This is a genomic window from Streptomyces sp. ISL-100, from assembly GCF_018614615.1.
GTDB lineage: Bacteria > Actinomycetota > Actinomycetes > Streptomycetales > Streptomycetaceae > Streptomyces.
Genome location: NZ_JAGGOK010000042.1, coordinates 1 through 112,569, shown reverse-complemented (window position 1 = coordinate 112,569; position 112,569 = coordinate 1). Strand labels below are relative to the sequence as shown.

General features: G+C 69.3%; 109 protein-coding genes and 2 pseudogenes (1 of these 111 only partly in view). 51 read left to right on the top strand and 60 right to left on the bottom strand.

From position 1 onward, the window contains the following. The 3 genes from J7E89_RS19870 to J7E89_RS19860 form a co-directional block, all read right to left on the bottom strand. On the bottom strand, nt 1-131 hold the beginning of the coding sequence (locus tag J7E89_RS19870; RefSeq protein WP_214975340.1) for a PHP domain-containing protein. 736 nt of this gene lie to the left of the window's left edge; the window shows 131 of its 867 coding nt (coding positions 1-131); it begins with the start codon at nt 129-131; its stop codon lies beyond the left edge, outside the window. A 93-nt stretch (nt 132-224) separates the two neighbouring features. Beyond that, nucleotides 225-863 carry a DUF6758 family protein gene (locus tag J7E89_RS19865; RefSeq protein ID WP_214975338.1) on the bottom strand — a complete coding sequence of 213 codons (639 nt, stop codon included), beginning with the start codon at nt 861-863 and terminating at the stop codon, nt 225-227. Between the two features lie 78 nt (nt 864-941). Next, nucleotides 942-1,526, bottom strand: coding sequence for a suppressor of fused domain protein (locus tag J7E89_RS19860; protein WP_138900912.1), 585 nt, complete (start codon nt 1,524-1,526; stop codon nt 942-944). A 493-nt stretch (nt 1,527-2,019) separates the two neighbouring features. Between J7E89_RS19860 and J7E89_RS19855 the strand changes: the two genes are divergently transcribed. Continuing rightward, on the top strand, nt 2,020-3,135 hold the full coding sequence (locus tag J7E89_RS19855; RefSeq protein ID WP_214975336.1) for a magnesium and cobalt transport protein CorA: 1,116 nt from the start codon (nt 2,020-2,022) through the stop codon (nt 3,133-3,135). Here the strand turns inward: J7E89_RS19855 and J7E89_RS19850 are convergent. Further along, entirely contained in the window at nt 3,113-4,045 is a 933-nt protein-coding gene (locus J7E89_RS19850; protein ID WP_214975334.1) for a DMT family transporter, read from the bottom strand. The genes J7E89_RS19855 and J7E89_RS19850 overlap by 23 nt on opposite strands. Nucleotides 4,046-4,173: 128 nt before the next feature. Between J7E89_RS19850 and J7E89_RS19845 the strand changes: the two genes are divergently transcribed. After that, the gene (locus tag J7E89_RS19845; protein ID WP_214975331.1) at nt 4,174-4,692 is read left to right on the top strand and encodes a hypothetical protein; all 519 of its coding nucleotides are present in this window, start codon (nt 4,174-4,176) and stop codon (nt 4,690-4,692) included. Here J7E89_RS19845 and J7E89_RS19840 read toward each other — a convergent pair. Then, a complete protein-coding gene (locus J7E89_RS19840) occupies nt 4,689-5,459 on the bottom strand; it encodes a hypothetical protein (protein ID WP_214975328.1) in 771 nt (256 codons plus the stop codon). The two genes, J7E89_RS19845 and J7E89_RS19840, sit on opposite strands and share 4 nt — an antisense overlap. 174 nt (nt 5,460-5,633) lie before the next feature. Between J7E89_RS19840 and J7E89_RS19835 the strand changes: the two genes are divergently transcribed. From J7E89_RS19835 to J7E89_RS19825, 3 genes are read left to right on the top strand one after another with little or no spacing between them, the layout of a single operon-like run. Further along, the gene (locus J7E89_RS19835) at nt 5,634-6,935 is read left to right on the top strand and encodes a magnesium transporter MgtE N-terminal domain-containing protein (protein WP_214975326.1); all 1,302 of its coding nucleotides are present in this window, start codon (nt 5,634-5,636) and stop codon (nt 6,933-6,935) included. Next, complete coding sequence (locus J7E89_RS19830; protein WP_214975324.1) at nt 6,925-7,512, top strand: DUF1003 domain-containing protein; 588 nt, start codon at nt 6,925-6,927, stop codon at nt 7,510-7,512. The genes J7E89_RS19835 and J7E89_RS19830 overlap by 11 nt, the downstream gene beginning before the upstream one ends. Before the next feature lie 43 nt (nt 7,513-7,555). Further along, nucleotides 7,556-8,689, top strand: coding sequence for an Mrp/NBP35 family ATP-binding protein (locus J7E89_RS19825; protein WP_214975322.1), 1,134 nt, complete (start codon nt 7,556-7,558; stop codon nt 8,687-8,689). 69 nt (nt 8,690-8,758) lie between these two features. Here the strand turns inward: J7E89_RS19825 and J7E89_RS19820 are convergent, their stop codons facing one another. The 5 genes from J7E89_RS19820 to sigE all read right to left on the bottom strand — a co-directional run bounded on the left by J7E89_RS19820 (nt 8,759) and on the right by sigE (nt 13,595). Further along, entirely contained in the window at nt 8,759-9,442 is a 684-nt protein-coding gene (locus J7E89_RS19820; RefSeq protein WP_214975320.1) for a hypothetical protein, read from the bottom strand. 119 nt (nt 9,443-9,561) lie between these two features. Next, nucleotides 9,562-10,041: a sec-independent translocase gene (locus J7E89_RS19815; protein ID WP_214975318.1), complete on the bottom strand. Its 480-nt coding sequence runs from the start codon at nt 10,039-10,041 to the stop codon at nt 9,562-9,564. 140 nt (nt 10,042-10,181) lie between these two features. Further along, nucleotides 10,182-11,750, bottom strand: a complete 1,569-nt coding sequence (locus tag J7E89_RS19810) for a S1C family serine protease (RefSeq protein WP_214975316.1) — start codon at nt 11,748-11,750, stop codon at nt 10,182-10,184. 94 nt (nt 11,751-11,844) lie between these two features. Further along, complete coding sequence (locus tag J7E89_RS19805) at nt 11,845-12,819, bottom strand: anti-sigma factor (RefSeq protein ID WP_214975313.1); 975 nt, start codon at nt 12,817-12,819, stop codon at nt 11,845-11,847. Next, nucleotides 12,816-13,595 (bottom strand): RNA polymerase sigma factor SigE, encoded by a 780-nt coding sequence (sigE, locus tag J7E89_RS19800; protein ID WP_214975311.1) that lies wholly within the window; start codon nt 13,593-13,595, stop codon nt 12,816-12,818. Before sigE ends, J7E89_RS19805 begins: the two co-directional genes overlap by 4 nt. A 142-nt stretch (nt 13,596-13,737) precedes the next feature. Between sigE and J7E89_RS19795 the strand changes: the two genes are divergently transcribed. Next, nucleotides 13,738-14,403 (top strand): O-methyltransferase, encoded by a 666-nt coding sequence (locus J7E89_RS19795; protein ID WP_214975309.1) that lies wholly within the window; start codon nt 13,738-13,740, stop codon nt 14,401-14,403. A gap of 87 nt (nt 14,404-14,490) precedes the next feature. Here the strand turns inward: J7E89_RS19795 and J7E89_RS19790 are convergent, their stop codons facing one another. Beyond that, a complete protein-coding gene (locus J7E89_RS19790; protein ID WP_003966491.1) occupies nt 14,491-14,658 on the bottom strand; it encodes a DUF3117 domain-containing protein in 168 nt (55 codons plus the stop codon). Between the two features lie 314 nt (nt 14,659-14,972). Here J7E89_RS19790 and J7E89_RS19785 point away from each other — a divergent pair, with 314 nt between their 5' ends. After that, nucleotides 14,973-15,773, top strand: coding sequence for an enoyl-CoA hydratase-related protein (locus J7E89_RS19785; protein ID WP_214975307.1), 801 nt, complete (start codon nt 14,973-14,975; stop codon nt 15,771-15,773). A 27-nt stretch (nt 15,774-15,800) separates the two neighbouring features. Here the strand turns inward: J7E89_RS19785 and J7E89_RS19780 are convergent, their stop codons facing one another. Together J7E89_RS19780 and J7E89_RS19775 are read right to left on the bottom strand one after the other, a co-directional pair. Beyond that, nucleotides 15,801-16,394, bottom strand: coding sequence for a DNA-3-methyladenine glycosylase I (locus J7E89_RS19780; protein ID WP_214975305.1), 594 nt, complete (start codon nt 16,392-16,394; stop codon nt 15,801-15,803). Then, entirely contained in the window at nt 16,391-16,771 is a 381-nt protein-coding gene (locus J7E89_RS19775; RefSeq protein WP_214975303.1) for a DivIVA domain-containing protein, read from the bottom strand. The genes J7E89_RS19780 and J7E89_RS19775 overlap by 4 nt, the downstream gene beginning before the upstream one ends. A gap of 105 nt (nt 16,772-16,876) precedes the next feature. Here J7E89_RS19775 and folP point away from each other — a divergent pair, with 105 nt between their 5' ends. Continuing rightward, entirely contained in the window at nt 16,877-17,737 is an 861-nt protein-coding gene (gene folP, locus J7E89_RS19770) for a dihydropteroate synthase (RefSeq protein WP_214975301.1), read from the top strand. A gap of 127 nt (nt 17,738-17,864) precedes the next feature. Here folP and J7E89_RS19765 read toward each other — a convergent pair whose 3' ends face one another. After that, nucleotides 17,865-18,614: a TIGR00730 family Rossman fold protein gene (locus tag J7E89_RS19765; RefSeq protein WP_214975299.1), complete on the bottom strand. Its 750-nt coding sequence runs from the start codon at nt 18,612-18,614 to the stop codon at nt 17,865-17,867. A 68-nt stretch (nt 18,615-18,682) separates the two neighbouring features. Then, nucleotides 18,683-19,762, bottom strand: coding sequence for a succinyl-diaminopimelate desuccinylase (gene dapE / locus J7E89_RS19760; RefSeq protein WP_214975297.1), 1,080 nt, complete (start codon nt 19,760-19,762; stop codon nt 18,683-18,685). An 86-nt stretch (nt 19,763-19,848) separates the two neighbouring features. Here dapE and J7E89_RS19755 point away from each other — a divergent pair, with 86 nt between their 5' ends. Then, complete coding sequence (locus J7E89_RS19755; protein WP_308315533.1) at nt 19,849-20,829, top strand: heavy metal transporter; 981 nt, start codon at nt 19,849-19,851, stop codon at nt 20,827-20,829. Between the two features lie 296 nt (nt 20,830-21,125). Then, the gene (locus tag J7E89_RS19750; RefSeq protein WP_214975295.1) at nt 21,126-21,575 is read left to right on the top strand and encodes an ATP-binding protein; all 450 of its coding nucleotides are present in this window, start codon (nt 21,126-21,128) and stop codon (nt 21,573-21,575) included. A gap of 69 nt (nt 21,576-21,644) precedes the next feature. On the opposite strand, the gene J7E89_RS19745 is transcribed toward J7E89_RS19750, so the two are convergent. Then, on the bottom strand, nt 21,645-22,745 hold the full coding sequence (locus J7E89_RS19745; protein WP_214975294.1) for a bifunctional succinyldiaminopimelate transaminase/glutamate-prephenate aminotransferase: 1,101 nt from the start codon (nt 22,743-22,745) through the stop codon (nt 21,645-21,647). 111 nt (nt 22,746-22,856) lie between these two features. Beyond that, nucleotides 22,857-23,177: a ferredoxin gene (gene fdxA / locus J7E89_RS19740; RefSeq protein ID WP_018089397.1), complete on the bottom strand. Its 321-nt coding sequence runs from the start codon at nt 23,175-23,177 to the stop codon at nt 22,857-22,859. 141 nt (nt 23,178-23,318) lie between these two features. Between fdxA and J7E89_RS19735 the strand changes: the two genes are divergently transcribed. Both J7E89_RS19735 and J7E89_RS19730 read left to right on the top strand, forming a co-directional pair. Next, the gene (locus J7E89_RS19735) at nt 23,319-24,314 is read left to right on the top strand and encodes a GNAT family N-acetyltransferase (protein WP_214975293.1); all 996 of its coding nucleotides are present in this window, start codon (nt 23,319-23,321) and stop codon (nt 24,312-24,314) included. Nucleotides 24,315-24,331: 17 nt separating this feature from the next. After that, complete coding sequence (locus J7E89_RS19730; protein ID WP_214975292.1) at nt 24,332-25,165, top strand: transglutaminase-like domain-containing protein; 834 nt, start codon at nt 24,332-24,334, stop codon at nt 25,163-25,165. A 489-nt stretch (nt 25,166-25,654) separates the two neighbouring features. On the opposite strand, the gene J7E89_RS19725 is transcribed toward J7E89_RS19730, so the two are convergent. The 4 genes from J7E89_RS19725 to J7E89_RS19710 form a co-directional block, all read right to left on the bottom strand. Beyond that, nucleotides 25,655-27,676: a hypothetical protein gene (locus J7E89_RS19725; RefSeq protein ID WP_214975291.1), complete on the bottom strand. Its 2,022-nt coding sequence runs from the start codon at nt 27,674-27,676 to the stop codon at nt 25,655-25,657. A 167-nt stretch (nt 27,677-27,843) separates the two neighbouring features. Further along, the gene (locus J7E89_RS19720) at nt 27,844-28,218 is read right to left on the bottom strand and encodes a DUF6113 family protein (RefSeq protein ID WP_214975290.1); all 375 of its coding nucleotides are present in this window, start codon (nt 28,216-28,218) and stop codon (nt 27,844-27,846) included. Beyond that, nucleotides 28,215-29,123 (bottom strand): N-acetyl-1-D-myo-inositol-2-amino-2-deoxy-alpha-D-glucopyranoside deacetylase, encoded by a 909-nt coding sequence (gene mshB, locus J7E89_RS19715; RefSeq protein ID WP_214975289.1) that lies wholly within the window; start codon nt 29,121-29,123, stop codon nt 28,215-28,217. The genes J7E89_RS19720 and mshB overlap by 4 nt, the downstream gene beginning before the upstream one ends. 23 nt (nt 29,124-29,146) lie before the next feature. Beyond that, nucleotides 29,147-29,341 (bottom strand): hypothetical protein, encoded by a 195-nt coding sequence (locus J7E89_RS19710; RefSeq protein ID WP_138896464.1) that lies wholly within the window; start codon nt 29,339-29,341, stop codon nt 29,147-29,149. Nucleotides 29,342-29,510: 169 nt separating this feature from the next. On the opposite strand from J7E89_RS19710, the gene J7E89_RS19705 reads away from it, so the two are divergent. From J7E89_RS19705 to J7E89_RS19680, 6 genes are all read left to right on the top strand, one after another. Beyond that, a complete protein-coding gene (locus J7E89_RS19705; protein ID WP_214975287.1) occupies nt 29,511-31,643 on the top strand; it encodes a prolyl oligopeptidase family serine peptidase in 2,133 nt (710 codons plus the stop codon). A 454-nt stretch (nt 31,644-32,097) separates the two neighbouring features. Continuing rightward, entirely contained in the window at nt 32,098-33,087 is a 990-nt protein-coding gene (locus J7E89_RS19700) for an ABC transporter permease (RefSeq protein WP_251060781.1), read from the top strand. Between the two features lie 116 nt (nt 33,088-33,203). Then, complete coding sequence (locus J7E89_RS19695; RefSeq protein ID WP_251060780.1) at nt 33,204-34,997, top strand: ABC transporter substrate-binding protein; 1,794 nt, start codon at nt 33,204-33,206, stop codon at nt 34,995-34,997. A gap of 129 nt (nt 34,998-35,126) precedes the next feature. Beyond that, entirely contained in the window at nt 35,127-36,107 is a 981-nt protein-coding gene (locus tag J7E89_RS19690; RefSeq protein WP_214975283.1) for an ABC transporter permease, read from the top strand. Nucleotides 36,108-36,125: 18 nt separating this feature from the next. Then, nucleotides 36,126-37,187: an ABC transporter ATP-binding protein gene (locus J7E89_RS19685; RefSeq protein WP_214975281.1), complete on the top strand. Its 1,062-nt coding sequence runs from the start codon at nt 36,126-36,128 to the stop codon at nt 37,185-37,187. A gap of 13 nt (nt 37,188-37,200) precedes the next feature. Next, entirely contained in the window at nt 37,201-38,340 is a 1,140-nt protein-coding gene (locus J7E89_RS19680; protein ID WP_214975279.1) for an ABC transporter ATP-binding protein, read from the top strand. Between the two features lie 236 nt (nt 38,341-38,576). Here J7E89_RS19680 and J7E89_RS19675 read toward each other — a convergent pair whose 3' ends face one another. The 7 genes from J7E89_RS19675 to J7E89_RS19645 form a co-directional block, all read right to left on the bottom strand. Next, a complete protein-coding gene (locus tag J7E89_RS19675) occupies nt 38,577-39,623 on the bottom strand; it encodes an ABC transporter ATP-binding protein (RefSeq protein ID WP_214975277.1) in 1,047 nt (348 codons plus the stop codon). Further along, entirely contained in the window at nt 39,616-40,590 is a 975-nt protein-coding gene (locus tag J7E89_RS19670) for an ABC transporter ATP-binding protein (protein WP_214975374.1), read from the bottom strand. The genes J7E89_RS19675 and J7E89_RS19670 overlap by 8 nt, the downstream gene beginning before the upstream one ends. Nucleotides 40,591-40,610: 20 nt before the next feature. Further along, complete coding sequence (locus J7E89_RS19665; protein ID WP_214975275.1) at nt 40,611-41,627, bottom strand: ABC transporter permease; 1,017 nt, start codon at nt 41,625-41,627, stop codon at nt 40,611-40,613. Then, complete coding sequence (locus J7E89_RS19660; protein ID WP_214975273.1) at nt 41,620-42,543, bottom strand: ABC transporter permease; 924 nt, start codon at nt 42,541-42,543, stop codon at nt 41,620-41,622. Before J7E89_RS19660 ends, J7E89_RS19665 begins: the two co-directional genes overlap by 8 nt. 55 nt (nt 42,544-42,598) lie before the next feature. Beyond that, nucleotides 42,599-44,230 carry an ABC transporter substrate-binding protein gene (locus tag J7E89_RS19655; RefSeq protein ID WP_214975270.1) on the bottom strand — a complete coding sequence of 544 codons (1,632 nt, stop codon included), beginning with the start codon at nt 44,228-44,230 and terminating at the stop codon, nt 42,599-42,601. 107 nt (nt 44,231-44,337) lie between these two features. Next, a complete protein-coding gene (locus J7E89_RS19650) occupies nt 44,338-44,553 on the bottom strand; it encodes a DUF397 domain-containing protein (protein WP_214975267.1) in 216 nt (71 codons plus the stop codon). Between the two features lie 14 nt (nt 44,554-44,567). Beyond that, complete coding sequence (locus tag J7E89_RS19645) at nt 44,568-45,452, bottom strand: helix-turn-helix transcriptional regulator (RefSeq protein WP_214975264.1); 885 nt, start codon at nt 45,450-45,452, stop codon at nt 44,568-44,570. Nucleotides 45,453-45,579: 127 nt separating this feature from the next. On the opposite strand from J7E89_RS19645, the gene J7E89_RS19640 reads away from it, so the two are divergent. The 4 genes from J7E89_RS19640 to J7E89_RS19625 all read left to right on the top strand — a co-directional run bounded on the left by J7E89_RS19640 (nt 45,580) and on the right by J7E89_RS19625 (nt 47,533). Then, nucleotides 45,580-45,981 (top strand): ATP-binding protein, encoded by a 402-nt coding sequence (locus J7E89_RS19640; protein WP_214975262.1) that lies wholly within the window; start codon nt 45,580-45,582, stop codon nt 45,979-45,981. Nucleotides 45,982-46,025: 44 nt separating this feature from the next. After that, on the top strand, nt 46,026-46,313 hold the full coding sequence (locus J7E89_RS19635; protein ID WP_214975260.1) for a hypothetical protein: 288 nt from the start codon (nt 46,026-46,028) through the stop codon (nt 46,311-46,313). Beyond that, complete coding sequence (locus J7E89_RS19630; RefSeq protein ID WP_214975258.1) at nt 46,310-46,702, top strand: hypothetical protein; 393 nt, start codon at nt 46,310-46,312, stop codon at nt 46,700-46,702. Before J7E89_RS19635 ends, J7E89_RS19630 begins: the two co-directional genes overlap by 4 nt. A gap of 147 nt (nt 46,703-46,849) precedes the next feature. Continuing rightward, nucleotides 46,850-47,533 (top strand): hypothetical protein, encoded by a 684-nt coding sequence (locus J7E89_RS19625; RefSeq protein WP_214975256.1) that lies wholly within the window; start codon nt 46,850-46,852, stop codon nt 47,531-47,533. 67 nt (nt 47,534-47,600) lie between these two features. Here J7E89_RS19625 and J7E89_RS19620 read toward each other — a convergent pair whose 3' ends face one another. From J7E89_RS19620 to J7E89_RS19590, 7 genes are all read right to left on the bottom strand, one after another. Next, nucleotides 47,601-48,755, bottom strand: a complete 1,155-nt coding sequence (locus J7E89_RS19620) for an ABC transporter ATP-binding protein (RefSeq protein ID WP_214975254.1) — start codon at nt 48,753-48,755, stop codon at nt 47,601-47,603. Next, nucleotides 48,748-49,806: an ABC transporter ATP-binding protein gene (locus J7E89_RS19615; RefSeq protein ID WP_214975251.1), complete on the bottom strand. Its 1,059-nt coding sequence runs from the start codon at nt 49,804-49,806 to the stop codon at nt 48,748-48,750. Before J7E89_RS19615 ends, J7E89_RS19620 begins: the two co-directional genes overlap by 8 nt. Before the next feature lie 15 nt (nt 49,807-49,821). Beyond that, nucleotides 49,822-50,775: an ABC transporter permease gene (locus J7E89_RS19610; RefSeq protein WP_214975248.1), complete on the bottom strand. Its 954-nt coding sequence runs from the start codon at nt 50,773-50,775 to the stop codon at nt 49,822-49,824. Next, the gene (locus J7E89_RS19605; RefSeq protein ID WP_214975245.1) at nt 50,768-51,697 is read right to left on the bottom strand and encodes an ABC transporter permease; all 930 of its coding nucleotides are present in this window, start codon (nt 51,695-51,697) and stop codon (nt 50,768-50,770) included. The genes J7E89_RS19610 and J7E89_RS19605 overlap by 8 nt, the downstream gene beginning before the upstream one ends. Before the next feature lie 122 nt (nt 51,698-51,819). Further along, complete coding sequence (locus tag J7E89_RS19600) at nt 51,820-53,439, bottom strand: ABC transporter substrate-binding protein (RefSeq protein ID WP_214975242.1); 1,620 nt, start codon at nt 53,437-53,439, stop codon at nt 51,820-51,822. 464 nt (nt 53,440-53,903) lie between these two features. Then, nucleotides 53,904-55,775 carry a translational GTPase TypA gene (gene typA / locus J7E89_RS19595; protein ID WP_214975239.1) on the bottom strand — a complete coding sequence of 624 codons (1,872 nt, stop codon included), beginning with the start codon at nt 55,773-55,775 and terminating at the stop codon, nt 53,904-53,906. A 323-nt stretch (nt 55,776-56,098) separates the two neighbouring features. Then, on the bottom strand, nt 56,099-58,450 hold the full coding sequence (locus J7E89_RS19590; RefSeq protein ID WP_214975237.1) for an ABC transporter family substrate-binding protein: 2,352 nt from the start codon (nt 58,448-58,450) through the stop codon (nt 56,099-56,101). Between the two features lie 304 nt (nt 58,451-58,754). On the opposite strand from J7E89_RS19590, the gene J7E89_RS19585 reads away from it, so the two are divergent. The 7 genes from J7E89_RS19585 (at nt 58,755) to J7E89_RS19555 (ending at nt 66,773) form a co-directional block, all read left to right on the top strand. Continuing rightward, a complete protein-coding gene (locus tag J7E89_RS19585; protein ID WP_214975234.1) occupies nt 58,755-59,048 on the top strand; it encodes a hypothetical protein in 294 nt (97 codons plus the stop codon). 61 nt (nt 59,049-59,109) lie between these two features. After that, entirely contained in the window at nt 59,110-59,946 is an 837-nt protein-coding gene (locus tag J7E89_RS19580) for a hypothetical protein (RefSeq protein WP_214975231.1), read from the top strand. Between the two features lie 38 nt (nt 59,947-59,984). Further along, nucleotides 59,985-61,940, top strand: coding sequence for a fumarate reductase/succinate dehydrogenase flavoprotein subunit (locus J7E89_RS19575; protein WP_214975228.1), 1,956 nt, complete (start codon nt 59,985-59,987; stop codon nt 61,938-61,940). Next, nucleotides 61,940-62,713: a succinate dehydrogenase/fumarate reductase iron-sulfur subunit gene (locus J7E89_RS19570; protein ID WP_214975225.1), complete on the top strand. Its 774-nt coding sequence runs from the start codon at nt 61,940-61,942 to the stop codon at nt 62,711-62,713. The genes J7E89_RS19575 and J7E89_RS19570 overlap by 1 nt, the downstream gene beginning before the upstream one ends. Nucleotides 62,714-62,775: 62 nt before the next feature. Continuing rightward, complete coding sequence (locus J7E89_RS19565; RefSeq protein ID WP_214975222.1) at nt 62,776-63,630, top strand: arylamine N-acetyltransferase; 855 nt, start codon at nt 62,776-62,778, stop codon at nt 63,628-63,630. Between the two features lie 278 nt (nt 63,631-63,908). Beyond that, on the top strand, nt 63,909-66,002 hold the full coding sequence (locus tag J7E89_RS19560; RefSeq protein WP_374196836.1) for a TPM domain-containing protein: 2,094 nt from the start codon (nt 63,909-63,911) through the stop codon (nt 66,000-66,002). A gap of 60 nt (nt 66,003-66,062) precedes the next feature. Then, complete coding sequence (locus tag J7E89_RS19555) at nt 66,063-66,773, top strand: PspA/IM30 family protein (protein ID WP_214975220.1); 711 nt, start codon at nt 66,063-66,065, stop codon at nt 66,771-66,773. Between the two features lie 12 nt (nt 66,774-66,785). Here the strand turns inward: J7E89_RS19555 and J7E89_RS19550 are convergent, their stop codons facing one another. The 7 genes from J7E89_RS19550 to J7E89_RS19520 all read right to left on the bottom strand — a co-directional run bounded on the left by J7E89_RS19550 (nt 66,786) and on the right by J7E89_RS19520 (nt 75,321). Beyond that, nucleotides 66,786-69,314 (bottom strand): SpoIIE family protein phosphatase, encoded by a 2,529-nt coding sequence (locus J7E89_RS19550; protein ID WP_214975370.1) that lies wholly within the window; start codon nt 69,312-69,314, stop codon nt 66,786-66,788. A 189-nt stretch (nt 69,315-69,503) separates the two neighbouring features. Continuing rightward, nucleotides 69,504-69,953, bottom strand: coding sequence for an ATP-binding protein (locus J7E89_RS19545; protein WP_214975368.1), 450 nt, complete (start codon nt 69,951-69,953; stop codon nt 69,504-69,506). A gap of 78 nt (nt 69,954-70,031) precedes the next feature. Further along, a complete protein-coding gene (locus J7E89_RS19540) occupies nt 70,032-70,445 on the bottom strand; it encodes a (deoxy)nucleoside triphosphate pyrophosphohydrolase (RefSeq protein WP_308315531.1) in 414 nt (137 codons plus the stop codon). 26 nt (nt 70,446-70,471) lie between these two features. Then, entirely contained in the window at nt 70,472-70,651 is a 180-nt protein-coding gene (locus J7E89_RS19535; protein ID WP_214975217.1) for an SPOR domain-containing protein, read from the bottom strand. Between the two features lie 190 nt (nt 70,652-70,841). Beyond that, nucleotides 70,842-72,566: a cytosine permease gene (locus tag J7E89_RS19530; protein WP_214975215.1), complete on the bottom strand. Its 1,725-nt coding sequence runs from the start codon at nt 72,564-72,566 to the stop codon at nt 70,842-70,844. Between the two features lie 159 nt (nt 72,567-72,725). Further along, complete coding sequence (locus J7E89_RS19525) at nt 72,726-73,478, bottom strand: GntR family transcriptional regulator (protein WP_214975213.1); 753 nt, start codon at nt 73,476-73,478, stop codon at nt 72,726-72,728. A gap of 268 nt (nt 73,479-73,746) precedes the next feature. Further along, entirely contained in the window at nt 73,747-75,321 is a 1,575-nt protein-coding gene (locus J7E89_RS19520) for a S8 family peptidase (RefSeq protein ID WP_214975211.1), read from the bottom strand. Nucleotides 75,322-75,568: 247 nt separating this feature from the next. Between J7E89_RS19520 and J7E89_RS19515 the strand changes: the two genes are divergently transcribed. Further along, nucleotides 75,569-76,741 (top strand): pyridoxal-phosphate dependent enzyme, encoded by a 1,173-nt coding sequence (locus J7E89_RS19515; protein ID WP_374196835.1) that lies wholly within the window; start codon nt 75,569-75,571, stop codon nt 76,739-76,741. Nucleotides 76,742-76,747: 6 nt separating this feature from the next. Here the strand turns inward: J7E89_RS19515 and J7E89_RS19510 are convergent, their stop codons facing one another. Beyond that, the gene (locus J7E89_RS19510) at nt 76,748-77,059 is read right to left on the bottom strand and encodes a thioesterase family protein (protein ID WP_308315530.1); all 312 of its coding nucleotides are present in this window, start codon (nt 77,057-77,059) and stop codon (nt 76,748-76,750) included. A 170-nt stretch (nt 77,060-77,229) separates the two neighbouring features. Continuing rightward, nucleotides 77,230-77,742 (bottom strand): MarR family winged helix-turn-helix transcriptional regulator, encoded by a 513-nt coding sequence (locus tag J7E89_RS19505; protein ID WP_214975209.1) that lies wholly within the window; start codon nt 77,740-77,742, stop codon nt 77,230-77,232. Nucleotides 77,743-77,855: 113 nt separating this feature from the next. Here J7E89_RS19505 and J7E89_RS19500 point away from each other — a divergent pair, with 113 nt between their 5' ends. Together J7E89_RS19500 and J7E89_RS19495 are read left to right on the top strand one after the other, a co-directional pair. Next, complete coding sequence (locus J7E89_RS19500) at nt 77,856-79,103, top strand: MFS transporter (RefSeq protein WP_214975206.1); 1,248 nt, start codon at nt 77,856-77,858, stop codon at nt 79,101-79,103. A 91-nt stretch (nt 79,104-79,194) separates the two neighbouring features. Then, nucleotides 79,195-79,626: a nuclear transport factor 2 family protein gene (locus J7E89_RS19495; RefSeq protein ID WP_214975204.1), complete on the top strand. Its 432-nt coding sequence runs from the start codon at nt 79,195-79,197 to the stop codon at nt 79,624-79,626. Nucleotides 79,627-79,677: 51 nt separating this feature from the next. Here the strand turns inward: J7E89_RS19495 and J7E89_RS19490 are convergent, their stop codons facing one another. After that, the gene (locus tag J7E89_RS19490) at nt 79,678-80,754 is read right to left on the bottom strand and encodes a class I SAM-dependent methyltransferase (RefSeq protein WP_251060779.1); all 1,077 of its coding nucleotides are present in this window, start codon (nt 80,752-80,754) and stop codon (nt 79,678-79,680) included. Nucleotides 80,755-80,951: 197 nt separating this feature from the next. Here J7E89_RS19490 and J7E89_RS19485 point away from each other — a divergent pair, with 197 nt between their 5' ends. Together J7E89_RS19485 and J7E89_RS19480 are read left to right on the top strand one after the other, a co-directional pair. After that, entirely contained in the window at nt 80,952-81,566 is a 615-nt protein-coding gene (locus J7E89_RS19485) for an antibiotic biosynthesis monooxygenase (protein ID WP_214975202.1), read from the top strand. 30 nt (nt 81,567-81,596) lie between these two features. Then, complete coding sequence (locus tag J7E89_RS19480) at nt 81,597-81,878, top strand: hypothetical protein (RefSeq protein WP_214975201.1); 282 nt, start codon at nt 81,597-81,599, stop codon at nt 81,876-81,878. 12 nt (nt 81,879-81,890) lie between these two features. Here the strand turns inward: J7E89_RS19480 and J7E89_RS19475 are convergent, their stop codons facing one another. The 3 genes from J7E89_RS19475 to J7E89_RS19465 all read right to left on the bottom strand — a co-directional run bounded on the left by J7E89_RS19475 (nt 81,891) and on the right by J7E89_RS19465 (nt 82,921). After that, complete coding sequence (locus J7E89_RS19475; RefSeq protein WP_214975199.1) at nt 81,891-82,160, bottom strand: hypothetical protein; 270 nt, start codon at nt 82,158-82,160, stop codon at nt 81,891-81,893. A 228-nt stretch (nt 82,161-82,388) separates the two neighbouring features. Continuing rightward, nucleotides 82,389-82,643 (bottom strand): Txe/YoeB family addiction module toxin, encoded by a 255-nt coding sequence (locus J7E89_RS19470; protein ID WP_214975197.1) that lies wholly within the window; start codon nt 82,641-82,643, stop codon nt 82,389-82,391. Continuing rightward, nucleotides 82,640-82,921: a type II toxin-antitoxin system Phd/YefM family antitoxin gene (locus J7E89_RS19465; RefSeq protein ID WP_214975196.1), complete on the bottom strand. Its 282-nt coding sequence runs from the start codon at nt 82,919-82,921 to the stop codon at nt 82,640-82,642. Before J7E89_RS19465 ends, J7E89_RS19470 begins: the two co-directional genes overlap by 4 nt. A gap of 446 nt (nt 82,922-83,367) precedes the next feature. On the opposite strand from J7E89_RS19465, the gene J7E89_RS19460 reads away from it, so the two are divergent. Together J7E89_RS19460 and J7E89_RS19455 are read left to right on the top strand one after the other, a co-directional pair. Continuing rightward, nucleotides 83,368-83,619, top strand: a complete 252-nt coding sequence (locus J7E89_RS19460) for a hypothetical protein (RefSeq protein WP_214975195.1) — start codon at nt 83,368-83,370, stop codon at nt 83,617-83,619. Next, nucleotides 83,619-84,011, top strand: coding sequence for a DNA-binding protein (locus J7E89_RS19455; protein ID WP_214975193.1), 393 nt, complete (start codon nt 83,619-83,621; stop codon nt 84,009-84,011). Before J7E89_RS19460 ends, J7E89_RS19455 begins: the two co-directional genes overlap by 1 nt. A 306-nt stretch (nt 84,012-84,317) precedes the next feature. Here J7E89_RS19455 and J7E89_RS19450 read toward each other — a convergent pair whose 3' ends face one another. Beyond that, nucleotides 84,318-84,698 carry a tyrosine-type recombinase/integrase gene (locus J7E89_RS19450; protein WP_308315529.1) on the bottom strand — a complete coding sequence of 127 codons (381 nt, stop codon included), beginning with the start codon at nt 84,696-84,698 and terminating at the stop codon, nt 84,318-84,320. 240 nt (nt 84,699-84,938) lie between these two features. Between J7E89_RS19450 and J7E89_RS19445 the strand changes: the two genes are divergently transcribed. The 3 genes from J7E89_RS19445 (at nt 84,939) to J7E89_RS19435 (ending at nt 89,014) form a co-directional block, all read left to right on the top strand. Continuing rightward, nucleotides 84,939-87,224 (top strand): restriction endonuclease, encoded by a 2,286-nt coding sequence (locus tag J7E89_RS19445; protein ID WP_214975191.1) that lies wholly within the window; start codon nt 84,939-84,941, stop codon nt 87,222-87,224. A gap of 681 nt (nt 87,225-87,905) precedes the next feature. Continuing rightward, nucleotides 87,906-88,286, top strand: a complete 381-nt coding sequence (locus J7E89_RS19440) for a CPCC family cysteine-rich protein (RefSeq protein WP_214975190.1) — start codon at nt 87,906-87,908, stop codon at nt 88,284-88,286. Then, nucleotides 88,283-89,014, top strand: a complete 732-nt coding sequence (locus J7E89_RS19435; RefSeq protein ID WP_214975189.1) for a HEAT repeat domain-containing protein — start codon at nt 88,283-88,285, stop codon at nt 89,012-89,014. The genes J7E89_RS19440 and J7E89_RS19435 overlap by 4 nt, the downstream gene beginning before the upstream one ends. Nucleotides 89,015-89,057: 43 nt before the next feature. On the opposite strand, the gene J7E89_RS19430 is transcribed toward J7E89_RS19435, so the two are convergent. Continuing rightward, nucleotides 89,058-89,162, bottom strand: a complete 105-nt coding sequence (locus J7E89_RS19430; protein ID WP_214975188.1) for a CbrC family protein — start codon at nt 89,160-89,162, stop codon at nt 89,058-89,060. Nucleotides 89,163-89,281: 119 nt separating this feature from the next. On the opposite strand from J7E89_RS19430, the gene J7E89_RS19425 reads away from it, so the two are divergent. Further along, entirely contained in the window at nt 89,282-91,051 is a 1,770-nt protein-coding gene (locus tag J7E89_RS19425) for a DUF262 domain-containing protein (RefSeq protein WP_214975185.1), read from the top strand. A 174-nt stretch (nt 91,052-91,225) separates the two neighbouring features. Here the strand turns inward: J7E89_RS19425 and J7E89_RS19420 are convergent, their stop codons facing one another. Further along, nucleotides 91,226-91,765 (bottom strand): NUDIX domain-containing protein, encoded by a 540-nt coding sequence (locus J7E89_RS19420; RefSeq protein ID WP_214975182.1) that lies wholly within the window; start codon nt 91,763-91,765, stop codon nt 91,226-91,228. Between the two features lies 1 nt (nt 91,766). Next, nucleotides 91,767-93,122: a tetratricopeptide repeat protein gene (locus tag J7E89_RS19415; protein WP_214975179.1), complete on the bottom strand. Its 1,356-nt coding sequence runs from the start codon at nt 93,120-93,122 to the stop codon at nt 91,767-91,769. 223 nt (nt 93,123-93,345) lie between these two features. Here J7E89_RS19415 and J7E89_RS19410 point away from each other — a divergent pair, with 223 nt between their 5' ends. The 4 genes from J7E89_RS19410 to J7E89_RS19395 all read left to right on the top strand — a co-directional run bounded on the left by J7E89_RS19410 (nt 93,346) and on the right by J7E89_RS19395 (nt 96,355). After that, on the top strand, nt 93,346-94,095 hold the full coding sequence (locus J7E89_RS19410) for a hypothetical protein (RefSeq protein WP_214975176.1): 750 nt from the start codon (nt 93,346-93,348) through the stop codon (nt 94,093-94,095). Between the two features lie 77 nt (nt 94,096-94,172). Then, a complete protein-coding gene (locus J7E89_RS19405; protein WP_214975173.1) occupies nt 94,173-95,084 on the top strand; it encodes an aminoglycoside phosphotransferase family protein in 912 nt (303 codons plus the stop codon). A 1-nt stretch (nt 95,085) separates the two neighbouring features. Next, a complete protein-coding gene (locus J7E89_RS19400; RefSeq protein WP_214975171.1) occupies nt 95,086-95,778 on the top strand; it encodes a bifunctional 2-polyprenyl-6-hydroxyphenol methylase/3-demethylubiquinol 3-O-methyltransferase UbiG in 693 nt (230 codons plus the stop codon). Nucleotides 95,779-95,809: 31 nt separating this feature from the next. Further along, on the top strand, nt 95,810-96,355 hold the full coding sequence (locus J7E89_RS19395; protein WP_214975168.1) for an HAD domain-containing protein: 546 nt from the start codon (nt 95,810-95,812) through the stop codon (nt 96,353-96,355). Between the two features lie 66 nt (nt 96,356-96,421). On the opposite strand, the gene J7E89_RS19390 is transcribed toward J7E89_RS19395, so the two are convergent. Then, nucleotides 96,422-96,925, bottom strand: a complete 504-nt coding sequence (locus J7E89_RS19390; protein WP_308315528.1) for a hypothetical protein — start codon at nt 96,923-96,925, stop codon at nt 96,422-96,424. 90 nt (nt 96,926-97,015) lie between these two features. Between J7E89_RS19390 and J7E89_RS19385 the strand changes: the two genes are divergently transcribed. After that, nucleotides 97,016-97,549, top strand: coding sequence for an SMI1/KNR4 family protein (locus tag J7E89_RS19385; protein WP_214975165.1), 534 nt, complete (start codon nt 97,016-97,018; stop codon nt 97,547-97,549). Nucleotides 97,550-97,598: 49 nt separating this feature from the next. On the opposite strand, the gene J7E89_RS19380 is transcribed toward J7E89_RS19385, so the two are convergent. From J7E89_RS19380 to J7E89_RS19365, 4 genes and pseudogenes are all read right to left on the bottom strand, one after another. Then, the gene (locus J7E89_RS19380; protein WP_214975163.1) at nt 97,599-99,296 is read right to left on the bottom strand and encodes a relaxase/mobilization nuclease domain-containing protein; all 1,698 of its coding nucleotides are present in this window, start codon (nt 99,294-99,296) and stop codon (nt 97,599-97,601) included. Then, nucleotides 99,286-99,862: pseudogene (locus J7E89_RS19375) on the bottom strand (hypothetical protein). The gene J7E89_RS19380 and the pseudogene J7E89_RS19375 overlap by 11 nt, the downstream one beginning before the upstream one ends. 316 nt (nt 99,863-100,178) lie before the next feature. Next, the gene (locus tag J7E89_RS19370; protein WP_214975161.1) at nt 100,179-101,429 is read right to left on the bottom strand and encodes a DUF3631 domain-containing protein; all 1,251 of its coding nucleotides are present in this window, start codon (nt 101,427-101,429) and stop codon (nt 100,179-100,181) included. 508 nt (nt 101,430-101,937) lie between these two features. Then, nucleotides 101,938-102,132, bottom strand: coding sequence for an AlpA family transcriptional regulator (locus J7E89_RS19365; protein ID WP_214975158.1), 195 nt, complete (start codon nt 102,130-102,132; stop codon nt 101,938-101,940). A 121-nt stretch (nt 102,133-102,253) separates the two neighbouring features. Here J7E89_RS19365 and J7E89_RS19360 point away from each other — a divergent pair, with 121 nt between their 5' ends. Both J7E89_RS19360 and J7E89_RS19355 read left to right on the top strand, forming a co-directional pair. After that, on the top strand, nt 102,254-102,754 hold the full coding sequence (locus J7E89_RS19360; RefSeq protein ID WP_214975157.1) for a helix-turn-helix transcriptional regulator: 501 nt from the start codon (nt 102,254-102,256) through the stop codon (nt 102,752-102,754). A 24-nt stretch (nt 102,755-102,778) separates the two neighbouring features. After that, entirely contained in the window at nt 102,779-103,897 is a 1,119-nt protein-coding gene (locus J7E89_RS19355; RefSeq protein WP_214975155.1) for a site-specific integrase, read from the top strand. A gap of 333 nt (nt 103,898-104,230) precedes the next feature. On the opposite strand, the pseudogene J7E89_RS19350 reads toward J7E89_RS19355, so the two are convergent. From J7E89_RS19350 to J7E89_RS19340, 3 genes and pseudogenes are all read right to left on the bottom strand, one after another. Next, nucleotides 104,231-104,582: pseudogene (locus J7E89_RS19350) on the bottom strand (ATP-binding protein); the annotation flags it as partial. 131 nt (nt 104,583-104,713) lie between these two features. Further along, nucleotides 104,714-106,111, bottom strand: a complete 1,398-nt coding sequence (locus J7E89_RS19345; protein ID WP_214975153.1) for an SWIM zinc finger family protein — start codon at nt 106,109-106,111, stop codon at nt 104,714-104,716. Further along, nucleotides 106,108-109,113 (bottom strand): SNF2-related protein, encoded by a 3,006-nt coding sequence (locus tag J7E89_RS19340; protein WP_374196837.1) that lies wholly within the window; start codon nt 109,111-109,113, stop codon nt 106,108-106,110. The genes J7E89_RS19345 and J7E89_RS19340 overlap by 4 nt, the downstream gene beginning before the upstream one ends. Before the next feature lie 500 nt (nt 109,114-109,613). Here J7E89_RS19340 and J7E89_RS19335 point away from each other — a divergent pair, with 500 nt between their 5' ends. From J7E89_RS19335 to J7E89_RS19320, 4 genes are all read left to right on the top strand, one after another. Next, entirely contained in the window at nt 109,614-109,874 is a 261-nt protein-coding gene (locus tag J7E89_RS19335) for a type II toxin-antitoxin system Phd/YefM family antitoxin (protein WP_138358631.1), read from the top strand. Beyond that, on the top strand, nt 109,871-110,140 hold the full coding sequence (locus tag J7E89_RS19330; protein WP_138358619.1) for a Txe/YoeB family addiction module toxin: 270 nt from the start codon (nt 109,871-109,873) through the stop codon (nt 110,138-110,140). The genes J7E89_RS19335 and J7E89_RS19330 overlap by 4 nt, the downstream gene beginning before the upstream one ends. Nucleotides 110,141-110,496: 356 nt before the next feature. Then, on the top strand, nt 110,497-110,781 hold the full coding sequence (locus tag J7E89_RS19325) for a hypothetical protein (protein WP_214975149.1): 285 nt from the start codon (nt 110,497-110,499) through the stop codon (nt 110,779-110,781). 604 nt (nt 110,782-111,385) lie between these two features. After that, on the top strand, nt 111,386-112,567 hold the full coding sequence (locus J7E89_RS19320) for a hypothetical protein (protein WP_214975147.1): 1,182 nt from the start codon (nt 111,386-111,388) through the stop codon (nt 112,565-112,567). The last annotated feature ends 2 nt before the right edge of the window (nt 112,568-112,569 follow it).

Genomic DNA, 112,569 nt, shown 5'->3' with positions numbered 1-112,569 from the left:
TGGCCGCGCGTCGAGTCGTGGTCGGTGAGCGCCACGACGTCGAGTCCGGCAGCCGCGGCGTTACGCACCAGCTCGGCGGGGGTGTCCGTGCCGTCCGAAGCCGTGGAGTGGGTGTGCAGGTCGACGCGCACGACGCTTGACTCCGGGGCTCGGCGGGACGGGGGGACCGGTCAAGGATAGCCGGGAATCGAACGCCCCCGGTTCCGGCCGAGCTCACCCAGGGCTCAGCACAGGAGCCGCGGCGACAGCGCGCCGCACGGCACCAGGTCCACCTCCGCGCCCGCATCACGCAGATCGGTCAGTATCAGTTCGTCGTACATCATCAGGCCCGACTGCTCCGGCCAGACGATCGCCCACAGCCACAGTCCGCACGCCTCGCCCGCGAAGACCGCGCGGTCGTCCGGAACACCGGAGAGATGCCACAGGGGGGTCGGCCGCCCTGCCGCCAGGAGCTTGGCCTGGGGCGGGCTGTCCATGTTGATGTACGCCCCGGGATCGGGCCCTTTCACGCCCGCGTAACGCGCACCGAGGCCGACACCGAGCTCCTCCGCGACCAGCAGCATCTCGCCGAGGCCGCCGAGCGGCCCGGGCCCCGAGCAGGCGACGACCGTGGCGCGGGAGCCACTGCGGTCGTCCCCCGCGCACGCCACCCCCGTGAACAGCCAGCCGACGGGGAGTGGCCACGGCATCCACACCGGGACCTTGGCCCGCTTCAACGCGACGGTGAGCGCCTCGACGCTGGGCGGGACCACGGGCTGCAGCGGGTGCACCACCCCGTGCACATCACACTGCCAGGAGTCGGCAAAGAGACCGGGCGCCCTGACCCGGCCACCGCACTTCGGGCAACTGGGTTCGCCCCTCATAGGGCCCAACGGTCCTCCCCGGCCGTCCCCGCGTCAAGGACGATCACCCGTCCGGCGCCGAATCCACGCATCGGACGATCAGTCGAGAGGCACCGATGCTCGCAGCGGGTCGCGCAGGTCCGTGCCGTGGGACAGCCAGCGCTCCTGGAGCTCCTGCGCGCCCTTGACCCGCTTCCACGCCGCCTCGTTCGGCGTCATGGGCAGCAGGGGGAGGAAGCGCACGGGGTCCATCGGGGCGTCCAGCTCCAGATCCTCGACCAGGCCACCGGACTCCGCGACCAGTACGGAGCTGAAGGGCGCCCCCGGCCACAGCGGCTCCCCCAGGTCCAGCGAGGCGCCCGGGGCCACGATCACGCCCTCGACCTGCGGGGACGCCGCCAGGACCGCGAGCGGGCGCAGCACCTTGTCGGTGTCGGCGAGGCCCGCTCGTACCGACAGGACCAGCTCGGCGCGCGGGCCCTTCACCGGATCGGCGAGGACCGCGGTCGGGTCGGCCATCGGCTGGGCCGACATACCGAGGGTGGCGTAGCGGATGACGTCACCGTCCACAAAGCGCAGTACCTCCATACGGTCCGTACCGAGGAACGTGACAGCGGCGCGCGCGTCCGGTTCGCCCAGCGTCGTACGCAACCGGGCTTCTACCAGCGCAAGAACATCTCCCATGCCCGCGAGCATAAGTCGCGTATGGAACGGGCAAAGGGAGAGCCTTGACACAACAGTGGGCTGATACTCTTGGCCGCTGGTCAGGGCAGCACGCAGAAGCGTGGCTTTCGAGCCCCGACATCACGTCATCCCCCAAGGGGGACCGGCCGGAGGAGGTGGGGCTGCGGTGGATCGAAGTCGTCCCGGCAGTACCAACCGCTCTTCCGCACCGTCAGTGTTGTCAGCGTTCTCGCTGTTCCCCAGGGTTCTCCCCGGGGCCTGAAGCCCTTCGTACCCGGTCGCCAGCCGGTGAAACCAACGGGGCTCACGGCACTTCGCGCGACGGAAGAGCACTTCGTTTTTGCCTGATCCGTGTCTGAGCGAACGCCGTCACCGCGTCCCCGCGGTGCCGCCCGCTTTGCCGACGTACGGCCGCCCCGATGCCGTGGCCCGCACGTCTCCATTCCGGGCAGTGCCACGCCTCGCAGACGGCTTCTCCGTGAAGGAGCCCGCCATGTCGATGATCCGTGACCTGCGCGCAGCGGTCCGTCCGTCCCTGCGCAAGAGCAGCGCCGTGTACAGCAGTTACGACACCACCCGGGACCCGTCCGCGAGCAGCGCGGTCGTGGACTGCGCGGTCTACCGCGACGGGCGCCGGCTGAAGAACGCCGAATGCCTCACTCCGCACGAGGCGATGGTCCGCGTCCGGGAGGGCGGCGGCTTCGCGTGGATCGGTCTGCACGAGCCGACCGAGGCCGAATTCGCCGGTATCGCCGCCGAGTTCGGGCTGCACCCGCTGGCCGTGGAGGACGCCGTACACGCGCATCAGCGGCCCAAGCTGGAGCGGTACGACGACACGCTCTTCACCGTCTTCAAGACGATCCACTACGTCGACCACACCGAACTCACCGCCACCAGTGAGGTCGTGGAGACCGGCGAAGTGATGTGCTTCACCGGCAAAGACTTCGTCATCACCGTCCGGCACGGCGGCAAGGGCTCGCTGCGCGCCCTGCGCCACCGGCTCCAGGACGACCCGGAGCTGCTGGCCAAAGGGCCTTCGGCGGTGCTGCACTCGATCGCCGACCATGTCGTCGACGGGTACATCGCGGTCGCGGCCGCCGTGCAGGACGACATCGACGAGGTCGAGATCGACGTCTTCTCCGCGCCCGCCAAAGGGAGTCCGCGCGGCTCGGACGCCGGACGCATCTACCAGCTCAAGAGGGAAGTCCTGGAGTTCAAGCGGGCCGTGGCCCCGCTCCTTCGCCCGATGCAGCAGCTCAGTGAGCGGCCGATGCGGCTCGTCGACCCGGACATCCAGAAGTACTTCCGCGACGTCGCGGACCACCTCGCGCGCGTGCACGAAGAGGTCGTCGGCTTCGACGAGCTGCTGAACTCGATCCTCCAGGCGAACCTCGCGCAGGCGACGGTCGCCCAGAACGAGGACATGCGAAAGATCACGTCCTGGGCGGCGATCGTGGCCGTACCGACGATGATCTGCGGCGTGTACGGCATGAACTTCGACCACATGCCGGAGCTGCACTGGCGGTACGGCTATCCACTCGTCCTGGGCTCGATCGTGGTGGTCTGTGTGTCCATCCACCGCACCCTCAAGCGGAACGGCTGGCTCTGACGACGAGCGCGAGGCCGGCCAGGATCACCAGCAGGGCGGGGTAGGCGGCCACCGGCGGCTGCTGCCCCAGCCAGAGGGCGGCGATCAGGGCGGCGCCCGGGGTCTCCAGGAGTATCGCCGTCGAGGTGACGGAGGGGCCCAGGGTGCTCACGACGCGGTTGAGGAGGGAGTGGCCGAGGAGCTGGGCGGCGGCGGTGAGAGCGGCGAGCTGGAGCCAGGTGGTGGCGCTGTACCCGCCCAGGTCGGCGCCCGCGACCAGGCAGGTCGCCAGCAGCACCAGCGCGGTGGTGGAGTAGCAGACGTAGGTGTACGCCGTCGTGCTCACCGTCCGCCGCACCTCGGCCCCGAGCAGTACGTACCCGGCGGCGGCGATGCCGCCGCCGAGCGCGAGCGCGTCGCCCGCGAGGGCGCGGGGCGAGAGGGTCATGTCGACGCCGGTAAGGATGACGACGCCGACGACGGCGAGCACGGTACCGGCCCACACCATGCGGGGCGGCCGGTGGCCGCGCATCCGCAGGAGGATCGTCGTCCAGATCGGCGTGGTGGTGCACAGCGCGGTCGAGGACGCCACGGAGGTCATCCGCAGGCTGGGCAGCCAGAGCCCGAAGTGCAGGGCGAGCAGCGCCCCGGCCGCGACGGCGAGCAGCAGCGGCCTGCGGCCGATGCGGCGCAGCTCGGCACGGTGCTTGAGCAGCACCACCGGGCTCAGTACGCCGACCGCCATGGCGTTGCGCCAGAACGCGATGGCGAGCGCGGGGGCGGCGGTCGCCGCGATGAGCGGCGCGGAGAACGACACGCTGGCGACGGCGACGCCGAGGAGGACGAGGTCGATGCGGGGCGCGGCGTGGAGTCCGGGCGGCTGCGGGGTCTGGGTTCTGCTGCCGTCGGTGCGGCGGGCTGTTGCGGGCACGGGCTCACGGTAAGGGGCGTGGCTTTATTACGGAACTGTCCGAACTGGGGCTGGGGGCTTGCCCCCGGTTCGGGAAGGGGCGGGTAGGGGAAAGGCTCCGCAGGACACCGCCTAGTAGGCTTGCGGCCATGACGCAGACCTTGCTCGACCAGGCCCTCGTCGAGGAGGCCACCAAGAAGTCCGGGCTCATCTGGGTGCGCGGCACCGGCCCCGCCCGATCGCTCTGGCACGTATGGCACGACGGCGCCGCCTACGTAGTAGGAGACGGCCCCGGCGAGCAGCCCTTCCCGGGGCTCGCCGACGGCGGAAGCGCCGAAGTGACCGTACGCAGCAAGGACAAGGGCGGCCGGCTCGTCACCTGGACAGCCACCGTCACCGAGCACCCCGCCGGGACCGACGCCTGGGACGCGGCCGTAGCCGAGCTCAAGGGCAAGCGGCTGAACGCTCCCGACGCCGAGCAGATGACCGAGCGCTGGGCCCGCGAATGCCGCGTACTGCGCCTGGAACCGCAGAGCGTGACCACCGACCTCCCGGACGGGTCACTCGCCGCCGCCCCGCTGCCGACGAGCGCCACGACGCGGCTGCCCGTACCGGCAGGGCTGCCGCGCCTCCTCATGAAGCGCAAGAAGAAGCGGCAGAAGGACTAGGACGGGTCCGACGTCTTGGGAAGCTGGCCGCCGTAGTCAAGGGTCTCGCCCTTGCCCGGCGCCTCCAGCGCGAACTCCTTGTCCCAGTCGGCCAGCCTGACCACGCCCGCCCCGCCCGCCCGCTCCAACTTCAGCGGATACGGCGTGCCCATCAGGGACACGGCCAGGCTCCCGCCGACGCCCTTGCCACCGATGACCTCGATCGTACGGACGCCGCCGACCCGCTCGCGCTCGCCCTTGGTCAGCTTGCCGTGCAGCCCGAGCAGGCCGTCGAGCAGTACGTCCTTGTCCGTGAAGCCGCGCAGCTGGTCGTACGCCGGGTCACCGTCCGGGACCTTGACGTACTTGTCCTCCAGCTTGCCCGCGGCCGCCTCGTCGGACTCCGACGGCTGCCCCGTCCCGTGGTCCCAGAAGTCGGCGCCTGCCTTCATGAAGAGCTCGTCGTCGATGCGCAGCAGTTCGAACGTGCTGCCCTTGGAGGTCACGGACCCCGTGCCGCCGTCCTCCTTGAGGCGCATGTCCAGCTTGTACGAGCGTCCCTTGCTGACGACGGTGCCCGAGAGCCGCACCGACTCCGCGTCGCGCGCCGCGTTCCGCGCCTTGGCCTCGATGGCCGATGCCGAGAGTCTGCCCACCCCGTTCGTCCCCTTGTCCGGGTCCGGTTTCGGTTCCTCACCGCAGGCGGTGAGCGCCGCGGTCAGCCCGACGCACACGACGCCGAGTAGGGCAGCCCGGCGGGCTCGGGCGGCCGGGGGAAATGCAGTCACAAGCGCACTGCCTCTCATGCGGGTGTCCGGGGTGGCAGCAGGCAGCGTACCTGTGCTGTCTACGCCGTCCGGCAGAGAGCCGTCCGGACGGCCCCTTTGGAGCGGTGCCGACCGGCACGAGCTAGCCTGAAGCCGTTATCGGCCCCGTTTTGTCCACAAAGTGAGGCGCACCATATGGCATCAGGCGCCCCCCGGGTCTTCGTCTCGCACCTCGCGGGCATCGCCGTGTTCGACCCGAACGGTGACCAGGTCGGCCGGGTCCGTGACCTGGTCGCGATGCTGCGCGTCGGCAACCGGCCACCGCGCCTGCTCGGCATGGTCGTCGAGGTGGTGAGCCGGCGCCGGATCTTCGTCCCCATGACCCGCGTGACGGGTGTCGAGTCGGGACAGGTCATCACGACGGGCGTGGTCAACATGCGCCGCTTCGAGCAGCGTCCGACCGAGCGCCTTGTCCTCGGTGAACTCCTCGACCGCCGGGTGCGCCTCGTGGACACCGGGGAAGAAGTCACCGTCCTGGACGTGTCGATCGTGCAGCTGCCGGCCCGCCGCGACTGGGAGATCGACAAGGTCTTCGTACGCAAGGGCAAGGGCGGTGCGCTGCGGCGTCGCGGGGAGACGCTGACCGTGGAGTGGTCAGCGGTCACCGGCTTCTCGCTGGAGGAGCACGGACAGGGCGCGGAGAGCCTCCTGGCCACCTTCGAGCAGCTGCGCCCGGCCGACCTCGCCAACGCGCTGCACCACCTGACGCCCAAGCGCCGCGCCGAGGTGGCCGCCGCGCTCGACGACGACCGGCTCGCCGATGTACTCGAAGAGCTGCCGGACGACGACCAGGTGGAGATCCTCGGCAAGCTGAAGGAGGAGCGGGCGGCCGACGTCCTGGAGGCGATGGATCCGGACGACGCCGCCGACCTGCTGTCCGAGCTGCCCGAGGAGGACAAGGAGCGGCTGCTGATGCTGATGCGGCCGGACGACGCGGCCGACGTACGGCGGCTGCTCGCGTACGAGGAGCGGACGGCCGGTGGTCTGATGACGACCGAGCCGATCGTGCTGCGGCCGGACGCGACGGTCGCGGACGCCCTGGCCCGTGTACGGCTGCAGGACCTCTCCCCCGCGCTGGCCGCGCAGGTGTACGTCTGCCGGCCGCCGGACGAGACGCCGACGGGCAAGTACCTCGGGACGGTGCACTTCCAGCGGATGCTGCGCGAGCCGCCGGGCACGCTGATCGGCTCGGTCGTGGAGTCCGACCTGCCGCCGCTGTCGCCGGGCACGTCACTGCCCGCCGTCACGAGCTACCTGGCGGCGTACAACATGGTCGCCGCCCCGGTCGTGGACGCGAGCGGCTCGCTGCTCGGCGCCGTGACCGTCGACGACGTACTCGACCACCTGCTGCCCGACGACTGGCGCGAGACGGAGTTCCACGAGCCGCCGCAGACGCCGGGGGTCGCGCGACACGGGAGGACCGCCCGTGGGCAGTGACAGGAACGCCGAGCCGAGGGAGCGGGGCCGGACCGCCACGGGCGCCAGCGCGCTGCCACGGGCGTCCCGGGCGCGCCTGGACCAGCCGCGCCCCGCGCGCAAGCGGCTGCTGCCGGAGTACGACCCGGAGGCCTTCGGCCGGTTCTCGGAGCGCATCGCGCGCTTCCTGGGCACGGGCCGCTTCCTCGTCTGGATGACTCTGACCATCGCTCTGTGGGTCGTCTGGAACATCTTCGCGCCGCCCGCCCTGCGCTGGGACGAGTACCCGTTCATCTTCCTGACGCTGATGCTGTCTCTCCAGGCGTCGTACGCCGCCCCGCTGATCCTCCTCGCGCAGAACCGCCAGGACGACCGTGACCGCGTCACCCACGAGCAGGACCGCAAGCAGAACGAGCGGTCCATCGCCGACACCGAGTACCTCACACGAGAGGTCGCGGCGCTGCGAATGGGGCTCGGCGAGGTGGCCACCCGGGACTGGATCCGCTCGGAATTCGTGGACCTGGTCAAGGATATGGAGGAGCGGCGCTCCGTATTCCCGCCCGAACCCGCTTCCGAGAGTGACGAAGCCGACCGCTGACAGGGCTTTCCCCGTGTGGCGGTACGCGCCGTACCATCGGCGTATGGCTATGGAAGACGCGGTGCGCGAAGCACTGGCGACGGTGAACGACCCCGAGATCCACAAACCGATCACTGACCTCGGCATGGTCAAATCGGTGGAGATCGGGGCGGACGGCGCGGTTGCCGTCGCGGTCTATCTCACCGTCTCCGGCTGCCCGATGCGCGAGACCATCACGAAGAACGTGCGCGAGGCGGTCGAGCGCGTCGAGGGTGTGACAAGCGTCTCCGTCGAGCTCGACGTGATGAGCGACGAGCAGCGCAAGGAGCTCGCGGGCGCGCTGCGCGGCGGCACCGCCGAGCGCGAGGTGCCCTTCGCCCAGCCCGGCTCGCTGACGCGCGTGTACGCGGTGGCGTCCGGCAAGGGCGGCGTCGGCAAGTCCTCGGTGACGGTCAACCTGGCCGCGGCGATGGCGGCGGACGGGCTGAAGGTCGGCGTCGTCGACGCGGACATCTACGGCCACAGCGTGCCGCGCATGCTCGGCGTGGACGGCAGGCCCACCCAGGTCGAGAACATGATCATGCCGCCGTCGGCGCACGGCGTGAAGGTCATCTCGATCGGTATGTTCACCCCGGGCAACGCTCCCGTGGTGTGGCGCGGGCCGATGCTGCACCGAGCGCTCCAGCAGTTCCTCGCGGACGTGTACTGGGGCGACCTGGACGTGCTGCTGCTCGACCTGCCGCCGGGCACCGGTGACATCGCCATCTCGGTGGCGCAGCTTGTCCCGAACGCCGAGATCCTTGTCGTGACGACGCCTCAGCAGGCGGCGGCCGAGGTTGCCGAGCGGGCCGGCTCCATCGCCGTACAGACCCACCAGAAGATCGTCGGCGTCGTCGAGAACATGTCCGGCCTGCCGTGCCCGCACTGCGACGAGATGGTCGACGTCTTCGGCTCCGGCGGCGGCCAGAAGGTCGCCGAGGGGCTGACGAAGACGACCGGTACGAACGTGCCGGTGCTGGGCTCCATCCCCATCGACGTACGGCTGCGGGAAGGCGGCGACGAGGGCAAGCCCGTCGTGCTCAGCGACCCGGACTCGGCGGCGGGCGCCGCTCTGCGCACGATCGCGGGCAAGCTGGGCGGCCGCGCACGCGGCCTGTCGGGCATGTCGCTGGGCATCACCCCGCGCAACAAGTTCTGACGCATCCGAAGGGGGGCGCCGCTCCGAGCGAGCGGCGCCCCCCTTCGTCGTACAGCCGCCTCTCGGCGCTCAGTCCTGGTCGTACGTCGTGATGTCCTTGACCACCGAGAACCCGAGCCCGTACGCGCTCATCCCGCGCCCGTACGCCCCGAGGATCACGCCGTCCTGCCCGGCCCCCGCGAGCACCCAGCCGTATTCCGACTCGCGGTAGTGGAAGGGCGTCGGTACGCCGTCCACCGGCAGCGACAGCGACGACCAGGCCGGCCCCGACAGGTCGTCGGCCAGCTCGAAGGCCGTCTCGGTCTGCTGGTCCAGCCAGTCGTCTCGCAGCGAGTGGTCCAGCTGGGCGGGCCAGGTGGACAGGAGCAGGCCCGAACCGGCCAGCCAGGCGGCGGAGGAGACCGAAGTGGCCTCCAGTACGCCCGTACCGTCGCCGCTGCGCCGCACGGGGCTGCTGGCTACGGTGACAACCACCGCGAAGCGTTCCTTCTCCTGGCCATCGTCGGCGGCGGTGGGCCGTATCGACGGCTCCTCGCCGTGGCCCGTGGAACCGTGCTGCACCGTGCCGTCCGCCGCCGTGCCGACCTGCATCAGCCAGCGGGGCCCGGTGAACGCGTCATCCAGTCCGTACCAGGGGAAAGGTGCCCGCAGATAGCCGTCGACCGTACGCCGGGCTGCTGGCACCCCCTCCGCTGTGGACGTGCTGGGCGTCAGGGGTGCTCCCTGCGCTCCGACCCGACTCGTGGTCTCCATCTATCCGGCCGCCTCCTTGTTCCGTGGCGTCCGGATACGGCCCGCCCCCCTCGGGCGTCCTCACATCCGGACAGATGGAGGATATCCACCTTGGTGCGGCTCGTAGGGAAGGGCAGGGCTCAGGTGGCGTCGGCGTCGAACGGCGGCCGCTCGGCCTGAGCGGGGCTTTCGCGCTTCCTGAGCAGGTCGGGGATGCCGGTGGAGTCCTTCGACAGGTTCGCCTTGCCGGCCGAAACGTTCGAACCGCTCGCCGATGCGGCCGACGACCCGCTGTCGCGCCCGTGCACCGCGTCCGCGACCTCGGCCATCTCGCTCTTGAGGTCGAAGCTGCTGCGGATCTCCTTGAGCCCGAGGTCGTCGTTGTCCATCAGCTGCTTGCGGACAAAGGTCTTGGGGTTCAGGTCCTCGAAGTCGAAGTCCTTGAACTCCGGGCCCAGCTCGGAGCGGATGTCCTGCTTGGCGCTCTCGGAGAACTCACGGAGCTTACGGATCATCCCCGAGGCGTCCTGGATGAGCTTCGGCAGCTTCTCCGGCCCGAAGACAAGCACGCCGAGAACCACGAGCGTCACCAGCTCGAGTGCGCCTATGTCACTGAACACCTTGTTGCTCCTTGGGTTCTCCGCGCCCGCGGGTCGGTGGGCCTCCCCGCCGCAGGCAGAGGACCGGTCCGGGCCCGGTCCACGGTACCCGCCCAAACTGTCCGGACGGTACCTTCACGTAACACTCGGGCGCCCGTCTCTCAGTCGCTGTCCGCCGAGCCGAGCGTCACGGACACCGTGCGCTCCTCGCCCGCGCGCACCACGGTCAGTTCCAGCCGGTCGCCGGGGCGGTGGGCGCGGATCTTGACGATCAGCTCCTGCCCGTTGTGCACCTTCTGGCCGTTGACCTCGGTGATGATGTCGCGGGGCTTGATCCCGGCGCGGGCGCCGGGACCGCCGGGTGTGACCGACGGGCCTTCGGCGCCCTTGGTGCCGACGCGGGCGCCGTCGCCCGCGTACTTCATGTCCAGCGTCACACCGATCACCGGGTGCGTCGCCTTCCCGGTGTTGATGAGCTCCTCGGCGACGCGCTTGCCCTGGTTGATGGGGATCGCGAAGCCCAGACCGATGCTGCCGCCCTGGCTGCCTTCGAGGCCCGCGCTGTTGTCCGCCGCGCGTATGGCGCTGTTGATGCCGATGACCCGGGCGTGGGCGTCCACCAGCGGACCGCCGGAGTTGCCCGGGTTTATCGGGGCGTCGGTCTGGAGCGCGTTCACATAACTCACGTCGCTGCCGTCGCCCTTCTCGCCGCCCGCGGTGATGGGCCGCTCCTTGGCGCTGATGATCCCGGAGGTCACGGTGTTCTGAAGGTCGAACGGCGCGCCGATGGCCACCACCGGGTCACCCACCCGGACGTTCTCCGAGTTCCCCAGGGGCAGCGGCTTCAGGCCGTCGACCCCGATGACCCGGACGACGGCAAGGTCGTAGCCGCTGTCCTTGCCGACGAGCTTCGCCTTCGCGGTCTGGCCGCCGCTGAAGGTGATGTTGATGGTGCCGTCGGCTCCGGCGGGCTCCACGACGTGGTCGTTGGTGAGGATGTGGCCCCTGGCGTCGAGTACGAAGCCGGTGCCCGTGCCCTGCTCGCCGGCCCCGCTGACGTGCAGCGTGACGACGCTCGGCAGGGCGCTGGCCGCGATGCCCGCGACGCTGCCGGGTGCGCGGCCCTTGTAGTCCTCCTGCTGCGCCTGCGGCAGTTCGACGCGGGCGATGCCGCCGTTGCGTTCGATGTACGCCCCGACGCCGCCGCCGATGCCGCCGGCGACCAGGGCGACCAGCAGCGCCCCGACGAGCAGCGTGCCCCGGCGGCCCTTCTTCGGCCGGCTGCCGCCCGCGGGGTCACCGGGGTGAGTAAGCGGCTGCTGGGGCACGCCCCAGGGGTCGTACTGCAGCCACTGCGAGGGCTGGGGCTGCTGGGGCGGCGCCATGGCCACTCCAGCCCCGTTCGTCACAGGCGCCGCGTGCGCTCCCGGTGCTCCCGGTGCTCCCGGTGCTCCCGGTGGTACGAACGTGCCGTGCGGCGGGGTCGGCACCGGGCGCTGCACGGGCGGCGCGGGCGCCCAGGGCCCCGGGCCTCCGTACGGCGGCGTGGCGTACGGATCGGGCGCGTGCAGGGGCTGCGGACGCGGCTGCGGGACAGCCACGGCGACTTCGGCCGCGCGGACCGCATCCGATTCCGATTCCGAATCCACGGCGGACTGCGCCGGCTCCCGCTCCGGTTCGGGACGGCTCCACCACTTTGCCTTCGGCCCGGTGGGCTTGCCCTCGTCCATGCTCTCCCCGCAACCCCACGAGCACGCCCGCAGGGCCGTGCCACCTCGTTGTCCGTGCCCCCACGGGGGCACCCCTCCCAGGATTCAACCAGTCTCAGGGAGAAACGGGCAGTCCGGGCTGTGAAGGAGTGGCCGACTGAAGCGGCGGCAGCGACAGCGACAGCGGCACGGTCACCGACGGACGGTGGCCGGGGGCGTACGCCAGCGCCAGGGCGGAACCCGACCGGCGTATCAGCGGCAGGGGGGTCTGACCGGTGAGTGCGGGCGCCGAGAACGGCTGCGTCAGCGCGTGCCCCTGCGCGCCGCCCTGCCCCGTCCCCGCTCCTAGGAGCCTGGACGGCACGGCGGCGTTGGTTCCGGCATTGGAACCGGCGCTCGCACTGGCACTGGCTGCGAGGAGGCTGTTGCCCGTACTGCGGCGGCGGTTGTTCTCCGCGACGACACCGGTCGGGCTTGGCGCGCGCTGGGGCGTGACGTTGTTACCCGAGCCGCCGCCCCTCGCGGTGGTTTCGCCGACGGAGCCGACCGGCATGGCGCCGCCGAGCGCGAACGCCGCGAGCGACACGGCGCTCGCTGCCGCGAAGGCCAGCCGCCTCCCGCGCCCGCCGGAACGCTCCGCCTCGGCGCGGCCCACGTCATGGATGCGGAAGCCACGCCCGGGCGCGGCGCCGGGAAGCACGCCGACGTGCCCGGCGGCCGGTGCGTACTCGAAGTCGAAGTTGTTGCCGGGTCTGCCGGGTCTCGCTCGCGGGGTGTCGGGGCCGAAGACCCCGTTTCCGAAGCCGCCCTGTCCGAACGGCCTTGGGCCGTCGCTGTCGTCACCCCCGGGGCCGCCTCCGGGCAGTCCCTGGAGACGGGCGAGCAGTCCCTCGGAAGGCGGCGGCGGCGCGGTCGTCGAGAAGACGCTCTTCAGGCGGCGCTGTTCGTCGGCCTCCGCCTTGCACTTGGCGCAGGTCGCCAGGTGCGACAGGACGCGCTCGCGGACGTCATGGCTCAGCTCGCCGTCCACCAGGGCGGCCAGCCGGTCCCCCAGGTGCTGTTCGGCAGAGGTCGGTCGGGTGCCACTCACTCGACTCCGCCCTCTCCGCCCACCACGGTGACGCCGCTGCCCACGCTCGCGAGCGAGCGCTGCTCGGCACGCGCCTCGGGAGACCGGTGCTGCAGAGCCTTGCGCAGGTGGGAGCGACCACGGTGGATCCGGCTGCGTACGGTCCCGAGCTTGACGCCCAGCGTCGCGGCGATCTCCTCGTACGACAGGCCTTCGATGTCGCAGAGCACGACCGCCGCACGGAACTCGGGGGCGAGGGTGTCCAGCGCCTGCTGCACGTCCGCGTCGAAGTGGGTGTCGTTGAAGACCTGCTGCGGGGACGGCTCGCGGCTCGGCAGCCGCTCGGCCGCGTCGTCGCCGAGCGCGTCGAAGCGGATGCGCTGCTTGCGGCGGACCATGTCCAGGAACAGGTTGGTCGTGATGCGGTGCAGCCAGCCCTCGAAGGTGCCGGGCGTGTACGTCGACAACGACCGGAAGACGCGGACGAACACCTCTTGGGTGAGATCCTCGGCGTCGTGCTGATTACCGGTCAGGCGGTAGGCAAGGCGGTAGACGCGACCACTGTGCGTGCTGACGATCTCCTCCCAAGTGGGAGGGGTCCACGCCTGAGATTCCGCATCTGAGGCGAACGTCGCGGTCTGCGCGGAGTACGTGGAAGGTGTGCGGTCAGCAATGTCGGTCACGGATTTCGGCTCACCCGCCGACCTGAGAAAGCGCCGCAGCACTCCTCCCCGATCCACAGGCGCAGCCGCACCTCCCCTATCGGCTCTGGTGGTGTCCAGTGGAGCCCCTACCATAGCCACCTCGCCCGTTAGCTCCGGATAAGCATCTTTACGCGAATTTGGAAGCCGCATGCGGTCCTGATCCATGTCTCCCCCTGTCCTCTTTCAACGCCCGGTCCCATCTGCGGGTTCCCGACGTCAGCGGATACAGTCACGGGTGCGCCAACTACGGGGACAGGAGAGGGCCATTACCGCCAACCGGCAGACGAACTGGGCGTTCGCCGACGCCTATGTCGCCGAGGACGAAGCCCTGCACTGGGCGCGTGATCGGGCCCGGGAGGCAGGACTCCGCCCGGTGTCACCGGGAACCGGTGCCGCGCTGCGGCTTCTCGCTGCCACCGCGGACGCCAAGGCGGTGGCCGAAATCGGTACGGGTACGGGCGTTTCCGGCATCTATCTGCTCAGCGGGATGCGGCCCGACGGCGTACTCACCACGGTGGACCCGGAACCGGAGTGGCAGCAGTTCGCCCGTGAGGCGTTCCGAGCGGCCGGCTACGCCGCGAATCGCGCGCGCTTCATCCCCGGGAACGCCCTGGACGTACTCCCCCGCCTCGCCGACGGCGGGTACGACATCGTCTTCTGCGACGGCGACCGTCTCGAGTACATGGACTACCTCGCTGAATCGTTGCGCCTTCTGAAGCCCGGCGGAATCGTCGTGTTCGAGGGCGTTTTCGCCGACGGCCGCACGGTCGACTCCGCGGCGCAGCCGCCGGAGGTCCTGCGCCTGCGCGAGCTGCTGCGCGAGGTGCGCGAGAGCCACCGGCTCGTCCCTACGCTGCTCCCGGTGGGCGACGGCCTGCTCTGCGGAGTACGCCGCAGCTGACCGGGGCCGGCAGACCCCCCCGCACATAGCACTGCCCCGGCACGCTTGCGGCGTACCGGGGCAGTGAAAAGTTTGGGCGCTTCCGCGTCAGCCGACGACCTTCTTCAGAGCGTCGCCGAGCGCATCGGCCTCATCCGGAGTCAGCTCGACGACAAGTCGTCCGCCGCCTTCGAGCGGAACGCGCATGACGATGCCCCGCCCCTCCTTGGTCACCTCGAGCGGGCCGTCGCCCGTTCGCGGCTTCATGGCCGCCATGCTCGTTCCCCTTCCTGAAACCAGCTCATCGCAGCCGGCGGCCCCGTGTCGGGCAGCTGTGTCACCGGCATCGAACACATTGCTTCCAGGTCATTATCCCGCATGGCGGACCCCAATGACCAACATCGCTCGGCATCGCTTGTGCAACGCGCTCTCTCAAAACCACTCAATTCGGCGGTCAGCCTGCGATACTTCGCCGCCGCCGGGCCCCCACCGACCTCACATCGTTAGACGCAGGTCACATGTGCAGCCCCGGTGATCTCCGCCATGCTGGGCACAACATGCCTGCCCAAGCCGCAAAAGGGGACCCATCAATGGCCGACACCGTGCTCTACGAGGTGACCGACGGACTCGCGACGATCACGATCAATCGTCCCGACGCCATGAACGCCATGAACACCGAGGCAAAGGTCGCCCTGAGAGACGCGGTGCAGGCCGCGGCGGCCGACCCGGCGGTACGGGCGGTCCTGCTGACCGCCACCGGCCGGGCGTTCTGCGTGGGCCAGGACCTCAAGGAGCACATCTCCTCGCTCGCCGCCGACCGCGAGTCGGGCTCCGGCCAGACCATGAGCACGGTGCGCGAGCACTACAACCCCATCGTGCGGGCCCTGACCGAGATGCCGAAGCCCGTCGTCGCCGGGGTCAACGGTGTCGCCGCGGGCGCCGGTGCGGGCTTCGCGTTCGCCGCCGACTACCGGGTCGTCGCCGACACGGCCGCCTTCAACACGTCCTTCGCCGGGGTCGCGCTGACCGCCGACTCGGGGGTCTCGTGGACGCTGCCGCGCCTGATCGGCCAGAGCCGCGCCGCCGACCTGCTGCTTTTCCCGCGCTCGATCTCCGCACAGGAGGCGTTCGACCTGGGCATCGCCAACAAGCTGGTGCCCGCCGCCGACCTGGCCGCCGAGGCCGCGGCCGTCGCCCGCACGCTGGCCGCCGGCCCCACACTTGCGTACGCCGCCCTGAAGGAGTCCCTGGCGTACGGCGCGGGCCACACCCTCGGCGAGACCCTCGAAAAGGAGGACGAACTGCAGGCGAAGGCGGGCGCGTCGCAGGACCACACCATCGCGGTGCAGGCGTTCATCGCGAAGGAGAAGCCGCAGTACGTCGGCCGGTGACAGCCCGGTGACAGCACGCCGGTCCCGCTAGGCCCGCGCCGCCCCGCCGCGCGCCACGCACTGTGCGAGGTGGTCGTCGACGAGACCGCACGCCTGCATCAGCGCGTACGCCGTCGTCGGGCCGACGAAACGTATGCCGCGCTTCTTGAGCGCCTTGGACAGCGCGACGGACTCCGGAATGATCGCGGGAACGTCCGAGATCGTCCGCGGGGCCGGGCGCGTCGCGGGGTCCGGGGCGTACGACCAGATCAGGGTGTCCAGCTCGCCGGCCTGCCAGCCGGCGAGCGTCCTGGCATTGGCGAGGGTCGCCTCGATCTTGGCGCGGTTGCGGATGATCCCGGGGTCGGCGAGCAGGCGCGCGGCGTCCTCGTCGGTGAAGCTCGCCACCGATGCGATCTTGAAACCGGCGAAGGCGGTACGGAAACCCTCGCGCCGGCGCAGGATCGTCAGCCAGGACAGACCGGACTGGAAAGCCTCCAGGCAGAGGCGTTCGTACAGCGCGTCGTCGCCGTGGACCGGGCGGCCCCACTCCTCGTCGTGGTACGCGACGTATTCCTTGGTGGACAGGCCCCACGGGCAGCGCAGGCCGCCGTCCGGGCCCGGATCGACTCCGCCGATCATGACTGCGGCCCCTCGTCCGGCTCGTTTCTGAGGCGGTCGTCCTTGAAGAGGTCCGCGCCGCCGACCGCCCTGGCCTGGACACCGGCCAGCGCGGCCTCCAGCTCGGCGATCCGCGCGTCCCGCCAGGCCAGCTCGGCGCCGAGGCGGCCGAGCACGTCGTCGACGTCGGCCATCCGGTAGCCGCGGGGGGCCTGCGGCAGGCGCAGCGCCTCGACGTCGGCGCGGCCCACCGGGCGCGTCGCGGGCAGCGGGTCCACCAGGCGTTCGGGCACCGCTTCGGGCAGCACCCCGCCGCTGTCGCCGCCGCCTCCGCCGACCACAGCGAGGGTGACCGCGGCGACCACGACCACCATCGCCACAACCAAGAACAAGAACACGAGGTCTCCCCGGGGCACGCGCAAAGCGGAAACTGTCCAGTCCCGATCGTGCCATGCGGCACTGACAGTTAAGGTCGCAGGCGACCGACGCGAGGAGGAAACACGGTGCTCAGGCTGGGACAGCGCGAGTTCGGAGCGCACGAGCCGGTGATCATGGCAATCGTGAACCGGACCCCGGATTCGTTCTACGACCAGGGGGCGACGTTCCACGACGAGCCCGCGCTCGCCCGCGTCGAGCAGGCGGTGTCGGAGGGGGCCGCCATCATCGACATCGGCGGCGTGAAAGCCGGGCCGGGCGAAGAAGTGAGCGCCGCCGAGGAAGCGCGGCGCACGGTCGGTTTCGTGGCCGAGGTGCGCCGGCGGCACCCGGACGTGGTGATCAGCGTCGACACGTGGCGGCACGAGGTGGGTGAGGCGGTCTGCGAGGTGGGGGCGGACCTGCTGAACGACGCGTGGGGCGGCGTCGATCCCCGGCTGGCGGAGGTCGCGGCCCGTTATGACGTGGGCCTGGTGTGTACGCACGCGGGCGGCGCGGAGCCGCGGACGCGGCCGCACCGGGTCACGTACGAGGACGTGATGGCGGACATCCTCGACGTGACCGTCGGGCTGGCGGAGCGGGCGGAGAAGCTGGGCGTACGGCGCGACGCGATCCTGATCGACCCGGGACACGACTTCGGCAAGAACACCCGGCACAGCCTTGAGGCGACGCGGCGGCTGGGCGAGATGGTGGCGACGGGCCGCCCTGTCCTGGTCTCGCTGTCCAACAAGGACTTCGTCGGCGAGACGCTTGACCGGCCGGTCAAAGAGCGGGTGGTGGGGACGCTCGCGACGACGGCGGTTTCGGCGTGGCTGGGGGCGCAGGTCTATCGGGTGCACGAGGTTGCGGAGACGCGGCAGGTGCTGGACATGGTGGCGTCGATTGCGGGCCACCGGGCCCCGGCGGTGGCGCGGCGGGGGCTGGCCTGAGCCGCCCCGCCCCTTCCCGGCTGTGACATTTTTGCGGCTCCGCCGCGTGGGGGCGCCCGCCCCGGACCCCGCTCCTCAAACGCCGGCGGGGCTGAGAGCGCCCGCGCAGCGGCAAGGGCCCGCAGTGCTACCTCTCCGACTCCTTCGAGACCAGCGCCACCGCTTCGTCCACGCTGTCCGTCACGTGGAACAGCAGCAGATCCCGCTCCGACGCCTTCCCCTGCGCGATCACCGTGTCGCGCAGCCAGTCCACCAACCCGCCCCAGTACGCCGTACCGAAGAGCACGATCGGGAAGCGCGTGACCTTGCGGGTCTGGACCAGCGTCAGGGCCTCGAAGAGCTCGTCCAGCGTGCCGAGTCCGCCCGGCAGGACCACGAAGCCGTGCGCGTACTTCACAAACATGATTTTTCGGACGAAGAAGTAGCGGAAGTTCACGCCGATGTCGACGTGCGGGTTGATGCCCTGCTCGAAGGGCAGCTCGATCCCGAGCCCGACCGAGATGCCCCTCGCATCCCGCGCCCCCTTGTTCGCCGCCTCCATCGCGCCCGGACCACCGCCCGTGATCACCGCGAACCCGGCTTCGGCCAGCCCCCTGCCGAGTTCCACGCCCGCTTCGTAGTCGGGCGTGCCGGGCCGCGTGCGCGCCGAGCCGAAGACGCTGATGGCGGGCGGCAGTTCGGCGAGGGCGCCGAAACCGTCCACCAGCTCCGCCTGCATCCGCATGACCCGCCACGGGTCCGTGTGCACCCAGCTGGTATCGCCGTTGGAGTCCAGCAGCCGCTGGTCGGTCGTGCCCGGCTGGATCTGGTCGCCGCGGCGCACCACAGGCCCCAGACGCTGCTCTTCCGGTACCCGCTCCTCTTCAGGAATCGCCATGCCGTACTCCCTCCGTGCCGAACATTGTCCGGACAGCGTAGGTCCACACACGTGACGAACAGTGAAATTCAGGCAGTCAGCCAGGCGCGAAGTCGCTCCTCGCAGTGCGTGATTCGCTCGACGGCCACGTGCTCGTCCCGCTTGTGCGCGAGAAGCGGGTTCCCCGGACCGTAATTGACCGCCGGAACCCCGACCGCGCTGAAGCGCGAGACGTCGGTCCAGCCGAACTTGGGCTGCGCGGTGCCGCCCACCGCCGCCATGAACGCCGCGGCGGCCGGATGCGAAAGGCCGGGCAGAGCGGCCCCGGAGTGGTCGTCCACGACGAACTCCGCGATGTCGCAGCCCGCGAAGACCTCGCGTACGTGCGCGAGCGCCTGGGCCTCGCTGCGGTCCGGCGCGTAACGGAAGTTGACCGTCACCGTGCACGCGTCGGGGATGACGTTGCCCGCGACACCGCCCTCGATCGCGACGGCGTTGAGACCCTCGCGGTACTCCAGGCCGTCGATCACGGGCCGCCGAGGCTCGTACGCCGCCAGGCGGGCCAGGATCGGCGCCGCCGTGTGAATGGCGTTGGAGCCCATCCAGCTTCGCGCCGAGTGCGCCCGCTCCCCCACCGTCCGCAGCAGCACCCGCAGCGTGCCCTGGCAGCCTCCCTCGACCTGCCCGTCGGACGGTTCGAGGAGTACGGCGAAGTCGCCCGTCAGCCAGTCGGGATGGGCATCGGCGATGTGCCCGAGGCCGTTCAGGTGCGCGGCGACCTCTTCGTTGTCGTAGAAGACGAAGGTCAGGTCCCGGTTGGGTTCGGGGACGGTCGCGGCGATACGCAGCTGAACGGCGACCCCGGACTTCATGTCGCTCGTACCGCAGCCCCACAGGATGCCGTTCTCGTCGAGCCTGGACGGCACGTTGTCGGCGATCGGGACGGTGTCGATGTGCCCGGCCAGCACGACTCGCTCGGCGCGCCCCAGGTTCGTACGGGCCACCACGTTGTTGCCGTACCGGTCGACGGTGAGGTGCGGCAGTGCGCGCAGCGCCTCTTCGACGGCGTCGGCGAGGGCCTTCTCGCTGCCGCTCACCGACGGGAAGTCGATGAGCCGGGCGGTCAGCGCGGGGGCGTCCTGGAAGAGGTCAAGCGGTGTTTCGGCCATGCCCACGAGCCTAACCGTCCCCGGCCGGAAGGCGACGGGGTCGTCCCCCCGGCAGGCCGGGAACGGCCTCCAGTACCTTAGGCAGCGTGCCTGAGTCCACCTCTTCCGTAACTCGCGGCCGCCCCCTGCGCATCGCGGCGGGTGTCGCCGTGCTGCTCGCGCTGGCCGGGTATCTGGTGGCGCAGTACGTGACCGGCGGCGGGGGCGCACCGCGCTGCACCGTGCGCTCCGCCGAGGGCGACGGGACGACGTACGAGCTCAGCCCCGAGCAGGCGGTCAACGCCGCGAAGATCTCCGCTGTCGGCACGTCGCGCGGGCTGCCGGAGCGGGCAGTGACGATCGCGCTCGCGACCGCGCTCCAGGAGTCGGCGCTGCGCAACATCAAGTACGGCGACCGCGACTCGCTCGGCCTTTTCCAGCAGCGTCCCTCGCAGGGCTGGGGCACGCCGAAGCAGATCCTCGATCCCGGTTACTCGTCCGAGAAGTTCTACGAGCACCTGGAGAAGGTCCCCGGTTACTCCCGGCTGCCGCTGACCGTCGCCGCCCAGCGCGTCCAGCGCAGTGGTTTCCCGCAGGCGTACGCGAAGCACGAGCCGGACGCGGCGCTGCTGGCCGCCGCGCTCACCGGGCGGGCGCCCGCGTCGCTGACCTGCTCGGCGCCGCGCGACGCGCAGCCGGGGAAGCCGGACGACGTACGGGCCGCGCTGATACGGGACTTCGGGCCCGATGTACTGCCCAAGGCCCAGGCCGCCGGATCCCAGGACGAAACGGGCACGGCAGGCGCAGCCGGTGCAAGCGCGAAGCTCGGCAGCACCCCGGCCGCCGCGACCGTGACCGTGCCCGTACCCGCCGCGCAGGCAGCGACGTCCGGCAGCACCGCCGGCGACCGGCGCGGCTGGGAGCTGGCGCACTGGGCCGTCGCCCACGCCGCCGAGCTCCACATCGAAGAGGTCGCCTACGCCGGCCGCGTGTGGGCCACCGGCGATTCAGGTGATTCCGGACAGCCATGGCAGTCCGGAAACGCGCAGAACGGCTCCGCAGAGGTGCGGATCACCACCGCGCAATAGTGCGGACGATCACCCGAAAGCGGTAAGCGGACCCCGCCGCACCATGGTTGCGCACACGCCTGCGGACCCTCACCCCTCCGTTCCCCAATTCCCCGGAGAACAAAGGGATCCGAGCCTCCGGCACCCCTTCCCGGTACGGGCCATTTGCCCGGGTTCATCCGGAGCCGATAATGCGACGCATTGCAAACTCTTTACCTTGGCGCGCCGCAACCTCTCCCACCCCTTCAGCGGTTGTCATGGCGTCTGATCGTCGGACAGACCGTCTCCATCAACGTCTCTCCCGCCTAAGGAGCACCATGTCTCTCCCCCTGACCCGCCGGATCGCCCGCGCCGCACTGCTTGTCGCGGCCGGCGCAACCTCCGTGGTCGGTGCCGCCGGCGCCGCGAGCGCCGCTGACCTTCCCACCGCCGCCCCGAACCTGGGCGGCCTGACCGCCCTGGACGGCGCCGGTCTCGGCGACTCCGTCGACAGCGCGGCACAGAAGGGCTCCAAGGCAGCGGGTGACACGGGCAGCAAGGCCGTCAAGAAGGCTGTCCCGGCCGTAGGCAAGACCGTCGGCAAGGCCGGCAAGACCGCCACCCCCGTCGCGCAGAAGGCTGCCGGTGACGTCGCCGGAAGCGTCGGTGAGGTCCTCGGCGACACCACCAAGACCGCGGCCGGTGGCGGCCTGCCCACGGACGCCCTGCCCGCCGGCGGCAGCCTGCCGACCGGCTCCCTGCCCAGCACGGGCCTGCCGCTCGGCTAGTCCGTACGCACGCAGGAGGGGCCCCGGGGAGTTCGTACCCCCCGGGGCCCCTTCCGCGTACACCGCCCGTCAGCCGCCGAGGCGCTTGACCGCCGCCGCGACGCGCTCGTCGGTGGCCGTGAACGCCATCCGTACGAAACGGCCTCCGGCGGGCCCGTAGAAGTCGCCCGGGGCCACCAGGACGCCCAGCTCCGCCAGGTAGGCCACCGTGTCCCAGCACGGCTCGTCACGCGTCGCCCAGAGGTACAGGCTCGCCTCGCTGTGCTCGATCCGGAAGCCGTGGGCCTCCAGCGCCCCGCGCAGCGCCGCCCGCCGGGCCGCGTACCGCTCCCGCTGCTCCGCCACGTGCGTGTCGTCGCCGAGCGCCGCGACCGTCGCCGCCTGGACGGGCGCCGGCGTCATCATGCCGCCGTGCTTGCGGATCTCCAGCAGGTCGCCGAGGACGTTCGCGTCACCCGCCAGGAACGCCGCTCGGTACCCGGCCAGGTTGGAACGCTTGGAGAGCGAGTGGACGGCGACGAGGCCCTCGAACGTACCGCCGCACACATCCGGGTGCAGTACAGAGACGGGCTCGGCCTCCCAGCCCAGCTCCAGGTAGCACTCGTCGCTGAACACCAGCACGCCGTGCTCGCGCGCCCACGCCACGATCCGGGTCAGCTCGTCCTTGGCCAGGACGCGGCCCGTCGGATTCGAGGGCGAGTTGAGCCAGAGCAGCTTGACGCGGGTGGGGTCGAGGTCCGCGACAGGATCGTCGTACGCGACCGGCTCGGCGCGCGCCAGCCGTGCGCCCACCTCGTACGTCGGGTAGGCGAGCCGCGGGTACGCCACCTGGTCTCCAGCGCCCAGACCCAGCTGCGTCGGCAGCCAGGCCACCAGCTCCTTCGAGCCGACGACCGGCAGGACGTTGGTGTGCGCCACACCGCGCGCGCCGAGGCGCCGCTCCACCCAGCCCGTGAGCGCGTCCCGCAGCCGGACCGTGCCCCACACCGTCGGATAGCCCGGGGAGTCCGCTGCCGCGACGAGAGCCTGCTGGATCAGCGCGGGGACCGGGTCGACGGGCGTGCCGACGGACAGGTCCACGATGCCGTCCGGGTGGGCGGCAGCGGTCGCCTTGTACGGCTCCAGCTTGTCCCAGGGGAAGGTGGGCAGACGGTCAGTGACTGCGGACACGGTGGATCGCTTTCTCGTCTATCTCTGGCTTGTCTCTGGCTCTGGAAACGCCTCGGTCCCGTACGGCGGAAAAGGCCGTACGGGACCGGGGCGGCGCACTTGCCTCGCCGCTTACTGGTTCTGCGGCGGGAGCGCTGCGATGAAGGGGTGGTCGCGCTCGATCAGACCGAGCTTGGAAGCACCACCGGGCGAGCCGAGCTCGTCGAAGAACTCGACGTTCGCCTTGTAGTAGTCCTTCCACTCCTCCGGGGTGTCGTCCTCGTAGAAGATGGCCTCGACCGGGCAGACCGGCTCACAGGCACCACAGTCGACGCATTCGTCCGGGTGGATGTACAAGGACCTGGAGCCCTCGTAGATGCAGTCGACCGGGCACTCCTCGATGCACGCCTTGTCCTTGACGTCGACACAAGGCTGCGCGATGACGTAGGTCACGCTGTCGTTCCTCCTCGATAGGGCGCGGCGGGCCGATCTGCGGCTCCGTCCACGTGGCGCGCGGGAGCGCGGCGTCGTCGATGCCCGCCTCTAGTATCTCCGTTCCCGGGCACGATCCGAACAGGAGGGGCGGGCAGAACTGTGGAATTCACTACCGGCGGACGACTCGAGGTCCGTATTTCGCCTGATGACGTGGGCAAACGTGTATCAGTCAGGCGCCTGGACGAAGCCGGAGTGCCGGGGGCGAGGTTCACTGACACGGTTGGTGTTCTCACCTCCTGGAACAGCGGTGTGCTGACGATCACACGCCGCGACGGCGAGTCCGTCCACATCGCGGAATCCGCCCTGGTCGCGGGCAAGGTCGTGCCGTCCGCCCCGGCCCGCCGACGCGGTCCCGCCGCGACCTTCGAGGAGCTCGCGCGGGTCTGCGCACGCGCCTGGCAGCCCGTCGAGAGCGAGCCGCTCGGCGAGTGGCTGCTGCGCGCCGCCCAAGGCTTCACGCGGCGCGCCAACTCGGCGCTGACGCTCGGTGATCCCGGGATGCCCGTCGGAGCGGCGCTGGAGCGCGTACGGGAGTGGTACGCGGCCCGCGGGCTTCCCGCGTACGTCCAGGTCTCCACCGGGGCCGAGGGCACTCAGGAACGTCTCGCCGCGGAGCTGGAGCAGCTCGGGTGGACGCGCGAAGTCACCGCCGAGGTACGGATCGCCGCGCTCGCACCGATCGCGGATCTGGACGCGGACGTCTCCCGGGTGCGGCTGGAGCGGGCCTGCGACGCGGGCTGGCTCGCGCGGTACCAAAGGTTCCAGGAGCCGGGGGCGCACGTGCTCAAGGTCCTGGAGAGCGGGCCCTCGGTGTGGTTCGCGTCCGTCCCCGGCGAAGGTGAGGTGCCCGCCGCGATCGGGCGGTGCGTGGTCGACGGGCGGTGGGCCGGGTTCATGGCCGTCGAGGTCGATCCGGCGTACCGGCGGCAGGGGATCGCCAGTGCGGTGATGACGGCGCTGGCGCGGCGCGCGCTGTACGAGGGCGCGTCGGCCGCGTGGCTCCAGGTCGAGGCCGACAACGACGGCGCGCGGGCGCTGTACGACGGCATGGGCTTCGCCACTCACCACAGCTACTCCCACTTCCGACCGGCCTAGGCGGGTACAAAGCGCGTATGGGACGACCCACCGAACACGAACTGCGTCAGCGGTTCGCAGAGCAGGCCCGCGCCGAGCGGCCGGACCTCGCGCTGTTGTGCCTGCTCGTGGGCGCGGAGGCGGATGCTTCGCTGGACGAGGCCGGGATGGACGCGGCCGAGATCGAACTCGACCGGCTGGCGGGCCTGCTGCCGTTTCGCCCCGGCGGGGCGCGGGGATGGGCGTCGGCCGTCTCCGAACTGCTGGGGGCGCGGTGCGGGTTCGGGGGGACGCCGGGGGATTACCAGCGGCTGGAGTCCTCGCTGCTGCACGAGGTGCTGCGGCGGCGGCGCGGGCTGCCGATTCTGTTGTCGGTGGTGTGGATCGAGGTGGCCCGGCGGGCGGGTGCGCCGGTGTACGGGGTCGCTCTGCCGGGGCACTTCGTCGTGGGCTTCGGCTCCCGGGAGGAGCAGGTGCTGGTCGACCCGTTCGACGGGGGGCGGCTGCTGACCGGGGCGGACGCGGAGCTGCTGGTGGCGGGGGCGACGGGGGAACCGCTGGATCCCTCAATGCTGGCGCCGGCCGATCCGCTGGAGATCGTGCTGCGGATCCTGAACAACATCCGGGCGTGGGCGTCGGCCCGCCCGGAGCGTACGGACGTCCAGCTGTGGGCGGTGGAGCTGTCCCTGCTGCTGCCGTCGCATGCGGCGCGGCTGCGGTTCGAGCGGGCGCAGTTGCTGGTGCAGCGGGGGGATTTCCTGGGCGGAGCGGCGGAGATGGAGGCGTACGCGGACGTGGTGGCGGCGGTGGACCCCACGTCGGCGGAGACGATCCGCCGGCGGGCGCGGGCGGCTCGGGCACGGCTCAACTGAGCCCCCGGTTCTGGTGCCGGGGGGCGTGCCGCCGCTTCCGGGGGCCGGTGTCTGGTGCCGGGAGGTGCCGCTCCGGCGGCGGTGTCTGGTGCCGGGGGCGTGCCGCTCCGGGGGCGGTGTTCGGGACTGCATGATTCAGCCGCCCAGCAGCGCCCTTTGTACGAAGTCCACTCCCTGCGCACAAATCACGCTCTACGTCCCGAACACCACCCCCTGCGCGACCCGCCCCCTCCCGCCGGTGGGCGAGTGCGAGTTGTTCCCGGTCGAGGCCGCCAAGGCCACCCGGCCACCAGTGGTCCGGCTGCGTTTTGTGACCGCACCCCGTGACGGCGGGAGGGGGTCGGGACCGTGGGGAGCGGTGTCCGGGACGTAAAGCGTGATGTGTGGGCAGGACGCCGGGGATGCTTTCGGGCCCCCCGCGTCGCGCCTAAATCGTGCAGTCCCGAATGCCGTTCCCGTAGGGCCCGGCACCCGGAACCATCACCACTGTCAGCTCGGGTTGAGGCTGATCTCCTGGACGCGCTCCGCCGGGGTCTTGCCCACCAGTGCCGTCCGCATGGCGAAAGCCACGTCGTCCACGGTGACCGGGTGCTTCTTGCCGTCGCCCTTGGTGATCTGGATGTTGTCGAACACGCCCTCCAGAAGCTGGTCGATCGCCGGCTTGTTGTAGACCTCGACCAGGCGGCCGTCGATCGGCTTCATCGAGAGGATCTTCGGCAGGGACCTGGCCGGGCCGAACTGGATCTGCTTGCCGCCCGCCTTGATCGTGACCAGGCCGGACATCGCGGGCTTCGCGAACTCCCGCATGGCCCGGTCGAGCTCGGCCTGGCCGATCGTCGGGGCCTTCGTGGCGACCGGCAGCTCCACCGTGTTCGGCTTGCCGGTTTCCACCTGGGCGCGGTACGCGTCCTTGACCCGGATCATCGAGCGGGCCACGTCGAGCTGCTTGCCCGCCTTGCCGGGTACGGCGATCGCCTTGCCGGGGACGAACTTGATCGTGCCCTCGCTGGCCGTGCCCGAGGTACCCGCCAGGTCGGCCAGCGCGACGCTCAGCTTCTCTTCGTCGACCAGGATCACCGGCTCGGCGACGCGCTCGCCGCCGAAGAGTGAGCCGATCACGGAGGCGGGGTTGTAGTCGCTGCCCGCGGCGCCGCGCACGGTTTCCTGACTGTCCAGGGAGAGACCGGCCTTTGACGGAGCGAGCTGCGTCTGCTTGCCGTCGACGGTGAGCACCAGGGGGGTGGCAGCGCTCTTGCCCAGGGCGCCCTCGAGCTTGCCGACCGCCTCCTCCTTTGTGCCGCCGCCGATGTCCACGCCGAGGACAGTGGTGCCCTTCGGTACGTCGGAGTGGTTCATCAGGAGTCCCGCGCCGTAGGCCACTCCGGCCAGGCCCACGACCGCCACGGCCACCAGGACCAGCTTCGAGCGGCCCTTCTTGGCGGGGGCGGAGGGCGAGGAGGAAGCAGGCGGCGCGGCCGGGCCCGGAGCCGGGGGCGTCGGGTCGCCCGGGTGGTGGGGCGTCAGGTCCGGTGCGAAGCGGGCGTCGGCCTGCGGCGGGGCGAACGGCGAGTGCCGGTCGGCCGGCTGGACCACGGGGATGCCGCTGGTCAGCGTGTCACCGGAGACGTTGCCGCCTGTGGGAGGACCGGCGGCGGGGTTCTGCGGGGTCAGTACCGCCGTGTCGTCGGTCATGCGCGGCGGCCCCGAGACGGGACCGGGGAACGGTGAGCTGCCGATCGTCGGGCCGGGGAAGGTGGAGCTGCCGGTGGCCGGTCCGGTGGTCGGGCCCGAGGGGCCCACGGAGCCCAAGGGGCCGACGGGACCTGAAGGGCCGGCCTGGCGCGGGCCCGCGCCGAGGCCGTTCGCGGCCGGCGCGCCGGGCGAGCTGCCGGGGCTGCGGCGCGGCAGGGGCGCGGTGGCGCCCTGGCGCTGCGGCTCTTCCGGCGTGAAGTACGGGAGGTCGGGGCGCTGCCCGCCGCCCTGCGACGGGACAGACGAAGCTGGGGCCGGTGCGGCGGGGGCGGCCGGCGGCGTGGGCCCGGCCGACGACTTCCGCGGCGCGAACCAGTCGCTGGCCGGCGGCTTGTCCTCGCCGGAGCCCGAGCCCGAGCCGGAGCCCGAACCGGATCCAGGCGCCGAGCCGGGCTCGTCCCGCAGCGCCGTCGCCGCGGTGTCCCGTGAAGGCTCGGGCGGGCGCGGCGTGCTGCCGGTGCGCTCGCCGTTCGCGGGCGAGGAGGGCGGGTCCACGTCGCCCATGGGCGTACGCATGACGACCGGCGGGATCGGCCGCGACCCGGGGATGTTGATCCGGATGCGCGTGGTCAGCGTGGTCTCGGTCCTGGGCTCGTCCGGCTCCGCCGGTCCGGCGGCTTCGGCGGTGCCCTGCGGGCCGTCCTGCCCGGGGTGCGACGACGGATACTGGCGGGATCCGTACGGCGGCGTGCCCGAGGGGTACGCGGCTCCGCCACGCCCCTGGGGGCCGGAGGACGAACTGTCAGTTTCACGACTCAAGGCAGGTTCTCCCGGTTAGCTCCGCTCGCCCGCTCTTACCTGGTACTGCGGGCGGCTCGGCGGCGCGCACCACCATACTGGCCGCCGCCGACAGGCGCCCCGCACCCTTGGCAGCCGGGTTGCGACGGCTGTGCGGGCGCGGCCGATTCACGGACTCAAGTGGTACGTCATTTGCCAAGTCGGGCGCCCACCGCGCCCGCTTGCGGCAGTTGAAGCATCGTGGCACAGATCACAGCGATGGCCATTCCGCCCAGCATGTAGGCGTACGAGACGGAGCTGCCGCCGATGAGCAGGTCACCCTCGGGGCGGCTGACGGTCAGCAGGACGATGGCCACGAGCCATCCGGCGGCGGACGCGCCGACGCCGGACCGGGTGCCCGTGGCGTGCATGCCGCCGTAGAAAAGGCCGGTCGTCGCGAGCAGCGCCAGCAGCAGGCCGCCGGGGAACCACGCCGCGTGGACGAGGACGCCCGCCGCGCCGGTGATCGCGCCGAGGAGGACGAGGAGGGCGTACGCGCCGATACGGGCCGGGGTCAGGGTCATGACGTCACTCCCGCGAAGAGGTCGGTTTCGCGGCTGCCGGCGGAACCGGCGCGGTTGCCCGGTGCCGATTCACCTCGTACCAGCTCGTAGAACTCCGTCGTGAGGACGGGCTGTCCGAGGTTGTTGGAGAGGGCGAAGAAGTCGCCCTCCACCGCGATCTGGGTGGCGTGGGCGCGCATCGCCGCGATCTTGGCCGCGGCGTACGGCGTGCCGTCGATCTCCGTGGTGATCACCGTGTCGTCGACCACTCCGGGGATGTCGTCCACGGAGCCGGTTCCGGGGAAGGTCACCGGGGCCGCGCTCAGGCGGCCGAAGCCGTCCTCGGCGTAGCTGCGCGGCACGCGGTTCCAGTAGATCTTGGCGATGGTGTGCGGCGCTCCGAGGTCCGGGCGGAACTCCGCGTCGGCCGCGAGGTCCGCCGCGCGCATCGCGACGCGGTGGGCCTGGATGTGGTCGGGGTGGCCGTAGCCGCCGTCCGGGTCGTACGTGACGAGGACCTGCGGGCGTACGGAACGGATCACCTCGACGAGGTACGCCGCCGCCTCGTCCACCGGCGTGGCCCAGAAGGCGCCTTCGCGGTGGTTCTGCGGGGCGCCCATCATTCCGGAGTCGCGGAACCGGCCGGGGCCGCCGAGGAAGCGGTGGTCGGTGACCCCCAGTTCCTTCATCGCGGCGGCCAGTTCGGCGACGCGGTGGGCGCCGAGGGTGTCGTCGCGGTCGGCGGCCAGGTGCGCGAGGGCGGGCGGGATGACCTCGCCCTCCTCGCCGAGAGTGCAGGTCACCAACGTGACCCCGGCGCCCTCGGCGGCGTACTTGGCCATGGTGGCGCCGTTGTTGATCGACTCGTCGTCGGGGTGCGCGTGCACCAGAAGCAGACGACGGCCTGGGTGGTCCTGGTCCGTCATGGGACCACCCTACGAGGCGCCGCTCAGAACTTGATGCCCCCGATCATCCCGGCCACGTTCGTGGTCAGTTCGTTGATTGTGGGGGCGATGGAAGAGCTGGCGAGATAGAAGCCGAGCAGCACGCAAACCACCGCATGTCCGGCTTTGAGACCTGATTTCCGGACCATCAGGATGACGATGATCGCCAACAGCACTACCGCCGAAATCGAGAGTGCCACGGCGGTTCACCTCCACTTACTCAGGTCGAAATCGGGCATGCGGACAGTCGCCAGCAGGTTCATACCCACCAAGCGCTACGGATCATAACTATCCGTGCGTACGCATTGATCGGTGCACGGCAGCACGAGGGGCGCATGGCGTTTGCCGATGGGCGGTAGCTTCGGGCATATGACGTCTAATCAGCTCTCCTTCCCCCGGCAGCACGCCAGGACGCAGCGCTTCACCCTGGGGGCGCCTCGCGCGTTCACGGTGTCGCCCGACGGGACGCGTGTGGTGTTCCTCCGCTCCTCCTCCGGCACCGATCGGGCAAACCTGCTCCGGGTGCTCGATCTTGAGGGGGGCGCGCAGGAGCGCATCGCCGCGGATCCCGGAGAGCTGCTCGACGGCGCCGCCGAGCAGCTGTCCGCGCAGGAGAGGGCGCGGCGCGAGCGCAGCCGGGAAGGCTCTGCGGGGATTGTCGGTTACGCCGTCGACGCGGCCGTGGAGCTGGCGGCGTTCACGCTGTCGGGGCGGCTTTTCGCGGCCGAGCTGCGGGCCGGCACCGCGCGGGAACTGCCGGCGGCGGGGCCGGTCCTCGACCCCCGGCCGTCGCCCGACGGCCTGCATGTCGCGTACGTCGCCGGGGGCGCCCTGCGGGTGATCGGCGCGGAGGGCGACGGCGACCGGGCGCTCGCCGAGCCGGAGGACGAGAACACGACGTACGGTCTGGCGGAATTCGTCGCGGCGGAGGAGATGGCCCGCTCGCGCGGCTTCTGGTGGTCGCCGGAATCGGACCGGCTGCTGGTGGCCCGCGCCGACGACACGGCCGTGACGCGCTGGTGGATCGCGGACCCGGCACAGCCGGAGCGCGAGCCGGCGCGGGTCGCGTACCCGGCTGCGGGGACGCCCAATGCCGAGGTGCGGCTCTTCCTGTACGGGCTCGATGAGGGTGGCGAGCGTACGGAGGTGGTGTGGGACCGGGCCCGGCATCCGTATCTGGCGCGGGTCCACTGGTCGCAGGGGGGCGCGCCGCTGCTGCTCGTGCAGTCGCGGGACCAGCGCAGCCAGCTGTACCTGGCGGTGGACCCCGGGACCGGTGCGACGCGGACCGTGCACGTGGACGAGGACGCGGTGTGGCTGGATCTTTTCGACGGGGTGCCGGTCTGGGCGCCGGACGGGCGGCTCGTACGGATCGCGGACGAGGGCGGGGCGCGGGTCCTGACCGTCGGCGACCGGGCCCTGACCGGGCCGCAGTTGCAGGTGCGGGCGGTACTGGACGTATCGGACGATGATGTGCTGATTTCCGCTTCGGCGGGGGCGGAGGCGGCCGCTCCGGAGACCGGTGAGGTGCATGTCTACCGGGTCAACGAGCTGGGCGTGGAGCGCCTTTCGGAGGGGCCCGGGGTGCACTCCGCGGTCCGGGCGGGCGGGGTCACCGTACTGGCTTCGGCGTGTCCGGAAAGCAGCGGCACGGTGGTGCGGGTGTTGCGCGACGGCAAGCGGGAGGCGGTGGTGGCGTCGTACGCCGAGGAGCCTGTGCTGCGGGCGCGGGTGCGGCTCGTGGAGGGGGGCGCGCGGCGGATTCCGTGCGCCGTTCTGCTGCCGACGGGTTACGAGGAGGGGGACGGGCCGCTTCCGGTGCTGATGGACCCGTACGGAGGGCCGCACGCGCGGCGCGTCGTCGCCGCCCACAATGCCCACCTCACCTCGCAGTGGTTCGCCGACCAGGGGTTCGCGGTGGTCGTCGCCGACGGACGCGGCACGCCGGGGCGCTCGCCCGGGTGGGAGAAGGCGATCAGGGACTCGTTTGTGCTCACGCTCGACGATCAGGTGGAGGCGCTGCACGCGCTGGCCGAGGACTTTCCACTGGATCTGGGACGGGTCGCGATCCGCGGCTGGTCGTACGGGGGCTACTTGGCGGGGCTCGCGGTGCTGCGGCGCCCCGATGTCTTCCACGCGGGGATCGCGGGCGCGCCGGTCACCGACTGGCGGCTGTACGACACGCACTACACGGAGCGGTATCTCGGGGATCCGGGCAGCCGGCCGGAGGTGTACGCCGCGAACTCTCTTGTCACCGAGGAGGGGCAGCTGTCCCGGCCGGCCGATGAGCACCGGCCGCTGATGATCATCCATGGGCTGGCGGACGACAATGTGGTGATGGCGCACTCGCTCCGGCTGTCGTCGGCGCTGCTGGCCGCGGGGCGGCCGCATGAGGTGCTGCCGTTGTCGGGAGTTACGCACATGACTCCCCAGGAGCAGGTCGCGGAGAACTTGCTGCTGCTCCAGGTGGACTTCCTGCGGAGGTCACTGGGGCCGGCGTAAGCCTGCGGGGCTTTCCCCTACCGGCCCCTTCCCGCTGTGACACTTTGCGGCTCCGCCGCGTGAGGGGCGGAGCCCCGTGGGGTGGGGCCCGTGGGGCCGCTCAACAGCCCCGGCACGGCGCACCCCGGGGGCCGGGTCAACAAGCCGGAGGCACAGGCGCCCGGCCGGAGGCGACATGGCGCGCCTCCGGCCGGGCAACGGCACCCGCACGGCCGTACGCTGTTCAGCATGGCGCGTTCGTATATCGGAGTCGCGTCAGCCAAGTTGCTTGCGTGTTAACGAACTTGATCGGCATTCATGGCGCGATGTCGCCCACCGCCGCACCCCGTCAAGCACGCAGCCACCTCGATTTGCATAACCTTCGCTCAAGATGTGTCCAGGCTCTTGACTCGCGTAGACCCGCATTGCCACAGTCCGCTCATCTTCGAGTGTTTCTCGGTGGGGACGTGACGCGATGACGAGTGCATCCCGGGCTGCTGGAACAGAAGTTGACGCCCCGTCCGTGCTCGCCGGACGCTCCCCCGGGCAGCTCATGTGGCGGCGGTTCAAGCGGGACAGAGCGGGGGTCGTCTCCGCGTACGTCGTGATCTTATTCTTCGCCGCGGCGCTCCTCGCTCCGGTCATTTCCCGGCTGTACGGAAAGGACCCGTACACCACCTACGGAATCGAGCGCCCCGGCCTGCTGAACGAATTCTTCTATCCGACGAAACCGAACGGCGGAATCGACGGAGAATTCTGGTTCGGCCTCGAACCCGGCCTCGGCCGCGACGTGTTCACGCAGCTCTTCTACGGCATGCGTACGTCGCTCATGATCGCTACCGCCACCACCGTCCTCTGCGTGGTCACCGGCATTCTGATCGGCGTCACCGCCGGGTACATGGGCGGCAGGACCGACTACTTCCTGGGCCGCTTCATCGACCTGCTGCTCGCCTTCCCCGCCCAGCTGTCGTTCGTCGCCTTCACCCCCGTCGTGTATGCCCTCTTCGTCAGCCCGGAGAAGGAGACGCCCACCTATCTGCGTGTCATCACGCTGATCATCGTGATGTGGGCGCTGGGCTGGATGGGCCTCGCCCGCATCCTGCGCGGCCAGGTGCTCTCGCTGCGGGAGCGGGAGTTCGTGGAGGCCGCGAAGGTGACCGGCGCCTCGCCCTGGCGGATCATCCGCAAGGAGCTACTGCCGAATCTGTGGACCCCGCTGCTCGTCCAGTCGACGCTGATGCTGCCGACGTTCGTGACGGTCGAGGCCGGGCTGTCCTTCCTCGGCGTGGGGATCATCGAGCCGACGCCCGACTGGGGCCGGATGTTCGCCGCGGGCGCCCGTCACTACGAGAACGACATCACCTACATGTTCTTCCCCGGCATCGCGATGGTGATCTTCGTCGTCGCGTTCAACCTGCTCGGGGACTCGGTGCGGGACGCCTTCGATCCGAAGACGAAGCGCTGACCGCCGAAGACCGCTGACCGCTGGCCACTGGCCACTGGCCACTGGCCACTGTACGTACGGCATCGGCACCACAGGCAACGACGGACAGGCAGGTGCGATATTCCATGAGGACGTCCATGAGGAACAGAGGACGGCTGGGGGCCGTGGGTCTCGCTGTCGGAGCGCTCGTGCTCTCGGCGTGCAGCAGCGGCGGCGGGGGCGGAGGGGGTGGCGAGGGCAGCGAGCCGCCCAAGGGGCCCGACAAGAACCGGGCCGAGAACTACTCGCTCGGTACGAAGGCGGACTCGACCGGGCCCGCCCCCGAGGTGCCCGGCGCCAAGCAGGGCGGGACGGTCAACGTCCTCCAGCGCGACGCCTTCACCCACCTGGACCCGGCGCAGATCTACTACGCCGACCAGCTCACCGTCCAGATGCTCTACAACCGCTCCCTCACCTCGTACAAGGTCGACGAGAAGGGTCAGGTCAAACTGGTCGGCGACCTCGCCACCGACACCGGCAAGGTCTCCGACGGCGGCAAGACCTGGACGTACACGCTCAAGGACAACCTGAAGTTCGAGGACGGTACGCCGATCACCTCGGCCGATGTGCGCCAGGCCGTCGAGCGGCTGTACGCGCCGTGGGCGACCGACGGGCCGCTCTACATCCCGCAGTGGCTCTCCGGCGAGGGCCAGGAGTTCCGCAAGGCGCTGCCGGACGGCCCGTACAAGGGCAAGCACCTGCCGGCGAGCGTGCTCGACACCCCGGACGAGAAGACGATCGTCTTCCACTTCCAGCAGCCGCACGCGGACACGCCGTACGCCGTCGCCATGCCGAACGTCGGCGCCGTACCGGCGAAGGGCGGCAAGGACACCGGGAAGAAGTACGACACGCACCCGGTGTCGTCCGGCCCGTACAAGATCGAGGCGCTCAAGGCGGGCAAGCAGCTCACGCTGGTGCGCAACGAGAACTGGGACCCGAAGAGCGACCCGATCCGCCACCAGTACCCGGACAAGTTCGACATCCGCTTCGGTGTGCAGGAGCCGGACTCCGGGCGTCGGCTGCTGGCCGACCGCGGGAGCGACAAGAACGCGATGTCCTTCACCAATGCCGTGACGATCGAGGTCGGGCCCTCGGTGAAGGGTGATGCGGACGCCAAGTCGCGGTCGTTCAACGAGGTTCAGCCGTACGTCGACTACATGGCCATCAACATGGCGCGCATCAAGGACAAGAAGGTGCGTGAGGCGCTCGCGTACGCCCTGCCCAACGGGCAGATCCTCGGCCAGTTCGGCGGCCCCAACGCCGGTCAGGTGGCGGGGAATCTGATGGCGCCGTCGCTCGCGGGCTGGAAGGACAGCGATCCCTTCGGGAAGAAGACCAAGCCCAACGGTGACCCGGTCAAGGCCAAGGCGCTGCTGAAGGAAGGGGGCAAGGAGGGGCAGGAGATCGTCTACGCCTACCCCAACACCACCGAATACCAGAAGGTCTCGGTCGTGGTCGCCCAGGCACTGGAGAAGGCCGGCTTCACGGTGCAGAAGAAGGAGATCGACTCCAACAACTACTCCACCGAGATCTCCAAGATCAACAAGAAGATCGACATCCACCGTGCGTCCTGGGGCGCCGACTGGCCCGTCGGCTCCACCGTCGTCCCGCCGCTCTTCGACGGGCGCGGCGTGGCGGACGGCGGCCAGAACTACTGGCTGCTGAAGGACGCCGGGGTGGACGCGGAGATCGACCGGATCAAGGCGATCTCGGACGTCAAGACCGCGTCCGGGGAGTGGGTCAAGCTCTCGGAGAAGATCCTCACCGAGCACGTCCCGGCCGTGCCGATCTTCTACAACCGCCAGTGGTCCATCTGGGGTTCGGGCATCGGCGGCGTGAAGTACCACTCCGTGTACGGCACGGCGGACCCGACCGGGGTCTTCGTCAAGTAGCTGCTGCTCGCGTGCAGCTCTCCCGTAGCTCTCGTACGCATCCGACCGCCGTGCCGTCCGCCGCAGGCAGCCTCCGGGCATGCCTGCGGCGGGCCGCCCGGCGCCCGTACCGGAAGACCAGCGACCGCCATGCTTCGATTCCTCGTACGCCGCTCCCTCGGGGCGCTCGTCATCATCTTTCTCATCTGCGCGATCACCTTCTTCCTGTTCTTCGCGCTGCCGTCCGAGCCGGCCCTGCTGGCCTGCGGGAAGAACTGCAGCGACCCGGTGCTGATCGAGCAGATCAACAGGAATCTCGGGCTCGACGAGCCCGTCCCCGTGCAGTTCTGGCACTACGTCGTCGGCATCTTCGCGGGCCGCGACATGGAGGTCGGCGCCTGCCCGGCGCCCTGCCTCGGCTACTCCTTCAACGACTCGCAGCCGGTCTGGGAGACCATCCTCGACCGCTACCCGACCACTCTCTCCCTCGCCTTCGGCGGCGCGGCCGTCTTTCTCGTCACCGGCGTCGCCATTGGCATGATCGCCGCCGCCCGGCGGGGCACGGCCACCGACAAGTTCTTCAGCTCGCTCTCGCTCATCGGCAACTCGCTCCAGATCTACTTCATCGGCGTCATCGCGATGTGGCTGTTCGTCGACACCTGGGGGGTCTTCGACCGGCCCGAGTACTTCCCCTTCACCGAAAACCCGGCCAAGTGGTTCGCGGGGATGCTGCTTCCCTGGCTGGTGCTGTCGATCATCTTCATCGCCAACTACAGCCGTATGACGCGCTCCCAGATGATCGAGCAGCTGGGTGAGGAGCATGTGCGTACCGCGAGGGCGAAGGGCATGAGGGGGCGGACTGTCTTCTTCCGGTACGCCTGGCGGGGCGCCATCGCGCCCATCATCACCATCGTCGGCATCGACCTGGGCTCACTCTTCGGCGGCGCGATGATCACGGAGTTCACCTTCACGCTGCACGGCCTCGGGCGGCTCGCGGTCAACTCCGTCACCGAGAACGATCTGCCCATGCTGATGGGCGTGATGCTCTTCAGCTGCACCGCGATCGTGATCGCCAACATCGTCGTGGACGCCCTGTACGCGTACATCGACCCGCGTGTGCGGCTGTCCTAGGAGACGGGGAACGACGACGTGACCACACTGGCCAAGACAGAGGGCACCCCGGCCGACGCATCGGGCCGCGCGTTCCTGTCCGTACGCGATCTGTACGTCCACTTCTCGACCGAGGACGGCATCGTCAAGGCCGTCGACGGGCTCTCCTTCGACCTGGAGCGCGGCCGCACGCTCGGCATCGTCGGCGAGTCGGGGTCGGGGAAGTCCGTAACCAATCTGTCGGTGCTCGGACTGCACGACCCGATGCACACGGAAACCCGCGGCGAGATCCTGCTCGACGGGCAGGAGATGACGGGGGCCGGTGAGAAGACGCTGGAGAAGCTGCGCGGCAACAAGGTCGCGATGATCTTCCAGGACTCGCTGACCGCGCTGTCGCCGTACTACACGATCGGCCGGCAGATCTCCGAGCCGTACCGCAAGCACACCGGCGCGTCCAGGAAGGCCGCGTGGGCGCGGGCCGTCGAACTGCTCGGGCGGGTCGGCATCCCGCAGCCGAAGCTGCGCGCGCACGACTATCCGCACCAGTTCAGCGGGGGTATGCGGCAGCGCGCGATGATCGCGATGGCGCTGGTCTGCGACCCGGAACTGCTGATCGCGGACGAGCCGACGACCGCGCTGGACGTGACCGTGCAGGCGCAGATCCTGGACCTGCTGAGCGATCTCCAGCAGGAGTTCGGCTCGGCGATCATCCTCATCACGCACGACCTGGGCGTGGTCGCGAACACCGCCGACGAACTGCTGGTGATGTACGCCGGGCGGGCGGTGGAGCGCGGGAGTGTGCGGGACGTGCTGCGGGCGCCGCAGCATCCGTACACCTGGGGCCTGTTGACCTCGATGACCAGGCTGGAGTCCGACGTCACCCAGGCCCTTGTGCCGATCCCCGGCGCCCCGCCGAGCCTGCTGGAGACGCCCACGGGGTGCCCGTTCCATCCGCGCTGCGGATTCCCGGCCGAGGTGGGCGGGACGCGGTGCGAGGACGAGCGGCCGCTGATCGGGGCGGGGCCCGGTTCGGCCTGTCATCTGAGCGCCGAGCAGAAGCGGTCGTTCTTCATCGAGCAGATCAAACCCCGGCTGGGTTAGGGAGAGTTACGACATGGCGACGCCAGAGGCCACCATTCCCTCGCCGCGCGACGACGCGGACCCCGCGGCGGCGGCCGGTGAAGCGCTGCTGTCCGCCGAGGGGCTTACGAAACATTTCCCCATCCTGGGGGGCTTTCCCTTCCGGCGGAGGGTCGGCGCCGTACAGGCGGTCGACGGCATCGACCTGACCGTGCACGCCGGGATGAGCTTCGGCCTGGTCGGCGAATCGGGGTGCGGGAAGTCGACGACGGGGCGGCTGCTGACCCGACTGCTCGAACCGACGGCGGGCCGCATCACGTACCGGGGCAAGGACATCACGCACGCGAGCCGCAAGCAGCTCGCGCCGATCCGCTCCGAGATCCAGATGATCTTCCAGGACCCCTACTCGTCGCTGAATCCGCGGCAGACGGTCGGCGCGATCATCTCCGGCCCGATGGAGATCAACGGCCTGAATCCGGCGGGCGGGCGGGAACGGCGGGTGCGGGAGCTGCTGGAGACGGTCGGGCTCAACCCGGAGCACTACAACCGCTTCCCGCACGAATTCTCCGGCGGGCAGCGTCAGCGCATCGGTGTGGCGCGGGCGCTGGCGCTCGAACCGAAGCTGATCGTGGCCGACGAACCGGTGTCGGCGCTCGACGTCTCGATCCAGGCGCAGGTCGTCAATCTGCTCCAGGAACTCCAGCGGGACCTGGGCATCGCGTTCCTCTTCATCGCCCACGACCTGGCGGTGGTACGTCACTTCTCGCAGCGCGTGGCGGTGATGTACCTCGGGAAGGTGGTCGAGGTCGGCGACCGCGACTCGATCTACGGCCGGCCCCGTCACCCGTACACGCACGCGCTGCTGTCCGCGGTGCCGGAGGCGGCGCTGACGGACGCGGACGAGGCCGGGGCGGGCGGGGGGCGGGAGCGGATCCGGCTGGCCGGGGACGTACCGTCGCCGGTCGATCCGCCGTCGGGGTGCCGGTTCCGTACGCGGTGCTGGAAGGCGCGGGAGCGGTGCGGGGAGTCGGAGCCGGCGCTGGTTCGGATCGAGGGGAATGGGGTGGGGCACCTGACGGCGTGCCACTTCCCGGAGGAGCCGACTACGGCGGCCGATGCGCGCGAGGAGGCGGTGGTGCTGGATCCGGCGCTCCGGGAGCTAAAGGGGCGGTAGGGCCGGGGGGCCGCTGCGCGGGGCCTTTCCCCACCCCGCCCCTTCCCGCTGCGCCCCTCACGCGGCTCCTCAAACGCCGGAGGGGCTGGATAGTGCGGCCGAATCCAGCCCGTCCGGCGTTTGAGGACACGCCCGGAGGGCGTCTGCGTGGTCTGGGGGCTGGGGCTTGCCCCAGTTCGGGAAGGGGCGGGTAGGGGAAAGCCCGCCGCAGGCGCACCGCACTGGCACCGCGCCCCCTACCACCCCTCCCCTCCCCCCTTCGCCGGGACCACCCTCTTTTCCCCCGCGAAGTGGCACGCCGAGTCATGGGCCGCCCAGGAGTCCACGCCCCGGAAAACCGCCGGCACCCCCAGCAACGGCACCTCCATCGCGCACCGCTCCTCCGCCTTCCAGCACCGCGTGCGGAACCGGCAGCCGGAGGGGATGTTCGCGGGCGACGGGACGTCCCCCGACAGCAGGATCCGCTCGCGGTGCTCCCGCGCCGTCGGGTCCGGCACCGGCACGGCGGAGAGCAGCGCCTGCGTGTACGGGTGCGTCGGGTGGTCGTAGATCTCGGCGTCCTTGCCGATCTCCACGATCCGCCCCAGGTACATGACCCCCACCCGGTCCGAGATGTGCCGCACGATCGACAGATCGTGGGCGATGAAGACATAGCTCAGGCTGAACTCGTTCTGAAGCTTGTCCAGCAGGTTGATGACCTGTGCCTGCACCGACACATCCAGCGCCGACACCGGCTCGTCCGCCACGATGATCTCCGGATGGAGCGCGAGCCCCCGCGCGATGCCGATGCGCTGCCGCTGCCCACCGGAGAACTGGTGCGGATAGCGGTTGATGTACTCCGGGTTGAGCCCGACCACGTCCAGCAGATCCTGGACCTTCCGCCGCCGGTCGCCCTTCGGCGCCACCTCGGGATGGATCTCGTACGGCTCACCGACAATGTCGCCCACCGTCATTCGGGGATTCAAGGACGTGTACGGATCCTGGAAGACCATCTGGATGTTCCGCCGCACCGCCTTCAGCGCCCGCCCCGAAAGCTTGGTGATGTCCTCGCCCTTGTAAAGAATCACCCCTGCCGTCGGCCGCTCCAGATGGACCAGCAGCCTGGCGAGCGTCGACTTGCCGCAGCCGGACTCCCCCACGATGCCGAGCGTCTCGCCCGCCACCAGGTCGAGGTCGACACCGTCGACCGCCTTCACCGCGCCGACCTGCTTCCTGAAGACCACGCCCTGGGTGAGCGGATAGTGCTTGTGCAGCCCGCGGACCTCCAGAATCGGCTCAGCCATTGAGCGCCTCCTGCCAGAAGTGGCACGCGCTCCCGCGGTCCTCCGACACCTCGTACAGCGGCGGAACGTCCGTGCGGCACACGTCACGGGCCAGCGGGCAGCGCGGGTGGAAGGCGCAGCCGGGCGGGATGTGCGTGAGGTTCGGCGGCAGGCCCTTGATCGCGTACAGCTCCTGGCCCTTCTGGTCCAGGCGCGGGATCGATTCGAGCAGCCCCTTGGTGTACGGGTGGGCCGGCGCCTTGTAGATGTCGTGGACCGGCGCCTCCTCCACGATCCGCCCCGCGTACATCACCGCGATCTTGTCCGCGACGTCGGCCACCACACCCAGATCGTGGGTGATGAGGATGAGCCCCATGTTGAGCTCGCGCCGCAACTCCGCGAGCAGGTCCATGACCTGTGCCTGTACGGTCACGTCCAGCGCGGTTGTCGGTTCGTCCGCGATGATCAGCGAGGGTTCCAGGGCCAGCGCCATCGCGATCATGATGCGCTGGCGCATGCCGCCGGAGAACTGGTGCGGGTACTGCCCGACCCGCTCCCTGGCCGCCGGAATGCGTACCCGGTCCATCAGCTCGACGGCCTTCGCCTTCGCGTCCTTCCTGGACATCCCCCGGTGTACGACGAACATCTCGCCCAGCTGTTCCCCCACCGTGAGCACGGGGTTCAGCGACGACAGCGCGTCCTGGAAGATCATGGCCATCTCCCGGCCCCTGACCTTCCGCCGCTCGTCCTCCTTGAGCTTCAGCAGATCGCGGCCCTGGAAGATGATCTCGCCGCCCGCGACCTTCCCCGGCGGCATGTCGAGGATGCCCATGACCGCCTGCGCGGTGACAGACTTCCCGGAGCCGGACTCGCCGAGCACGGCGAGCGTCTCGCCCTCCGCGACGGAGTAGTTGACGCCGTTCACGGCCTTGGCGACCCCGTCGCGCGTACGGAATTCGACGTACAGGTCGCGCACTTCGAGCAACATGGCAGGCATCGCGTGGCTCCTCAGCGCAGCTTGGGGTCGAGGGCGTCGCGCACCGCGTCGCCGAGCATGATGAACGCCAGCACCGTGATCGCGAGCGCCCCCGCCGGCCAGAGCAGCATGTGCGGGGCGTTGCGGACGTACTGCGAGGCGGCGGAGATGTCGATGCCCCAGGACACGGCGGGCGGCTTCAGGCCGACGCCGAGGTACGAGAGGGTCGCTTCCAGCGAGATGTACGTACCGAGGGCGATGGTCGCCACGACGATGACCGGGGCGATGGCGTTGGGCGTGACGTGCCGCAGCAGCATCCGCGAGTTGCTCGCGCCGAGCGCCCGCGCCGCCTGCACGTAGTCGTTCTGTTTGGCGGTGATGACAGACCCGCGCGCGATACGGGCGATCTGCGGCCACCCGAGCAGCACGATGAAGCCGATCACCGGCCAGACGGTGGTGCTAGTGATGACGGAGAGGAAAACGAGGCCGCCGAGGACGACCGGGATGCCGAAGAAGACATCGGTGATACGGGAAAGCAGCGCGTCCCACGCGCCGCCGAAGAAGCCGGCGAGCCCCCCGAGGACACTACCGAGCAGAGCCACCCCGAGGGTGGAGCAGACGCCGACCGTCACCGAGGTCCTGGCGCCGTAGACGGTCCGTGTGTAGACGTCGCAGCCCTGCCGGTCGAAGCCGAAGGGGTGGCCGGGCTGGGAGCCCTCCTGGGCCTTGCCCAGGTCGCACTGGAGCGGGTTGCCGCTCGCGATGAGCGACGGCCAGAGCGAGATCACGACGAGGAAGGCGATGACGACCCCGGAGACGATGAAGACCGGGTTGCGGCGCAGGTCGTGCCAGGCGTCGGACCACAGGCTGCGCGCCCGTCCGCCGGAGGCGGCTGATGGATCCAGCGAGGCGGGGCCCGTGCCCTGTGGGCCCCCCGGGGTCCTCCCCGGCGTCTCGCCGTTGTCCATCCTGCCCGTGGCGAGGCCCGCGCCGCCGCCGGCGCCGGTCGCCGCGGGGGCTCCCCCGTCGTCGTATTTCGGCTCAGGCATAGCGGATCCTCGGGTCGAGTACGGCGTACAAGAGGTCGACGATCAGGTTCGCCAGCAGGAAGACCAGCACCAGGACGGTCACGAAGCCGACGACGGTCTGGGAGCTCTGCCGGACGATGCCCTGGTACAGCTGGAAACCGACGCCGTGGATGTTGAAGATCCGCTCGGTGACGATCGCGCCGCCCATCAGCGCGCCCACGTCCGTACCGATGAAGGTGACGACAGGGATGAGTGAATTGCGCAGCAGGTGGCGGGAGATGACACGCCGTCTGGGCAGGCCCTTGGCGACGGCCGTACGGACGTAGTCGGCGCGGGAGTTCTCGGCGACGGAGGTCCGGGTGAGGCGGGTGACGTACGCCAGCGAGACCGAGGCCAGGACCAGGCCGGGGATCAGCAGCTCGTCGAGCTTGGCGTCGGGCGAGACGGCCGGCCTGATGACCCCCCACTTCACGCCGAGCAGCAGCTGGAGCAGCAGACCGGTGACGAAGGTCGGGATCGAGATGACCACGAGCGTGACGAGCAGGGCTCCGGTGTCGACGGGGCGCCCGCGGCGCAGGCCCGTGAGCACGCCCAGGCTGATGCCGATGACGATCTCGAAGACGATGGCGACGACTGTCAGCCGGATGGTGACGGGGAAGGCGGTGCCCATGAGCTCGGTGACCTTCTGGCCGTTGAAGGCGGTGCCGAAGTCTCCGGTGAAGACGTTGCCCATGTACGTGAGGTATTGCTGCCACACGGGCTTGTCGAGGCCGAACTCCGCGCGCAGCCGGGCGGCGGTCGCGGGCTCGCACTGCCGGTCGCCGCAGAGTCCCGCGATGGGATCGCCCATCACATTCACCATCAGGAAGATCAGCAGTGTGGCGCCGAAGAAGACCGGGATCATCTGCAGCAGACGCCGGATCACATAACGTCCCATGGAGGGCTCCTCGTATGGCGGCGCCTCAGCGTGGCCGGCCCGGTCGGCGTCGGAGTCAGTTGACCGTGATCTCGTTGTAGACGGGAACGCTGAAGGGGTTCAGGGCCACGTTGGAGATCCTCTCGGAGTAACCGGCGCTGCCGTTCTGGTACCAGAGCGGGATGGCGGCCATCTCGTCGCGTACGACCTTCTCCGCGTCCCGGAACTTCGCGAGCGCCTTTGCCACGTCACTCTCGGCGTTGGCCTCGTCGGTGAGCCTGTCGAACTCCTTGCTGGACCACTTGCCGTCGTTGGACGAGGCGTTCGTGTAGTAGAGCGGCTGGAGGAAGTTCTGGGTCAGCGGGTAGTCCATCTGCCAGCCGGCCCGGAAGGGCCCGGTCATCTTCCGGCCGGTGATCTGGTTGCGGTAGTCGGCGAAAGTACCGACCGGGTTGCCCGTGCAAGCCTTGTCCTTGCCCAGCGCGTTGTTGATGCTGTTGCAGACGGCGTCGACCCACTCCTTGTGGGAGCCGGTGTCCGCGTTGTACGTGATCTTCAGCGTGCCGCCTGGGATGCCGCCGCCCGCCGCGACCAGCTTCTTCGCCTCGGCCGCGTTGAATTCGCAGGCCTCGCCGCACAGCGTGTCGTCGAAGCCGCCCTCCGCCTTGAGGACCGGAGAGGTCCAGTCCTTGGCGGGGATGCGGGTCTTCTGGAAGATCGTGTCGGTGATCTGCTGCCGGTTGATCGCCATGGACAGCCCCTTGCGGACCTTCTCCAGACCGTCGGCCTTCCACCGCTCGTCGTAGTGGGGGAAGGCGAGGGTCTGGATGATGCCGGCCGGGGTGTTGATGTACCGGTCGCCGAGGTCGGCCCGGACGTTCTTGAGCTGGGAGGCCGGTACGTCGTCGACGAGGTCGAGGTTGCCGGCGGTGAGGTCGGTGTAGGCGGTGTTGTTGTCGGTGTAGACCTTGAGGTCCACGCCGCCGTTCTGAGCCTTGTCGGGCCCGGGGTACTGCTCCCACTTGCGCATGCTCATCTGTGAGCCCTTGACGTACGACTCGACGGTGTACGGCCCGTTGCCGACGGGCTTGGCGAGCCAGGCGTCGTGGTCGTCGAAGAAGGCCCTGGGGAGCGGGGCGAAGGCGGCGTAACCGAGGGTCTTGGGCCAGGTGGAGAACTTCTGGGTCAGCTTGACGGTGAAGGTCCTGTCGTCCTTCACCCTCAAGCCGGAGAGGGTTTCGGCGGTGGCCTTGCCCTTCTCGGGGTGGACCTTGTCGTAGCCCTCGATGTAGCCGAAGAAGTAGGCGTTGCGCTGGTTGTTCTTGAGGTGCGCGCCGTAGTTCCAGGCGTCGACGAAGGACTTGGCGGTGACCTTTTCGCCGTTGCTGAAGGTCCAGCCGTCCTTGATGGTGACGGTGAAGTTCTGCGAGTCAGTGGTGTCGATCTTCTCGGCGAGCATGTCCTCGGCTTCGCCGGTCTTCGGGTCGTACCGCTTGAGGCCACGGAAGAGCATGTCGAGGACCTTGCCGCCCTGCACCTCGTTGGTGTTCGAGGGCTCCAGCGGGTTCGGCGGATCGCCCCAGGACGAACTGACCACGTCCGACGCCCCGCCACCACCGCCACCGCCACAGGCTGTCGCCCCGAGGGCGACGGCCAGGACCACGGCCACGGCACATGTCGTCCACTTGGCGTGCGTGGCTCCGCGCATGGGGGTCCCTCCTGGGGTCCGTCGTCAGGTCTCACGTAGCACCCATATCACCCCAGAGAGGTACGTACCGCACGCCGACGGGCCCGTTCGCGCACCGGAAAGCATCACTAACGGCGTACGCCCACTCCTTCCGCCAGCCCCGACCCGGCCTTGATGCCGCGCAGCAGGGCGCGAAGGGCGGCGGGGGTGGTGGTCAGCACGATGCCGGGGTCATCGCTCTCGCGGAGGTGGGGGGTGTGGGTGGGGGGTGCGGCGGCGACCTCTATGCAGGTGTCGGCGCCCGCCTCGCTGAAGCTGGATTTCTGCCAAGTGAGTGGGGACATGCGGGCAGGCCTTCCTAGAGCAGGGGGTACAGAAGCCGCTGCACAAGCCCCAGGGAGTCCTTCACCGCACGCGCCTCCGGCTGGGCCGCGGCGTCAACTGGGGGCAGGGCTACGTCCCGCAGCCTAGCGAACCAGTCGTTGTATCGGGCAAGCGCATCATCATCTCCCAGATACAGGGAGCGTTCGATGTGGGCAACGACGACCGTGCTGAGCTCCGGCACAGTTGGCTCAAGCAGCGTGAAGGATGTACCGAACGGTACGGGGCCGTCGAACGGCAGGACTTGGATCGTGACGTTCGGGAGCCGGGACGCCTCAATCAGCCGCAGCAACTGCCCCCGCATGACCTGCCGGTCACCCAAGGTGGCGTGCAGCGCCGCCTCGTGAATGACGGCGTGGAACGTCGGCGGACGCTCCCCGCCGAGCACCTGCTGCCGTCGCACGCGGAACTCGACTTCGAGGTCCTGCTCCTCACGTGAGGCGCTTGTGTACCCGCCTCGATACATGGTCGTCGCATACTCCGGCGTCTGGAGCAGGCCGGGCACAAACGCCGGCTCGTAACTGACGATGCGGGTCGCCCGCTCTTCCAGCTCGGCGAGATCCATCAGCGAGGGACGCAAGTCGTGGCGGTACTTGCTCCACCAGCCCTTGCCGGAATCCTGACCCAGTTCCACGAGTGCATCAACGAGAGTTGAGGATTCACCACTTGCCGCACCTGCGAGGGCGCGCACCCGCTCCGCCGAAAGACCCGTGCGGCCGGACTCGACGTTGCTGATGTGCGACGCCTGCATCCCCATCCGTGCGGCACCCTGCGCAACGGTCAGGCCCATACCCTCGCGCAACTTTCGAACTTCGGCCCCGAACCGGCGTTGCCTACAGGTCGGGTTGGCCCGCAGTCCCATACGCCCTCCCTCATTCACTCTTGACCAACACCCTATCCAGGCAAGGTGGTTGTGGATACACAACTTATACCGCTACGTTGGGTATGGGTTTAGTCACAGCGTGCACTCACAACTGAGAGGCTGCCACATGTTCAAGCCCGAACAACCGTGGTCGTACGGCCTGTCCATCCCCCACGACCCCCGCGCGGTCGGCGTCGTAAGGGCCACCATCCGCAGCGTGCTCGCGGCCGCCCGTCTCGACTGCATCGTCGACACTGTCGAGCTGCTCGCCTCGGAGCTGGTCACCAACGCATACCGGTACAGCGAGGCCGACGCCTACGTGAGCATGGACTGGGAGCCGGGAGACTTCCGCGTCTCCGTATGGGACCACGGCGGGGGTAGCCCAAAGCCGCAGTCGGCCGACGCGGACGACGAGCAGGGACGAGGCCTGGCGCTCGTCGAAAGCTGCGCCGACGAGTGGGGCGTACGGGACTACCCGAACGGCAAGAACGTGTGGTTCCGCCTCGCCACGAAAGGCGAAAGCCGATGAAGCTTGGTGTACCTGAAGTAGAGCCGCGGTGTACCGTGACTGGTATGGCTGATTCGACCATCAAAGTCCCCGAGGGCACGCGTGACCACCTCGCCGCACTCGCCAAAGAGCGAGGGACGACGATAGGAGCACTGGTCGCAGCCCTGGCCGCCGAGCAGCTCACCGCAGAGCAGACGCGGGCCCGCGTCGCAGAGAGTCGCCGGATCATGCGCGAGCGCATGCACTCCACGCTCACCGACGAAGAATTCGACTCCACACCGCACGCGCTTGAGCGCGTCTACGAGATCGCGGCGGAGAAGGCCCAGAACACCCTGCGGGGCAACGCCGCGTGATCATCCTGGACACCAGCTCGGTGCTGGCGATCGCCCGCGGTCACCGCAAACTCCTTCGTGTCGCCGACAATGCCGCCGCCTCCCCGTTCCGGCATCTCCTCGTGCCCGCCCTCTGCCTGATGCAGGCCGAAATCACCGACGCAGGCTCGGGCATGAGTGCCCTCGCCCTGCCGGGCATCGACATCGAACCGCTCGACACAGTCTCGTCCGTCGCAGTCGCGACCATGGTGCGCGACGGGCTGGGCGGACCAGACGTCTGCCATGCCCTATACGCCTCGCTGCCCAGCCCGCAGCGCCCTCAGACCGACCTCATCCTCACCGACCGGGAGGACGACTACCCGCCGGGGACCGTCACCGTCGACATCGATGACGACCGCCTCGACGACTGAACGCAGGCTCCCCAGCGGAAAGCCCGTGAGGCAGCTCAGAACTCGCTCAAGTCGCTTGCCCGGCGGGGCCCAGGCGGGCAATGTCGTCTCCACCCATTGACCAGTGGGTTTGCCTCACCAATGCTCTTTGACTACGGGGGAACGAGCATGAAGATCAGACAGACCTGCTTGTCCGCATGTGCCGTTGCCGCGCTGCTCGCAGGCACAGCTGCCTGTACGTCCGACGGTGGTGAGCCGACCGGCAAGGGCAGCCGCGCGGCCGACGCCGCACCGGTCTCCGCAGGGACCACGGCATGCGAGGACGGCACGTACGCATGGTTCAACCTCGACAAGCGGGACGTCCTGACCGGTGTCGCAGAGAAGCAGAAGCTCGGCAAGGGAGGCGGCAAGCTCACGCACAAGCTGGCGCCGCTCCACACTCCGCGTGTCGCCGTCACGTTCGAGAAGGGGGCGCGGGTCGACGCCGAGGCCGCGCTCCGCTCGCTGGGCGTTCACATCGGAGACACGAACGCCGCGGACAACGACGACGGTTACGCGTTCGCCGATGTCCGCCGGTCCGCGCCGGACCTGAACGCGGACAGCACAAGCGTCGACGGCGCGGGGACCTACGTGAACTTCGCCTGGGTGCGACAGGTCACCGCCGACTTCCAGTACAGCTGCGGTGACGGCGAGCGCGTGGCGGGCCGCGCGACAAGCTGGATCGTCGACGGCTCAGGCGTCGTCGAGTGCTCCGAACCGATAGGGAACCCGAAGGTGGGAAGGCCGGCGCTGACAGCCGCCCGGCTGTCCTGCGGCCCCGACGCCCCGGCGGCCAAGATCAAACAGACCTGATCGGATACGTGAAGGCGCCCCGGGCCAAAGCGGCCCGGGGCGCCTTTCAGGTGCGCACTGCGGAGGACTACACCGCGTGCACGACGTCCTTCTCCTCGGCGAAGTGGCACGCCGACTCGTGGGCCGCCGGGGTGTCCGAGGACTTGAAGCGCTCGGGGACGGCCAGCAGCGGCATCTCCTCCGCGCACTTGTCCTGCGCCTTCCAGCAGCGCGTACGGAACCGGCAGCCGGACGGCGGGTTCGCCGGGGACGGGACGTCGCCGGTGAGGATGATCCGCTCGCGGCCCTCGCGGGCCGCCGGGTCCGGGACCGGGACCGCCGACAGCAGCGCCTGGGTGTACGGGTGCGTCGGGTGGTCGTAGATCTGCGTGTCCGTACCGATCTCGGCCATCTTGCCGAGGTACATCACACCCACCCGGTCCGAGATGTGCCGGACGATCGACAGGTCGTGCGCGATGAAGAGGTAGGACAGGTTGAACTCGTCCTGGAGCTTCTCCATCAGGTTGATGACCTGCGCCTGCACCGAGACATCCAGCGCCGACACCGGCTCGTCGCAGATGATGATCTCCGGCTGCAGAGCCAGACCCCGCGCGATGCCGATGCGCTGGCGCTGGCCGCCCGAGAACTGGTGCGGGTACCGGTTGATGTACTCCGGGTTGAGGCCGACGACGTCCAGGAGTTCCTGGACCTTCCTCCGCCGGTCACCCTTCGGCGCCACCTCCGGGTGGATGTCGTACGGCTCACCGATGATGTCACCCACCGTCATACGGGGGTTCAAGGACGTGTACGGGTCCTGGAACACCATCTGGATATTCCGCCGCACCGCCTTCAGCGCCCGCCCGGACAGCTTCGTGATGTCCTGGCCCTTGTAGAAGACCTCGCCCGCCGTCGCCGTCTCCAGCGTCATCAGCAGCTTCGCGACCGTGGACTTGCCACAGCCGGACTCGCCCACGATGCCCAGCGTCTCGCCCTGGTAGAGGTCGAAGGAGATCCCGTCGACCGCCTTGACCGCACCGACCTGCCTCTTGAACAGGATCCCCTGCGTCAGCGGGAAGTGCTTGACCAGGTTGCGGACCTGAAGGATCGGCTCCCCGCGCTCCACCGGGGCCTCGATCGCCGCCACCGCCTCCTGGGTGGTGGAGGCGTCGACCGTCTCGACGGCCGTGACATTCGGCGTAGCGTCCACGGCTGCAGCCTCTTCGTTCTTCTTCAGCTCAGCCATGGATCTGCTCCTTCCAGAAGTGGCACGCGCTGCCGCGGCCCGGCAGCTCGCCGCCGTCCCGCTCGGTCACGGACACCAGCGCCGGGACGTCCGTACGGCAGATGTCCTGCGCCTTCGGGCAGCGCGGGTTGAACGCGCAACCGGACGGAATCTTCAGCAGGTTGGGCGGCAGGCCCTTGATCGCGTAGAGCTCCTGGCCCTTCTGGTCCAGGCGCGGGATCGAGTCCAGCAGGCCACGGGTGTACGGGTGCGCCGGGCGCTTGTACAGCTCGTGGACCGGCGCCGTCTCGACGATCCGGCCGGCGTACATCACCGCGATCTTGTCCGCGACATCGGCCACCACACCCAGGTCGTGGGTGATCAGGATCAGGCCCATGTTGTACTCGCGTTGAAGCTCCGCGAGCAGGTCCATCACCTGGGCCTGGACCGTCACGTCCAGCGCGGTCGTCGGCTCGTCCGCGATGATCAGGTCCGGCTCCAGGGCCAGCGCCATCGCGATCATGATGCGCTGACGCATACCGCCGGAGAACTGGTGCGGGTAGTCGTTGACCCGCTCCTTCGCCGCCGGGATGCGCACCCGGTCCATCAGGCCGATGGCCTTCGCCTTCGCGTCCTTCTTGGACAGACCCTGGTGGACCCGGAACATCTCCGCGAGCTGGTACCCGACCGTGAGCACGGGGTTCAGCGACGACAGCGCGTCCTGGAAGATCATCGCGATCTTCTGGCCGCGGATCTTACGCCGCTCCTCGTACCCCATGGTCAGCATGTCCTGGCCGCGGAAGAGGATCTCTCCCTGCGGGATGCGGCCGGGCGGCATGTCGAGGATGCCCATGATGGCCTGCGCCGTCACGGACTTGCCGGAACCGGACTCGCCGAGGACGGCGAGGGTCTCGCCGGCGGCGACGCTGTAGTTGACGCCGTTGACGGCCTTGACGATGCCGTCGCGGGTCTTGAACTCCACGTGCAGGTCACGTACGTCGAGCAGCGGTCCGCTGTTCTCCGTCGAACCTCGGGGGGCGGGAACATCCGCCGTCTTGTCGATGATGGTCATGTACGTACGCCTCCCTCAGCGCAGCTTGGGGTCGAGGGCGTTGCGTACTGCATCGCCGAGCATGATGAAGGCCAGGACAGTGATCGACACCATGATCGACGGCAGGATCAGAACATACGGCGCGTTGCGCAGCTGCTCGGCGCCCGACGAGATGTCGACACCCCACGAGACGGTCGGCTCGGCGAGACCGATGCCCAGGAAGGACAGCGTGGCCTCGGCCGAGATGTAACCGCCGAGCGCGATGGTGGCGACCACGATCACCGGGGCCACCGCGTTGGGGAGGATGTGCCGGAGCAGGATGCGGGACGTGGAGGCGCCGAGCGCCTTCGCCGCCATCACGTAGTCGGCCTGCTTGATGGTGATGACCGAGCCGCGCGCGACACGGGCGATCTGGGTCCAGCCGAGGAAGGCGAGGGCCAGGATCACGACGTACAGCTTCCGCTCCTCGAACGAGGTCAGCACGACCATCGCACCGAGGATGAACGGAATGCCGAAGAAGATGTCGGTGACGCGTGACAGGAGCGTGTCGATCCAGCCGCCGAAGTAGCCGGCGAGCATGCCGACCACGCCGCCCAGCAGGGTGACGAGGACCGTCACGACGACGCCGACCGCGATCGAGGCGCGGGCGCCGTAGATGACGCGGGCGTAGATGGACCGGCCCTGGACGTCGTATCCGAGCCAGTCCTCCCCGAAGACGTTGCCCCAGTTGGGCCTCTGGAGATAGTGCTTGGCGAGGTCCGCGTAACGCGGGTCCGCACTGGTGAACATGCCCGGCGCGATGGCCATGGTGAGCAGCAGCACGATGAGGACCGCGGAGATCACGAACAGCGGGTTGCGCCGCAGGTCGTGCCAGGCGTCGGACCACAGGCTGCGCGGCTTCTCGGCCTTGGACGCGTTCGCGGCCTTGGCCTGGGCGTCGGCCGCGGCCAGCGCCTCGTCCTTGACGGTGGCTTCGAGTGCCTCAGGCATAACGGATCCTCGGGTCCAGGACCGCGTAGAGCAGGTCGACGATCAGGCTGGCGACGAGATACACGACCACGATCAGCGTGACGATTCCCACGACCGTCGAGCCCTCGCGGTGCCTCAGCGCGTCGAAGACGAGGTTGCCGACGCCCTTGACGTTGAAGATGCCCTCGGTGACGACCGCGCCGCCGAGCAGGGCGCCGAGGTCGGTGCCGAGGAAAGTGACCACGGGGATCAGGGAGTTGCGCATCAGGTGCACGCCGATGATGCGGCGCTTCGGCAGGCCCTTGGCGACCGCCGTGCGCATGTAGTCGGAGCGGAGGTTCTCGGCGACCGACGTACGGGTGAGGCGTGCGACGTACGCGAGAGACAGCGAGCCCAGGACGACTGCGGGCAGCAGCAGTTCGTCGGCGGGTGCCGCTTCGCTGACGTTCGCCTCGACCCAGCCCAGCTGGAAGGCGAAGAGGTACTGGAGCAGGTAGCCCAGTACGAACGAGGGGATCGAGATCAGGAGCAGCGTCAGGACGAGCAGCCCGCGGTCCCGGAACGTGTCGGCCTTGAGACCGGCGAAGATGCCGATGGAGATGCCGACGAGCACGGTGAACGTGAAGGCGAACAGGGCCAGTCGGATCGTGATCGGGAATGCGTCCGAGATGAGGTCGGCGACGGGTCGGCCGCTGGCGATCTGGGTACCGAAGTCGCCCTGGAACAGGTTGCCCAGGTAGTTCAGGTACTGGTGCCAGAGGGGGAGATCGAGCCCGAGGTCCTTCTTCATCTGTGCGATCTGTGCCGGGTCAACGGTCTGTTCGCCGGCGAGTGCGCGCACGGGATCGCCGGGCAGCGCGTACATCATGGCGAAGACGAGCAAGGTTGACCCGATGAAGACCGGGATCATCTGGAGCAGTCGCCGCGCGACATAACGCCCCATGTTTGCCTCCGTGTGGATAACTGCGGCGCGGGGGCCGCTCCCTTTGGTCAGGGAGCGGCCCCCGGGCCTACCGCCAATGCGGTGGCGGGTAATGGCCGAGTGGGGTTGGCCCGCAGGCTGGATTACTTGTTGACGGTCACGCCGGTGATCTCGAAGTCACCGTGGAAGTCAACCTCGACGTTGTCGACTGCCTTGGAGTGGCCGCCGTTGATGCGGTACTGCCACAGCGGGATGGCAGGCATCTTTTCCAGCAGGAGCTTCTCGGCGTCCTGGTAGAGCTTGACCGACTCTTCCAGGGACTTGGCGTTGTCGCCCTTCTTGAACGCGGCGTCGATCTCCTTGTCGGAGAACTTGCCGTTGTTCGCCTCGGCGGTGGTGCCGTACAGCTCGCGCATGAAGTTCACGTTCACCGGGTAGTCCGCCACCCAGCCACCGCGGTAGAAGCCCTTGACCTGCTCGTTGTCACGGGCTTCCAGGTCGGTCTGGAAGTCGGGCTTGGCGTCCGGCACGCAGTCGACACCCGTGGAGTTACGGATCGACTCGCAGACAGCGGTGATCCACTCCTTGTGGCCACCGTCGGCGTTGTACTGGATCGTCACCTTGTTGCCGGGGACGCCGCCACCCTCGGTGACGAGCTTCTTCGCCTTCTTCGGGTCGAACGTGAACACGTCCGTGTCGAGCTGCTGGTTGCCCTGGACACCGACGGGCGTGAAGCTCGTGGCGGGCGTACGCGTCTTGTTGAGAACCGTGTCGGTGATCGTCTTGCGGTCGATCGCCATCGAAAGACCCTGCAGGACCTTCGGGTTGATGTCCTTGAAGGTCTTGCTGTAGAAGGTCGGGACGATCGACTGGATCGCCGCGTACTCCTGGTCGATCGCGCGGTCGCCGAGGTCCTGCTTGTACTTCGGCAGGTCCTTCGGGCCGACCTGGCGGATCATGTCCAGGTTGCCGGAGATGAGGTCGGCGTACGCGGCCTCGACGGTCGCGTAGTTCTTGAAGAGGACACCCTTGTTCTGGGCCTTGTTCGGGCCCTGGTAGTCAGGGTTGGCCTTGACCTGGATGAGCTTCTTGTGGTCCCACTTCTCGAAGATGTAGGGGCCGTTGCCGACAGGCTTCTGGCCGAACGCCTTCGGGTCGGCGTAGAAGGACTTGGGCAGCGGGGCCCAGGTCGTGTAGCCGAGCTTGTACTCGAAGTACGGGACGGGCTTCGACAGCTCGATGGTGAACGTGGTGTCGTCCACGGCCTTCAGGCCGGACATCTTGTCGCCCTTGGGCTCACCCTTGGCCGGGTGGACGTCCTCGTAGCCCTTGATGTCCTCGAACCAGAACGCGTTCTGCTGCTTGTTCTTGGTGTTGGCGTACCAGTTCCAGGCGTTGATGTACGACTCGGAAGTGACAGCCTCGCCGTTGTGGAACTTCCAGCCCTTCTTGAGCTTGACGGTCCACGTCTTCGAGTCCTTGGTCTCGATCGACTCGGCGTTCGTGTAAACGATGCCGCCCTTGGAGTCGAAGTCGAGCAGCTGCGTGAACAGCGACTGGATGACATAGCTGCCGAGCGACTCGTTCGTGTCGGCCGGAATCAGCGGCTTCTGCGGCTCGCCGATGTCGATCGAGACATAGCCGGCGGGTTTGCCCTTTTCCGTGGCATCCGTGTCGCCGCTGTCCGAGCCACCGCACGCCGTTGCCGACAGAGCCACGACTATCGCACCTGCGACCCACTTGGCGCTCTTGGCACCGCGCATGGGTTCCTCCTCATGAGTCCACTGATCACTACAAGAGGGGTACGCAGACAGTCGCCGACACCCCTGACGGCGATGAGTCGCATGTACCCCGAGTGTGCTCGTGAGTCGGCACTCCCCACAGTGCGTGACCCATTGACCCGAGCTCAATGGAGCCAACTATTAAGTAACCCCGACCCGTTAACCACACTTAAAGGGTCTCGGTTTGACAACATCGACCGGGCGCACCTGCCCGAAATCCGGGCAAAGCGAGCACAGACAGACGCCCGCGAAACGGACTGTTAACGCAGCTTCCGGAGAGCGATGCCCGATATCCGGACGCATCTCTCGCTAAAAACGCTTGACGGGGAAGATCACAAGTGTCACCCGCAAAGGCGCCCGATGCAAAGGTTTCTGACATGCCGAAGGCCGGCTCCTGTCGCCCGCGAGGGCGACAGGAGCCGGCCTCGGGCCGGACTCACCAGTGTTTAGCGCTTGGCGCGCGAAGCCGTGCGGCCGCGCTCCTTCTGGTCCAGGACGACCTTGCGGATACGCACGGTCTCCGGGGTCACCTCGATGCACTCGTCGTCGCGGCAGAACTCCAGCGACTGCTCGAGCGAGAGCTTGCGCGCCGGGACCACGTTCTCCGTGTTGTCCGCGGCAGCCGCGCGCATGTTGGTGAGCTTCTTCTCCTTGGTGATGTTCACGTCCATGTCGTCGGAGCGCGAGTTCTCACCAACGATCATGCCCTCGTAGACCTCGGTGCCGGCCTCCAGGAAGATGACACCGCGCTCCTGGAGGTTGATCATCGCGAAGGGGGTCACCTTGCCCGCGCGGTCGGCCACCAGCGAGCCGTTGTTACGGGTGCGCAGGTCGCCGAACCACGGCTCGTGGCCCTCGAAGATGGAGTGCGCGATGCCCGTACCACGGGTCTGCGTCAGGAATTCCGTACGGAAGCCGATGAGGCCGCGGGACGGGACGATCCACTCCATGCGGATCCAGCCCGAACCGTGGTTCGTCATCGTCTCCATGCGGCCCTTGCGGGTCGCCATCAGCTGCGTGATGGCGCCGAGGTGCTCCTCGGGGGAGTCGATCGTCATGCGCTCGATCGGCTCGTACGTCTTGCCGTCGACCTGCTTGGTGACGACGACGGGCTTGCCGACCGTCAGCTCGAAGCCCTCACGGCGCATCTGCTCGACGAGGATGGCCAGCGCGAGCTCACCGCGGCCCTGGACCTCCCAGGCGTCGGGGCGCTCGGTGTCCAGGACGCGGAGCGAGACGTTACCGATCAGCTCGCGGTCGAGGCGGTCCTTCACCTGGCGGGCGGTGACCTTGTGGCCCTTGCCGCCCTGGCCGACCAGCGGCGAGGTGTTCGTACCGATGGTCATGGAGATCGCCGGCTCGTCGACCGTGATGAGCGGCAGCGCGATCGGGTTCTCGGGGTCGGCCAGGGTCTCGCCGATCATGATGTCCGGGAATCCGGCGACGGCGCAGATGTCGCCCGGGCCCGCCTTCTCGGCCGGCTTGCGGGTGAGCGCCTCGGTCATCATCAGCTCGGTGATGCGGACGTTGGACATCGTGCCGTCACGCTTGATCCACGTGACGGTCTGGCCCTTCTTCAGCTCGCCCTGCTCGACGCGGCACAGCGCGATACGGCCGAGGAAGTTGTCGGCGTCCAGGTTGGTGACGTGCGCCTGGAGCGGGGCGGCCTCGTCGTACTCGGGGGCCGGGACGTGCGACAGGATCGTGTTGAAGAACGGCTCGAGGTTCGTGCTGTCCGCCGGGACGGTGCCGTCCTCCGGCTTGGTCAGCGAGGCGACGCCGTCACGCGCGCAGGCGTAGACGATCGGGAACTCGATCTGCTCCTCGTCCGCGTCCAGGTCCAGGAACAGGTCGTACGTCTCGTTGACGACCTCGTCGATCCGGGAGTCGGGGCGGTCCGTCTTGTTGATGCACAGGATGACGGGCATCCGGGCCTGAAGCGCCTTGCGGAGCACGAAGCGCGTCTGCGGCAGCGGGCCCTCGGAGGCGTCGACCAGCAGGACGACCGCGTCGACCATCGACAGGCCGCGCTCGACCTCACCACCGAAGTCGGCGTGGCCGGGGGTGTCGATGATGTTGATCGTGATGACGTCGCCGCCATCCTTGGGGTGGTACTTGACGGCCGTGTTCTTGGCCAGGATCGTGATGCCCTTCTCACGCTCCAGGTCGTTCGAGTCCATCATGCGGTCGTCGAGGTGCTCGGCGGCGTGCGCGGCGAAGGCGCCTGCCTGCTTGAGCATGGCGTCGACCAGGGTGGTCTTGCCGTGGTCGACGTGGGCGACGATGGCTACGTTACGGATGTCGTGGCGCGTGGGCATGGGTGAGTTGCGCTTCTCTCGATCGTGGGATCGGGCGTCGTATTCGGTTCGTTTCCTCATACGCCCGCCGGGCGGTCGCGCCACGGCTACCCCCCATGGTACGGGGAGTGAGCCGCGCGGGCTTCCCGGGCGATCGATACCGGCCCCGCACAAGGGCTCCGGGGGTCCGGCGGAGCTGTGTGAGGGGGAAGATTCGGGCCGTACTCGGGCCGTGTGTGGGGTGAGGTGCTGAGCGCGCTCCGGGTCAAGGGGCACCCAGCACCTTGCCCGCCGGGAGCACCGGCGGGCAAGGGACTTGAGCCAATCCTGAGGGTTGCGACCTGCTAGTTCCTCTTCCCCTTGGCGTTTTCTGCCTTCTTGAAGCCGATGTCCTGATAGCGCGGGGCGGCGAAGCCGAAGGCGCCGGCGTTGACGATCTCCGGTTTGACCGCTACCAGCTCGGGGCGCTGGAAGAGCGGGATGGATCCGGCCGCTGCCCAGATCCGGGCGTCGGCCCGTTTCACGAGGTCGCGGGCCGCTTTCTCGTCCAGCTCCGTCATGGCCTGGTCGAAGAGCTGGTCGATGTGGTCCGTGCCGACGCGCGTGTAGTTCTGCTCGACGACCAGCGACCCGTCGGCGGCCGGCTCCGGTTTGGCGAAGATGGGGCGGGCGTCGGTGGCCGGGTAGGCGGTGGCGGGCCAGGAGTAGAGGGCGAGGTCGTAGTCGCCGGAGGCCACGTGGTCCTTGAAGTAGCTGTCGTCGGAGACCTTGACGATGTCCGTGCGTACGCCGATGCGCTCCAGCATCCGCGCGATCTTTTCGCCGACGGTACGCAGCGACTCCGAGCCGGGGCCCGAGGGGAGCACGAAACGCAAGGTCAGCGCCTTGCCGTCCTTGGCGAGCGGGCCTCCGGCGGCGGCGGCCGTGGCGGGGGCGGCGGTGCCGCGCGGGGCGTAGGCGCCGGCCACGCCGTCCTTCTTCTTCCCGTCGGCGCTGTCCTGTGTGCCCCCGGAGTCCTCTGAGTCCTTGATGGACATCGCCCTGATGAAACGTGCCTGCATGCGAACGGCCCGGCCCTGGAGCGCCGCGGCGGGCGCCGGGGCCAGGACGTACGTACCGGATTCCGGGGTGCGGGCGCCGCGGGGCTTGGAATCGCTGTTGATTTCGTCACCGACGATGTACATCTCTTCGTCGGCTGACCTTCTGTCGTTCTTCTCCTTCTTTTCAGTCCCGCCTTCGGCCTCGCTGCCCTCCGCCGCGGCGCCCGCCTTCGCTCCGCCCGGCTTCTGCTTCACCGCCCCGCCCTGCGTCCAGCCCGCGTCCGCGAGCAGCGCCTGGGCGGCCTGGGTGTCCTGGTCGCCGAGCGCGCCGCTGCTGTCGCTGTACGCCTCCTGGCCCGCCAGTGCGAGGTGGCTGCCGAGCGGGTGGGCGGGCAGGCCGAGCGGCTTCAGTACGGCCTCGGCGAGCTCTTTGCGGTCGATGGCGCGGGCGACGGCGCGGCGTACGCGGTCGTCGGTGAGCGGGCCCGAGGTGCCGTTCAGCGCGAGCTGCGTGTAGGCGGGTTCCAGGGACTTGCGGATGTCGAAGCCGCGCAGTGCGGTCTGCTCGGCGGCGTACCTGCTGATCGCCTCGCGTGACTTCCTGCGGGTCTCCCACTCGGCGGCGGCCAGCTCCTCGGAGGAGCCGTGGGCGATCGCCCAGGATCTGAGTGCGGAGGCGGGCGTGACGGCGGCGCCGGGGCCGTGGTTCAGCTGCTGCCCCTTGGCGCCGGCGTCCCGGCCGGCGAGGGCGATGCGGTCGGCGGTGCTGCGGCCGATGTCGGCGATGTCCAGCTCACCGGCGGCGAGGGCGGCGGCGCGCTTGTCGCGCGTCACCGTGCTGAAGACAAGCGTGTCGAGCTTCGCGGGCTGCCCCCACCAGCGGGGGTTGCGTTCGAGCGTGGCCTTGCCGCCCGCGCGGTCCAGTTCCTTGAGCGTGAAGGGGCCGGCCGTCGCCTTGAGCTTGTCGCGGGCCCCGTCGTTGAAGGCGGCGGGGCTGCCCATCACGTCCTGCGGGTAGAGCGGCGTGAAGAGCGAGCGCCAGTCCGCGTAGGGCTTGGCGAAGGTGACCCGGACCTCCAGGTCGTTGGCGCCGCGCTCGATCTTCTCGATGCGCTCGTAGCCGGCGTTGCGGGCGGTCCAGTACGCCGTGTTCCGGCCGCCCAGCGCCCGCCACTGGGCCAGGAAGTCCGGTGCCCCGATCTCCCGGCCGTCGCTCCACACCGCCTGTTGGTTGATCTTGTAGAGCACGACCTGCTTGGGCTCGCGCTCGACGATCTCGGCGGACTCCAGGTAGTCGGCGTTGAGCTGCGGGCGCCCGCGCTCGTCGAGGGTGAAGAGCGAAGGCAGTACGGCGCCTGCGATGCGCGAGGTGGAGGCGTCGGCGTCGGCCTGGAAGGCGTTGAGGGTGGGAGCCGTCGTGTCGACGGCCCAGCGCACCGTGCCGCCGTCCTTGACCTGCTCGCGCCCGGCCGGAGCGATGTCCTGGGGGACCGTCACCGCCTGCGCCGCGTCGTCGCCCGAGGTACAGCCGGCCAGTGCGGGCAGCGTGAGCACCCCGGCGGTGACGAGCGCGAGAGCGCGGGAGGCTCGCGTGCGCCGGTGCCTGCGGTCGAATACCGGGGCTGCCTCCCCGCGTGGGACGCCGACGTGGGACATGGCTGGTACCTCCAGGGCCGGCCCGGCTCATCCCCTGTCGGAATGAGCCCGGTTTTTCACATTTGGCGGCATATGATGGTGATCACATCAATTACCCCTCCACTGAAATGGACCCCGCGCGTGAGCCGTCGGCGACACGGCGGCGAACCTCTCGAACCCCACCCGTGCGGCCCAACAGAAGGGGGCGCACGGGGGGCCGCGCGCCGAGAATCGCTGCACATCCCTTCACAAGAGGGGACGTGACGCGCGACACTCGCAGGCGCATGAGCGTTACCACGCGCCACCGTGGAAATGAGGGCACTACATGTCCCTGCAAGAAGACCTGGCAGCGGTTCAGCGCAGCCTCGACAACCTGGTCCAGTCGGTCGAACGGGTCGAGCAGCAGGTCGGCGGCGGCAGCCTGGAGATCAGGCGCGTACGCACGGACGCCGGCCATCTGCGCGAAAGCGTCGCCCTGCTGAACGAGGCCGCCCCCACCCTGCGCAGGGCCGAGGCGCGCCCCGACCTGGTGGCCATCTCGGACGACCCGTACAACAGCGCGCTGTGGACCGACTCGGACGACGAGGGCCTCGGCGCGCGCGACCGGCACGCGCCGTAGCGGTACACGGAGCCCCCGGCCCCCGCCCTGTCCCGACTGCCCGCTCCAGACGGAGTCCTCGTTGGCCACTGGCACAGAACCCCAGCCCCGTACGGACGTCCAAGGCGCCCACGGCGTCCACACCGCCTCCCGCGCAACGATCGCGGCCCGCCATCTGCGTACGGACCGCTGGTGGCTCGCGCCCGCCGCGACCGCCGCCGGGCTGCTCGCCTTCATCGTCTACTCGACCTGGCGGGCCTTCGCGAACGCCGACTACTACGCCGCGCCCTACGTCTCGCCGTTCTACTCGCCCTGCCTGGCGGAGAACTGCGTACCGATGAAGAGCGGCCCCAACTGGGAGATCTTCGGCAGCTGGTGGGGCCTGTCCCCCGCCCTGCTGATCCTGATCTTCCCGCTCGGCTTCCGGCTGACCTGCTACTACTACCGCAAGGCCTACTACCGGGGCTTCTGGGCCTCGCCCCCGGCCTGCGCGGTCGCCGAGCCGCACAAGACGTACACCGGCGAGACCCGCTTCCCGCTGATCCTGCAGAACATCCACCGGTACTTCTTCTACGCCGCCGTCCCGGTCGCGGGGATCCTCACGTACGACACCGTGCTCGCCTTCCGCGACGAGCACTACGCGTGGGGCCACATGGGCCTGGGCACGGTCGTCTTCCTGATCAACATCGTGCTGATCTGGGCGTACACGTTCTCCTGCCACTCCTGCCGGCACATCGTCGGCGGCAAGCTCAAGCACTTCTCCAAGCACCCGGTGCGCTACCGCCTGTGGGGCTGGGTCGGCAAGCTCAACGCCCGCCACATGCAGCTCGCCTGGGCCTCTCTGATCAGCGTCGCCCTCGCCGACTTCTACGTCTACCTGGTGGCGTCCGGCGCCTTCGACGACCCGCGGCTGTTCTAGGCGACTGGACGACTGGACGACTGAATGAAAGGTGTTTGATGACGCAGCTCGAACGGCAGGGGTGGGACGTCGTCGTGGTCGGCGCGGGCGGCGCCGGACTGCGCGCCGCCATCGAGGCGCGGGAGCAGGGGGCCCGTACCGCGGTCATCTGCAAGTCGCTCTTCGGCAAGGCGCACACGGTGATGGCCGAGGGCGGAATCGCCGCGTCCATGGGCAACGTGAACTCCGGCGACAACTGGCAGGTCCACTTCCGCGACACCATGCGCGGCGGCAAGTTCCTCAACCAGTGGCGGATGGCGGAGCTGCACGCGCGCGAGGCGCCGGACCGGGTGTGGGAGCTGGAGACCTGGGGCGCGCTGTTCGACCGTACGCCGGACGGGAAGATCTCGCAGCGCAACTTCGGCGGGCACGAGTACCCGCGCCTCGCGCATGTCGGCGACCGGACCGGCCTGGAGCTGATCCGCACGCTCCAGCAGAAGATCGTCTCGCTCCAGCAGGAGGACTTCCGCGAATTCGGTGACTACGAGGCGCGGTTGAAGGTCTTCCAGGAGTGCACCGTCACGCGCGTCTTGAAGGACGCTGACGACCGAGTAGCGGGGACCTTCTGCTACGAGCGCGAGTCCGGCCGCTTCTTCGTCCTGGAGGCACCGGCCGTCGTCCTGGCCACCGGCGGCATCGGCAAGTCCTTCAAAGTGACGTCGAATTCGTGGGAGTACACGGGTGACGGACACGCGCTGGCGCTGCTCGCGGGCGCCCCGCTCCTCAACATGGAATTCGTGCAGTTCCACCCGACCGGGATGGTCTGGCCGCCTTCGGTGAAGGGGATCCTCGTCACCGAGTCGGTGCGCGGCGACGGCGGCGTACTGCGCAATTCCGAGGGCAAGCGGTTCATGTTCGACTACGTCCCCGACGTCTTCAAGGAGAAGTACGCGCAGTCGGAGGAGGAGGGCGACCGCTGGTACGAGGACCCGGACAACAACCGGCGTCCCCCCGAGCTGCTCCCCCGCGACGAGGTGGCGCGCGCCATCAACTCCGAGGTGAAGGCAGGGCGCGGCTCCCCGCACGGCGGCGTGTTCCTCGACGTTTCGACGCGCATGCCGGCGGAGACCATCCGACGCAGGCTGCCGTCGATGTACCACCAGTTCAAGGAGCTGGCGGACGTCGACATCACCGCCGAGGCGATGGAGGTCGGGCCGACCTGCCACTACGTCATGGGCGGCATCGCGGTCGACTCCGACACCGCCGCCACCCGCAACGTCCCGGGGCTGTACGCCGCCGGAGAGGTGGCCGGCGGCATGCACGGCTCGAACCGGCTCGGCGGCAACTCGTTGTCGGACCTGCTGGTGTTCGGCCGCAGGGCCGGGCTGCACGCGGCTCAGTACGCGATCGGGTTCGGGGACGGGACCGGGACCGCACGCCCGCAGCCGGACGAGGCCCAGGTGGACGCGGCGGCGGCCGAGGCGCTGCGCCCCTTCAGCGCGGAAGGCCCCGAGCCGGGCGCCACGAACGGGCGCCCGCCGGAGAACCCGTACACCCTCCACCAGGAACTCCAGCAGACGATGAACGACCTGGTCGGCATCATCAGGCGGGCGCCGGAGATGGAGCAGGCCCTGGAGAAGCTGGCCGACCTGCGGGTACGGGCCCGCCGGGCCGGGGTCGAAGGCCACCGGCAGTTCAACCCGGGCTGGCATCTCGCGCTGGACCTGCGGAACATGCTGCTGGTCAGCGAGTGCGTCGCGCGGGCGGCGCTGGAGCGTACCGAGAGCCGTGGGGGCCACACCCGCGAGGACTGCCCTTCCATGGAGCGCGCGTGGCGCCGCGCCAATCTCCTGTGTCAGCTGACGGACCCGTCGGGTGCGATGGCGCCGGCCGATCCGGTGCAGGGCCAGATCTCGCTCGTACGGGAGACCACCGAGCCCATCCGCCCCGACCTGCTCGGCCTCTTCGAGAAAGAAGAGCTGGTCAAATACCTCGCCGAAGAGGAGCTCTACTGATGAGCAGCTACACAGCGGCCTTCAGGGTCTGGCGCGGTGATGCGGACGGCGGGGCTCTGGAGGACTTCGAGGTCGAGGTGAACGAGGGCGAGGTCGTCCTCGACATCATCCACCGCCTCCAGGCCACCCAGGCGTCGGATCTCGCGGTGCGCTGGAACTGCAAGGCGGGCAAGTGCGGTTCGTGCAGCGCGGAGATCAACGGGCGGCCGCGCCTGCTGTGCATGACGCGCATGTCGGTCTTCTCGCGCGAGGAGACGATCACCGTCACGCCGCTGCGGGCCTTTCCCGTCGTACGCGATCTCGTCACGGATGTGTCCTTCAACTACGCGAAGGCGCGGGAGGTGCCGTCCTTTGTGCCGCCTGCCGGGGTCGCGGCGGGCGAGTACCGGATGCAGCAGATCGACGTGGAGCGCTCGCAGGAGTTCCGCAAGTGCATCGAGTGCTTCCTGTGCCAGGACACCTGCCATGTGGTGCGCGACCACGAGGAGAACAAGGAGTCCTTCGCGGGACCCCGGTTCCTGATGCGGATCGCCGAGCTGGACATGCACCCGCTGGACGCGGCCGCCGAGACCGGCCTCGACCGCAAGACGACCGCGCAGGACGAGCACGGGCTCGGCTACTGCAACATCACCAAGTGCTGCACGGAGGTCTGCCCGGAGAACATCAAGATCACGGACAACGCCCTGATCCCCTTGAAGGAGCGGGCGGTTGACCGCAAGTACGACCCACTGGTCTGGCTGGGCGACAAGATCTTCCGGCGCCGCCCGGAATAGAGGTCGTACGTCCCGCGCTTCACCTGTCGCACACGACGGACAAGACGACGGGGAACGTACGCATGTGGAACGGTGACGCACTCGATCTGGACGCCTACCTGGCCCATCTGGGGTACGAGGGGGACCGCGCCCCCACCCTGAAGACCCTGCGCGAGCTGCACCGCGCGCACGTGCTGTCGGTGCGCTGGGAGAACCTGGACGCGGTCCTGCGCGGGGACGTCCCGCTCGATCTCGCCACGCTCCAGGGCAAGATGATCGGGAACGCGCGCGGCGGCTACTGCTTCGAGCACGCCTCGCTGTACGCCGCGGCGCTTGAGCGGCTCGGCTTTACGTTCTTCGCGGTCCTGGGCCGGATCCGGATGGGCGCCCCCAAGATGCTGCCCACCACGCACGCCATGCTGATCGTGGAGATCGACGGGCAGCGCCGGCTGAGCGACATCGGCTTCGGGGCGAGCCCGCTGGAACCGATCGAGCTGACGGACGGGACGGAAACGACGGACGGGGTGTGGGCGTACCGGCTGGGGCGGGGGGAGGTCACGCCGGGCGCGGACGGCTGGACGCTCTACCAGCCGACCGGCGAACGCGAGGGCGAGAACGACGACACCGGTGACGGGTGGATGGCGCGGCACACCTTCACGCTCGACCCGCAGTACCCGGTCGACTTCCGGACGGCGAACCACTTCATCGCGACGAGCTCCCACTCGCCCTTCAGCTCCCGCCCGTTCATCCAGCGGGTGCACCCGGACCGCCTGCACCTCCTGGACAACCGCACGCTGACCACGATCAGGCCGGGCGTGGAGGGGGTGCCGGAGGTGCGGGAGCTGGAGATGGAGGAGGTGCCGAAGGTTTTGTCCGACGTTTTCGGCATCGACCTGACTCCGGAGGACACGACCCTGCTCCTGACCAAGCTGGTCTGACCCCCCGGGGGCGCGGCCGACCCGGGGAACGCGGCTTTTTTCCCCTACGGGCTGGATTTGCCGCGCGGGGCTGGATTTGCCGCACAGCGAACACATCTCCGCTCAGCGGCACCCTCCAGCCCCTCCGGCGCTTGAGGACCGGGGGCTGGGGCGGAGCCCCCCACGCGGCGGAGCCGCAAAGTGTCACAGCGGGAAGGGTCGGGTAGGGGAACAGCCCCGCAGGTGCCGCCCCGGCCGTCCGGTCGCGGGGCGCACCGCGTGGACATAACCTCGCAAACGTGACGCGAACAGCCGCCGCCCGGGTCGTCCTCAGCATGCTGCTGGCCGCGTGGTGGATCGCCCTGCCCGCCGCCCAAGGCACAGCCGCCCCCGCCGACGACCCCATCCCCCTCTCCCGCGACGGCCAGATCACCGACAAGGTGGACGCACTCGGCGCCCGCACGAACGCCGTCGAGTCCGCGCTGGACCGGCTCTACGACACCCGCCGCGTCCAGCTGTTCGTCGCGTACGTCCGCGACTTCTCCGGGAGATCCGCGCAAAGCTGGGCCGACGCCACCGCCGAGCGCAACGGCCTCGGCCGCGACGACGCGCTGCTCGCCGTCGCCACCCACGACCGGCGGTACGCCTACTCCGTCGACCAGGAGTCGCGCCTGAGCGACGCCGAGCTCGACGACGTCGCCAGGACCGCGATCGAGCCCGCGCTGCGGGAGAACGACTGGGCGGGCGCAGCCATCGGCGCCGCGAACGGTTACGCCGCGGTGCTCGCCGGGCAGCCCGTCCCGGTGCCCGAGATCACCCCCGGCGTCGCCGACCCCGGCGGCGGCCCGGACGACGGCGTGAGCGGCGCCGGCGACCTGGTGCTTCCCGTGGTCGCGGTCGGCGCGGCCGTCGCGCTGGCGGCGTACACGTACACCCGGCGCAGGAGGCGGGCGGGCACCCGGACCACGCCCGCCCAGGCCGCCAAGGAGCCGCAGACCCCCCTGCCCGAACTCGACTCCCGGGCCAAGCGCGAACTCGTCGAGGCGGACGACGCGATCCATACCAGCGAGGAGGAACTGGGCTTCGCCTCCGCCCAGTTCGGCGAGGAGGCCGCCCGCCCCTTCGGCGAGGCACTCGCGAACGCCAAGAGCGAGCTGGCCGTCGCCTTCCGGCTGCGCCAGCAGCTCGACGACGCCTACGCGGAGGACGACTCCACCCGCCGCCGCATGCTCGACGAGATCATCGCCCGCTGCACCGAGGCCAACCGCCGGCTCGACGCCGAATCCGAATCCTTCGACCAGCTCCGGGCCCTGGAGCAGAACGCCCCGCAGGCGCTCGCCGCCGCCGAAGCGGCGTTCCGCGATCTCGTTGGCCGTACGGGCACTGCGGAGGCCATGCTGACCGCCATGCGCCAGCGGTACGCCGACTCCGCGGCCGCGCCCATCACCGGCAACGCCGCGCAGGCCAAGGACCGGCTCGCCTTCGCGACCGCGAGCCTCACCGAGGCCCGGCAGGCGGTGGACGCGGGCGACACGGGCAAGGCGGCCGTGTTCGTACGGGCCGCCGAGGGCGCCGTCGGGCAGGCGGCCACGCTCGTCGACGCAGTCGACCGCCGCGCCCGTGAACTCGCCGAGGCGGCGGGCAAGCTCCCCGGGGCGCTGATCGAGACCGAGACCGATCTGGCCGACGCGCGCGGTCTGCTCCAAGGCCTGAAGGACGACACGGACAGCGGCGTCTCGACGGCAGACCTCCAGGGGCGCATCGCGCGCGCCGAGTCGGTCGTCGCCGACGTACAGCAGGAGAAGCAGTCGGGGCGGTACGACCCGATCGGCGCCCTGCGCCGCGTCGAGGAGGCCGACGCGGTGCTCGACGAGGCCCTGTCGGGGGCCCGCGAGCGCGAGACGGCCGGGCGGCGGGCGCGGGCCCTGCTGGACCAGGCCACTCTCGCCGCCCGCGCCTCGATCGGCGCGGCCGCCGACTACATCACGACGAACCGGGGCGCGGTCGGCAGCCAGGCGCGCACCCGCATCGCGGAGGCCCAGCGGCACCTCGAACGGTCGGCGGCCGCCGCGGCGTCCCACGCGCAGAGCGCGCTCGCCGAGGCCCGGCAGGCGGACGCGATGGCGCGGCAGGCGCAGAGCCTGGCCGAACAGGACGTACGCGGGTACGCCGACCAGTTCGGCGACTTCGGCGGCTCCGGTGGAATCGGGGGCGGAGGCGGAGGCGGCCTCAACGGGGCCGTACTCGGCGGCATCATCCTCGGCGAACTCCTCGGCGGCGGCCGGGGCCGGGGCGGGGGCGGCTTCGGCGGAGGCGGCGGCTTCGGCCGCGGTCCCGGCAGCTTCGGCGGCGGCGGCACGCGGGGCCGCAGAGGCGGCGGCGGCCGGTTCTGACACGTAACGGACCGACAGGCGCGTACGCCGCTACCCGTACACCACTCAAGGAGACACGGCATGACGAAGCAGACCATCCTCGGCCGCGTGACCCAGCTCGCGAAGGCCAACATCAACGCCCTCCTCGACCAGGCCGAGGACCCGCAGAAGATGCTGGACCAGCTGATCCGCGACTACACCAACAACATCGCGGAGGCCGAGGAGGCCGTCGCCACCACCATCGGCAATCTGCGGCTCCTGGAGCTCGACCACAAAGAGGACGTCGATGCCGCCAGGGAGTGGGGTGTCAAGGCGCTCGCGGCCAGCAGGAAGGCCGACGAGATGCGCGGCGCCGGACCGGCCGCGGAGGCGGACAGGTTCGACAACCTCGCCAAAGTCGCGCTCCAGCGCCAGCTCCAGTCCGAGAAGGAGGCGAAGGCCGCCGAGCCGGTCATCGCCATGCAGACCGAGGTGGTCGACAAGCTCAAGGCCGGTCTGGTCCAGATGAAGACCAAGCTCACCGAGCTGACGTCCAAGCGCGACGAACTGGTGGCCCGTGCCAAGTCCGCCCAGGCGCAGAGCCAGATGATGGACGCCGTCAAGAACATCGACATCCTGGACCCGGCCGGCGAGCTGAGCCGCTTCGAGGAAAAGGTGCGCCGCGAGGAGGCGAGGGCCATGGGCAAGCAGGAACTCGCCGCCTCGTCGCTGGACGCCCAGTTCGAGCAGCTGGACAGCCTGGGCGACGATGCTGAGATCGAGGCCAGGCTGGCCGCCATGAAGACCGGGTGACGCGGACGCGCCTCAGAACAGGCTCAGCAACTGGTCGACACTGAGCTCACCCTTCTCCGCCTCCCCCGTCGGCAGGGCGAGTTCGAACCAGACGGTCTTTCCGCGCGGTGTGCGCCGCGATCCCCACGCGGCGCTGAGCAGCCCCACCAGCTGGAGCCCGCGCCCGCCCTCGTCGGTGTCGCGGGCCCGCCGCCGCCGGGGCTGGACCAGGCCCCCGTCCCACACCTCGCACACGAGCGTACGGTCGAGGAGCAGCCGGAGCCTGATCTCGCCCTCGCCGTACCGCAGCGCGTTGGTGACAAGCTCGCTGACCAGCAGCTCTGTCGTGTCCACCAGGTCTTCGAGACCCCAGGTGACCAGCTGCGCCCGCGCCAGTTCCCGCGCCCGGCCGACCGAGCGCGGCTCGCGCGGCAGCGACCAGTCACCGACCGACTCGGCGGGCATCCCCTGGATGCGGGCCATGAGCAGGGCGATGTCGTCCTCGCCGTGCCGGGTGTCGAGGGTGTTGAGGACGTGGTCGCAGACGTCTTCAAGGGGGCGTACGGGATCGGCGAGCGCGGCGCGGAACGCCAGCAGCCCTTCGTCGAGCGGATGGTCGCGCGACTCGACGAGGCCGTCGGTGTAGAGCGCGAGCAGCGCGCCCTCCGGCACCTCGACTTCGACCTCCTCGAACGGCTCCCCGCCGACGCCGAGCGGCATCCCCGGCGGTACGTCGAGCAGCAGCGCCTCCTCGCCCGGTTCGACGAGGACGGGCGGCAGGTGGCCGGCGTTGGCGAACGTACATCGGCGCGTGACCGGGTCGTAGACGGCGTACACGCAGGTCGCGAGGTAGACCTCCGACAGGTCGGCCTCCCGCGCCTTGTGGACGGCGCGCGAGGCGTGTTGCGCGCCGCTGGGCGAGCCGAGGCCCCGCGCGATCTCGTCGAGGGCGGAGAGAACTTCGGCGGGCTCCAGGTCGAGCAGGGCCAAGGTCCGTACCGCCGTGCGCAGTTCCCCCATGGCGACGGCGGCGCGCAGGCCGCGTCCCATGACGTCGCCGACGACCAGGGCTGTGCGGTGGCCGGGCAGTTCGATGACGTCGAACCAGTCGCCGCCCACCTCGGTCGCCGTATTGCCGGGCAGGTAGCGGCAGGCGATGTCGAGCCCGGCTGCCTCGGGGTCGCCGGGGGGCAGCAGGCTGCGCTGGAGGATCAGGGCGCGCTCGTGCTCGCGCCGGTAGAGGCGGGCGTTGTCGATGCAGACGGCGGCGCGGGCGGCGAGCTCGGTGGCGAGCGCCCGGTCGCGTTCACCGAAGGGCTCGCTGCCCTTCGTACGGGAGAACTGGGCGAGGCCGACGACGGTGTCGTGGGCCACCATCGGCACGGCGAGCGTGGTGTGGACGAGGCTGCCGTCCTCGCCGGGTACGACCTGGACGCGGGCGGTGCGCAGGGCGCTCGCGCAGGGCGAGTTGAACGGGTAGCGGTGTACGGCGCCCACTTCGGTGGGCCCGGGGTCCTCGCCGTCGGCGACGCAGGCCGGAGCGGACAGCGGCCCGTCGGAGACGGCGCTGGCGAAGGCGACGCGGCGCAGCTCCGCGCTGCCGTCGGCCCGGCCCGGCGGCGCTTCGTCACCGGCCAGGAGCCCTTGGTAGAGGTCGACGGACGCGAGGTCGCAGAAGCCGGGGACGGCTACGTCGAGGAGTTCGCGGGCGGTGGTCTCCAGGTCGAGGGAGTTGCCGATGCGGGCGCCGGCCTCGTTCAGCAGGGCGAGGTTGCGGCGGGCGTCGGCGGCCTCCCGGGCGGCGACATGACGGCGGGTCACATCGGTGGCGAGCCCGGCGACGCCGATGGTGCGGCCGGCTCCGCTGTGCACCCGGTAGAGGTTGACCGACCAGTGCCGGGGCTCCGTGTCGCCGGGGGCGCTGCCGACGATCTGCATGTCGGTGACAGCCTCCCCGGTCTCCAGGACCCGTTCCAGGGCGGCGGTCATGCGGTCGGCCTCGGGGCGGGTGAGGTAGTCGTGGACGGTGCGGCCGCGGTGGTCCTCCACGGCGCCGCCGAAGACGGTGGCGAACCGCTTGTTGGCGCGCTGCACGGTGAAGTCCGTACCGAACAGCAGGAAGCCGAACGGAGATTGGCCGAAAATGGCCTGCGAAGCGGCGAGATCGGTCTCGATCCGGCGTACGGCACGTACGTCGACGACCAGGCAGAGCGCAGCCTGTTCGCCGTCGGCCGTGGCGCTGGGCATCACGTAGATCTCCGCGATGCCGTGGGCACGCGCCGTACCGGCTTGACGGCCCTCGCGGTCGGGCATCCGGAACGGGACGAGGCCGGTCCACTCCTTGCCGTCGAGGATCTCGGAGAGCCGGTTGCGCCCGCGCACCCGCAGCTCGGGGGGCATGAACGCCTCGACCGGATCCTTGCCGACGACATCGGCCGCGGGCAGGCCGAACAGCTCTTCAGCCCGCCTGCTCCACTGCTCTACCAGCCCGCAGGGGCCGATCGAGAAGGACGCGACTCTTATGTAGTCGTAGATCGAGCCGGGCGGGCTGTTCTGCCACATCACTTCGCCCGCTGCCGCTGATATCTCGTTCACGCGACCGTCCCCTCCAGCTCAACGCACCGGACCGGTCCTTCCCGCAGTATTCAGCACTACGGTCACAACCGGCACGGCGTTCACGATCACAGCACGGTCTCGTTCCTTTTCGGCCGGGGAAGTCAGCCGCGAGGTGATCGTTGTCCCTTCACTCTTCTAACCAGGGAGAGCCAGCTCGAACCACACGGTCTTGCCTGTTCTGCCTCGACGCGTACCCCACCGCTGCGCGGAGCCCGCCACCAGTTGCAAACCGCGTCCTCCCTCGTCATCGGGTTCCGCGACCCGTTCCAGGGGCGGATCCGGAAGGGGGTCCGAGACTTCGACCACCAGTACGGGGCGCACGCCCGTGGGGTGGCCGTCGGCGCCGTCCGCGGCTCCTTTGATGTCCGGGCGCACGAGACGGACCCCGATCGGCCCCGACGCGTACCGCAAAGAATTGGTCACCAGCTCACTGACCAGCAGCACGGTCACATCGCCGATGGTGTCGAGCAGGCCCCAGGCGCGCAGCGCCTCGCGGACGGCGTGGCGGGCGGAGCGGACGGCGTCGGGCTCGGCAGGGAACGTCCACTCGGCGCAGTCACCGTCGGTGTCGATCACGCCGACCACATCCCAGCTGCCAGACCAACCGCAGACCCCGTCCTTTTTCGGGGGGTTAATCAGCACATACCCGATATGCGGGGCGACCTATCGCGGAGGCCCCGGCAGGGCACTCAGGCGGCGTACCGCCTCGGCCACGGCAGGGCGGTCCTGGGGGAGCCAGTCCACGGTGTCCGCCTCGTGCGGACGGAGCCAGCGCATGGCGTCGTGGTCCTGAAGGGGGCGGGGCGTGCCGGACAGCAGCCGGACGGTCCACACCTGGAGGACGTAACCGGGCTTCAGCGGCCACTCGCCGGGGATGCGCTCCAGCACGTCCGTCTCGACGCCCAGCTCTTCGCGCAGTTCGCGCACGAGAGCCTGCTCCGGACTCTCGCCGGGCTCCACCTTGCCGCCGGGCAGCTCCCAGCGGCCGGCCAGCTCGGGCGGGGCACTGCGGCGCGCCGCCAGCAGCCGGCCCTCGTCGAACAGGGCCGCACCCACCACCACGACACGATCAGTCACGGCGGGAGCCTACGGCGTACGGGCGGCTACTGGACGCTCTGGCCTATCCGCTCGACCCAGTAGAGCTGCTTGTGGCCGCGCTCGTCGAGGCTGTCGGCGATCTTCTGCGCCTCGATCCGCGTCGCGTACCGGCCGACGCGGTAGCGGTTGCCGTTGTCGTCCTGCCGTATGACCAGCCAGGGGAGGACAGCGCCGCTGTCGTTCATAACGCGCCTCCGCCCGCCGGGTCCGCCGGTGCACTCGCCTCTAAGGATCTCCAGGAAACCGCAATCCGCATATGCCCGAGCGTACGCCTGACCTTCACTCAGCGGATACGCTTTTACACAAAGAGGTACGCATCAAGCCATGGAGGAGGGGCGCACTCCGAAGAGCGCGCCCCCTTCCTTCCTCGCGAGCTCAGCCCTTGCGCAGAGTCGGCACAGGCATCAGCACGGGGCCCGCCGCCGCCTCCCCCTTGCGGCAGGCGTCATCGCACTCGGAGTCGAGCGAGCAGCACAGCGAGCAGATCGGCCCCGACTGGGCAGGGCAGTCGGCGATGTCCGGCAGCTCGTACGCCGTATCGCAGACGGCGCAGGTGTGGGTGGCGGTGATGTCGCCGACCTCGACGTGCGGACCGTTCACCGGGTTCGGGCGGGCCAGGTAGTACTTGCCCCGGGTGAGCCAGGCGATCAGCGGGCACAGGACGAGCGCGAGACCGGCCGCGATGAAGGTGGAGAAGGCCTGGGCGTACTCACCGAACAGCCCGAAGAAGGCGAGGATCGAGACGGTGGAGGCGATGACCATGGCCCCGAACCCGGCCGGATTCACGGCGTACAGGTAGGCCCGCTTGAACTCGATGTACGGCGGGCTGAGCCCGATGCGCTTGTTGATGACCAGGTCGGCGGCCACCGCCACGATCCAGGCGATGCCCACATTCGAGTAGAAGCCCAGCAGTTTGTTGAGGGCCGCGAACATGTTCATCTCCATCAGCGTCAGCGCGATGGCGAGGTTGAGGAAGATGTACCAGACCCTGCCGGGGTGCTTGTGCGTGATCCGGGAGAAGAAGTTCGACCAGGACAGCGAACCGCTGTAGGCATTGGTCACGTTGATCTTGATCTGGGAGACGATCACGAAGAGCGCGGCGGCGGGCAGGGCGACGGAGCCGAGCCACGGCTTGAGCGCCTCGATCTGCGGCGCGATCGGCTCCAGCGCGTGCGTCTTGCCGACGGCCTCCAGGGCGACGAAGGCGAGGAAGGCGCCGCCGAGCTGCTTGGCCGCGCCGATGACGACCCAGCCGGGTCCGGCCGCCAGCACGGCGAGGTTCCAGCGGCGCCTGTTCGACTCGGTCTTGGCGGGCATGAAGCGCAGGTAGTCGGCCTGCTCGCCGATCTGCGCGATGAGGGAGAGAGCGACTCCCGTGCCGAGCCCGAAGGCGATCCACGAGAAGCCCGAGCCGGCCCCCTCGGTGCCGCCGAACGACGTGAACTCGCCCCACGCGTCCGGCGCTTCGAAGGCCAGCACCAGGAACGGCAGGACAAGCCCGATCAGCCAGATCGGCTGCGTCCATGCCTGCACCTTCGCCAGCGCGCCCATCCCCCGGAAGACGATCGGGATGACGATCAGCGTCGTGATCAAGTAACCGATCTCGACGGGCAGTCCGACGGCCTGGTGCATGGCCTGCGCCATGATCGAGCCTTCGAGCGCGAAGAAGATGAAGGTGAACGAGGCATAGATGAGCGAGGTCAGCGTCGAGCCGAAGTAGCCGAAACCGGCGCCGCGCGTGATCAGGTCCATGTCGAGGCCGTACTTGGCGCAGGCCCTGGCGATCGGCATGCCGGTGAGGAAGATGATCGCGGCCGCGCACAGGATCGAGGCGAGCCCGCTCGTGAAGCCGTACGTGAAGACGATCGACGCACCGATCGCGAAGTCCGCCAGGTACGCGATGCCGCCGAGCGCGGTGCCCGCGACCATCGAGGGCGACCAGCGGCGGAAGGAGTGCGGCGCGTACCGGAGCGAGTAGTCCTCACGGCTCTCGTCGGCTGCCAGCTTGGCGTAACTCCGCTTGGGCGGCTGCGCGCCGGGACCGCCGGAGTTCGCAGGATCGTCAGGAGTCCTGGTAACAGGTGTGGCGGTGTCCGTCATCGGCGACTTCCCGTTCGTCAGTCCGGTGTGCGGGTGCGAACGGGAAGTTAGAGCCGGGACATGACAGGTCGTCACAGCCGTTGATTGCCCGGCCGTTACGGGATCCGGTGACGCGTTAACTTACGATCACGGCGGACGGACAAGGCGTCCGCGTATCGGTCACTTCACGGGCAGGTGGTATGCGATCCGGTACCGGTCGGCAGGGACGACCACATCGGCGGTCTCGACCGCCATCCCCGACGCGTAGTACGTCCGCTCGATGACCAGCACCGCATGCCCCGGTACGCCGCCGAGCCTCATCAGCTCCTCCGCGAGTCCGGGCCGCGCGCCGACCTCCTCCACGACGTTGTCCACGACGATGTCGATGGCCGCCATCCGCTCGACGACGCCGCAGCCGGCCAGCGGTCCCTCCTCGGGCAGCATCACGGGCGTACGCCCCGTCACGGCCAGCGGCTCCCACGAGGTGGAGAGCATCATCGCCTCGCCCGCGTCCCTGAAGACGTACCGCGTGCGCATCACCCGGTCGCCCTCCTGGACACCGAGCCGCTTGGCGATGTCCGAAGTCGCCTCTTCCTGCTCGCTGCTGGACTCCCAGGTGCCGCGCGCACCGGCCTCGGCCTGCTCCTGCCGGAACGGGTTCGAGGGGAAGGCCCCCCGGTAGCCCGCGCGGGAGACGCGGCGCGGGACCGGTTGCTCCCGTACGTACGTACCGGAGCCGGAGCGGCCTTCGACCAGGCCCTCCGCCATCAGGACCTTGCGGGCCTCCAGCGCGACGGTGTCGGAGACTCCGTACTCCTCGCGGATGCGCGCCTGCGAGGGGAGCCGGGTATGGGGTGGCAGGGAACCGTCGACGATCTTCTGCCGTAGATCGCCCGCGACGCGCAGATAGGCCGGCTGCTCACCGAATGTCACTGGCCACTCCCATCAGGTTGACACACAGCGACAGCGTGGCAACCGTGGGTTGTTGACCGCAAGCGCAGGCCAAAGTTTCACCCGAAGTGATGACTTTGTCTTTAAGCAGGGGCTTCCCGGGGTACAGAAATCGGAACCCCGCGCCAAGATCCGCACCGCTTCGACACTTTCTCCGCCGCCCGCACTCCCGTCCGGCGACGCACAGCAAGGGCGGCCGCCGAAGCGACCGCCCCGCTCACGTGTTCAGTTGGACTTCAGCGCGTCGGGATCAGAACTGCAGCGCCCAGGAGTCGATCTTTCCTGTGTCGTACGCCGCGTTGTCGTTCACCCGCAGCTTCCACGTGCCGTTGGCCACCTCGGACGAGGCGTTCACCGTGTACGTGGTGATGAGGTTGTCACTGCTGCCGCCCGTGCCGTAGCCCTTGAGGGTGTAGGCCGTGCCGTCGGGGGCGATCAGGTCGACCTTGAGGTCACCGATGTACGTGTGCTTGATGTCGACCGGCACGCTCAGCGTCGCCGGCGCGTTGCCCGTGATGCCGCTGACCGTTACGGGCGACTCCGTCGTGGCGTTGTCGCTGATCGCGTAGTCCGCGAGGTTCTCGAACTTCTTGCCCGTGGGCGGCGGGGTGTCCCCCGTGCCGACGTACAGCAGGCGGTTCGGCGAGCCGGTGCCCGGACTGGTCACGACGCCCGTCGTGGCGGCCGAGGTCAGTGCGCTGGAGACCTGGGCCGGGGTGGCGGTCTTGTTGGCCGCCAGGTACAGGGCGGCCGCGCCCGCGACGTGCGGCGAGGCCATCGACGTACCGGAGATGGAGTTCGTCGCCGTGTCACTGGTGTTCCAGGACGAGGTGATCGACGAGCCCGGCGCGAAGATGTCGAGGATGCTGCCGTAGTTGGAGTAGCTCGCCTTGGCGTCGGTGCTGGTGGTGGCGCCTACCGTGATGGCCTCGGCCACCCTGGCGGGTGACTTGGTGGAGGCGTCGGTGCTCTCGTTGCCCGCGGCGACCGCGTACGTCACGCCGGAGGCTATGGAGTTGCGCACTGCCGTGTCGAGGGCGGAGTCGGCGCCGCCGCCGAGGCTCATGTTCGCGACGGCCGGCTTGACGGCGTTGCGCGTCACCCAGTCGATGCCGGCGACGACCTGCGCGGTGGTCCCGGACCCCTGGTTGTTGAGGACGCGGACGCCGACGACCTTGGCCTTCTTCGCGACGCCGTACGCGCCGCCCGCGACCGTGCCCGCGACGTGGGTGCCGTGGCCGTGGCCGTCCTGCGCGGTGTTGTCGTTGTCGATGGCGTCGTAGCCGTAGGAGGCGCGGCCGCCGAAGTCGCTGTGGGTGATGCGTACGCCGGTGTCGATGACGTACGTCGTGACACCCTCACCGGCGGTGTCGGGGTAGGTGTAGCTCTGGTTCAGCGGCAGGGCCTTCTGGTCGATGCGGTCCAGGCCCCATGACGGCGGGTTGGGCTGCGTCGCGCTGACCTTGAAGGTGCGGTTCTGTACGACGGACTCGACGGCCGGGTCGGCGGCGAACTTCTTCGCCTGCGCCTCGGACAGCTCGACGGCGTACCCGTTGAGGGCCGCGGTGTAGGTCTTCTTGATCTTGGCGCCGTACTCCTTGGCAAGCGCCTTGCCCTCCGCCGAACCGGCGTCGGCCGCCGCCTCGTCGAGGGTCACGATGTAGCTGCCCGCGATGGTTCCGGGGGCTCCGGCGTTCTGGATCCGGCCCTCGGCGGCGGTGGCCGCGGTGGCGGGGAGGGCGGAGGTGGCGCCGAGCGCGAGGGCTACGACGGCGGTGGCACTGGCTGCGACAACTCTTCGCCGGGAACTACGCATCACGGACATGTGAGGGGTCCTCCTCATTGGCGGTGCGCTGGTGGGGGGCCGTGCTCCGTGCGACAGGCAAGACACGTACGGCAGGGGCATGACAAACAAACGCTTCGGAGTCCGCGTCGTTTCCCACGCCTTGCTGCCAGGCGAAAGATTGGCGCATCCATAGGAATCCCACAAGAGTCAATTCGGACCCGCAATACGCCTGCGATACCACCGACATGAACCTGCGTCGCACCCGGGTCCGGCCTACGCTTGCCGCATGGTGATCACGACGGCTTCGACGACTCCGGCGGCTTCGACGGCGTCCATGACGTACCGCTGCCCCGCCGACGGCTCCCGCGCCCCCGTCGAATCCCTCGCCTGGCACTGCCCCACCTGCGGCGGTCCCTGGGATCTGGAGTTCGCCCCTTCCTCCCCCGTACCGCTGAAGTCGCTCGCCGGGCGGGTGAATTCGCTGTGGCGGTACGAGGAGGCGCTGCCGCTCGCGGGCGCGGCGGCGGCGCTCACGCTGGGGGAAGGCCGCACTCCGCTCATCCCCCTCACCGACTCCATTTCGGCCAAACTCGACTTCCTGATGCCGACGCTGTCGTTCAAGGACCGCGGCGCGGTCATGCTCGCCGAGCTCGCCCGCCGTCTCGGCCCCGCCCGGGTGGGCCGCGTCGTCGCGGACAGCAGCGGCAACGCGGGCACGGCGATCGCGGCGTACTGCGCGCGCGCCGCCCTCCCCTGCACGGTGTACGTCCCCGAGGCGACCTCCCCCAAGAAGACCGAGCAGATCCGGGCGCACGGCGCCCACGTCACCCTCGTCCCCGGCGACCGCGAGGCCGCGGCGGTGGCGGCCCGCGCGGCGGCCGACGAGCCCGGCACCTTCTACGCGAGCCACGTCCACAACCCGTACTTCCTGCACGGCACGAAGACGTACGTCTACGAGCTGTGGGAGGACCTCGGCGGCCGGCTCCCCGATGCGGTGGTCGTCCCCGTAGGCAACGGAACGCTCTTGCTGGGCGCCGCACTCGCGATCGCCGAACTGCACGCCCACAAGCTCATCGACAGCCGCCCCGCACTGATCGCCGTACAGGCCGAGGCCGTGTCGCCCCTGGCGACGGCGTTCCACGCGGGCGCCACGGACCTGGACGACGAAAGGCCGGCGCCCCCCACGCCCCCCACTCTCGCCGAGGGCATCGCCATCCCGCGCCCGCCGCGCGCACCCCAGATCCTGCGCGCGGTACGGGAGTCGGGCGGAACCTTCCTGACGGTGACCGAGGACCAGCTCCGGGCCGCCCAACTGGACCTCGCGGCGCGCGGCCTCTTCGTCGAGTCGACCGGGGTGGCGTGCTGGGCCGCGATGAGCGCACATCCGCCCCAGGAGGGCCACACCGCGGTGGTGCCACTGTGCGGCGCGGGCGCGAAGACGGGCCTGGCACCGCAGTAACCGGCCCTAGACGCCCAGCAGCGCGGGGTCCGTGGCGAACTCCCGCCAGCGTCCGGCCGGGTCGGGGACCAGGCGGCGGGTGCGCAGGTCGAGTAGCCCGATGACGCTCTCGACGGTGGCGGCGAGTACGCCGTCGGCGCGGTGCATTTCCTGGGTGACGCGGCCGGTCTTGCCCGGTCCGTACGAGAAGACGCAGGAGACCTCGACCTCGTCGCCCGCGAGGAGTTCCTGATGGAAGCGGACGACGGTTCCAGGTTGACGGGCCCGAGCCCGGCGGCGGCCAGGTCGCCGAACTCGACCCCGGCAGCGCGCACGCATTCCCAGCGGGCGTGGTCGGCGTACTCCAGGTAGGCGGGGCCGCGGACGTGGCCGTTGGTGTCGAGGTCACTGCTGCGGACGGTGAGGCGGGCGGTGTACGGCTTCGATTCGGGTGTCATGCACCGAACCATGCCGCCAGAGATGGTCACGCGCCCCGGACTTCCGGTCCGCTAGCCGATCGACGTATCACCGAAGGACGTCAGCAGCTTGCGCAGGGAGTCGGCGAGGCGGTCGCTCTCTTCGCGGCCCAATTCACCGAGCATCCGGGCTTCGTTGGCGAGGTGGTCGGCCATGTACGCGCGAGTGACCTCGTGCCCTTGCTCGGTGAGCCGGATCCGCACGGTGCGCCGGTCGCCGCCGCTCTCTTCGCGTACGCGCTCCACGAGGCCCTTCGCCTCCATGCGGTCGATGCGATTGGTGATCGCGCCGGAGGTCACCATGGCCGCCTTGAGGAGTGCGCCGGCGGGCAGGGCGTACGGCGGACCGGATCGCTGGAGCGTGGTGAGGACGTCCACCTCGCCCAGTTCGAGGCCTCGTTGGGCCGCGAACGTCCTGAACTCCTTGTCCAGTACGCGCCCGAGACGCTGAAGCCGCCCGAGGACCTGCACGGGCCAGAGGTCGTCCGCCAAGTCCGGTCGCTCTTCGACCCATTGCCCGATGATCGCGTCCACCGCGTCGCTCATCCCAGTCCCCCTTCAACGTGCGCAATCTCAACGTTAAGAGACTTGACGTTGAGAGATAGGCCCTGTTTTATCTCAACGTTGAGATTATCAAGCCTGAAGGACAGGAGCTCCCCATGCCTGAGCCCGCTCTCACGGAGCCCGTGAAACCGGCAGCCCCAGCCCCATCCCCATCCCCATCCCCGGCCAAGTCCGCCCGCCAGGTCCCGGCCCTCTGGCTCGCGCTGCTCGCCACGCCCATCGCCGCCGGCGCCAACAGCCCGGTCCTGATCCTCCCCGAGATGGCCGGCTCGTTCGGGGTCCGGCCCGCGTCGGCCACCTGGCTGGTCACGGCGTTCGCGTGGGCGATGGCGGTGGGCACGCCGCTGATGGCGGGCCTGCTGCGCCTGCGCGGACTGCGCACCACTCTGCGCGTGAGTACGGTCCTGGTCCTGGCCGGAACCCTGGTCGCGGCCCTCGCACCGTGGATGGCGCTGGCCCTGCCGGGGCGGGCGGCCCAGGCGGTGGGCGGCGCGGGACTGATCACCTCGGCCATGAGCCTGGCGGGTTCGGTCCGCCGGATGGGGGTCATCACCGCGGGCTTCGGAGTCCTCGGCGCGGTCGGCCCGTTGCTCGGTTCGCTGATCGCCGACGCGCTCTCCTGGCGCGTATCGCTCGCGGTCTCGGCACTGGCGCTGCTGGCCGTTCCGGCCGTGACCCGCACCGCCCCTCGCATACCTCCCACCACGGCCGCCCCCTTCGACGCACGCGGCGCATCGCTCCTCGTGGCACTGGCGACCGCGCTGGTCTTCATCCCGCACTGCCCACTGCCGGCAGCCGGCGCGGCGCTCGCGGTGGCCGGGCTCCTGACCGCCCATGTCCGGGCCCGCCCCGACGGCTTCGTCCCGGCCACGCTCCTGCGCACCCCGGCGTTCCTGTCGGCCGCGTTGCTCGCCTGTGCCCTGTCGACGTCGTACTTCACACTCCTCTTCGCGATCCCCCAGCTCCTCGCCGCCCGTACGCACTGGTCGACCGCCACCATCGGCTCAGGCCAGCTGCTCGCCCTCCTGACAGGTTCCTTCCTCTCCCTCGCCCTCGCCGCGGTCTCCGCCCGGCTGGGCAGGCGCAGGGTCCTGACGGTGCTGATCACCCTCGGCGCGCTGGCACCGGTGACGGCCGCCGTGAGCCCTTGGGCGCCGCTGCTCCTGCTCGTGGCCGCGATGGCCGTCTTCACGACCACGGCAGGCAACGCCACCCTCGCGGTGTACGCGACCCAGGTCGCCCCGGATGCCCAACGCCCCACGGTGATCGGACTGTTCAGCCTCTGCTACCAGCTGGGAGGCGCCTTCGGTCCGGCGATCGCGGCACTGATCACGCTCACCTGAGCCCGCCCCCTCGCAGCGCGGACGCGGCAATTGCCTCACAGTGTGGGAAAATGGGACGGACATGACACCACGCCCAACCTGGAGGTGGATCATGGGGCAGGCCCGTGAGGTGATGGATCAGCTCACCGAGGCGCTCACCACGAGCACGGACCTCAAGGTCGTCATGGAGTGCTTCGCGGAGGACGCGGTTGCCATTACGCCCGACGGGGAGATCCGGGGCCGGGAGAACATCGCCGAGTACTGGCGGCAGATGACGGACGCGATCCCGAACAGCGCGTACGAGTCGGCGTACAAGCACGAATCAGGCAACACGGCGATCGACGAAGGCTACTTCACCGGAAGGAACACCGGCCCGCTGGTGATGCCCTCCGGGGAGACCCTGGAGGCCACTCAGAGGGACGTCAGGGTGCGCGGTTGCGACATCGCGACGGTCGAGAACGGCAAGATCGTCAGCTACCGGCTGTACTTCGATCAGCTGGACTTCCTCGGCCAGCTCGGCCTCCTGCCGAACGCACCGGTCTGAGCACCGCTTCCCCTGAGAGCCCCTTCCCGAGGAACCCCTTCCCGAGCCCCCTCAGCGGCGGCTCTTGCGGGCCACGTAGTAAACGTTGAGGATGTCGCCCTCCACCTCACGCACCTCGACGTCGTCGAACCCCGCCTCCCCGAGCATCTGCAGCGCCCGCTGCTTGCCCCACACCGTGCCGAGGCCCGCGCCGCCCTCGCCGAGCGAGACGGTCATGCAGTAGAAGACCGAGAAGGTGTAGAGGGCGGGGCCGAGCGGGTGGCCGATGTTCTCCTCCAGCTTGCTGGAGGCGGCGATGTCACCCATTAGGAACACCCCGTCGTCCCGCAGCGCACCGGCCACGGCCGACAGAGCGCGCTCCGGCCGCGCCAGGTCGTGGATCACGTCGAAGGCCGTGATCAGGTCGTACGTCCCGGCCAGTTCGGCGGTGTCGGACACAACGAACCGCGCGTTGTCCAGCCCGAGCAGCTCCGCTTCCTCCCGCGCTGCCGCGATGCCCGTATCGGAGATGTCCACGCCGAGGAACTGACTGGCGGGGAACGCCCGGGCCAGCAGATTGACGGCATGCCCCTGGCCCGTGCCGATGTCCAGTACGTCGATGCCCTCGCTCAGCCGCTCCGTGAGTCCGGGCGCCAGCGGGATGATCGTGTCGACGAGTGCGGCGTCGTACACCCGCGCCGTCTCCTCGGCCTGGAGCTCCTGGAAGCGCGGATACGCCGTGTAGGGGACGCCGCCGCCCCGGCGGAACGCGTCGAGCACCTTGTTCTCGACATTGCCCAGCAGCGCGAGGTCCTGCATGAAGGAGGCGAGGTTGTCGGGCCCGGCGGCGCGGGTGAGGGAGGCGGCGTGCTCGGGCGGCAGCCGATAGGTGCCACCAGCGGGGTCGTACTCGATGAAGCCGCCCACGGTCATCCCGCCGAGCCACTCCCGTACGTACCGCTCGTCGAGACGGGTGGCCTCGGCGATCTGCGCACTGGTCGACGGCGGCAGCCCGGCCATGACATCGAAAAGCCCCGTGCGGTGGCCGAGGCTGCACAGGTATCCCAGACAGGAGTCGTTGAGCACCTGGAGCATCCGCTCCGCGAACTGCTCCCGCCGCGCGGGGTCCATCGTCTGCTCAGTGGTCATCGCAGTCGCATCCTTGTCAGTCGCACTCACACACCACGCGCCCGGGCTCCGCTGTCCATGCTCCGCCGGTTCGGCCACGGTCTCCACTCGGACGGCGCTCACCTGAATGCCCCGGTCACCTTGATTCCCGCGTCCTCCACCCGTCGCATGGAGTGCGGGACACGGGCCCACTCGGGGCTCGCCGCAGGAAGGGCGCCATGTACGTACGCACGACCTACGCGACAGGTGATCCGGCCAAGCTGGACAGTGTGGCCGAATCGCTCAGCACTGAAGCACCCCGGCTACTGTCGGAGCAGCCCGGCTACCGCGGGATGGGCCTGTTCGTCGACCGCGAGCTCGGCAAGCTGCTGGTGGGCTCGTGGTGGGAGGACGAAGAGAGCCGACGGGCCAGTGACGAGGCCCTTCGCGCGCGCCGAGCGGAGTTGATCGCACCGTTCGCCCAGTCCGTGGCTACCGACAACTGGGAGGCGGCCGTCGTCAGCCGTCCGGAGGCGCTGGAGCCCGGTGCGTGGTTCCGGCTGGTCCGCCTGGAGTTCGAGCCGCCCGACGCGGACCTGCTGGTGGAGACGTTCCGCGACACCGCGCTGCCCAAGCTCCGGGGCATTCCCGGCTTCGCGGGCGGCTCGCTGCTCATCGACCGCGCCAAGGGCCGGGCCACCGTGGGCGCGTTCTACACCGACCGCAACGCGCTGGCGGCATCCCGCGGCGCCGTCGCAGCGGTCCGTGCCGAGGCGACCGCGAAGGCACGGGTGATCACCCGGAGCATCGAAGAATTCGAAGTCATCCTCACCCAGGTAATCCGCCCGTCCTGACCCGAACCGAAAGTGAATCGAGGAACCGAGATGGCAGTTCTCGTAATCAACCAGGCCGCCAACTGGACCAAGGATCTCTACCAGGCGACTTTCGACCGGGCGATCCCGGACCGTACGAACCCTCCGGCCGGGCTCATCTCCCACGTCGGGGCGCCCGGCGAGGGCGGTGGCTGGCAGGTCATCGACGTATGGGAGTCGGAAGAGGCCTTCCGGCGCTTCCTGGAGGAGTCGGTCAAACCCGCCGCACAGGAGCTCGGAGCCCCGCCGTTCGACTCGAAGGTGGTCGAGGTCTACAACTCCCTGATCCCGTAGGAAGCGGAAAAATCAGCGCCGCAAAGCGAGCTCCGCCCACGCCGACGGAGGTTGCACCTCCAGGATCATCGCCGTCCCGCCGGCCACCGCCGTCTCGTACAGCGTGATCCGGTCGCCCGCGGCGAGGTGCCTCCACCGCGACGGGGTCAGGGGCAGGAGGCGTACCGGGGCCCGGGCGCCGGGCGGGAGACCAGGAGCGAATTCGACCCACACCCGGGCGATGTCCAGGTCACTCTCTCCATCGTCCCGCCTGTTGCCGATGTCCCACATCGGCCGCAGCACTCCGGCTCCAGGGGCCGGGCGGGTACGAGTTCCGCCCGGATGGCCCCCCGGCGGGTCTCGGCCTCCAGGCAGGGACAGCGGCAGGGTCCGCCGGGCCGCTGACGCGTGCAGGGCCCGGCCAGTCGCGCCCTGCTCGCCATCAATCCGGCCATGCACGAAGAGGGAACCGACTCGTGTACGAGCTACGTCCCGACTGGAAGGGCCGGCTCAGTGGCGGCAAGCGAGAATCTAGTAGTGGTAGCGGGCGGCGAGGATGACGACCTCCTTGTCGGTGACCAGATAGACAAGACGGTGTTCGTCATCGATCCGCCGCGACCAGGCGCCCGGCAAGTGGTACTTCAGCGGCTCGGGCTTGCCGATTCCCGAGAAGGGATCACGCTTGGAGTCCTCGATGAGCCTATTGATCCGGGTGAGCATCTTGCGGTCGTTCTTTAGCCAGGACGTGTAGTCCTCCCAGCCCTGATCCTCGAACTCAAGCCTCACGCGGCACCCGCAGCAGGATCCGCCGCATCCGGATCGATCAGCTCGCGTTCCGACACGTTGATGTTGCCCAGGGCGTTCTCGTACGCCTTGAGCAGTCGCCGCGCGTTCGCAGGCGAGCGCAGCAGGTACGAGCCTTCGCGCAGCGCCGCGTAGTCCTCTGCCGAGACGAGCACGGCGTTGCCGTGCTTGGAGACGATCTCGATGGCCTCGTGATCGTCGTTGACCTTCTTGATCAGCGGAAAGAGAGCCTTGCGGGCTTCGCTCGCAGTTATGGACATGGGCTGACTCCCTACATCAAGTGGTACCGCATAACGTACCACTGTCAGTCACGTCAAGCTGAACGAAATAGGTGACGCCCCATCAGCAAATCCAGCACCATCCCAGCACGGGAAACAGCAAGGGGCCGACTCCCGGAAGAGCCGGCCCCAATTGACCTGCATGTTTGCCACGCCGTCAAACGTGGTGTTATTTCACCCGCTCACACGTTGAAGCGGAACGTCTGCCAGCTGATCCTGACCTGCAACGGAGCCCCGCACACGGCCCTGACCAGCAATTTCCCCGTTGACATGCGTTGGCTTCCGATGGCCGTTTACGGGTGTCCTGCGGACTGCCTGCGGACAGGTCGGGCCTCCCGCAAGGCGGAGGGTGGAGCGCCGATCTCCCCTCGCTGCGCCGACACTCCATTCGCACCTGAAGACTTACGACCACAGGTAGGATCGGAACCATGAGCAGTAGCAGGAAGTATTCGATCAGCCTGCCCGAGGACCTCGCCGAGGCCGTACGCGCCCACGTCGGCCCCGGCGGTTTCTCCGCCTACGTCGCCGAAGCCCTCGAACAACGGGTCGCCATGGACAAGCTTCGGGAGATCGTCGCCGACTTCCAGACCGACAACGACGAGCTCACCCGCGAGGAGGTCGAGGCCGCCCGCGCGCTGCTGCGCCATGACCACCGACAGGTCGGCGGGGCCGCCGCCTGATGCCCGGCACCCTGCTGCTCGACAGCGAAGGACTCTCCAAGCTCTACCGCAAAGACCGCACCGTCGTAGCTCTGGTCCAGGCGGCATCGGAGGAGGGCATCCGCGTAGCCACCAGCGCCATGACCACCCTTGAGGCCGACTACGAGCGCATCCACCCCGCCCGCATCAGGTGGGTTCTTTCCCGCGTCGACGTTCACGACGTCACCAAGGAGATCACCGACCAGGCCGCCGCCCTCCTGCGCACCCACCATCTCCACGGCCACAAGTACGCCATCGACGCCGCCTTCGCCGCGATCGCCCGCACCGCACCCCAGCCGGCCACCGTCCTCACTTCCGACCCCGAGGACCTGACGCTCCTGTGCGGCCCTTCCGTAGAGGTCGTCAAGGTCTGAAACACCGGCCACAGTCGTCCCAACCAGACCCGCCACCGGCCAAAGCACTTCACGGGCCGAGGACTCCCCGCAGACAGGCGCCTGCGCCCAACCCGCCAACAAGCGGGCCGGGCATCATTCTTGATTGACCATTAGGCGTTGAAGCGGAATCCCTGGTACGGAGCTGCCACCTGCGGAAACGCGGTTCTGGAGGGGGTCATCCCAGCACGATCCCAGCACGGGCGCTCTATCCCAACACGATGCAGCTCAGGCGCCCCTCGTGCACGCCTACGCAGCTTGCGTGCCGGCGCTCCGGCTCGCCTCCTTCTAGGGCTGGGACGCTTCATCGAGGGGCGCGGGCCGCATGGCGTGCTGCAGGGCCTCCCGGCAGCGGTCCCAGGCGCTGGGCAGCAAGTGTCCGTAGATATCGATCGTGGTCTTGACCGAGCGGTGGCCCAGCCAGCGCGAGACCTCGTGGATCGGAACGCCGTTGGCCAGGGCCGTCGAGGCGAAGAAGTGCCGCAGGCTGCCAGGCGTGTACTTGGCCTTGCCGTCCACATCGACCAGGCCGGCCGACACGCACGCCTTCTTGAAGTGGCAGCTGTAGGTGGAGATGGTCGGCATCACGCCCTTGCCACGCTGGCGCGGCGCAAAGAAGACCTCAAGGCGCCGCCGCTTGCCCTTCCGCCCGGTGAAGACCACGGGCACCGGCTTCCACCTCGAGAGGTGAGTACCGCGACGCTGTTACTGCTTCCCGCCCCTCGGGCGCGGACTCCCACGACACACCCCCACTCCGCGGGCCTCACCAGCAGCGGCCGGTCGCGGCCCTGGTGGCCAGAGGAACCTAGAAACACCACAGGCAGTCACCTAGCGCACGTAGACAACGTCAGAGTGTAGTGATATCAAAGCTCATCGAACCTCAAATCCTGTCAATCATGAGGAGGATCCTTGAGCTCACCTTGGCCGCCAGACCAGGAAGGCTTCCCAGCGCCGCTCCCATGGCTGACACGAGCCGGGGCCTCACCGCACGTTCCTGGCAGTCCGCTCGAAATCATCAGCAATCTCCGTACCCTCCTGGCGGGCATCGCGAAGGACGGAACAATCGACCGTCCGTTCACCTCGCCCAATGCCGACAGCCCGATTCCTTTGCGCAAAGCGGTGCATGCGCTCGGCGCCTGCGGCCTAGTGAAACGGGAGGGGCGCCCGTCACGCCTGTCCCTCACCGACGAGGCCAGTTACTTTCTCGAGTCCGGAGACGAGCTCTATCTCATCGCCGTCTTCCATGCGAACGTCAGATTCGTCGGCGAAGTGCTCGCCTCACTGGGAGAGGGTCTAGCCCACAACGAGTTGAACGAAGTTGCGGCAAAGGAATACGGCCTTAGGTGGGACTCGCTCGACCAAGTCCGTCGGCGTGTGTACTGGCTGCGTGCAGCCGGACTCGTCGACTACTGGACCAACGGCAAGGTCGTCCCCACGGAACGCGGACTGCGATTCCTGGAGCGGCTGGAACTGGTCACCCCCGATCAACTTCCTCACCGACGCCGAACTTCCGCTCAGGCAGTTGAGCTGCCCCCGCCGCCGGCCCTGTTGGCCGTCGAACTGGCCGATGCCGATCAGGCCGCGCTGCGGTCGCGAAAGCGTCCACTGGGCTACGTCGCGGGTGGCGCGCGGGTAGAAGTGTTGGCCCGCCTCGTGAACGCAGCCGTGCCTGAGATCACGCGAAGTGACTTCAGATCCTTCTGTACCGAGGAATTCGGCGTCCTAGGATCCTCCGCCGAACAAACGCTGGGAACCTTGCGTTCATTCGGTCTCCTGGCTCAGGTAGGCACCGATACGTTCGCGGCAACAGAGCTTGCCGCAAGCTGTCTGGCGTCCGACGAGGCTCTGGACTTCGTTCGTCTGCTGCACCTCAACATTGCCTTGCTGGGAGAGACCCTCGAGGCCCTGGAAGACGAGTCACACTCATCCACGCTCCTCCGCGTTCTCGCGGAGCGATACCCCCACATGCAGCTCACCAGGGAAGACGTCACACGCCGGCTCGCGCTCCTCCTGGATACCGGCCTAGCCGAACGGATCGGACTCGCCGTCCGGAGAACGGAGTTGGGGACCACACTGGTCCACACGTTGCCGCTGCTCGAGCACGCGAATTCCGACGAGCTGGCAAGCACCGATGACGTCGTTGTCCGAGGGGAATCCGCCGCAGAGGCACGTGCCACGGCCGATGCTGGTCGGCGCAGCTTCGGCCTGCTGGCCACCGAAGTCGTACAGGCCGCTACCGATAGCGCCGACCACCAACGATTCGAGCGGGCGGTTGCGGCTGCCTTCCGTGCACTTGGTGTCGACGTCGAGACACACGGCGGGCCGAAGAAGACCGATGTGGTCATCGAGCTGTGGCAGTCGCCAACCGATCGGCAGCGCGTCGCAGTGGAAGCCAAGACGGACGGCGCCGGGCTGGTGACCGATCAGGACGTCAAATTCTGGAGGCTGGGCGAACACCGCGAGCGCCACGAGGCGCGGAGCACAGTACTGGTCGGCCCTCGGTTCGACGCCCGGGTCGTACAGGAAGCGGCAAGGGAGAAGGTGGCTCTGCTCACCGCGAGAGAGCTCGCGAATGCCGTCATGCGCCACAGCCGTACACCACTCACGCCGCGCGAGATCACCGCAATGGTGACGGCGGGAAACGCAGAGGCACTGGCGCTCACCTGGCGGGCAGCCGAGCGGCGGCAGGAAGCCCTGAGCTTGGTGCTGCACACCCTGTGGAAGAGCGGGAACGATCCCGTCGACATCCAGTACACCACCGGAGTGCTGGGGGTCAGCGACATCTGGCGGGAGACCAAGGGGGCACTGGAGACCCCTCTGGACAGCAGCGAGATCGAGGAGGCTCTGGCCTTCCTGGGGGCACCCTTCATTGCCGGAGTGGCACGACAGGGCGGCGACCATGTCGTTACGGCGCCACCCTCTTTGATCGCCGCCCGTCTGCGTGCGCTGGCCTCCGTCATTGAGTCGGCCGGCGAAGAAAGACCGACCGGGGGGCATGGCGGAGAGGAACCACCCACTCCCCCGGCAAGGCCAGGTCCTGAGCCGTCAGTGCCGCGTCAGCAGGAGCCACCTACTAACGTCACAGCATCCCTGGTACGCACATGGGCCAAGAGCCAGGGACGCGCAATCAACGAACGGGGCAGGCTGCCGCAAAGCTTGATCAAGGAGTACATGCAGGCCCACGGCCGTGAATGAATGACCACGCAGGGTCAGCCGTGTGCTCGACAACACTCGCCGCGAAGCGTGCGACCCGTGCGCATCGACAAACTGGAGGGCGAAGTCATACCAGCGACCAACGACGTCGTGGGCCCGTGGCCCACCGGCAAGCCGGTGGCTATGTTGAACGGGTCACCACAGTGCGTGGCCGTCAACAACTCCGCACGAAATCCGTCCGCGAGCGCGAGCGACGGCCTGTCGACAGTTGATTGGATCCGTGCGCATCACGCCATCGAGCAGTGCGGCGATCCACGGCCAGTCCGGCACAGCCACTGTGCAGGGCAGAGCCGCCAAGAACCGTCTCGCTCACCCAACAACATAGGCACCGCCCGCAAGGCGCACCCAGGACCAACGTCAAGCCAGCACAGGAACGACGAAGGGGTCGAGCTCACGAGAGGGATCGACCCCAAATCCGCACGCTAAAAGAACCGCATTAACGTACAGTAATTGACCGATCGCACATTGAAGCGGAATGCCTGGGACCCGATCCTGACCTGCGGCGGGGCCCCGTCCAGGGCTCTGACCTGGGATTCCTCGCTGGCCTGCGTTGACTCCCGACGGCCGTTTACGGGTGTCCTGCGGACTGGCTGCGGACTGGCCGGGCGTGCGGAGCCGAGAAATCCATGGCGCACCGGCCGGACCTGCAACGAAACTGCGCAGGTGAGCGACCGCTACCCCTGTCCCTGCTGCGCGCACCGCGTGCTCGACGCCATGCCCGGCTCGTACGAGATCTGCCCCGTCTGCTTCTGGGAGGACGACGGGGTCCAGTTCCGCTGGCCGACCATGCCCGGCGGAGCGAACCAGGTCTCCCTGATCGAGGCCCAGCGCAACTACCAGGACTTCGGTGCCTGCGACCAGCACGGCCGGCGGTACGTCCGCCCTCCGGCCGAGGACGAGCCGCTCGACCCCGCCTGGCGCCCCATCGACCTGACACGCGACTCCTTCGAGGACTGGGAAGCCGAGGACCGCGCCCCGTGGCCCGACGACCGCTCGGTGCTCTGCTGGTGGCTCCCCACCTTCTGGCGCCGGGACAACCCATGACCGCCCACATCGAGAGACTCATCCAGCAGCTCGATGACTCGACCGGCCCGTCGTACGACGCCCGCGCGGAACTGATCGGCATCGGCTCCGACGCCATCCCCGCCATCATCGACGGTCTGCCCTCCCTCGGCGGCTTCGGTCAGCTGACCTCCATCGAGGTCTTCGAAGAGGTGGCGGACCCGCGCTGCGGCCCCGCTCTGATCGCCCTCCTGGGCAGTGACGACTCCACCGTCCGGGAATGGGCGGCGATGGCCCTGGCGAGCCTGCAGATCGACGCCGCGGTCGAGCCCCTGCGCCGCGCCTATCGCGCTTGCCTGGAACGGGCGACGCCACCGGACTGGAGCGAGCCGGGCGGCATTCGCTGGGCTCTGACGGAACTCGGCGACCGCAGCCCTGTCGTCCCGCCGCTCACCGCGCGCCTGCGCGCCACCGCGGCGGACGACGCCCCTGGCTGGCCCTCGGCCCGCTTCGCCGAGATCATCAACGACTTGGCCGACCACGCCCAGGTGATCCTCTACTCCCAGTTCTGGCGGGTGGACGCCGGCCGCACGTACGGCATCTCCGGCACCGGCCTGGACTGGGAACTCGACTGGGCCGGGCCCTGGGAGCACCTGGTCGAGGAGTCCCGCACCTGGTCCCTGCTGGAAGCCTCGGAGGCCCCCGCCGACGACAACATCTTCGTCGCCCCCACTTGGATCGACCGCACCGACCTATGCCCGGAAAGGTGACCGATGCCGTCCACTGGCCCCGGCCGCAGCCGCGTGACTGCGGCTACGTGAAGTCCGCGTACACCATGTAGCGGCCGTAAGTGCGGCACATGAAGAGGTAGCCGGTGAGCTGACTGTCCTTGTCCAGAGCAGCCAGATAGCTCTCCACTGCCTCGGCAGATCACCCCCCATCAAGATCTGCCGAGGTTCCGGGCTCGCTGGCAGACCGAGCCGCCCAGCGAGCCGAGAAACCTGCGCCGCGGTCAGGTGCCGTGCCAAACTGAGCACATGGCCGAACTCGACTCACAGCCCAAGTCTATTCAGTCCATCTACGCCTGGTATAGCGAGGACAAGATTTGGGTCAATCGCCGATATCAGCGAAAGCTCGTATGGACCCTAGAAGAGAAGCAGCGGCTGATTGAGTCTGTACTCAAGAGGTATCCGATTCCCGCTATCTTGCTGGCCGAGCGGGAAGGCGGGGAGTACGAGGTAATCGACGGCCTGCAGCGACTGCACACCATCATCTCTTTCATCGAAACAGGATTCTCGACAATCGATGACAGGTATTTCGATGTCGCTCAGTTCGTGACAGCAAAGACTCGCGCTTCAGAGAAGAAGGCATTCTCCGTAACGAACGGCGCCACCCTCTCAGCACGCGAGGTGGGCACACTCCTCGACTATTCACTTGCGATCTCCGTCATGCGCGGCGCCACGGATGATGAGATTGACGACGTCTTCGCGCGCATCAATACTTATGGGCACCAGCTGAGCGATCAGGAGCGCAGGCAGTCGGGTGTTCGGGATGAATTTTCGGCGCTTGTACGCGAACTCTCATGCGACATCCGCGGAGACGCTTCAAGCGATATTCTCAGCCTGGACAAAATGCCGTCTATCAGCATTGACCTACCCAAGACAAAGCACGGGTATGAGGTTGCAGCCGAAGATGTCTTTTGGGTTGAACAGGGCATCCTGCGGTCCACCGACCTCCGGGACTCGATGGACGAGCAATGCGTTGCAGATATCGCGGCCTCCATCATTGGTGGGAGTCTCGTGGAACGATCCAAAGTCGCACTCGACGAGATCTACCAGACGGGATCGGAGGACAACCGGCGGATCATCCGGGCGCTGGACAGCTACGGGGCTGACAGGTACGCGGCAGAGTTCAAGCTGTGCATCGATGAGATTGACGCGGTCAGCACCGAGGGCAGCAATCAGAAGCTGCGAGCGATCATCTTCTCCAAGAAGAACACGAACCCTTTCCCCGCAGTATTCGCCGTACTCTTCGTCGCATTTCACGAACTACTCATCGGCGAGAATAAGAAAATCGCAGACTACAAGGGAGTGAAATCTGCCATCACGGACCTGGATAAGCGTATCGAAACAAGTCGCGCCTCGACATCACCGAGCGAACGCCGCAGAAACGTGGACACCATCAAGGGTCTAATTCGCCCCCATTTCGTCGATAGCGAGCCTCGGGACATCTATGGCGATCACACGACGACGGACATCGATGCCGCGATCAGGCGCTCAGAAATTGAAGCACCACACTATGAACTGAAGCAAGGGATGCTTCGACTCTACGGTGACCGCAAAATCGACCAGGCAGTCCTCGACAAAGTAATTCGCACAATCTGCGCCATCGCCAATAACGGTAAGGATCGGGCCGGAACGATCCTCATTGGCGTCGCGGACAAAGAGGCCGACGCAAAGAGGGTCCGTTCACTCGACGGCGTGGAAGGGCGCAAAGTAGGCCACCGCTTCGTTGTAGGAGTACACAGGGAAGCGAAAGCACTCGGCGACACACCAGAAAGGTACTTCGGTCGCTGGAAAGAGGCTATTCGCTCTTCAGGGCTATCCCAGGGCCTCAAAGACAGCGTCCTCGCCAGCTTGTCTCATTCCGATTACTACGGACTCGGCGTGATCGTGATCCGTATTCCCGAGCAGCAGGAGGTATCCCTCCTCGACGGAAAAATGTTCATCAGAGAGGGCGATGACACCACAGAGGTTACCGAGGTTGCCAGGATGCTTGAAATCGGAAAGCGATTCGCCGCAATTTAGCTGCGCCGTACAAGTGTGCAGAACTGGACTTTATGCGGGGGAAGACACGGACCAACCGCACCGGGCATCGCTCCTCTTTGTTTCAGCCCCGTGGCCGATGCTGGAACAAAGAGGGGTACCCAAAGTTCGGCGGTTCCTAGCGGTCGCGACCGACCCTTCGGAACAGCGCAATCCTCATGCTGGCGACGCCCAGCCGTCCAAGGAAACCTCCGTGCCGTTGTTCACGTACTGGTGGAGTGCACTGGCGGTGGTGGCTACGAATGCGTCGGGAATGGCGGTGGTCTCGACCCAACGGACCTGGGAATGCTTGCTGGGTTCGCGGTTTTCGGGTTCGCCGGTCCATTCGTGGGCGGCGAAGACGACCGTCAGGAAACCGTTGGGGGCTTCGACGCCCCAGGCCCCATGGATGATGTGGGCGACCTTGAGGGACTCGGGCTTCACGGTGAGGCCCGTCTCCTCGTAGAGCTCGCGGACCGCGGTCTCCGTGATGGGCTCGCCCGGTTCGCTCTTGCCGACGGGGAGGTCCCACAGGCCCTGGGCAAACTTAGCGTTCTGGCTGCGCTGGAGAAGGACGACGCGGTTGGTGGCCTTGTCGTGGACGATGACGGCCGCGACCAGCAGGGTCATCGATTCGAGCGCCGGCTTGAGGGCTTGGGAGCGGTCGTCGGTCTGCGCGGCCACGGTGTTCCCTTCGTCGGGCGGGTTGTTGGGCATGTTAGGCGAGGGCCTCGCGGGCGCGGCGGGCGAGTTCGGCGGCACCGGGAACGCGGCGACGCTGGTAGACCGCGAGCGTAGAGCGGATTGAGGTGATCGCCTTGCGGGTTCGGTCGGAGGTCATGCCCTCCATGAGGACCAGGGCCTGGGTCCAGGCGGCGACGGCTTCGTCGGCGCGGGCCTGGGCGGCGAGGCTGTCGCCGAGGTCTGCGTGGGTGAGGGCGTGGACGCGCTTGTACTTCTCGGGGTCCCAGCGGGTGAGGGCGTCCCGGTGCTGCTGTTCGGTGCCGATGTGGTCGGCGAGATCGGTCAGGGTGCGGGCGGTGTGGCTGGCCACGGTGCCGGCGGCGGGGCCGCTCACACGGGAGTAGCTGGGCTGGGGGCCGTCGTCGCGGAGGAGGGCATCTTCGGCGGCGAGCAGGGCGCGCGCGGCCAAGGGGTGCTCGTTGACGGCCGCATAGGCGCGGGCGTGCGTGATGTGGAGGAGAGCCTCGGTCTGGCCGTCGACGTGGCCGAGACCTGTGCGTAGGGCGCCTTCGACGAGGTCGACGCAGTGGTGGGGCTGCTTGAGGCTCAGGGCCTGGTGGGCAAGGGCGCGCATCATCCAGGCGGCATGGCCCTGGGGGTCGGCTTCGCAGGCGAGCTGGTAGCCGACCTGGTAGTAGCGCTGGGCGGCGCCTTCCTGACCGAGGTCGTGGTGCTTCCACCCTGCGAGGTAGGCGAGTTCGGCGACGGCGCCGAAGGCGGCTCGGCGTAAGGCTTCGCTGGGGAAGCGTCCGCGGAGCATGGGGGCGGCTGTGTCGGCGAGGTACGCGGTGACGGTGGTCAGACCGTGCCCGCCGCCGAGGCGCTCGTCGGCGGCGCTGAAGGCCGCGGTGATCTGGCGTACGACGTCCACGTCCTCTACGCCGACCAGGGATGTGCCGGTGCGGGCGCGGAGCATGCGGGCGGTGGCCTCGTGGTCGTAACCGAGCGGCATGGCGACCCCGGCGGTGGTGAAGGCCGCGATGGCGAGGAAGCGGCGGCGCTCGACGTCGGCCCGGCCCAGGTTGGTGACCGCGAGGACGGGGTCGGATTCCGCCGGCTCTTCGTCATCACCGGCCTGGAGGCCGATCTCGGTCTGGGTGACCATGCGCCCCGCTCGGCGGGACAGCGCCTCGGCCAGGTACTGACCTACCCGGCCCGACGGGGTACGGGTGCCGTTCATCCAGTGCGAGATGGCCGACTTGTTGGTCTGGAGGATCTCGCCGTTCTCGGCGGCGATACACCGCACGTCCCTGGCGAGGGCCTCGTAGGTGCAGCCGACCGCCGCGATGACGTCGCGCAGACGGGAGTTGGGGTCTCTCTGCGCCGCCACGATCGCCTCCACTCCGAAGCTGTAAACCGCGTATACCGCTTCAACTGCCCTCCACCGTACCCACTGAGCGTGACCACCGGTTCACTTATCAGCAGCCGCCCGGAACGGCGCGACCGTGATCCAGGCTCCCCCTTGGTCCGGGCGGCACCCCGAACTTCCGTACGCCCACACCGGGCTCGGGCATTCCTATGCCCGGACCCGACCGATCAGAGACGGAGACAGGGTGACCACCATCGACACCACGGCCATCACGGTCGAGCTGCCCGAGGCGTTCGACCCGCGCTGGAGCAGCCTGCCCGGCATCCAGGTCGACGGCCGACGCATCACGATCGACCCGGCCGAGTACTTCTTCCGCTTCGAGTCGAACACCTGGCTCGTCGCCGACTGGGAGCTGGTCAAGTCCCAGCTCCTCGGTGCGGACGAGACGACCGAGAGCGCGGTCGAGCAGCTCGCGCTCGACTTCATCAAGCACCACGGTGAGTCCACCTCCGACGCGGCCTGCGTCCTGGCCACCGCGTACGAGGTGTACGCGTACCTGTTCCGCGACGAGCACCTGGCCGGCCTCGGCCTGCCGCAGATCACCGCCGACCACCTGCGGATGCTCCGCGAGGCGGCCACGCTCATGGCGCTCAACAAGGTCGAGCTGGACGGGCACATCTCCAACGTCGGCCCGTGCTGGTTCTTCCCCGCCGCCACGTCCGTTGTCTTCGACCTGGACGACGAGATGGGCGGGATGCTCGACGAGGTCTACCACGGCGGCTGGTTCAACGAGCACCGCCGGATCGAGTCCATCAAGGCCCACGCCGCGCTTGGCGGCCGGCTCGTGCACGGCTGCCAGTCCGTGCCGGACCAGTCCGGCGGCGTGGTCGCGCCCTACGGTGCCTCGATGGCCAACTTCCGTGACGCCCTCGCCGCGTTCAAGGCGGGCTGGATCGAGCAGGTCTACGCCCACCGCGTGAACCCCGCCGCGTAACCCACCACCCGATCAGGCTCCGGGGCGGGCTGGCATCCCTCGCCCGCCCCGGACGCCCCCCTCCCCGGAGCCCCCACGTGACCACGAACCCCAGCGCCGAACTCCTCGACAACCTGCTCACCGCGACCGGCCAGACCACCGCTGTACGGGAGGAGGTGCGCGTGTGGTCCATGTCCGGCGTCGAGCGCGCCACCTTCCCCGACGGTGCCACGGCCATCTTCAAGTACGCCAAGAAGCCGTTCGACAGCGAGGACCAGGCCCTCCGCTTGGCCCATATCCTCGGCGTCCCCGTCCCCCAGTTCCACGCCTCCGCCGTCCTGGACGGCTGGCTCGGCATGCTCATGGAGGACCTCGGACCGTCCATCCGCGAGGCAGACGACCTCGACGGCGTCGCCGCGGCCGTGGTCCTGCACGGCACCCGTACGGCTCCGCCCTTGCCCGTCCTCGTCCAGGACCGGCTGCGGACGCTGCCGACCCGGGCGCTGGAGCATCTCGAACGGCTGCGCAAGGTCGACCGGTGGCAGGACGCCGACGACGTCGAGGACGCGCTCGACCGGATCGCCCAAGCCGCCGAGGCCCGCTCGGCCGGAGCGACGATGGAACCGTTCGGATGGGTGCACTCCGAGTTCCACCCCACCAGCCTCCACATCGGCGAGCGCGGTTGGCGGCTGCTCGATTTCGCCCGCGCCTTCACCGGTCCCGGCCTGCTCGACCTCGCCAGCTGGCACGGCACCATCGAGCCCCCGCACCCCGTGCGCCTGCGCGTCTTCCTGGAGCAGTACGTCACCGCCGGCGGCACCCCCGACGCCCTCGCCCCGCGCGGCGGGCTCACCGCCGAGAACTGGGCCCTGGGCTGGCACCGCATGTGGGCCGTCGAGTGGTTCATGGAGCAGTCCATCCGCTGGATCAACGACCCGGCCACCGACCCCGCCTACATCAAGGCCGTCCGCCGCCACCTCACCGACGTCCTCCACCTCCTGGAGATCTGACGTGCTCGCCCAGGCATCCCCGTGGCACGCCCACGCTCTCCAGCGCACCGCCGCCGGACTCGCCGAACCTCTGGCCGTACCTGCCCGGATGGAGTGGACCACCCGACCCGGCCAAGGCCCTGGAGCCGACGTCCTGGGTCCTGACCTGCGCGGCAAGAGACTTCTCGAACTCGGCTGCGGCCCCGGGCACAACGCCGCCCACCTCGCCACCCGCCACGGTGCCCACGTCACCGGCGTCGACCTGGTCGGCCTCCAGGTCCGCCGCGCCCGCTCCCACTACGGACGGCTGAACAACCTCACCTTCGTCGCCGGCCACGCACTGCACTACCTGCACGCCGCCGACGAGCAGTTCGACGCGATCTACTCCGTCTTCGGCGCCGTAGGGCTCGTCGCCCCCGAGCTCCTGCTGCCAGCCATCGCACAGCGCCTCACGCCCGGACGAGTGCTCGCCTTCTCCGTCCCCCACCCGCAGCGCGGCGGCCGAAGCCCCTCGGGCGACGACCGTCCCCGCCGCGACCACGTCACCCTCCCCGACCGAACCCGGCTCCCCATCGCCCGCTGGGAGTTCTCCACGGACCGGTGGGAGAAGCACCTCAGCCGAGCGGGTTTCTGGCTCACCTCTGCCCAGGAGTTCCACGACCCCCGCATGGGCCACTGGCCCACCACCCTGCTGATCCGCGCCCGCAAGCTCTGACAGCCGCGTTCATCCGGCCTCTGGAGGACCGATGCGCCCGCCCTACCTGCTTCTCGACATCGACGGCGTCTTCATACCCTTCCCTGACGAGCACGGCTCGGCCCCGGCCACGCACGCCTGCCACGACGTCGTCCCCACCGGTCGCAGCGCCGACAACCCCGTTACCGTCTGGCTCCACCCCGACCACGGCCGCCTGCTCATGGACGTGATCCATACCGGCCTGGTCACCCCGGTCTGGTGCACCAGCTGGCGGCAGGACGCCACCACCCTCATCGGCCCGCTCCTCGGCCTTCCGACCCTGCCGTACATCGACCTGCCGCGCCCCCAGATCACCACCAGCCACCCCAACGGCTACCTGTGGAAACGCGACCACGTCGACGCCTGGCTCGGCGACGCCCCCGCCGTCTGGATCGACGACGACTTCACCGGCCTCGACCACGCCTGGGCGGTGGAGCGCACCGCCCGCGGAATGGCGACCCTCCTCGTGCAGCCCGACCCACACGACGGGCTGCAGCCCGGGCACCTGACCGAGCTCACGACGTGGGTCTCGCAGTTACCCGCAGCCCGCGCCGCCTGACGACTGATGCCCTCGCTGCCACGAGCAGCGAGGGCATCAGGGTGCGCTGCGGGCCCTGCACCAGGGCTACTGCCACAAGTCCGCTCCATCACGCCCACTCGGGTCCATGGTCAAGAGATCTTCGTGTAGACCCGAGAGGGCTCGCCCAGTCGGGGCGCCGTCTTCGGCTGACTCCATGACGAGCCAGCCGACATCGATGCCCGATACGTTCACATCACTCCCTGAGTCGAGCTCATCGAGCGTTGCGAACACTGCCTCATAGGCGACCGCTCGCGCCAGGCGAACGAGATCCTCCTTGTTCGCCCCAGCAGCAAGGAGCCGCTGGGCAACAGGAAGCTGATCGAAGGCATCCGGATCGGCCCAACTGCCGATCGGACCGCGCCACAGACTTCGCAGCAGCATGAACCGCGCGAGGTGTGGAAGGTCCTCACAGATCTCCGACTTGGCCCAGTCGCCACCATCGGCTGCGCCGAGTGCTTCGAATCGGGCGCGCAGCGACTCCGCTGCCGCCCTTCCACGCGTGTCCAGACTGTTCAACCAAGCCTGCCACTCGTTTGAGGATTCACTCACCGTGACAGCATGCCCCACGGGTACCTCGGCTGGAGATCCGCCAGCACTATCAGCAGCTTGGCAGCCCAAACTGATCGCTACTCTGTTCGCATGTCCGTGAACGGAGATCGCCAGTTCCCCGCCGCGCTCGCCGCTGCCATGGCGGTCCGGCTCGAGTGCATTGGCGAGGATGGTGTCGACTTCGAACCCTACGAGTCCTTCCTGACTGCCGATGAGACCACCGAGTGGTTCCGCGCGTGGACAGGCAACAGCGAGCTGAACGGCGATGACTTCCGCGTGTTTGGCCAGGATGGCACCGGCGGAAACGCGGCGTTCTGGCTGGTTCGTACAGGTCGGGAGCTGGTAGAGCAGCCCGTTGTCTTTCTGGGCTCCGAAGGAGAGACAGGCGTTGTCGCTCGCGACCTGGGCGCCTTCCTGTGGCTGCTAGCTGACGGCTTCGGCCCGTGGGAAGCAGCCACCTCATACGAGCCCGAGCCGGATTGGGCTCCCCAGGCCAATCGCGACCTGGCAGCTATCGCGGAGCAATTCGCCCCGGGCCGCCGACCGTCGGCAACGGCGATCATCGCGCAGGCCACACAGGAGTTTCCTGACTTCGACGACACCATCATGAAGCTCTGCCGTTGAGCCGGACCCGATGCCCCGCCACGAGGCGTGGCGGGGCATCTGACCGGGGTCAGCGGTGTCGACTGCGCTCTTCGGGCCTCACGGCCACTGGTGTGGCCGGAGGGTGTGGCGTGGCGGACACGGCCGAGGTGCCGCTGGTGGCGCTTCGCATGCGAGCCGCTTGCGTCCGCCGGTTCGGCTGAGCCGTGATTCGCCAGTTGAGGACCTCGGCGGGGTGCTCGGCGCTGTCGAGTTCCCGCTGGGTGCCCACTTCGGCCAGGAGGCGTCGGGGGTTGTGGCCGGCGGTTTCGGCGTGGGCGAGGGTTGTGGTCAGGGCGGTCCAAGTGGGGTCGGCGAGGATCCGGTCGGCGTGGTCGGGGAGGGCCGCGCGAACGTCCTGCTCGAAGCGACGGGCGGTTGCGGCTCGTGGTGCGCGGCGGGTCAGGTCAGCCAAGACGGGTGTGGCGGCCTGCTGGTAGCCCGCCTGGAGGCGACGGAGGGCTTCCTCGGCCGCAGCGGCCTGCTGTTCGTGGCCGCGCTGCTCGTGCCACTTGGCGGCGGCGCGGGCCAAGTGCACGGTGGCGAAGAGCAGGGCGATGGCGAGTCCGCCCGGCTCGTTGGAGGCGTAGGCGAGTTCCTTGGCGGCCTTGCGCAGGGCGGTGGCGGCCTGGTGGTCAGCGCGGGTGGCGGAGCGGCGGGCGCGGTTGAACGCCATCGCCGCCGCCTGCAGTTCCGCCCGGTGTGGGCTGGTCGTGGCGCTGGCGATGTTGTACAGGGCATCGCCAAAGGCGGCCAGGTAGCCCTGGGCGGCGGCATCGTCACCGGAGTCGAGGGCGGTGCGCGCCATTTGTACTGCGGTGGTGGTGTGACGCCATGGCTCGGCGAGGTCCGCCACATACCGGGGGCGGTCGGCCGCCTCCTGGTCGGGGAGGCGTTCGCGTAGGCGGTTGATGGAGAGGTCAGGGGCGAGCTTCGAGCCGCCGTACCAGACGGGTTCGCCGGCTGCGTTGGTGTCGCATGGTGCGGCGAGACTGTAGCCGATCACGTCTCCGGTCTCGGGGCCGAGGCGTGTCTTGACCTTGATGCCGAGGGACTGCAGCACGGTGAAGTAGTCGGATTCGTTGCGTACGGCTGCGGCGACCGCGTACGCCTGCTCCCGCAGCCATTGCCGTGCTGTCGCCGTCTGGCCCTGGCGCTCGGCCTTGGCGCGTTCGGCGCCGGTGGGAGTGCGGGGCGCGGTGAGGTCACCGGACTTCAGGTGGCGCAGGCCGAACTCGGCCTCGATCTCGCGGCACTCCGCCTGGGCCCGCTGTCCGTCGCGGTGCGTGCGGGGACGGCGTCCGTCGGCGCGGACGGTGGTGGCCATGATGTGGATGTGGTCGTCGGCGTGGCGGACCGCGATCCATCGGCATGCCTTCTCGTCGCCTTCGGGGGCGATGCCGGCGGCGTGAACGATACGGCGCGCGACCTCGGCCCACTCGGCGTCGGTGAGGTAGCGGTCGCCGGGCGCGGTACGGACCGGGCAGTGCCAGACATGCTGAGACGGTTTCTTGCCGCCCAGCTCGCGGGTGCGCAGGTCGACGTGGTGGTCGAGGCGCTTGGCGAGCTTGGAGTAGGTGGCTGCCGGGTCGCGGCCCGGGTCGGGGGCGCCGGCCATGTCCCAGGCGGCGACGATGTGCGGGTCGGTGTGCTCGTCGCGGCGGCCGGGGCCGAAGAGGTAGACGATCAGTCCGCGGGTGTCGGAGCCGGTGGAGACGTCAGGAACCATGCGTGGTGCCCTCCGCTAGGAGCTGGTCGATCAGCTGGTAGCTGTTCTGGGCCGCTTGCTCGACGCGGTCCAGCACCGCCTCGGCACCCTCGAGCACTGTTCCTCGGTGGATGGCCGCGGTGATCTGGTTGAGGTTGCCGCCGATGCGGTTCAGCGCGACCGCGTGTGCCTCGACGGCCTCGATCAGGGGGCGGAGGGGATCGTCCTCGGGGCTGCCGACCAGTCCTGCCTTGCCCAGAGCTACGGCCAGGGCGGCGTCCCCGACGAATCCGGCGAACTTCTGACCGCGCTGGTGAGCGGCGGCGCTGATCACGCGGACCGCGGTCCGCGTGAAGCGGATGGTCTTCTCCTGGTCGCGCTTCTCCACCGTGCGCTTGCGGTTCATGAGTGCGGGCAGGACGGGGGCGTCGGGATCCCGCCAGGAGGGCTGCTCGGCGGGCGGTTGGACATCGGCCGGCGGCTGAGTGCGAGGGGCGACGGAGTCGGCTGCGGCCGGACAGCTGGTCTCGGCTATGCCCTCCTCCGGCTCGGGGCGCCCCCTGGCGCTCGGCCGTCTCCTCCGCCACCCCTGGGGCGGGGGCAAGCGCGGACGAAGCCTCGTTAGAGGCTCGTTCGCTCCAGCTTGCTGCTGATCGGCGGGTCAGGTCGAAGAATCCCTTGCGGCGGCGGGTGGGGGAGTTGTCGGTGCTCGTTTCGGGCATGTGGTGCTCCGGTAGTCGTGTGGGGTGGCGCTTCGTCACGTCCGTTGCATCCGTCCCGTAGCTGGTCAGGACAGGTACGGAGGCGGTCGCAGGTACGGAGTGATCCGTATCGGCAAGGAACTCCGTCCCCGCGCTGACCTGCGCGGGGACGGATGCGACGGAGTGATACGGACCAGGAAGGTCAGCGGGTACGTGCGGGGCCGGTGCCGGGCGGGCCGACAGGGAGGGCACCGGCCGACGGGACGGGGAGCTTGCCCCATGTCGGGCGTACGGGCGGGACGTCCTGTGCCGGACCGGCCGCCGGTGGGACGGGGTCGGGGCAGTACCGGGCCCAGGCGTCGAGGAACTGGTTGCGGGCGTACGCCTTGGCCTGCCTGCCGTTCTCGAAGCGGTGGTTGGCCGGGCTGATGCCGAAGTCGCGCAGCAGGTTGGCCAGGTGGTAGGCGTTCAGACCCTTCGTCCCGTACTCGGCCCAGGGCGCCTCGGCGTCCTGAATGAGGGAGGCGAGCAGGTCGTGGCTGCGCAGAGCCTCCTGGTCGCCCTGTTGCTCGAACACGCGGCGGATGTCCCGGAGCAACCGAGTCTTCAGCGTCGTCTGCTCGTCCTGGACCACCTCGTTCCTGGTCATCGCCAGGCAGGCGGCACGGGCCTGCGCGGGCCAGTGGCCGCCGGCCAGGTCGGCGACGATCACCAGGGGCTCCCAGGTGTCGGCAGCCCGGTCTTCGACCGGCATCGGTGGCACCAGCCGGTGCGCTGTCCCGCGCAGTGGGGTCAGCCATGCGGTCAGCCGGTCGCGCAGCGCGTTCAGTTCCGGGACGGAGTGCCGGGAGCGGAAGGGGGCGACCTTCTCGCCGGGCTTGCGCTTCTGCATACGGAGCACGACGGCGCGGTCCATGATCGTGTCCGGCAGGTCGCCGATGCCTGCCAGCGCGGCCATGGCGAAGGTGGGGAACGCGGTGGGCTTGTGTTCCGGGCCGGAGATCCGCCAGGCGGGGCGGTTGCGCTGGTGTCCGGCGTTCAGCAGGCCCCGGAGGTCCTCCTTGTCGCCGGCCTTGGGGCCGAAGATGGTGTCGGCCTCGTCCACCAGTAGTGTCGGCGGGTCCTCGCCGATGATCCGGAAGACCACCGCCGGCGAGGTGTTCACCGTCATCATCGGCCGGGACACGGTCTCGTGGAGCACGTCCAGGACCCGGGACTTGCCGCACCCCTTGGTCGGCCCCACCACCGCCAGACGCGGCGCGTGCTGGAGGGCGGGCTGAATGTGGGAGGCCGCCACCCAGAGGGTGACCGCAGTAAGGGCCTCGTCGCTCGGCAGCACCACGTACCGGCCGATCGCCGCGCGCAGGTCGTCCAGCAGCGCGGCTCCCTCGTCGGCCGTCTCGCCGCCCGTACCGGCGCGGTCCCCGGTCCCCGATCCGCCGTCGAGGACCACGGTCCCCGCAGATGGGTGGGGACCGTGGCTCTCACCATCGGCTCGGGGCTCGCCGTGCTCGCCCGAAATTCGGGGACCGGGTTCGGGGGCTGGCGGACCGGAAGTCTCTGTCCGGTCCCCGGCGTCCGGTTCGGCGGGACCGGTCCCCAGGGCACTGACCTGCGCAGGTGTCGCGCTGGGGGTGCTTCGGTCCCCGACCGGAACACCTGTCGAAGCATCATCGGTGGAGCGTGCAGCAGGGGACCGTGACTCCGTTCGGTCCCCGTTGCGCGAGGGGATGCCCTGGCCGGGGACCGCAGCGGCAGGCCAGATGACCTTGTGAGATGTGTTCGAAGTGGCGGGGGACGTAGAGTCCTCCATAGACGTTCCTCTCAGGTGAGGGACGGGACGGGCAAGGTCCCGCCCCTCACCGGTTCGTTCGTTCAGGGATGGGCGACGTGCAGGGGAATCTCCGGCCCTCGGCGTTGGCGCGCCGGGGGCCGTTGCTGTGTCCGGGGCTGCCGGCGGCTCACGAGGCCAGGCCCCACTCGTCTCGGCCGTCGATCAGCGTGCGCTCGTAGCGCAGCAGCTCGGCCTCGGGGTACAGCACCCGCTTGCCGACCTTGATGCCGAGCGGCCCCTTCTTGATGTGGCGCCAGTAGCGAACGGTGCTTTCGGCTGCGCGGTAGCGCTCGGCAACCTCGGCGGTGGTCAGGTATCGCATGCATTCCCATTCGGTTAGGTAGCGATTCGATCTGCATAAAGTTGTACCCCAGGATCGGTGGTTACCCAAATCGGGAAGCGCATGTTTCAATTGGGATAGCGACGGTGACGATGGAGGTTCGATGGCAGGCGACAGACCCGAGGGCGGCGAGGTGCCGCTGCTCTACAGCGAAGGGAACGTGGCCGCGCGCGTGGCACTGGAGCGCGAGGTCAGAGGGTGGAGCACGACCGAGCTGGCGGATCGGGTGACCAGAGCCGGCATCAAGATGAACCAGACGGCGGTCTGGCGCATCGAGAACGGCACCCCCCGCCGGCGCATCAACCTCGACGAGGCCCTCGCCTTCTCCCGCGTCTTCGAGCTCCCTCTCGAAGAACTGATGTCCCCACCCCTGGAGGGGCTCGACATCGACAGCCGACGGCTCGTCCAAGAAGCCGTCGAAGCGTTCTACGCGGCCCGAGACGCGCGCGACCGCCTACACCACGCAGTGGTCGCCATCGCCGACCACATCAAGGCCCATCCCGACAGCTCGCGGGCGATCCACGAGCAGTGCCTCCGCCTCATGGGCGACGAGCGCGACGCTCGCACCCTCAGCAGCGACATCGAGGACGGCGGCCACTACTGACAACCGACACGAAGGAGAAGCCACTTGGCCAACATCCAGAAGCGCCCCAACGGCAAATGGCGTGCCCGCTACCGCGACCTCGACGGCAAGGAGCACGCGCGCCACTTCGACCGCAAGATCGACGCCCAACGGTGGCTCGACGAAGTCACGGCGAGCGTGGTCACCGGGCAATACGTCGACCCGCGGTCGACGAAGAAGCCCTTCAAGGAGTACGCGGAGGAATGGCGGGCCATCCAGCCGCACCGGCCCTCCACGGCCAAGGCGGTGGCCCAGCACCTGCGCTGCTACGTCTACCCGGCCTGGGAGAAGCGGGCGCTCGGCGCCATAAAGCCCGGCGACGTACAGAGCTGGGTCACCAGTCTGACCACCACGCACGGGCTGGCCGCCAGTACCTCACGGACGGTCTTCAACACGGTCAACGCCGTCTTCCGGGCGGCCGTCCGTGACCGGATGATCCCTCACAACCCGTGCGCCGAGGCGAAGCTGCCCTCGGTACCACGGAAGAAGATCGTGCCCCTGGCCGTCGAGCAGGTGCGGGCGCTGTCCGAGGAGATACCCGCTCGATACAAGGGCCTCGTGCTGCTCGGCGCGGCCACCGGGCTCCGCCCCGGCGAGCTCTTCGGTCTCCAGCTCCGGCATGTGGACCTGCTGCACGCGACCGTCTCGGTCGAGCAGCAGATCCAGCAGACCGCCAAGCACGGCGTGTACGTTTGCCCACCCAAGACCGCTCGCTCGCACCGCACGGTCCCGCTCCCCCGCATGGCGGTGGATGCGATGAAGGCCCACCTGCGGGACTTCCCCGCCGATGGGCCCGAGAGCTGGATCTTCACGGCGCCGCAAGGCGGACCCGTGGTCTACACGCACTTCATGGACGGGTCCTGGCGGCCCGCCTGCCTGAAGGCCGGCATACCGAAGGGCACCGGCCCCCACGCCCTCCGGCACCACTACGCCAGCCTGCTGATCAAGCACGGCGAGTCCGTGAAGACGGTCTCCGAGCGCCTCGGCCACACCAACGCGGCCATGACGCTGAACATCTACACCCACCTGTGGCCCGACTCCGAGGAGCGGACCCGGGCCGCCGTCGACAAGGCGTACGCGGACCAGTCCGCCGATGCCCAGCCACAGGTCGACAAAGCGGCGTAGCCGCTACCCCCGCGCGCTGACCGAAGTCAGCTCGCTGCGGACTCTGCGCGGACCGCAAAGGCCGCCCGACCCACTCCGCCGCAGGTCAGACGGCCTTTCACCGGACGTATTAGACGTTGAAGCGAAACTACCCCACAACGCTCTGACCTGCGGGTATGTGGGCGCATCCCAGCACCATCCCAGCACGGGATTCGCGACAAAGTACAAGAAGACCCAAGGTCGCCAACGCTACACAACAGCGTCGGCAAGGGGCCGAGGTCTGCGGGACTTCTCCGCAACGTCTTCGACCTGATCGCGCTCGCCAACTCCCGTGTCTCGCCTGCGATCCGCCCCTCACAGCGGCCAAGCGTTCAGCAAGCCGCCGGGGCCGTAGGCGGCATCGAGCCTCGGGCAGTCGACTCTGCGGCGCGAGACCGCCACGACTGGGACGGGTTCGTCGGTGAGGGCGGCCCGGTGTCGATGGAGAGCTGCCAGGTCGTGCCGGTCGAAGGTCTCCACGTCATTAGTGCGGGTCCAGTAGCCACCCACGGCCGGGGCCACGGGCAGCCGGTCGTCGGGCAGTATCCGGGCGAGCCTCGCGGGCGAGCGGCTCGATCGCCCGGCCGCGCCAACTGGTCCAGCTCTCCCGAATCCGCGCCAACGTCAGATCGCCCCGCCCCCGCTCGATCTCCTCCATGGAGGGGCCCTCCACGCATGGCACTAACGACAACGTTACTAACATAGATGTTAGTGGAGCATCGTCGCCAACGTCCCCTCCTGCCGCCCACTCTCGACAGCGCACCGCCCATTCGCCGCACCCGTCCATTCACCCCAAGGTCACTCTGCGCCGAGGGCTCCGTACAGCGCCTCGTCGGCGTCGGTGGCGGGCGGGCCCGCCGCCCACCACTGGCCGCGCTCCTTCCGGTACGGGTACCAGCGTCCGTCCGAGCCCCAGCGCAGCTCGACGTCCTCGCCGACCAGCTGCAGGCGGCCACGGGTCCGGCGCGGCCTGGGCGGTCCTGACCGGCCTGGAATCCGTAACTGCAGCAGCCGCTCGCGTGCCGCGGCCTCAGTCTCGGGCGGCGGTACGAGTGTGCCGTCCAGGGCGCTCAGCGCCGCCGGGCCGCCGTAGCGCCAGGCGACGCTCGCCCGGGCGAGCTGGGTGCGGGCCCGGTCCGAGCTGTTCAGGAGGCGGGAGACCACCGGCAGGTCGCCGTCGGCGGCAGCAGCAGCCCGGCGCACGGTGTCGTGCCAGGGGTCGCCGTCCAGCATCAGAAGATCGGCCGCCTGCGTCTGCGCGGCCCCGGCAGCCGCCTTTGTATCGGTGACATCCCGCTGGTCAACCGCCCACACATAGACCGCCGAAGCACGCCGGGCGGCATCGACAGCCAGCAGGTGCAGCGCTTCCGGGGCGACGGACTCGCCCACGAGCAGCACCGGCGTCATCGCCGCGGCCTTGTCCTGGCCCACGACAGGAGCAAGGAGGGGCGCGGGCAGCACCGGCAGTACGGCAGGACCGTCCGCCGCGCGGGCCCGGGCCCGCGTGAACGCCTCGCCTGCCGGGACCCCGGTGGGCCGCGCCGCCCGTACGGCCTCCTCCTGCGCCTCGTCGGCCGCGGACTGCTCCCGCTCGCCATGGCGTACCGAGATCTCGGTGGCTGCCTCGACAAGGTCGCGTCCGCGCAGTACGAGCAGCGCCTCGGCGCGGGTGTCCAGGGCCCGCGCGAACGCGTACGACAGCGCGGCGGCGTGCTTGCACGGGTCGCCCCAGTCGGGACAGGAGCAGTGGTAGACGAACGCGTCCGGCGGCGGGACCAGGTCCGTCTCCGCCCGCACTGCGGCATCGACCGCGTGTACGCCGAGCCGACCCTGGGCGAGTTCGAGCAGCAGCTCCCGCCCGGCGGCGGTCCAGTCCTCGAAGAGCTTGTCCCACTGCGCCTCGGACAGTTCGGGTACGTGGATCTCGCAGCGGTAGGGGGTACGGCGGCTGCCCTTGACGCGGGCGGCCACCGACCCCGGCCGCACCGTGATCTCGCCGACCGCCCCCTTGCGGGCGTAGGTGCGGGCGCGGGCCAGGCGGCTGTCGTGGCCCGCGGAGAATCCGTACCCGAACGACGAGGAAGGCGTCTGAAGGGAGTCGATCCACTCCTCGCCCCACCAGCTGCTCGCCATCTCCCGCTGCCCGCGCGCCAGTTGCGGCGCCGGGAGGGCGAGGGTACCGGTGCGGCGCCTCATCGGCGGCTCCTGTCGCCGTGGGCGGAGTGCAGGGAGACCAGATCGGCGAGTTCATCGTCGCTCAGGTCGGTGAGGGCGGCCTCGCCCTGCCCGCCAAGCACGGAGTCCGCCAAGTCACGCTTACTACTGAGGAGTTGAGCGATACGGTCCTCCACCGTTCCCTCGGTGATCAGACGGTGGACCTGGACGGGCTGGGTCTGGCCGATGCGGTACGCACGGTCGGTGGCCTGATCCTCCACTGCCGGGTTCCACCACCGGTCGTAGTGGATGACATGCCCGGCGCGGGTGAGATTGAGGCCGGTGCCCGCGGCCTTCAGGGAGAGCAGGAAGACCGGGGCCTCGCCGCGCTGGAAGGCGTCGACCATCTCCTCGCGCCGCTTCACCGGCGTACCGCCGTGCAGATAGAGGGAGTTGATGCCGCGCGCGGTCAGATGGTGTTCGAGGAGGCGGGCCATCTGCGTGTACTGGGTGAACAGCAGCACGGACGCGTCCTCGGCGACGATCACATCGAGGAGCTCGTCGAGGAGTTCCAGTTTGCCGCTGCGGCCGGTCAGCCGAGTCGCGCCGGGCTCCTTCAGATACTGGGCGGGGTGGTTGCAGATCTGCTTGAGCGCGGTGAGGAGTTTGAGTACGAGACCATGCCGGGCAATGCCCTTCGCCTCCTTGATCGCGGCAAGCGACTCGCGTACCTGCGCCTCGTACAGCACGGTTTGCTCCCTGCTCAGCAGCACCCGCTCATCGGTCTCGGTCTTCGGCGGCAGCTCGGGCGCGATGCCCGGGTCGGCCTTGCGCCGGCGCAGCACAAAGGGGCGGATGAGCCGGCCGAGCCGCTCGGCCGCCGCACTGTCCTCCTCGCCGGTCGCACCACCGCGCGCGGCACGCTCGGCGGCCCGCCCATAACGGTCCCGGAAAGCCTTCAGGGAGCCCAGGAGCCCGGGGGTCCCCCAGTCCAGGAGCGCCCACAGTTCACTGAGGTTGTTCTCCACCGGGGTGCCCGACAGGGCCACGCGCGCCGAACTCGGCAGGGTGCGCAGCGCTTTCGCGGTGGCCCCTGCCGGGTTCTTCACATGCTGCGCCTCGTCCGCGACGAGGAGCCCCCACGGCCCGGCTGCGGCGAGCGCCTGGGCGTCGCGGCGCATGGTGCCGTACGTGGTGAGGACGATCTCGCCCGGTTTGAGGCCGCCCAGATCGCGCCCCGGTCCATGGTGGCGGCGCCAGGGGGTGCCGGCCGCGAACCTGTCGATCTCCCGGCCCCAGTTGCCGAGCAGGGATGCCGGACAGACCACCAGAGCCGGCCTGCCCGCGGTCGCCGGATCCTCCTGGCGGCGCAGATGCAGGGCGATCGTGGTGATCGTCTTCCCCAGGCCCATGTCGTCGGCGAGGCAGGCGCCGAGGCCCAGCCGGGTCATCCGGTCCAGCCAGGCAAGTCCGCGCAGCTGATAGCCGCGCAGAGTGGCGTCCAGAGCGGCGGGCGCGGCCAACTCGGCCTCACCGGCCTGCTCGGGAGCGGCGAGCCGGTCGCGCAGGGCGGCCAGCCATCCTCCTGCCCGTACGGGAACGAGCACGCCGTCGGGGTCCTCCACGCTGCCGGTGAGCGCGGCGCTCAGCGCATCGAGGGCGCCTAGTTCACGGCGGGCGCGGCGCGCCTTGCGCAGCAGATCCGCGTCCACCACGACCCACTGGTCACGCAGTCGCACCAGGGGGCGCCGGGCCTGCGCGAGCCGGTCAAGATCGCCTTGCGTCAGCGTACGGTCGCCGACCGCGAACTCCCAGCGGAAGGAGAGGAGTTGCTCGGGCGAGAAGAACGCGGGGGCCTCGGCGTCCTGATCGCGTTCGCCCGGCCCCTCGGGCTCGATCACCGCGCGGGCCGTCATCTCTCGCGCCAATTCCCTGGGCAGGTGGACGGCGACCCCGGCGGCCGAAAGCGCGGCCGCCCCGCCTTCGACGAGCCCGATGAACTCCTCGTCGTCCAGGGCGAGTTCATCCGGATCCGGCAGCGAGAGGATTCGGCACAGCGGCGGCCACGCAGCGGCGGCCCGGCGCAGAACGTCCGCCACCTGGGCGCGGGTACGCGGACCGAATCCGCCGCTCTCGCCACTGAAGACGTCGGCCGCGTCCGCGAGGAGCAGCGGATCGGCGAGCGAGTGCACCTGCACGACGGCCCGCACCGTCGCGGCGGCGGGGTCCGTGGCGGCGTCGCATCCATCCTCGTCGTACGGATCCTCGTCGTACGCATCGCCCTCGTGCGCGCGCATCGCGCCGCCCGGCAGTTCGAGCCGCAGCGAGACGCGTACACCGGCATCCCGGCCGTCGGCCACCCGCGCGGCCCACGCCCGCAGCCCCGGCAGATGCTGCGCATCCCGCGCAGCGAACGGCTGCACCCCGGCCGCCGATGGCGCGGCAGGGGTACGCGGCAGCAGATCCGCCACCGCGTCCATGAACTCCCTCAACCGGGCGTAAGAATCGGGGAGTTGCAGCGGCGTACGCGCACTCCCATCCCCCGCGGACTCCAGCGGTACGGCGTACGCGGCGGGCGGCATGACCTCGGCCAGCGCCCGCACCCAGGTCGCGTCCGCCTCCGCATAAGGGCCAAGCCGCCAGGCATCATGGTCACCGGCGCTGAGCCCCGGCAGCAGCAGCCCGCGCCCCGCCAGGTGCAGGGCGTACAGAGCAGCATGCCGCCAGACTGCCGCCGTCTCACCGCACGGCGCATCCGCCTGCACGTCCACGGACAAGAGCCAGGGCAGCACCTCGGCCAACGGCCGCACCACCGCCGACACCGTACGCCGACGCGCACCACGCCCATGCGCGGTAACGATCTCCACGTCCTCGGCCGGCACACCCACGGGTAGCCGACCGCTCCCCGCGACATGAAACGCGACGCGCCCACTGCGCGGTGGATCCGCCGGCAGAAACACCGCCGCACACCCGGACAACACCGCCCACTGCTCCCCGGCGAACGCCGGGGACGAAACCCTTTCCCGAGCCCCCGCGGTCTCCACAGCCGCATGAGCTACGGCAACAGGGGGTGCAGCAACACGGGATACGGCGCCACGGGCCGACCCGCGCACGACAGACAGCCGGGGGGCAGGGATCTCGCCCCCCGCCTCGTCGTAGTACTGCGTCCGAACCTCATGGCCGTCCTCGTCATCCACGGTCACCACCCGAAATACGGTGGCCATGCGCCGATCCCTTCGCCTGCCGGCAGACGGTGGCCCACCCGGATCCACCCCGCCCATCCCGGACAGGCAAGCCTACCGGGCCCGGTCGCGCCCCCTTGACAATCGCCCAGAGTTGGCCCTGGGACACGCCGATGTCGACCTCGACATCCAGCATCGTCTCCCTGTGCGCCTCAACGAGGCATCTGATCGAACAGGGTGCCTGGTTGGGTGATCTTGGCTGGGATGAGCAGCCGCTAGGCTCTCTGGTACCGAAATCCGTACTGGCGATGTACACTTTTCAGTACCATTTGAGGGCGGCCGGAGCGAAAGGGACGACAGCAATGACGATCACCGGAACCGAGGCGCGGAGGGACTTCTTCCCGCTGCTGAAGAAGGTCAACGACGATCACGCACCGGTGCGGATCGCCTCCAAACAGGGAAACGCCGTCCTCATGGCAGAGTCCGACTACGAAGCGTGGACGGAGACCATGTACCTGCTCGGCAACGCGCGCACCGCTGCTGAGCTGATGGAGTCCGTTGCTGAGCTGGACGCCGGACGCGGCACTGTGCGCGACCTGATCGACCCGGAGGCGGCGGAGTGAAGGTCATGTTCTCCACCCGCGCATGGGAGCAGTACGCGCAGTGGGCCATGATCGACCGGCGCAGCCTCAAGCGCATCAACGTCCTGATCGCGGACATCCAACGCAACCCCGATGACGGCAACGGCATCGGAAAGCCCGAGATGCTGAAAGGCGCACTCAAGGGTTGGTGCTCGCGGCGCATCACCGAGGAACACCGCCTCGTGTACCGGGTGAGTGGTGACGTACTGGAGATCGCCCGCGTCTACGGCCACTACACCGACCGCTAGCGGGTCAGCCCCTCCCCGGATCGCGCACCGTGCGGTACCGCCTTCACGATCGATAGGAATACGGCTTCTCAACACCGAGACGCTGCGCGACTGGATCTGGGCCCGTTTCACCGAAGGTTCCCGTTCCGGTCATCGAGGAGTGGCTCGCGTTCGCAACCACGCACCTCCAACGCCTCACCGAGACCGCCTCAGCGCCAAAGCTCCCCACGCCACCCAAACCCGGCGCCGCCGACCTTGAGCCCTTCCTCCACGGCTGGAGTCCGTTACGGACCCCGCTCGTACTGAGCCCCCACTACCGCTCACAACCCGGCACGGAGTCGACTCCGCTGCGCGACCTTCGTGTGGAGCCGCATGGCATGCTCCCGACGGCGCTGCCGATGAAACAGATCGGCGCCATCCTCAAGGCGCAGCTCGGGGACGCGGCGAACCGGGTGCCGACCCGGTCCATTCCCGACACCGTGGTACGCATCGCGGCCGTCTTCAGGCGGGAGCTGCGCCCCATCGTGCCCGTACTCGGGTACGCCAAGAAGGTGTCCAGCGACCGGGCCCGCAAGGTCCTGGGATGGACAGCCCGCGACGCCGAGGAAGCCATCGTGGCCAGTGGCGAAAGCATGGTCGCCAAGGGCCTGCTCAAGAACTGATCAAGGGTCGGTCACGGACCGCCCACCCGCGCCCGCCACCGCGATCGCGATCGCGCGGAAGGCCGCGTCGACCGCCGCATTACCGGCCCGAACTCCTCGACAGCTTCATCGCCGAGACCGGCCGCACCTGGACACCACCATGACGTCGCCCCGAAGCGAAACCCTCAGAAGCGGCGGCAATATGGCGGCGGATCCCCGGTTACCGAAACCGGGGATCCGCCGAATACTTGTAGCTCCACCGCCACCCCCAGACCGCCCGTCGAAAGGCAGCACGCGACGATCTACAACCTCCCCTGTGAAATTCGCCTGCGCACCACGGGGGCGTAATGAGGCGGGCGAAATTCCGCGGCCGTTGGTAGGCCGCGTACTGCTTGCGCTGCACTCAGGTAACGCCGTCACCGAGGCCGATCAGCACCTCGTCGGCGGCCTTCCGCTCGGTGGCGCGGCACTCGCCTACCAGCTGATGGCCCTCGGGGCTCGACCCGGGGGAAGCGGGAGGTCGTAACCCGGAGAACACCCCCGCCCCGCCGCACCCCGGGTTCGCCCAACCGCGACAGGGCATCTATTCCACAGCAGCAATCACTGCACCTTGGGAAAGGGCAACGTGCAGCGAGATCTCAATGAACGCCAGCAAGCCGTGCTCGACTGGATCAGCAACGGATGCCCCGACGGAATCTGGAACGACACTACCTACAAGGTCAGCGCGCAAGCCCTGCAAAACCGGGGACTCGTCAAGATCACCAAACGCCGCGGGTGCTGGACCGCCCAACTCACCGACAAAGGGCGGCAATATAGCAGCGGCGAGAACAGCTCCCCCGCGGGAACCAGCAGCCGCACACCCGAAGCCCCCAGCACAGGCGCGAGAAAGCCACGCCCGAGAACCACGCCGAAGGCCCATGCAATCTACGCCGACCGGCTCCTCGAAGAACTGGCCGCCAACAACGGTTTCCTCATAAAGCCCATCGACACCGACCCTCACGCAGTGAATTGGGCTTCACGAGTCAGCATCACCCGTAAGTCCGGCAAGATCCCGGACACTCAAGAGCTCCACGGATACCGGACCCACCAGGGCTACGAAATCAAGCTCGTCGACATCCCCGCCTGGCGCCTCGCCGAACTCGCTCCGCTCCCCGTGCCCACCCGGCTCACCCGCCCCCACGCCATCGTGGCCGCACTCCAAAAGCAGCCCCAGCCCATGGGACTGACCAAAACCGTTCAAGGGCGAGCCCTGCGCATCATCCAGGCACTCATCACCGCCGCTCAAGAACAAGGCCACGTCGCGGCACTCGGCCCCATCCAAGGCGCTCCCCCACCCCACCGACGCCGCAGAGCCGAGCCGCACTTCACCATCACCGCCCAAGGCGAAACGGTCGGCTTCCTCGTCCTCCAAGAACAAGACCGCAGCGAACACATCCCCACCGACAAGGAACTCGCCGACGCCAAGAAGTACTCCTGGATGCGCATCCCCCGCTTCGACTACACCCCTTCCGACCGCCTGCGCTTCATCCTCCGCGGCGGCAACCCGCACCGCGCGACGGAATGGGCCGACAGCGCAAGTCGGCCCCTCGAAGACCAACTCGCCGAGATCGCACAGGAGATCACGCTCCGCGGAGAAACAGCCGAAAAGCGGCGCCGCGCAGACCAGCTGGCCGCCGCGGAAAGACGGCGCCGCTGGGAAGCCGCCATGCAAGAAGCCCGCACTGCCCACGCCCACGCCTACCACGTCAAACACCTCGAAGAGCAGGCTGAAGCCTGGCACCGAGCCACACGCCTAGAAGGCTCGTGAAG

What these genes read in the sequence shown, in the direction of transcription:
- J7E89_RS19655 (WP_214975270.1), bottom strand. Translation starts at nt 44,230, where the DNA reads ATGCGCGGAGCCACGCACGCCAAGTGGACGACATGTGCCGTGGCCGTG.
- J7E89_RS19610 (WP_214975248.1), bottom strand. Translation starts at nt 50,775, where the DNA reads ATGCCTGAGGCACTCGAAGCCACCGTCAAGGACGAGGCGCTGGCCGCG.
- J7E89_RS19555 (WP_214975220.1), top strand. Translation starts at nt 66,063, where the DNA reads ATGACGAAGCAGACCATCCTCGGCCGCGTGACCCAGCTCGCGAAGGCC.
- J7E89_RS19780 (WP_214975305.1), bottom strand. Translation starts at nt 16,394, where the DNA reads ATGATCGGCGGAGTCGATCCGGGCCCGGACGGCGGCCTGCGCTGCCCG.
- J7E89_RS19855 (WP_214975336.1), top strand. Translation starts at nt 2,020, where the DNA reads ATGTCGATGATCCGTGACCTGCGCGCAGCGGTCCGTCCGTCCCTGCGC.
- J7E89_RS19730 (WP_214975292.1), top strand. Translation starts at nt 24,332, where the DNA reads ATGGGACGACCCACCGAACACGAACTGCGTCAGCGGTTCGCAGAGCAG.
- J7E89_RS19845 (WP_214975331.1), top strand. Translation starts at nt 4,174, where the DNA reads ATGACGCAGACCTTGCTCGACCAGGCCCTCGTCGAGGAGGCCACCAAG.
- J7E89_RS19505 (WP_214975209.1), bottom strand. Translation starts at nt 77,742, where the DNA reads ATGAGCGACGCGGTGGACGCGATCATCGGGCAATGGGTCGAAGAGCGA.
- J7E89_RS19615 (WP_214975251.1), bottom strand. Translation starts at nt 49,806, where the DNA reads ATGACCATCATCGACAAGACGGCGGATGTTCCCGCCCCCCGAGGTTCG.
- J7E89_RS19455 (WP_214975193.1), top strand. Translation starts at nt 83,619, where the DNA reads ATGCCCGGCACCCTGCTGCTCGACAGCGAAGGACTCTCCAAGCTCTAC.
- J7E89_RS19600 (WP_214975242.1), bottom strand. Translation starts at nt 53,439, where the DNA reads ATGCGCGGTGCCAAGAGCGCCAAGTGGGTCGCAGGTGCGATAGTCGTG.
- J7E89_RS19490 (WP_251060779.1), bottom strand. Translation starts at nt 80,754, where the DNA reads ATGACCACTGAGCAGACGATGGACCCCGCGCGGCGGGAGCAGTTCGCG.
- J7E89_RS19705 (WP_214975287.1), top strand. Translation starts at nt 29,511, where the DNA reads ATGACGTCTAATCAGCTCTCCTTCCCCCGGCAGCACGCCAGGACGCAG.
- J7E89_RS19635 (WP_214975260.1), top strand. Translation starts at nt 46,026, where the DNA reads ATGGCTGATTCGACCATCAAAGTCCCCGAGGGCACGCGTGACCACCTC.
- dapE (WP_214975297.1), bottom strand. Translation starts at nt 19,762, where the DNA reads ATGGCCGAAACACCGCTTGACCTCTTCCAGGACGCCCCCGCGCTGACC.
- sigE (WP_214975311.1), bottom strand. Translation starts at nt 13,595, where the DNA reads ATGGTAGGGGCTCCACTGGACACCACCAGAGCCGATAGGGGAGGTGCG.
- J7E89_RS19550 (WP_214975370.1), bottom strand. Translation starts at nt 69,314, where the DNA reads ATGTGGCAGAACAGCCCGCCCGGCTCGATCTACGACTACATAAGAGTC.
- J7E89_RS19570 (WP_214975225.1), top strand. Translation starts at nt 61,940, where the DNA reads ATGAGCAGCTACACAGCGGCCTTCAGGGTCTGGCGCGGTGATGCGGAC.
- J7E89_RS19500 (WP_214975206.1), top strand. Translation starts at nt 77,856, where the DNA reads ATGCCTGAGCCCGCTCTCACGGAGCCCGTGAAACCGGCAGCCCCAGCC.
- J7E89_RS19620 (WP_214975254.1), bottom strand. Translation starts at nt 48,755, where the DNA reads ATGGCTGAGCTGAAGAAGAACGAAGAGGCTGCAGCCGTGGACGCTACG.
- J7E89_RS19420 (WP_214975182.1), bottom strand. Translation starts at nt 91,765, where the DNA reads ATGCCCAACAACCCGCCCGACGAAGGGAACACCGTGGCCGCGCAGACC.
- J7E89_RS19605 (WP_214975245.1), bottom strand. Translation starts at nt 51,697, where the DNA reads ATGGGGCGTTATGTCGCGCGGCGACTGCTCCAGATGATCCCGGTCTTC.
- J7E89_RS19680 (WP_214975279.1), top strand. Translation starts at nt 37,201, where the DNA reads ATGGCGACGCCAGAGGCCACCATTCCCTCGCCGCGCGACGACGCGGAC.
- J7E89_RS19395 (WP_214975168.1), top strand. Translation starts at nt 95,810, where the DNA reads ATGCGCCCGCCCTACCTGCTTCTCGACATCGACGGCGTCTTCATACCC.
- J7E89_RS19720 (WP_214975290.1), bottom strand. Translation starts at nt 28,218, where the DNA reads ATGACCCTGACCCCGGCCCGTATCGGCGCGTACGCCCTCCTCGTCCTC.
- J7E89_RS19520 (WP_214975211.1), bottom strand. Translation starts at nt 75,321, where the DNA reads ATGTCCGTGATGCGTAGTTCCCGGCGAAGAGTTGTCGCAGCCAGTGCC.
- J7E89_RS19335 (WP_138358631.1), top strand. Translation starts at nt 109,614, where the DNA reads ATGACGATCACCGGAACCGAGGCGCGGAGGGACTTCTTCCCGCTGCTG.
- J7E89_RS19385 (WP_214975165.1), top strand. Translation starts at nt 97,016, where the DNA reads ATGTCCGTGAACGGAGATCGCCAGTTCCCCGCCGCGCTCGCCGCTGCC.
- J7E89_RS19665 (WP_214975275.1), bottom strand. Translation starts at nt 41,627, where the DNA reads ATGCCTGAGCCGAAATACGACGACGGGGGAGCCCCCGCGGCGACCGGC.
- J7E89_RS19465 (WP_214975196.1), bottom strand. Translation starts at nt 82,921, where the DNA reads ATGTCCATAACTGCGAGCGAAGCCCGCAAGGCTCTCTTTCCGCTGATC.
- J7E89_RS19675 (WP_214975277.1), bottom strand. Translation starts at nt 39,623, where the DNA reads ATGGCTGAGCCGATTCTGGAGGTCCGCGGGCTGCACAAGCACTATCCG.
- J7E89_RS19575 (WP_214975228.1), top strand. Translation starts at nt 59,985, where the DNA reads ATGACGCAGCTCGAACGGCAGGGGTGGGACGTCGTCGTGGTCGGCGCG.
- J7E89_RS19790 (WP_003966491.1), bottom strand. Translation starts at nt 14,658, where the DNA reads ATGGCGGCCATGAAGCCGCGAACGGGCGACGGCCCGCTCGAGGTGACC.
- J7E89_RS19435 (WP_214975189.1), top strand. Translation starts at nt 88,283, where the DNA reads ATGACCGCCCACATCGAGAGACTCATCCAGCAGCTCGATGACTCGACC.
- J7E89_RS19345 (WP_214975153.1), bottom strand. Translation starts at nt 106,111, where the DNA reads ATGAGGCGCCGCACCGGTACCCTCGCCCTCCCGGCGCCGCAACTGGCG.
- J7E89_RS19820 (WP_214975320.1), bottom strand. Translation starts at nt 9,442, where the DNA reads ATGGAGACCACGAGTCGGGTCGGAGCGCAGGGAGCACCCCTGACGCCC.
- typA (WP_214975239.1), bottom strand. Translation starts at nt 55,775, where the DNA reads ATGCCCACGCGCCACGACATCCGTAACGTAGCCATCGTCGCCCACGTC.
- J7E89_RS19565 (WP_214975222.1), top strand. Translation starts at nt 62,776, where the DNA reads ATGTGGAACGGTGACGCACTCGATCTGGACGCCTACCTGGCCCATCTG.
- J7E89_RS19325 (WP_214975149.1), top strand. Translation starts at nt 110,497, where the DNA reads ATGCTCCCGACGGCGCTGCCGATGAAACAGATCGGCGCCATCCTCAAG.
- J7E89_RS19640 (WP_214975262.1), top strand. Translation starts at nt 45,580, where the DNA reads ATGTTCAAGCCCGAACAACCGTGGTCGTACGGCCTGTCCATCCCCCAC.
- J7E89_RS19510 (WP_308315530.1), bottom strand. Translation starts at nt 77,059, where the DNA reads ATGCGTGCGCGCTGCCGGGGTCGAGTTCGGCGACCTGGCCGCCGCCGG.
- J7E89_RS19660 (WP_214975273.1), bottom strand. Translation starts at nt 42,543, where the DNA reads ATGGGACGTTATGTGATCCGGCGTCTGCTGCAGATGATCCCGGTCTTC.
- J7E89_RS19860 (WP_138900912.1), bottom strand. Translation starts at nt 1,526, where the DNA reads ATGGGAGATGTTCTTGCGCTGGTAGAAGCCCGGTTGCGTACGACGCTG.
- J7E89_RS19360 (WP_214975157.1), top strand. Translation starts at nt 102,254, where the DNA reads ATGGCAGGCGACAGACCCGAGGGCGGCGAGGTGCCGCTGCTCTACAGC.
- J7E89_RS19535 (WP_214975217.1), bottom strand. Translation starts at nt 70,651, where the DNA reads ATGAACGACAGCGGCGCTGTCCTCCCCTGGCTGGTCATACGGCAGGAC.
- J7E89_RS19480 (WP_214975201.1), top strand. Translation starts at nt 81,597, where the DNA reads ATGGCAGTTCTCGTAATCAACCAGGCCGCCAACTGGACCAAGGATCTC.
- J7E89_RS19650 (WP_214975267.1), bottom strand. Translation starts at nt 44,553, where the DNA reads ATGTCCCCACTCACTTGGCAGAAATCCAGCTTCAGCGAGGCGGGCGCC.
- J7E89_RS19645 (WP_214975264.1), bottom strand. Translation starts at nt 45,452, where the DNA reads ATGGGACTGCGGGCCAACCCGACCTGTAGGCAACGCCGGTTCGGGGCC.
- J7E89_RS19530 (WP_214975215.1), bottom strand. Translation starts at nt 72,566, where the DNA reads ATGACGGACACCGCCACACCTGTTACCAGGACTCCTGACGATCCTGCG.
- J7E89_RS19380 (WP_214975163.1), bottom strand. Translation starts at nt 99,296, where the DNA reads ATGGTTCCTGACGTCTCCACCGGCTCCGACACCCGCGGACTGATCGTC.
- J7E89_RS19700 (WP_251060781.1), top strand. Translation starts at nt 32,098, where the DNA reads ATGACGAGTGCATCCCGGGCTGCTGGAACAGAAGTTGACGCCCCGTCC.
- J7E89_RS19695 (WP_251060780.1), top strand. Translation starts at nt 33,204, where the DNA reads ATGAGGAACAGAGGACGGCTGGGGGCCGTGGGTCTCGCTGTCGGAGCG.
- J7E89_RS19765 (WP_214975299.1), bottom strand. Translation starts at nt 18,614, where the DNA reads ATGGCGATTCCTGAAGAGGAGCGGGTACCGGAAGAGCAGCGTCTGGGG.
- J7E89_RS19485 (WP_214975202.1), top strand. Translation starts at nt 80,952, where the DNA reads ATGTACGTACGCACGACCTACGCGACAGGTGATCCGGCCAAGCTGGAC.
- J7E89_RS19495 (WP_214975204.1), top strand. Translation starts at nt 79,195, where the DNA reads ATGGGGCAGGCCCGTGAGGTGATGGATCAGCTCACCGAGGCGCTCACC.
- J7E89_RS19625 (WP_214975256.1), top strand. Translation starts at nt 46,850, where the DNA reads ATGAAGATCAGACAGACCTGCTTGTCCGCATGTGCCGTTGCCGCGCTG.
- J7E89_RS19515 (WP_374196835.1), top strand. Translation starts at nt 75,569, where the DNA reads ATGGTGATCACGACGGCTTCGACGACTCCGGCGGCTTCGACGGCGTCC.
- J7E89_RS19365 (WP_214975158.1), bottom strand. Translation starts at nt 102,132, where the DNA reads ATGCGATACCTGACCACCGCCGAGGTTGCCGAGCGCTACCGCGCAGCC.
- J7E89_RS19670 (WP_214975374.1), bottom strand. Translation starts at nt 40,590, where the DNA reads ATGTTGCTCGAAGTGCGCGACCTGTACGTCGAATTCCGTACGCGCGAC.
- J7E89_RS19825 (WP_214975322.1), top strand. Translation starts at nt 7,556, where the DNA reads ATGGCTATGGAAGACGCGGTGCGCGAAGCACTGGCGACGGTGAACGAC.
- J7E89_RS19785 (WP_214975307.1), top strand. Translation starts at nt 14,973, where the DNA reads ATGGCCGACACCGTGCTCTACGAGGTGACCGACGGACTCGCGACGATC.
- J7E89_RS19865 (WP_214975338.1), bottom strand. Translation starts at nt 863, where the DNA reads ATGAGGGGCGAACCCAGTTGCCCGAAGTGCGGTGGCCGGGTCAGGGCG.
- J7E89_RS19590 (WP_214975237.1), bottom strand. Translation starts at nt 58,450, where the DNA reads ATGTCCCACGTCGGCGTCCCACGCGGGGAGGCAGCCCCGGTATTCGAC.
- J7E89_RS19460 (WP_214975195.1), top strand. Translation starts at nt 83,368, where the DNA reads ATGAGCAGTAGCAGGAAGTATTCGATCAGCCTGCCCGAGGACCTCGCC.
- J7E89_RS19810 (WP_214975316.1), bottom strand. Translation starts at nt 11,750, where the DNA reads ATGGACGAGGGCAAGCCCACCGGGCCGAAGGCAAAGTGGTGGAGCCGT.
- J7E89_RS19835 (WP_214975326.1), top strand. Translation starts at nt 5,634, where the DNA reads ATGGCATCAGGCGCCCCCCGGGTCTTCGTCTCGCACCTCGCGGGCATC.
- J7E89_RS19585 (WP_214975234.1), top strand. Translation starts at nt 58,755, where the DNA reads ATGTCCCTGCAAGAAGACCTGGCAGCGGTTCAGCGCAGCCTCGACAAC.
- J7E89_RS19425 (WP_214975185.1), top strand. Translation starts at nt 89,282, where the DNA reads ATGGCCGAACTCGACTCACAGCCCAAGTCTATTCAGTCCATCTACGCC.
- J7E89_RS19750 (WP_214975295.1), top strand. Translation starts at nt 21,126, where the DNA reads ATGTCTCTCCCCCTGACCCGCCGGATCGCCCGCGCCGCACTGCTTGTC.
- mshB (WP_214975289.1), bottom strand. Translation starts at nt 29,123, where the DNA reads ATGACGGACCAGGACCACCCAGGCCGTCGTCTGCTTCTGGTGCACGCG.
- J7E89_RS19690 (WP_214975283.1), top strand. Translation starts at nt 35,127, where the DNA reads ATGCTTCGATTCCTCGTACGCCGCTCCCTCGGGGCGCTCGTCATCATC.